This is a genomic window from Kribbella sp. VKM Ac-2566, assembly GCF_004366005.1.
GTDB classification, from domain to species: domain Bacteria; phylum Actinomycetota; class Actinomycetes; order Propionibacteriales; family Kribbellaceae; genus Kribbella; species Kribbella pratensis.
Genome location: NZ_SODT01000010.1, coordinates 720,235 through 835,577, shown reverse-complemented (window position 1 = coordinate 835,577; position 115,343 = coordinate 720,235). Strand labels below are relative to the sequence as shown.

General features: G+C 68.8%; 106 protein-coding genes (2 of these 106 only partly in view). 74 read left to right on the top strand and 32 right to left on the bottom strand.

The genetic code is table 11. The features are described from left to right. Both EV647_RS22250 and EV647_RS22245 read right to left on the bottom strand, forming a co-directional pair. On the bottom strand, positions 1–2,469 hold the 5' portion of the coding sequence (locus EV647_RS22250; RefSeq protein WP_134005785.1) for a glycoside hydrolase family 3 protein. Its footprint begins 315 nt before the window's first position; only the first 2,469 of its 2,784 coding nucleotides appear in the window; the start codon lies at positions 2,467–2,469; its stop codon lies beyond the left edge, outside the window. A gap of 160 nt (positions 2,470–2,629) precedes the next feature. Then, on the bottom strand, positions 2,630–3,820 hold the full coding sequence (locus EV647_RS22245) for an ROK family transcriptional regulator (RefSeq protein WP_134005783.1): 1,191 nt from the start codon (positions 3,818–3,820) through the stop codon (positions 2,630–2,632). A 108-nt stretch (positions 3,821–3,928) separates the two neighbouring features. On the opposite strand from EV647_RS22245, the gene EV647_RS22240 reads away from it, so the two are divergent. The 5 genes from EV647_RS22240 (at position 3,929) to EV647_RS22220 (ending at position 11,560) form a co-directional block, all read left to right on the top strand. Further along, positions 3,929–5,593, top strand: a complete 1,665-nt coding sequence (locus tag EV647_RS22240; RefSeq protein WP_134005781.1) for an extracellular solute-binding protein — start codon at positions 3,929–3,931, stop codon at positions 5,591–5,593. Between the two features lie 76 nt (positions 5,594–5,669). Then, entirely contained in the window at positions 5,670–6,578 is a 909-nt protein-coding gene (locus EV647_RS22235) for a sugar ABC transporter permease (RefSeq protein WP_133789006.1), read from the top strand. After that, complete coding sequence (locus EV647_RS22230; RefSeq protein ID WP_134005780.1) at positions 6,575–7,477, top strand: carbohydrate ABC transporter permease; 903 nt, start codon at positions 6,575–6,577, stop codon at positions 7,475–7,477. The genes EV647_RS22235 and EV647_RS22230 overlap by 4 nt, the downstream gene beginning before the upstream one ends. Positions 7,478–7,484: 7 nt before the next feature. Next, the gene (locus EV647_RS22225; RefSeq protein WP_134005778.1) at positions 7,485–9,650 is read left to right on the top strand and encodes a sialidase family protein; all 2,166 of its coding nucleotides are present in this window, start codon (positions 7,485–7,487) and stop codon (positions 9,648–9,650) included. Next, positions 9,647–11,560 (top strand): beta-galactosidase, encoded by a 1,914-nt coding sequence (locus EV647_RS22220; protein WP_134005776.1) that lies wholly within the window; start codon positions 9,647–9,649, stop codon positions 11,558–11,560. The genes EV647_RS22225 and EV647_RS22220 overlap by 4 nt, the downstream gene beginning before the upstream one ends. On the opposite strand, the gene EV647_RS22215 is transcribed toward EV647_RS22220, so the two are convergent. Further along, positions 11,536–12,561 carry a LacI family DNA-binding transcriptional regulator gene (locus EV647_RS22215; protein WP_134005775.1) on the bottom strand — a complete coding sequence of 342 codons (1,026 nt, stop codon included), beginning with the start codon at positions 12,559–12,561 and terminating at the stop codon, positions 11,536–11,538. The genes EV647_RS22220 and EV647_RS22215 overlap by 25 nt on opposite strands. A gap of 121 nt (positions 12,562–12,682) precedes the next feature. Between EV647_RS22215 and EV647_RS22210 the strand changes: the two genes are divergently transcribed. Beyond that, the gene (locus tag EV647_RS22210) at positions 12,683–13,375 is read left to right on the top strand and encodes a hypothetical protein (RefSeq protein ID WP_134005773.1); all 693 of its coding nucleotides are present in this window, start codon (positions 12,683–12,685) and stop codon (positions 13,373–13,375) included. Here the strand turns inward: EV647_RS22210 and EV647_RS22205 are convergent. Then, positions 13,354–14,250 (bottom strand): DMT family transporter, encoded by an 897-nt coding sequence (locus tag EV647_RS22205; RefSeq protein ID WP_134005771.1) that lies wholly within the window; start codon positions 14,248–14,250, stop codon positions 13,354–13,356. The genes EV647_RS22210 and EV647_RS22205 overlap by 22 nt on opposite strands. 40 nt (positions 14,251–14,290) lie before the next feature. On the opposite strand from EV647_RS22205, the gene EV647_RS22200 reads away from it, so the two are divergent. Further along, positions 14,291–14,782, top strand: coding sequence for a MarR family winged helix-turn-helix transcriptional regulator (locus tag EV647_RS22200; protein ID WP_238177333.1), 492 nt, complete (start codon positions 14,291–14,293; stop codon positions 14,780–14,782). Positions 14,783–14,865: 83 nt separating this feature from the next. Continuing rightward, positions 14,866–16,311 carry a glycosyltransferase family 87 protein gene (locus EV647_RS22195; RefSeq protein WP_134006062.1) on the top strand — a complete coding sequence of 482 codons (1,446 nt, stop codon included), beginning with the start codon at positions 14,866–14,868 and terminating at the stop codon, positions 16,309–16,311. Here the strand turns inward: EV647_RS22195 and EV647_RS22190 are convergent. The 5 genes from EV647_RS22190 to EV647_RS22170 all read right to left on the bottom strand — a co-directional run bounded on the left by EV647_RS22190 (position 16,308) and on the right by EV647_RS22170 (position 21,386). Beyond that, entirely contained in the window at positions 16,308–17,234 is a 927-nt protein-coding gene (locus EV647_RS22190) for a threonine/serine dehydratase (protein WP_134005767.1), read from the bottom strand. The two genes, EV647_RS22195 and EV647_RS22190, sit on opposite strands and share 4 nt — an antisense overlap. Before the next feature lie 7 nt (positions 17,235–17,241). Continuing rightward, complete coding sequence (locus tag EV647_RS22185; protein WP_134005765.1) at positions 17,242–18,090, bottom strand: RimK family alpha-L-glutamate ligase; 849 nt, start codon at positions 18,088–18,090, stop codon at positions 17,242–17,244. Next, the gene (locus EV647_RS22180) at positions 18,047–19,219 is read right to left on the bottom strand and encodes a glycosyltransferase 87 family protein (protein ID WP_166680400.1); all 1,173 of its coding nucleotides are present in this window, start codon (positions 19,217–19,219) and stop codon (positions 18,047–18,049) included. Before EV647_RS22180 ends, EV647_RS22185 begins: the two co-directional genes overlap by 44 nt. Positions 19,220–19,482: 263 nt before the next feature. Then, positions 19,483–20,739, bottom strand: coding sequence for a DUF2064 domain-containing protein (locus EV647_RS42615; protein WP_202876264.1), 1,257 nt, complete (start codon positions 20,737–20,739; stop codon positions 19,483–19,485). Further along, entirely contained in the window at positions 20,736–21,386 is a 651-nt protein-coding gene (locus EV647_RS22170; protein WP_134005761.1) for a glycosyltransferase family 2 protein, read from the bottom strand. Before EV647_RS22170 ends, EV647_RS42615 begins: the two co-directional genes overlap by 4 nt. A 122-nt stretch (positions 21,387–21,508) precedes the next feature. Between EV647_RS22170 and EV647_RS22165 the strand changes: the two genes are divergently transcribed. Both EV647_RS22165 and EV647_RS22160 read left to right on the top strand, forming a co-directional pair. After that, positions 21,509–22,207 carry a response regulator transcription factor gene (locus EV647_RS22165; protein ID WP_134005759.1) on the top strand — a complete coding sequence of 233 codons (699 nt, stop codon included), beginning with the start codon at positions 21,509–21,511 and terminating at the stop codon, positions 22,205–22,207. Beyond that, on the top strand, positions 22,204–23,349 hold the full coding sequence (locus EV647_RS22160; protein WP_134005757.1) for a cell wall metabolism sensor histidine kinase WalK: 1,146 nt from the start codon (positions 22,204–22,206) through the stop codon (positions 23,347–23,349). The genes EV647_RS22165 and EV647_RS22160 overlap by 4 nt, the downstream gene beginning before the upstream one ends. Here the strand turns inward: EV647_RS22160 and EV647_RS22155 are convergent. Both EV647_RS22155 and EV647_RS22150 read right to left on the bottom strand, forming a co-directional pair. Further along, on the bottom strand, positions 23,329–24,354 hold the full coding sequence (locus EV647_RS22155) for an NAD(P)-dependent oxidoreductase (protein WP_134005755.1): 1,026 nt from the start codon (positions 24,352–24,354) through the stop codon (positions 23,329–23,331). The genes EV647_RS22160 and EV647_RS22155 overlap by 21 nt on opposite strands. After that, positions 24,351–25,127 (bottom strand): S-methyl-5'-thioadenosine phosphorylase, encoded by a 777-nt coding sequence (locus EV647_RS22150; RefSeq protein ID WP_134005753.1) that lies wholly within the window; start codon positions 25,125–25,127, stop codon positions 24,351–24,353. Before EV647_RS22150 ends, EV647_RS22155 begins: the two co-directional genes overlap by 4 nt. Before the next feature lie 207 nt (positions 25,128–25,334). Here EV647_RS22150 and EV647_RS22145 point away from each other — a divergent pair, with 207 nt between their 5' ends. Next, positions 25,335–25,823 carry a hypothetical protein gene (locus tag EV647_RS22145; RefSeq protein ID WP_134005751.1) on the top strand — a complete coding sequence of 163 codons (489 nt, stop codon included), beginning with the start codon at positions 25,335–25,337 and terminating at the stop codon, positions 25,821–25,823. Between the two features lie 213 nt (positions 25,824–26,036). Here EV647_RS22145 and EV647_RS42120 read toward each other — a convergent pair whose 3' ends face one another. Both EV647_RS42120 and EV647_RS22140 read right to left on the bottom strand, forming a co-directional pair. Continuing rightward, positions 26,037–26,195 carry a hypothetical protein gene (locus EV647_RS42120; RefSeq protein ID WP_166680092.1) on the bottom strand — a complete coding sequence of 53 codons (159 nt, stop codon included), beginning with the start codon at positions 26,193–26,195 and terminating at the stop codon, positions 26,037–26,039. 70 nt (positions 26,196–26,265) lie between these two features. Next, positions 26,266–27,921, bottom strand: coding sequence for a bifunctional 3'-5' exonuclease/DNA polymerase (locus tag EV647_RS22140; protein WP_134005749.1), 1,656 nt, complete (start codon positions 27,919–27,921; stop codon positions 26,266–26,268). A gap of 135 nt (positions 27,922–28,056) precedes the next feature. On the opposite strand from EV647_RS22140, the gene EV647_RS22135 reads away from it, so the two are divergent. The 5 genes from EV647_RS22135 (at position 28,057) to EV647_RS22115 (ending at position 32,370) form a co-directional block, all read left to right on the top strand. Beyond that, entirely contained in the window at positions 28,057–29,409 is a 1,353-nt protein-coding gene (locus tag EV647_RS22135) for a PLP-dependent aminotransferase family protein (protein ID WP_134005747.1), read from the top strand. 72 nt (positions 29,410–29,481) lie between these two features. After that, positions 29,482–30,393, top strand: coding sequence for a pyridoxal 5'-phosphate synthase lyase subunit PdxS (gene pdxS / locus EV647_RS22130; protein ID WP_134005745.1), 912 nt, complete (start codon positions 29,482–29,484; stop codon positions 30,391–30,393). 32 nt (positions 30,394–30,425) lie between these two features. Then, a complete protein-coding gene (locus EV647_RS22125; RefSeq protein WP_238177332.1) occupies positions 30,426–30,971 on the top strand; it encodes a hypothetical protein in 546 nt (181 codons plus the stop codon). Next, a complete protein-coding gene (pdxT, locus tag EV647_RS22120; RefSeq protein ID WP_134005743.1) occupies positions 30,968–31,561 on the top strand; it encodes a pyridoxal 5'-phosphate synthase glutaminase subunit PdxT in 594 nt (197 codons plus the stop codon). The genes EV647_RS22125 and pdxT overlap by 4 nt, the downstream gene beginning before the upstream one ends. Positions 31,562–31,605: 44 nt before the next feature. Then, a complete protein-coding gene (locus tag EV647_RS22115) occupies positions 31,606–32,370 on the top strand; it encodes a YebC/PmpR family DNA-binding transcriptional regulator (RefSeq protein ID WP_134005741.1) in 765 nt (254 codons plus the stop codon). Between the two features lie 3 nt (positions 32,371–32,373). Here the strand turns inward: EV647_RS22115 and EV647_RS22110 are convergent, their stop codons facing one another. The 10 genes from EV647_RS22110 to EV647_RS22065 all read right to left on the bottom strand — a co-directional run bounded on the left by EV647_RS22110 (position 32,374) and on the right by EV647_RS22065 (position 45,356). Then, positions 32,374–33,171 carry a hypothetical protein gene (locus EV647_RS22110; RefSeq protein WP_134005739.1) on the bottom strand — a complete coding sequence of 266 codons (798 nt, stop codon included), beginning with the start codon at positions 33,169–33,171 and terminating at the stop codon, positions 32,374–32,376. A 66-nt stretch (positions 33,172–33,237) separates the two neighbouring features. Continuing rightward, the gene (locus tag EV647_RS22105) at positions 33,238–34,239 is read right to left on the bottom strand and encodes a rhamnogalacturonan acetylesterase (protein ID WP_134005737.1); all 1,002 of its coding nucleotides are present in this window, start codon (positions 34,237–34,239) and stop codon (positions 33,238–33,240) included. Positions 34,240–34,249: 10 nt separating this feature from the next. Next, a complete protein-coding gene (locus EV647_RS22100) occupies positions 34,250–36,943 on the bottom strand; it encodes a Tat pathway signal sequence domain protein (RefSeq protein ID WP_134005735.1) in 2,694 nt (897 codons plus the stop codon). Then, complete coding sequence (locus EV647_RS22095; RefSeq protein WP_134005733.1) at positions 36,916–39,510, bottom strand: Tat pathway signal sequence domain protein; 2,595 nt, start codon at positions 39,508–39,510, stop codon at positions 36,916–36,918. The genes EV647_RS22100 and EV647_RS22095 overlap by 28 nt, the downstream gene beginning before the upstream one ends. Further along, entirely contained in the window at positions 39,507–40,406 is a 900-nt protein-coding gene (locus tag EV647_RS22090; protein WP_238175753.1) for a carbohydrate ABC transporter permease, read from the bottom strand. Before EV647_RS22090 ends, EV647_RS22095 begins: the two co-directional genes overlap by 4 nt. A gap of 13 nt (positions 40,407–40,419) precedes the next feature. Beyond that, complete coding sequence (locus EV647_RS22085; protein ID WP_133788890.1) at positions 40,420–41,412, bottom strand: sugar ABC transporter permease; 993 nt, start codon at positions 41,410–41,412, stop codon at positions 40,420–40,422. 3 nt (positions 41,413–41,415) lie between these two features. Beyond that, a complete protein-coding gene (locus EV647_RS22080; protein WP_134005732.1) occupies positions 41,416–42,966 on the bottom strand; it encodes an extracellular solute-binding protein in 1,551 nt (516 codons plus the stop codon). Then, complete coding sequence (locus tag EV647_RS22075; protein ID WP_134005730.1) at positions 42,963–43,583, bottom strand: YesL family protein; 621 nt, start codon at positions 43,581–43,583, stop codon at positions 42,963–42,965. Before EV647_RS22075 ends, EV647_RS22080 begins: the two co-directional genes overlap by 4 nt. A gap of 121 nt (positions 43,584–43,704) precedes the next feature. After that, positions 43,705–44,340, bottom strand: a complete 636-nt coding sequence (locus EV647_RS22070) for a DUF1961 family protein (protein ID WP_134005728.1) — start codon at positions 44,338–44,340, stop codon at positions 43,705–43,707. Next, positions 44,340–45,356: a LacI family DNA-binding transcriptional regulator gene (locus EV647_RS22065; protein WP_134005726.1), complete on the bottom strand. Its 1,017-nt coding sequence runs from the start codon at positions 45,354–45,356 to the stop codon at positions 44,340–44,342. Before EV647_RS22065 ends, EV647_RS22070 begins: the two co-directional genes overlap by 1 nt. Before the next feature lie 108 nt (positions 45,357–45,464). Between EV647_RS22065 and EV647_RS22060 the strand changes: the two genes are divergently transcribed. The 13 genes from EV647_RS22060 to EV647_RS22000 all read left to right on the top strand — a co-directional run bounded on the left by EV647_RS22060 (position 45,465) and on the right by EV647_RS22000 (position 59,553). Further along, on the top strand, positions 45,465–47,312 hold the full coding sequence (locus tag EV647_RS22060; RefSeq protein WP_134005725.1) for a heparinase II/III family protein: 1,848 nt from the start codon (positions 45,465–45,467) through the stop codon (positions 47,310–47,312). 9 nt (positions 47,313–47,321) lie between these two features. Further along, entirely contained in the window at positions 47,322–47,780 is a 459-nt protein-coding gene (locus tag EV647_RS22055; RefSeq protein WP_134005723.1) for a hotdog fold domain-containing protein, read from the top strand. A gap of 27 nt (positions 47,781–47,807) precedes the next feature. Continuing rightward, the gene (gene eis, locus EV647_RS22050; protein ID WP_238177331.1) at positions 47,808–48,965 is read left to right on the top strand and encodes an enhanced intracellular survival protein Eis; all 1,158 of its coding nucleotides are present in this window, start codon (positions 47,808–47,810) and stop codon (positions 48,963–48,965) included. Between the two features lie 70 nt (positions 48,966–49,035). Further along, a complete protein-coding gene (ruvC, locus tag EV647_RS22045) occupies positions 49,036–49,632 on the top strand; it encodes a crossover junction endodeoxyribonuclease RuvC (RefSeq protein WP_134006056.1) in 597 nt (198 codons plus the stop codon). A gap of 31 nt (positions 49,633–49,663) precedes the next feature. After that, positions 49,664–50,266: a Holliday junction branch migration protein RuvA gene (gene ruvA / locus EV647_RS22040; RefSeq protein WP_134005721.1), complete on the top strand. Its 603-nt coding sequence runs from the start codon at positions 49,664–49,666 to the stop codon at positions 50,264–50,266. 15 nt (positions 50,267–50,281) lie between these two features. Then, on the top strand, positions 50,282–51,334 hold the full coding sequence (gene ruvB, locus EV647_RS22035) for a Holliday junction branch migration DNA helicase RuvB (protein WP_134005719.1): 1,053 nt from the start codon (positions 50,282–50,284) through the stop codon (positions 51,332–51,334). 235 nt (positions 51,335–51,569) lie between these two features. Beyond that, positions 51,570–52,043 (top strand): preprotein translocase subunit YajC, encoded by a 474-nt coding sequence (yajC, locus tag EV647_RS22030; protein WP_134005717.1) that lies wholly within the window; start codon positions 51,570–51,572, stop codon positions 52,041–52,043. Between the two features lie 86 nt (positions 52,044–52,129). Next, on the top strand, positions 52,130–53,905 hold the full coding sequence (secD, locus tag EV647_RS22025; RefSeq protein WP_238177330.1) for a protein translocase subunit SecD: 1,776 nt from the start codon (positions 52,130–52,132) through the stop codon (positions 53,903–53,905). Next, positions 53,905–55,092, top strand: a complete 1,188-nt coding sequence (gene secF, locus EV647_RS22020) for a protein translocase subunit SecF (protein WP_134005716.1) — start codon at positions 53,905–53,907, stop codon at positions 55,090–55,092. Before secD ends, secF begins: the two co-directional genes overlap by 1 nt. Further along, a complete protein-coding gene (locus EV647_RS22015) occupies positions 55,092–55,631 on the top strand; it encodes an adenine phosphoribosyltransferase (RefSeq protein WP_134005714.1) in 540 nt (179 codons plus the stop codon). Before secF ends, EV647_RS22015 begins: the two co-directional genes overlap by 1 nt. A gap of 131 nt (positions 55,632–55,762) precedes the next feature. Continuing rightward, entirely contained in the window at positions 55,763–58,126 is a 2,364-nt protein-coding gene (locus EV647_RS22010; protein ID WP_238175750.1) for a bifunctional (p)ppGpp synthetase/guanosine-3',5'-bis(diphosphate) 3'-pyrophosphohydrolase, read from the top strand. Between the two features lie 6 nt (positions 58,127–58,132). Then, positions 58,133–58,609, top strand: coding sequence for a hypothetical protein (locus EV647_RS22005; protein ID WP_134005710.1), 477 nt, complete (start codon positions 58,133–58,135; stop codon positions 58,607–58,609). Between the two features lie 227 nt (positions 58,610–58,836). Beyond that, positions 58,837–59,553 carry a hypothetical protein gene (locus tag EV647_RS22000; protein WP_238177329.1) on the top strand — a complete coding sequence of 239 codons (717 nt, stop codon included), beginning with the start codon at positions 58,837–58,839 and terminating at the stop codon, positions 59,551–59,553. Positions 59,554–59,856: 303 nt separating this feature from the next. On the opposite strand, the gene EV647_RS21995 is transcribed toward EV647_RS22000, so the two are convergent. Then, positions 59,857–60,759 carry a hypothetical protein gene (locus EV647_RS21995; RefSeq protein ID WP_134005708.1) on the bottom strand — a complete coding sequence of 301 codons (903 nt, stop codon included), beginning with the start codon at positions 60,757–60,759 and terminating at the stop codon, positions 59,857–59,859. A gap of 179 nt (positions 60,760–60,938) precedes the next feature. Here EV647_RS21995 and EV647_RS21990 point away from each other — a divergent pair, with 179 nt between their 5' ends. Next, the gene (locus tag EV647_RS21990; RefSeq protein WP_134005706.1) at positions 60,939–61,538 is read left to right on the top strand and encodes a papain-like cysteine protease family protein; all 600 of its coding nucleotides are present in this window, start codon (positions 60,939–60,941) and stop codon (positions 61,536–61,538) included. A 1-nt stretch (position 61,539) separates the two neighbouring features. Beyond that, positions 61,540–62,310 carry a hypothetical protein gene (locus EV647_RS21985; RefSeq protein ID WP_134005704.1) on the top strand — a complete coding sequence of 257 codons (771 nt, stop codon included), beginning with the start codon at positions 61,540–61,542 and terminating at the stop codon, positions 62,308–62,310. 56 nt (positions 62,311–62,366) lie between these two features. Here the strand turns inward: EV647_RS21985 and EV647_RS21980 are convergent, their stop codons facing one another. Beyond that, entirely contained in the window at positions 62,367–63,230 is an 864-nt protein-coding gene (locus EV647_RS21980) for a hypothetical protein (protein ID WP_134005702.1), read from the bottom strand. A gap of 134 nt (positions 63,231–63,364) precedes the next feature. Between EV647_RS21980 and EV647_RS21975 the strand changes: the two genes are divergently transcribed. Next, a complete protein-coding gene (locus tag EV647_RS21975; protein WP_134005701.1) occupies positions 63,365–67,213 on the top strand; it encodes a DUF11 domain-containing protein in 3,849 nt (1,282 codons plus the stop codon). A 39-nt stretch (positions 67,214–67,252) separates the two neighbouring features. On the opposite strand, the gene EV647_RS21970 is transcribed toward EV647_RS21975, so the two are convergent. Next, entirely contained in the window at positions 67,253–68,479 is a 1,227-nt protein-coding gene (locus EV647_RS21970; protein ID WP_134005699.1) for a DUF349 domain-containing protein, read from the bottom strand. A gap of 260 nt (positions 68,480–68,739) precedes the next feature. On the opposite strand from EV647_RS21970, the gene EV647_RS21965 reads away from it, so the two are divergent. From EV647_RS21965 to EV647_RS21940, 6 genes are all read left to right on the top strand, one after another. Then, complete coding sequence (locus tag EV647_RS21965) at positions 68,740–69,429, top strand: MBL fold metallo-hydrolase (protein ID WP_134005697.1); 690 nt, start codon at positions 68,740–68,742, stop codon at positions 69,427–69,429. After that, positions 69,426–70,757, top strand: a complete 1,332-nt coding sequence (hisS, locus tag EV647_RS21960) for a histidine--tRNA ligase (protein WP_134005695.1) — start codon at positions 69,426–69,428, stop codon at positions 70,755–70,757. Before EV647_RS21965 ends, hisS begins: the two co-directional genes overlap by 4 nt. Further along, positions 70,754–72,529: an aspartate--tRNA ligase gene (aspS, locus tag EV647_RS21955; protein WP_134005693.1), complete on the top strand. Its 1,776-nt coding sequence runs from the start codon at positions 70,754–70,756 to the stop codon at positions 72,527–72,529. The genes hisS and aspS overlap by 4 nt, the downstream gene beginning before the upstream one ends. A gap of 107 nt (positions 72,530–72,636) precedes the next feature. Then, positions 72,637–73,062 (top strand): helix-turn-helix transcriptional regulator, encoded by a 426-nt coding sequence (locus EV647_RS21950; protein WP_134005691.1) that lies wholly within the window; start codon positions 72,637–72,639, stop codon positions 73,060–73,062. Between the two features lie 32 nt (positions 73,063–73,094). Then, positions 73,095–73,520: a VOC family protein gene (locus EV647_RS21945; protein ID WP_134005689.1), complete on the top strand. Its 426-nt coding sequence runs from the start codon at positions 73,095–73,097 to the stop codon at positions 73,518–73,520. A gap of 12 nt (positions 73,521–73,532) precedes the next feature. Next, positions 73,533–73,886: a GntR family transcriptional regulator gene (locus tag EV647_RS21940; protein ID WP_134005687.1), complete on the top strand. Its 354-nt coding sequence runs from the start codon at positions 73,533–73,535 to the stop codon at positions 73,884–73,886. Here EV647_RS21940 and EV647_RS21935 read toward each other — a convergent pair. Together EV647_RS21935 and EV647_RS21930 are read right to left on the bottom strand one after the other, a co-directional pair. Next, positions 73,871–74,884: a cell wall metabolism sensor histidine kinase WalK gene (locus EV647_RS21935; RefSeq protein ID WP_134005685.1), complete on the bottom strand. Its 1,014-nt coding sequence runs from the start codon at positions 74,882–74,884 to the stop codon at positions 73,871–73,873. The two genes, EV647_RS21940 and EV647_RS21935, sit on opposite strands and share 16 nt — an antisense overlap. Next, positions 74,881–75,543 carry a response regulator transcription factor gene (locus EV647_RS21930; RefSeq protein WP_134005684.1) on the bottom strand — a complete coding sequence of 221 codons (663 nt, stop codon included), beginning with the start codon at positions 75,541–75,543 and terminating at the stop codon, positions 74,881–74,883. Before EV647_RS21930 ends, EV647_RS21935 begins: the two co-directional genes overlap by 4 nt. Before the next feature lie 111 nt (positions 75,544–75,654). Between EV647_RS21930 and EV647_RS21925 the strand changes: the two genes are divergently transcribed. The 3 genes from EV647_RS21925 to EV647_RS21915 all read left to right on the top strand — a co-directional run bounded on the left by EV647_RS21925 (position 75,655) and on the right by EV647_RS21915 (position 78,493). Next, positions 75,655–76,563, top strand: a complete 909-nt coding sequence (locus EV647_RS21925; protein WP_134005682.1) for an ATP-binding cassette domain-containing protein — start codon at positions 75,655–75,657, stop codon at positions 76,561–76,563. A gap of 62 nt (positions 76,564–76,625) precedes the next feature. Continuing rightward, complete coding sequence (locus tag EV647_RS21920; RefSeq protein ID WP_134005680.1) at positions 76,626–77,900, top strand: ABC transporter permease subunit; 1,275 nt, start codon at positions 76,626–76,628, stop codon at positions 77,898–77,900. Then, the gene (locus EV647_RS21915; RefSeq protein WP_134005678.1) at positions 77,897–78,493 is read left to right on the top strand and encodes an ABC transporter permease; all 597 of its coding nucleotides are present in this window, start codon (positions 77,897–77,899) and stop codon (positions 78,491–78,493) included. The genes EV647_RS21920 and EV647_RS21915 overlap by 4 nt, the downstream gene beginning before the upstream one ends. Here EV647_RS21915 and EV647_RS21910 read toward each other — a convergent pair. Continuing rightward, entirely contained in the window at positions 78,441–79,175 is a 735-nt protein-coding gene (locus EV647_RS21910) for a bifunctional 2-polyprenyl-6-hydroxyphenol methylase/3-demethylubiquinol 3-O-methyltransferase UbiG (RefSeq protein ID WP_134005676.1), read from the bottom strand. The two genes, EV647_RS21915 and EV647_RS21910, sit on opposite strands and share 53 nt — an antisense overlap. A 49-nt stretch (positions 79,176–79,224) precedes the next feature. Here EV647_RS21910 and EV647_RS21905 point away from each other — a divergent pair, with 49 nt between their 5' ends. From EV647_RS21905 to EV647_RS21885, 5 genes are all read left to right on the top strand, one after another. Next, positions 79,225–79,734: a DUF1990 family protein gene (locus EV647_RS21905; protein WP_202876262.1), complete on the top strand. Its 510-nt coding sequence runs from the start codon at positions 79,225–79,227 to the stop codon at positions 79,732–79,734. Positions 79,735–79,762: 28 nt separating this feature from the next. Continuing rightward, positions 79,763–80,281, top strand: a complete 519-nt coding sequence (locus EV647_RS21900) for a hypothetical protein (protein ID WP_134005674.1) — start codon at positions 79,763–79,765, stop codon at positions 80,279–80,281. 95 nt (positions 80,282–80,376) lie between these two features. After that, on the top strand, positions 80,377–82,449 hold the full coding sequence (locus tag EV647_RS21895) for a M64 family metallopeptidase (protein ID WP_134005672.1): 2,073 nt from the start codon (positions 80,377–80,379) through the stop codon (positions 82,447–82,449). Between the two features lie 11 nt (positions 82,450–82,460). Continuing rightward, positions 82,461–83,198 carry a hypothetical protein gene (locus tag EV647_RS21890; protein ID WP_134005670.1) on the top strand — a complete coding sequence of 246 codons (738 nt, stop codon included), beginning with the start codon at positions 82,461–82,463 and terminating at the stop codon, positions 83,196–83,198. A gap of 208 nt (positions 83,199–83,406) precedes the next feature. Further along, entirely contained in the window at positions 83,407–85,425 is a 2,019-nt protein-coding gene (locus EV647_RS21885) for a GxGYxYP domain-containing protein (RefSeq protein WP_134005668.1), read from the top strand. 54 nt (positions 85,426–85,479) lie between these two features. Here EV647_RS21885 and EV647_RS21880 read toward each other — a convergent pair whose 3' ends face one another. Further along, the gene (locus EV647_RS21880) at positions 85,480–86,079 is read right to left on the bottom strand and encodes a hypothetical protein (protein ID WP_202876261.1); all 600 of its coding nucleotides are present in this window, start codon (positions 86,077–86,079) and stop codon (positions 85,480–85,482) included. Positions 86,080–86,185: 106 nt separating this feature from the next. On the opposite strand from EV647_RS21880, the gene EV647_RS21875 reads away from it, so the two are divergent. From EV647_RS21875 to EV647_RS21785, 19 genes are all read left to right on the top strand, one after another. Beyond that, complete coding sequence (locus tag EV647_RS21875) at positions 86,186–86,992, top strand: GNAT family N-acetyltransferase (protein ID WP_134005666.1); 807 nt, start codon at positions 86,186–86,188, stop codon at positions 86,990–86,992. A gap of 45 nt (positions 86,993–87,037) precedes the next feature. Next, positions 87,038–89,551, top strand: coding sequence for an accessory Sec system translocase SecA2 (secA2, locus tag EV647_RS21870; protein WP_134005664.1), 2,514 nt, complete (start codon positions 87,038–87,040; stop codon positions 89,549–89,551). A gap of 28 nt (positions 89,552–89,579) precedes the next feature. Further along, positions 89,580–90,395, top strand: coding sequence for a class I SAM-dependent methyltransferase (locus EV647_RS21865; RefSeq protein WP_134005662.1), 816 nt, complete (start codon positions 89,580–89,582; stop codon positions 90,393–90,395). 17 nt (positions 90,396–90,412) lie between these two features. Then, entirely contained in the window at positions 90,413–91,102 is a 690-nt protein-coding gene (locus EV647_RS21860; protein ID WP_134005660.1) for a VC0807 family protein, read from the top strand. After that, positions 91,103–91,354, top strand: coding sequence for a hypothetical protein (locus tag EV647_RS21855; RefSeq protein ID WP_134005658.1), 252 nt, complete (start codon positions 91,103–91,105; stop codon positions 91,352–91,354). Further along, the gene (locus EV647_RS21850; RefSeq protein ID WP_134005656.1) at positions 91,351–92,286 is read left to right on the top strand and encodes a hypothetical protein; all 936 of its coding nucleotides are present in this window, start codon (positions 91,351–91,353) and stop codon (positions 92,284–92,286) included. The genes EV647_RS21855 and EV647_RS21850 overlap by 4 nt, the downstream gene beginning before the upstream one ends. A gap of 154 nt (positions 92,287–92,440) precedes the next feature. Then, entirely contained in the window at positions 92,441–93,898 is a 1,458-nt protein-coding gene (locus tag EV647_RS21845; RefSeq protein WP_202876260.1) for a replication-associated recombination protein A, read from the top strand. Further along, positions 93,895–94,221, top strand: coding sequence for a nuclear transport factor 2 family protein (locus EV647_RS21840; RefSeq protein WP_134005654.1), 327 nt, complete (start codon positions 93,895–93,897; stop codon positions 94,219–94,221). Before EV647_RS21845 ends, EV647_RS21840 begins: the two co-directional genes overlap by 4 nt. Before the next feature lie 106 nt (positions 94,222–94,327). Then, on the top strand, positions 94,328–94,987 hold the full coding sequence (locus tag EV647_RS42610) for an excalibur calcium-binding domain-containing protein (protein WP_238177328.1): 660 nt from the start codon (positions 94,328–94,330) through the stop codon (positions 94,985–94,987). A 155-nt stretch (positions 94,988–95,142) separates the two neighbouring features. Beyond that, a complete protein-coding gene (locus EV647_RS21830) occupies positions 95,143–95,553 on the top strand; it encodes a DUF948 domain-containing protein (RefSeq protein WP_134005652.1) in 411 nt (136 codons plus the stop codon). Beyond that, positions 95,550–95,801, top strand: a complete 252-nt coding sequence (locus EV647_RS21825; protein WP_134005650.1) for a DUF6167 family protein — start codon at positions 95,550–95,552, stop codon at positions 95,799–95,801. The genes EV647_RS21830 and EV647_RS21825 overlap by 4 nt, the downstream gene beginning before the upstream one ends. 5 nt (positions 95,802–95,806) lie before the next feature. After that, a complete protein-coding gene (gene alaS / locus EV647_RS21820) occupies positions 95,807–98,476 on the top strand; it encodes an alanine--tRNA ligase (protein ID WP_134005648.1) in 2,670 nt (889 codons plus the stop codon). Between the two features lie 28 nt (positions 98,477–98,504). Then, positions 98,505–98,963 (top strand): Holliday junction resolvase RuvX, encoded by a 459-nt coding sequence (gene ruvX / locus EV647_RS21815; protein ID WP_134005646.1) that lies wholly within the window; start codon positions 98,505–98,507, stop codon positions 98,961–98,963. Beyond that, positions 98,960–100,168 (top strand): endolytic transglycosylase MltG, encoded by a 1,209-nt coding sequence (gene mltG / locus EV647_RS21810; RefSeq protein ID WP_238175746.1) that lies wholly within the window; start codon positions 98,960–98,962, stop codon positions 100,166–100,168. The genes ruvX and mltG overlap by 4 nt, the downstream gene beginning before the upstream one ends. A 128-nt stretch (positions 100,169–100,296) precedes the next feature. Further along, positions 100,297–101,121: a shikimate dehydrogenase gene (locus tag EV647_RS21805; protein ID WP_134005644.1), complete on the top strand. Its 825-nt coding sequence runs from the start codon at positions 100,297–100,299 to the stop codon at positions 101,119–101,121. Then, positions 101,108–102,637: an FAD-binding oxidoreductase gene (locus EV647_RS21800; RefSeq protein ID WP_238177327.1), complete on the top strand. Its 1,530-nt coding sequence runs from the start codon at positions 101,108–101,110 to the stop codon at positions 102,635–102,637. The genes EV647_RS21805 and EV647_RS21800 overlap by 14 nt, the downstream gene beginning before the upstream one ends. Before the next feature lie 14 nt (positions 102,638–102,651). After that, positions 102,652–103,704 carry a DUF2330 domain-containing protein gene (locus EV647_RS21795; RefSeq protein WP_134005642.1) on the top strand — a complete coding sequence of 351 codons (1,053 nt, stop codon included), beginning with the start codon at positions 102,652–102,654 and terminating at the stop codon, positions 103,702–103,704. Between the two features lie 19 nt (positions 103,705–103,723). After that, entirely contained in the window at positions 103,724–104,431 is a 708-nt protein-coding gene (locus EV647_RS21790) for an A24 family peptidase (RefSeq protein WP_134005640.1), read from the top strand. Between the two features lie 88 nt (positions 104,432–104,519). Then, positions 104,520–106,109 carry an FAD-binding oxidoreductase gene (locus EV647_RS21785; RefSeq protein WP_134005638.1) on the top strand — a complete coding sequence of 530 codons (1,590 nt, stop codon included), beginning with the start codon at positions 104,520–104,522 and terminating at the stop codon, positions 106,107–106,109. On the opposite strand, the gene EV647_RS21780 is transcribed toward EV647_RS21785, so the two are convergent. Beyond that, on the bottom strand, positions 106,110–107,219 hold the full coding sequence (locus EV647_RS21780; protein ID WP_134005636.1) for an ADP-ribosylglycohydrolase family protein: 1,110 nt from the start codon (positions 107,217–107,219) through the stop codon (positions 106,110–106,112). Between the two features lie 124 nt (positions 107,220–107,343). On the opposite strand from EV647_RS21780, the gene EV647_RS21775 reads away from it, so the two are divergent. The 7 genes from EV647_RS21775 to EV647_RS21745 all read left to right on the top strand — a co-directional run bounded on the left by EV647_RS21775 (position 107,344) and on the right by EV647_RS21745 (position 112,362). Further along, positions 107,344–107,544 (top strand): hypothetical protein, encoded by a 201-nt coding sequence (locus EV647_RS21775; RefSeq protein ID WP_134005634.1) that lies wholly within the window; start codon positions 107,344–107,346, stop codon positions 107,542–107,544. A gap of 49 nt (positions 107,545–107,593) precedes the next feature. Then, a complete protein-coding gene (locus EV647_RS21770) occupies positions 107,594–107,857 on the top strand; it encodes a type II toxin-antitoxin system Phd/YefM family antitoxin (RefSeq protein ID WP_202876259.1) in 264 nt (87 codons plus the stop codon). After that, the gene (locus EV647_RS21765) at positions 107,854–108,264 is read left to right on the top strand and encodes a type II toxin-antitoxin system VapC family toxin (RefSeq protein ID WP_134005632.1); all 411 of its coding nucleotides are present in this window, start codon (positions 107,854–107,856) and stop codon (positions 108,262–108,264) included. The genes EV647_RS21770 and EV647_RS21765 overlap by 4 nt, the downstream gene beginning before the upstream one ends. Before the next feature lie 43 nt (positions 108,265–108,307). Next, positions 108,308–109,507 carry a chorismate synthase gene (aroC, locus tag EV647_RS21760; protein ID WP_134005630.1) on the top strand — a complete coding sequence of 400 codons (1,200 nt, stop codon included), beginning with the start codon at positions 108,308–108,310 and terminating at the stop codon, positions 109,505–109,507. Beyond that, a complete protein-coding gene (locus EV647_RS21755; protein ID WP_134005628.1) occupies positions 109,504–110,004 on the top strand; it encodes a shikimate kinase in 501 nt (166 codons plus the stop codon). The genes aroC and EV647_RS21755 overlap by 4 nt, the downstream gene beginning before the upstream one ends. Beyond that, positions 110,001–111,092, top strand: coding sequence for a 3-dehydroquinate synthase (gene aroB / locus EV647_RS21750; protein ID WP_134005626.1), 1,092 nt, complete (start codon positions 110,001–110,003; stop codon positions 111,090–111,092). Before EV647_RS21755 ends, aroB begins: the two co-directional genes overlap by 4 nt. Positions 111,093–111,276: 184 nt before the next feature. Continuing rightward, a complete protein-coding gene (locus EV647_RS21745) occupies positions 111,277–112,362 on the top strand; it encodes a Gfo/Idh/MocA family protein (protein WP_134005624.1) in 1,086 nt (361 codons plus the stop codon). Here EV647_RS21745 and EV647_RS21740 read toward each other — a convergent pair. Then, on the bottom strand, positions 112,359–114,350 hold the full coding sequence (locus EV647_RS21740) for an AAA family ATPase (RefSeq protein WP_134005622.1): 1,992 nt from the start codon (positions 114,348–114,350) through the stop codon (positions 112,359–112,361). The genes EV647_RS21745 and EV647_RS21740 overlap by 4 nt on opposite strands. A gap of 56 nt (positions 114,351–114,406) precedes the next feature. Here EV647_RS21740 and EV647_RS21735 point away from each other — a divergent pair, with 56 nt between their 5' ends. Together EV647_RS21735 and aroQ are read left to right on the top strand one after the other, a co-directional pair. Then, entirely contained in the window at positions 114,407–114,994 is a 588-nt protein-coding gene (locus EV647_RS21735) for a TetR family transcriptional regulator (protein ID WP_134005620.1), read from the top strand. Between the two features lie 14 nt (positions 114,995–115,008). Then, positions 115,009–115,343: the 5' portion of a type II 3-dehydroquinate dehydratase gene (gene aroQ / locus EV647_RS21730; protein ID WP_134006038.1), read on the top strand. It continues 103 nt past the right edge of the window; 335 of the gene's 438 nt are visible here — the first part of the coding sequence; the start codon lies at positions 115,009–115,011; the stop codon falls past the right edge of the window.

Sequence of the window (115,343 nt, the reverse complement as noted above, 5' to 3'; positions counted from 1 at the left end):
GACGGCGCAGTAGTCGTCGAAGCTGGTAGCGGCAAGGTGGGTGAGCGTTCGGGGCGGGATCTCCTCGCCGCGCACGTCGAGGGTCGCGGTCAGTCGCAGATCGGTGCTGGACCGGCCGATCATGATGCTGTGCCGAGCTGTCTCGACACAACGCCGGTCGCGCGTCACGTCCCAGAAACCGAGGTCCGCCGCGGCCACGGTCAGCTCGACCTCCACGGTCTCGCCCGGCTCGAGCGCCACGTTGCGGAAGCCGCGCAGCTGCCGCAACGGTTGCTTGACCCGTGAACGCTGCTGCCTCGTGTACAGCTGAGCGATCTCCGTGCCCGGGCGATCACCTGTATTGGTGACGGTGCACCTGACGCGAACCTCTCCGTCCGCCGAGACGGACGGGGTACTCAGCTGCAGGTCGCCGTACGCGAAGGTGGTGTAGCTGAGGCCGTGGCCGAAGGGATAGAGCGGTGTGCCCCGGTAGTACAGGTACGTCGCGTCGGTCGCGATGATGTCGTAGTCGAGCAGACCGGGCAGGTCCGCGGCCGAGTGGTACCAGGTCTGGGGCAGCCGGCCCGCGGGGTCGTGGTCGCCGAAGAGTACGTCGGCGAGCGCGCGACCGTACTCCTGCCCGCCGTGCGCGGACCACAGGATCGCCGGAAGGTGCTGCTGCGCCCAGCCGATCGCGTACGGGTAGCTGCTGCTCAGGACCAGCACAGTTCGCGGGTTCGCCGCGTACACCTGCCGGATCAGACGGTCCTGCGCACGCGGCAGGTCCAGGGTCTCCCGGTCCTCGGTCTCGCGACCGTTCACCAACGGGTGGTTGCCCGCGACCACAATCGTGATGTCCGCACGGGCGGCCAGCTCAGCAGCCGTCGCCGCGCCGTCGACCACCACGTCGAGCTCGAACGCGGTTCCTTCCTCCGCCAGCCCGACCGTGCCGTCCGGGCCGACGCGGAGGTACCCGCCGCTGTGCAGGTGCTGGACGAGGAGCGTGTTCGAGGACTGGACGAGCCTGAAGGTCTCCTTGACCTCCCAGCCGTTCGGACCCGGCTGGTCCGCGACCAGTTCGCCGTCGTCGGTGGCGGTCAGATGCCGGCCGTTCCGGACCGAGCGCAGCGCCCAGGCGTTCCCACCCCAGTCGAACAGATCGAACTCGCCGGCGTCCGTGCTGGTCCGCAACACTGCGTCGGCGCCGACGCAGAGGTACGACGCCGAGCCCGCGATCCGGAGCGTGATCCGATCGACGCCCTCGCAGTACTCGACCTGGCCGAGGCGTTCCTTGATGCCGTCCAGCGCGGTCACCTGGTAGGGCAGGGTCCCGGCGTACCAGTCCTCCGTGAGCGTGCCCGCGAGTGGACCGACCACGGCGACGCGCGTCGAGGTGCTGAGCGGCAGGACCTGGTCGTCGTGTTTGAGCAGCACGATCGCCTGGCGGGCCGCGTCCTGGGCGAGCCGGCGGTGGGTCGGGCAGTTGACCAGTTCAGGTTCGAGCGCATGGTACGGATCGAGCTCGGGCGGATCGAACTCACCCAGCCGGAACCGGATCGCGAGCGCTCGCCGTACGGCGGTGTCGAGATCCGCGGTCGTGATCAGCCCGCGGTCGAGGGCCGTGGTCAGCCGCTCGATGGTCGGGGCGGCGTCTTCGCCGTCCTGGGTAAAGCTGTCCACGCCCGCCTTGAGCGCGGCGGCGTACCCGGTCGGTCCGTCGGGCAGGTACTGCTGCAGGCCGAACAGGTTGGCCGGCGCGTAGGCGTCGCTGACCACCAGCACCTCGTCGGTCGTCCACGTGCGGAGGACGTCGTTGATGAGCGGGCTGAGGTGGGCGGGCCGTCCGTTCACCAGGTTGTACGACGGCATCACCGCGACCGCCGCACCCGCTTCGATCGGCGCGCGGAACGCCGGCAGCTCGTAGTCGTGCAGGACCCGCGGAGGCAGGTTGCTCGACGTCGTGCACCGGTCGGTCTCGTTGTTGTAGGCAAGGAAATGCTTCAGGGTCGGAGCAGTCTTCAGGTACGTCGGGTCGTCGCCGGCCAGACCGTGTCCGTACGCGGTCGCGATCACCCCGGTCAGCCAGGGATCCTCGGCGTACCCCTCCTCGTTGCGGCCCCAGCGCGGGTCGCGCAACGGGTTGACGACCGGTGCCCAGACGTTGAGGCCGACGCCGGCCGGGTCCTTCCGGTGGAACACCCGGACCTCGTCGCCGACGGCGGCGCCGACCGCGCGCACGAGGTCGGGGCTCCAGCTCGTGGCCAGGCCGATCGCCTGCGGGAAGACGGTCGCCGGACCGTGCCAGGCGACACCGTGCAGGGCCTCGGTGCCGGTGCGGAACGCCTCCACGCCGAGCCGGGCGACGGGCGGCTGGTACTGGTGCAGGAACGCGAGCTTCTCGTCCGGGGTGAGCCGGGCGAGCAGGTCGTCGATCCGCGTGTCGATCGGCCGGGCCGGGTCGCGGAACGGGGGAGAAGCTGGAGTACTCATCGGCGGTCGACTCCACGGGCTGGTGTCGAAGCGCTTCGATAAAACCGGGCGGCGGAGGGCTGATCGAAGCGCTTCGACAGACGGGCGTGAACAGAGGGTTGCATCCCGGGCGCTGACGGTCAAGACCTCAACGTGGGGAGGGTAACGCTTTCCGGAGGGCTCAGCGGGCCGGCAGTCGACCGCGGGTCAGCGGGGTGAGGGCGTGGGCGGTGGCACCCAGGGGAGTGGCGGTGTGCGGGAAGGCGGACGCGGCGATGGTGCACCCCCCGGCGTCGGGCGCGATGCTGGCTTCACGGAGCGCCTTGTCGATGGCCGGCGACAGGTGCTCGGCGAGCAGTGCGTAGGCGCCGCCGAGCAGCACGACCTCGGGGTTGAGGATGTTCACCAGTGCGGCGATCCCGTGGCCGAGGTGGGTTCCGGCCTCGGTGAGCACCTTCGTGACGGCGGCGTCCTGGGCGTCGGCGCGCCGGATCAGCGTCTCGAGCTGGTGCTGCGGGTCGTCGTCGATGCTGCCGTCTACCTGCTCCAGGATCGCCGGCAGGCTGGCGAGCGCCTCGAGGCATCCGCGGCGTCCGCAACCACACGCGGGTCCGTCCGGGACCAGACGCAGGTGCCCGATCTCGCCGACGTACCCGAGATGTCCCGCGAGCGGCCGGCCGTCAACGATGATGCCCGCGCCGACCCCCGTGTCGCCGGTGAGCTGGATGAGGTTCGCCGTACCGGCGTAAGGGCCGTAGAGATGCTCGGCCAGCACGCCCAGTGAGGCGTCGTTGTCGACCGTCACCGGGATGTCCGGCCGCCCGAGCGTCGCCGCGAGCTCGGCCCGCAGCGGTACGTCGCTCCAGCCGAGTCCGGCAGCCAGTACGACGGCGCCGTCGCGGTTGACCAGGCCAGGTACGCCGACCGTGATGCCGAGAACCTGGCGGCCGGAGGACTGCACGGTCGAGATCGCCCGGCGGGCCAGTGCGACCACGGCCGCGATGGTCTTCGCCGGGCCGGCGTCGACGCCCGGTCCGGCGCGATGCCAGCGCAGGATCTGCTCACCGGCCGCGTCGCAGCCGAGCGCGGTCAGGCCGCGCGCGCCGATCTCGAGCCCGATCGTCGCGTACGCCGAGCCGTCGAGCACGAGCAGCGTCGCCGGGCGGCCGACGTGGTTCTGGGTCTGCTGCGTCTCGCGGACCAGCCGGCGTTCCAGCAGCTCGCCGACGATGCTCGTCACGGTCGCCTTGTTCAGCCCGGTCCCGGCCGCGATCGCGGCCCGCGAGCACGGGGCTTCCCGGCGCAGGTAGCCGAGCACCGCCGCCAGGTTGGTGGCGCGGATGTCGGTGTGGTCCGCGGTCTGTGTGATCAAGGTCCGTCCCGTCGAAAGAAGTTCTGGGTCAGTTCTACACCTTGCCGGGCTGTCGGCTCTGCGTTAATTTGTTTGGCTACTAGCCCAACTAAGTCTAGGGGATGCACCGTGACCGGACCAGTGATCGGCGGCACCAGCCGCCGCACCTTCATCTCCCTGCTCGGCGCCGGCGCGGCGGCGGCCGCGGGCGGGGCGACGCTGACCGGATGCTCGAACGGCGGTTCGGGGTCCAGTACGACGGGCCGCGCCGAGACCGAGGACAAACTGTCCGGCCTGCTGCCGAAGTACATCCCGTACGAGTCGGTCAAGCCGGACCTGCCGGGCGAGAACGGCGCTTCGCCGGGCTACTCGCACTACCCGGCCGAGCTCAAGCGTGCGGTGCCGGACAAGATGGTGCCGAGCGGCAAGGAAGTAACGGCGATGACGCCGCTGTGGAGCCCGATCCCGCCGCTGGCCGGCAATTCGTACTTCGAGGCGAACAACGAACGCATCGGCGCGCCGGTCAAGTTCAACATCCTGAACGGCAACGACTACGGGGACAAGCTCGGCCCGATCCTTGCGGCCGGCAACGTTCCGGAGCTGCTCTGCATCCCGGGCTGGAACATCTCCAGCCTGACCCGGTTCGGCCAGGCCGCGGACAAGTTGTTCGAGGACCTCACACCGCACCTGGCCGGCGACAAGGTGTCGGCGTACCCGATGCTGGCGAACCTGCCGACCCGGGCCTGGGCGTACGGCGTCTGGAACTCGCAGCTGAAGGCCGTGCCGTTCCCGTCGGACGGCTTTCCCTGGATGCTGATGTACCGCAAGGACATCCTCGACCAGCTCGGCGCGGAGCCGCCGAAGAACTCCGACGACCTGTTGGCGCTGGGCAAGCAACTGACCGACGCGAAGGCGGGCCGATGGGCGTTCGGCTCGGTCGCCGACGAGGTCCACCGGGCGTTCGGCGTGCCGGGCGGCTGGATCAAGGACTCCGGCGGCAAGCTGGTCAACAAGATCGAGACACCGCAGTTCGAGGAGGCGGTGGCGTTCATCCGGAGGCTGTTCCAGTCGGGGTACGTGCACCCGGAAGTGGTCGCGAACGCCGGCGCGGACGAGAACGCGCTGTTCGAGGGCGGCAAGTTCCTGATCCGGCAGAACGGGCCGGGAGGCTGGCACGAGTCGCTGCAACGCCAGCAGACGGCCAACCCGAAGTTCAACCCGCAGCCGGTGATGCCGTTCGCGCACGACGGCGGTACGCCGATCACATGGGGCGGCGACCCCGCCGGCATCTTCACCTTCGTGAAGAAGGGGCTCGGCGAGGAGCGCGTGAAGGAGCTGCTCGGAGTGATGAACTACACGGCCGCGCCGTTCGGGACCGAGGAGTACCAGCTCTACAACTACGGCGTCGAGGGCAAGCACTACACGAAGCAGCCGTCCGGTGCCCCGAAGCTCACCGCCCTGGGACAGAAGGAGGTCTCGCAGACGTACATCTTCCTGGGCGGCCGTCCGACGGCGATCACCGAGAGCGAGTACCCGGGGTACGTCGAGTCGATGAGCGCGTGGCAGAACGCGTCCGCGAAGGTCCGGGAGAAGAACCTGTTCGACGGGATCCGGGTCGAGCAGCCGGCCAAGATGGCGGCGCTGAACCAGCCGTTCGACGATGCCCTGCAGGACATCTACCGCGGTCGCAAGCCGATCAGCGAGCTGAAGACCGCCGTCAAGCAGTGGCAGGACAACGGCGGCAACGAAGGCCGCGAGTTCTACGCGAAGGTGCTCAGTGACAACGGTCGTTAAGCCTCCGGCGCAGGCGGAGCGCCTACCCGATGCCAAGCGGACGTCCCGGCGCCACAAGCGCGGTCGCGCGGGGGGGATGAGTTTCACCCATCGCCTCCGCCGGGACTGGCCGCTGCTGGTGATGGTCCTGCCGGTGGTGGTGCTGCTGGGCGTCTTCCACTACTTCCCGACGCTCGGGAACGTGATCGCCTTCCAGGACTACTCGCCGTACGCCGGGATTCGCGGCAGCGAGTTCATCGGGTTCGGGAACTTCCAGCGGATGTTCGCCGAACCCGCCTTCTGGAAGGCGGTCGCGAACACCGTCTCGATCACCGCGGTCCAGCTCGCGTTCTTCTTCCCGATCCCGATCGCCCTGGCGCTGCTGCTGAACAGCGTCCTGTCGTCGAAGCTCCGCAACCTCATCCAGGGCGTCGTCTACCTGCCGCACTTCTTCTCGTGGGTGCTGGTCGTGTCGCTGTTCCAGCAGATGATCGGCGGCGCCGGCCTGCTCGCCCAGACCTTGCGCGACCACGGGCACCAGGCGGTCGACCTGATGACGAAACCGGACACGTTCATCCTGCTCGTCACCGCGCAGGCCGTCTGGAAGGACGCCGGCTGGGGCATGATCGTGTTCCTCGCGGCTCTGTCGACCATCAGCCCGGAGCTCTACGAGTCCGCCGCGGCCGACGGCGCGAACCGCTGGCGACGGCTCTGGCACATCACGCTGCCGGGTCTGCGCCCGGTGATCGTCCTGCTGCTGATCCTGCGACTGGGTGACGCGCTGACGGTCGGGTTCGAGCAGTTCATCCTGCAACGCAGCGCCGTCGGCGGCGGCGCCGCGGAGGTACTCGACACGTACGTCTACTACCAGGGCCTGCTCGTCGGCGACTTCGGCTACGGCGCCGCGGCCGGCCTCTTCAAGGGCGTCGTCGGCCTCGTCCTCGTCCTGGTGGCCAACCGATTCGCGCACATGGTGGGCGAGCAGGGGGTGTATTCCAAGTCATGAGTGCACGAGCTGTCTGGGAGGAAGAACCGACCCCGGTCGGGCGGTTCGGGAAACCGGTGGTGCTGGCGTTGATCGCGCTGGCGGTCGCGTTTCCGTTGTACGTCGTGGTGGTGACGAGCCTGTCCTCGACGGAGGCCGTGACCCGAGCCGGCGGGCTGGTCGTCGTACCACGGGAACTGACGGTTGCGGCGTACGTGCAGTTGCTCTCCGGCGGAGTGGTGACGAAGGCGTTGCTGATCAGTGTCGGGATCACCGCGATCGGTACGGCGTTCAGCCTCGGGATCACCGTGCTCGCGGCGTACGGGTTGTCGCGGCCGGGATCGTTGTTCCACCGGCCGCTGCTGTTCATCGTGCTGCTGACGTTCCTGTTCGGGCCGGGCATCATCCCGAGCTATCTCGTCGTCAACGCGCTCGGGCTGATCGACCACTACGCGTCGCTGATCCTGCCGGCCGCGATCTCGGCGTTCAACCTGATCGTGATGCGGTCGTTCTTCATGGGTATCCCGACCGAGCTGATCGACAGTGCCCGGATCGACGGGGCCGGCGAGTTCGCGATCCTGCGGCGGATCGTGCTGCCGTTGTCGAAGGCGGTGGTCGCCGTGGTCGGACTGTTCTACGCGGTCGGTTACTGGAACGCGTTCTTCAACGCGTTGCTGTACATCAACGACAACAGCAAGTGGCCGCTGCAGATGGTGCTGCGGACCTACATCGTGCAGCAGCAGCCGCTGCCGACGGGTGCCGGCGGAGTGGCGACCGGTATCGCGGGCCTGTCACCGGCGCCCGGTCTGGCGATCAAGATGGCGATCGTGGTGATCGCGATCGTGCCGGTCCTGCTCGTCTACCCGTTCATCCAGCGGCATTTCCAGAAAGGCGTCATCATCGGCGCGGTGAAGGGATGAGGTCACGATGAACCTGGCACGACGGCATTTCCTTGCCATCGGCACCGGCACGGCCCTCGCCGCGGCCACGATTCCATCGGCGGCGTCGGCGACGACGGCGGGCGGCCAGTACCGCTGGCGCAACGTGGAGATCGTCGGAGGCGGTTTCGTCACCGGGATCGTCCACCATCCGCGCAAGCGTGGTCTGGTGTACGCGCGGACCGACATCGGGGGAGCCGCGCGGTTCGACAACCGCACCCAGCGCTGGGTGCAGCTGCTGCACTGGATCGGCTGGGACGAGTGGAACTGGACCGGGGTCGAGAGTCTCGCGCTCGACCCGGCGGACCCGCAACGGCTGTACCTCGCGGCCGGCACCTACACCAACGAATGGTCGCCGATCAACGGTGCGATCCTGCGATCGTGCGACCAGGGCCGGACCTTCGAGCGCACCGACCTGCCGTTCAAGCTCGGCGGCAACGAGCCCGGCCGCTCGATGGGCGAGCGACTCGTCGTCGACCCTCGTGACGGCCGGGTACTGCTGTTCGGCACCCGCAATCAGGGGCTGTGGCGCAGCGGCGATCGCGGCGTGACCTGGACCCGGGTGGACAGTTTCCCGGTGACCGGGAATCCCGGGATCGGGATCGGCTTCGTCTTCTTCGACCGGCGCGACGGCACGATCTATGCCGGCGTCGCGGATCCGGCGAACCCGCTCTACCGCAGTACCGATGCCGGCCGCACCTGGTCGGCGGTCCCCGGGCAGCCGACCGGGCTGCTGCCCCATCACGGCGAACTGGGGGCCGACGGCAACATCTACGTCACGTACGGCGATCTCCCCGGACCGTACGAGATGTACGACGGCGCCGTTCACAAGCTGAACACCGCGACCGGTGAGTGGACCGACATCACGCCGTTGCGCCCGAACACCGGTGGCGAAGCCGGCTTCGGGTACGGCGGTCTCGCCACCGACCCGCGCAAGCCGGGCACGGTGATGGTGTCGACGATGAGCCGCTGGGGTCCGGTCGACGACATCTTCCGGTCGGTCGACGGCGGCCGGACCTGGCAGTCGATCGGCGAGCGGATCGTGCTCGACACGTCCGGAGCGCCGTACCTGAACTTCCACGGCACCCCGAAGCTCGGCTGGATGATCGGTGACATCTCGATCGATCCGTTCGACTCGGACAAGGTCCTGTACGTCACCGGTGCGACGATCTTCGGCACCGACGACGTGACCGGGGCGGAGGCGGGTCGCAGTACGCACTGGTCGGTCCGCGCGCAGGGACTCGAGGAGACGGCCGTCCTCGATCTGATCAGTCCGCCGTGGGGCCCGCCGTTGATCAGCGCGCTCGGGGACATCGGGGTCTACCGGCACGACCGGTTGGACGTCGTACCGCCGGACGGACAGGCGTCGAATCCGGTCAGTGGGACGTCGCCGAGTCTGGACTACGCGGCGCTCGCCCCGGGATTCGTCGTACGGCTCGCGAACGCCAATGCCGGCGAGCGGGGTGCGTACTCGACCGATGCCGGGAGCAGTTGGCAGCCGTTCGCGGGCGAGCCGTCCGGTATGACGCAGACGGGTCGGGTCGCGGTCGGCGCCGACGCACGAACGATCCTCTGGGCACCGGGCGATCTCGTCGCGCACTACTCACGCGATCGCGGCGCGACCTGGATCGCCGTCGCCGGCCTGCCTGCCGGCTCGGTGCTCGCCGGCGATCGGGTCGACGGGAGTGTGTTCTACGGGTTCGATCCGGCCACCGGTACGGCGTACGTGAGCACGAACGGGGGTGCCGCCTTCACGGCGACGGCAACCGGTCTGCCGACGGGCGGCGGGAAGCTCGAGACCGTGCTGGATCGGGCCGGGCACTGCTGGCTCGCGGCCGGTGCCGGCGGGCTGTACCGATCGGTCGATCGCGGGTCGACGTACTTGCCCGTGCCAACGATCGAGGAGGCGTACACGATCGGCTTCGGCAAGGCGGCGCCGCACCGAAGGGAGATGGCCGCGTACACGTCCGGGAAGGTCGCCGGTGTCCGCGGGATCTACCGGTCGGACGACAGCGGCGCCTCCTGGGTGCGTGTGAACGACGACCGGCACCAGTACGCCTCCACCGGTGACGCGATCGCGGGTGACCCGAGGGTCTACGGGCGGGTGTATCTCTCCACGAACGGGTTCGGGATCCCCTACGGTGAGCCGGTATGACACGACTCTGGTACGGCGGCGACTACAACCCCGAGCAGTGGGATCCGGGGGTGTGGAAGGAGGACGTCGCCCTGATGCGACAGGCCGGCGTCAACCTGGTGACCGTCGGGGTGTTCTCGTGGTCGTCCCTGGAGCCCGCGCCGGGGCAGTACGAGTTCGACTGGCTCGACCAGGTGCTCGACCTGCTGCACGACGGCGGTGTGAGCGTCGACCTGGCCACCCCGACCGCGTCACCGCCACCGTGGTTCAGCAGATTGCACCCGGAGGCGATGCCGGTCACCGCGGACGGCGTACACCTGACACACGGCAGCCGGGACACGTACTGCGCGTGCGCGCCGGCGTACCGCGATGCCGCCCGAGGGATCGCGCGGACGCTGGCCGAGCGGTATCACGATCACCCGGCCCTCGCGATGTGGCACGTGCACAACGAGTACGGCACGACGTGTCACTGCTCGCTCGCGGCGGCACGTTTCCGCGAGTGGCTCCAGGAGCGGTACGGCGACCTCGATCGGCTGAACGAGGCGTGGACGACCGCGTTCTGGAGCCAGGGGTACGCCGACTGGACGGACATCGAGCCGCCGCGGAAAACGCAGTACCTGGTGAATCCGACGCAGTACCTGGACTACCGGCGCTTCTGGTCCGACGAGTTGCTGGCGGCATTCCTCGAGCAGAAGGCCGAACTACGGACGTTCTCGGAGCTACCGATCACGACGAACTTCGTCTTCGGTAACTGGGTGCCGGTGAATCATGCGCAGTGGGCCGAGGCCGTCGACGTCGTGGCCATCGACAACTATCCGGACGAGACCGGGATCGGTGCCGAGGAGCAGACCGCCTTCGCCGCGGACCTGGCCCGGTCGTGGGCCGGGGGCCGCCCGTGGCTGTTGATGGAGCAGGCGGCCGGGACGCTCAACGACGGACGCCGGTTGCAGGCGAAAGAGCCCGGGCGGATGGCGCGGCACAGCCTGTCGCACATCGCCCGCGGCTCGCAGGGCGCGTTGTTCTTCCAGTGGCGGGCGTCGCGCGGCGGGTCCGAGATGTACCACTCGGCGATGGTTCCGCACGCTGGGCCGGAGAGCCGGATCTTCCGGGAGGTCGCGGAGTTCGGCGCGGTCCTGCCACAGCTGGCGGATGTTGCCGAGAGCGACGTCGAGGCCGAGGTCGCGATCCTGTGGGATGCCGAGTGCTGGTGGGCGATGCAGGGTACCCACCTGCCGTCGTCGGCGCTGGACTACCTCAAGTCGGTACGAGCCGCGCACCGGCACTTCTGGCGTGCCGGCGTGACGGTCGACTTCGCGTCGCCCACCGCGGACCTCTCGTCGTACACGACAGTTGTCGTTCCCAGCCTGTATCTGGTCAGCGACGAGTCCGCGGCAGCGCTCACGGCGTACGTGGAAGGCGGCGGACAGCTGGTGGTCGGGTACTTCAGCGGGATCGTGGATCCCGAGCTGCGGGTCCGGCTCGGCGGGTATCCGGGGGCGTTCACGGAGCTTCTCGGCGTCCGGGTGGAGGAGTTCCACCCGCTGCCGATCGACGGCGAGATCGCCCTGTCGTCCGGTGGGCGCGGGCGGGTGTGGAGTGAGGACGTCCGGGCCGTGTCGGCGGAGGTGATCGATCGGTACGCCGGTGGCGTGCTGGACGGCAAGCCCGCGATCACGCGTCACGAGTTCGGTGCGGGTACCGCCTGGTACGTGTCGACCGAGGTGGACGACGAGACCGCCGCGACGTTGCTGGGTCTGTCACCGTCACCGTCGCCGGTCGAGACAGTACGGCGCCGGGCCGGCGAGACGACGTGGACGTTCCTGATCAACCACGGTGACACCCAGGTCGCCGTACCCGCCGACGGGAGCGAGCTGCTCGTCGGCGAGCTGCCGTTGCCGCCTGGCGGTTACGCGGTGGTGAGATCGCGGTGAGGGGCCTGGCAGCTGCTCTCGCGAGCCGTGAGCGCCGGGGGCAGCAGCGTCAACGCCGGTACGTCGCCGCCCTCGAGCTTCGTGATCAGCGACTCGACCGCCTGGTCGCCGATCCGCTCGGCCGGGATCGAGACCGACGACAACTGCGGAACCTGCCGCTCGGCGACGTCGTCCGCGCAGATCGCCACCAGAGACATGTCCTCGGGCACCCGGCGGCCGAGCCGGCGCAGGACGTCCAGGAGCGGTCCGATGATCGGCTCGTTCTGCACCACCAGACCGGTGATGTCCGGGTGCTCGTCGAGCAGCTGACGCACCGTGTGCAGGATCGCGTCGAACGTATGCTCACAGGGCGTCTCGACGCCGACCACGCCGCGGCGTTCGGCGGCTTCCGCGAAGCCGGTCAGCGTCCGTTGCGCGAAGCCCGTCTGCCGTTCGTACACCGCGGACGGTGTCCCGAGCAGGGCCAGCGAACGGTGGCCGAGGTCGGCCAGGTGGTCGACACAGTGCGCGCCGGCGGCGACGAAGTCCAGGTCGATACAGGTCAGTCCGTCGGCGTCGTCCGGGTAACCGATCAGCACCGACGGCATCGGCAGCTCCCGGAGGACCGGGACCCGTTCGTCGTCGAGCTCGATGTCCATCACCACGAGCGCGTCCACGAGCGAGCTCTGCGCGACCCGCTCGAGCCCGTCCGGTCCTTCGTCGGCGGTCAGCAGCAGTACGTCGTGGTCGTACCGGCGGGCCGTGGTCACGACCGCGGCGGCGAACTGCATCATCACCGGGACATGCATACCGGTGCGCAGCGGGATCACCAGCGCGAGCACGTTGGACCGCTGGCTGGCCAGCGCGCGGGCGCTCGCGTTCGGACGGTAGCCGAGTGCGCGGACGCTGCGCTGCACGCGCTCCCGGGTGTCGGTCGAGATCGTCCGCTTGCCGCTGAGCACGTACGAGACCGTGCTGGCCGCAACCCCGGCGTGCCGTGCGACGTCGGCGATCGTGACCACGTCGTCCCCTTTCCTGATCCTGTCCCAGTTCTACCCCAGTCGAAGCGCTTCGACACCCCATTTGTTCCCCTGCGTTCGCCCAAGGTCCGGCCGCCGGCCGGGCTCGACGAGAGGAATCGAAATGCAGAGATGGTGGAAAGCAGCAGTCGCAGTACTGACAGTACTGGCCGCAGGCCTGGTGACCGCGGCACCCGCGCACGCGGCGGCGTGGTCGTCGTCGGACAAGTTCGGCAGCTGGTCCAACGGCGGGTACACCGTCCGCAATGACGTCTGGGGCAGTGGCGCCGGACCGCAGACCATCTGGGCCAACTCCTACAGCAACTGGGGAGTGTGGGCCAACCACCCGAACACCGGCGGGGTGAAGTCGTATCCGCACTCCGCCCGGAACATCGGCAAGCCGGTCAGTGCCCTCGGCACCCTGACGAGCAGCTTCAACGTGTCGCGGCCCGGCAGTGGATCGTATTCGTCGACCTACGACATCTGGGCCGGCAACAACGCCTACGAGATCATGCTGTGGATGAACAAGCAGGGTGCGGTCGGCCCGATCGGCAGCAAGCAGACCACGGTCAGCGTCGGCGGCCACACCTGGGACGTCTACCGCGGCAGCAACGGCGCCAACGCGGTGTTCTCGTTCCTCCGCACTTCCAACACCAACTCCGGCTCCGTCGACATCAAGGCCGTCCTGAACTGGATCCGCAGCCGGGGCTGGATGGGTGATGCGACCGTCGGCGAAGTCCAGTTCGGCTTCGAGATCACCTCGTCGTCCGGCGGCCTGAACTTCACCAGCAACTCCTACTCCGTCACGTCCAACTGACGCACCCGACCCAAGGAGGTCGGCGGGTTCACCCTGAGCTGGCTGAGTGTGATGCCGAGCAGCACCAGGGCGAGCCCGCCGACCTGTCGCAGGTTCAGCACGTCCCCGGAGACCAGAAGCCCGAGCAGTACGCCGGTCACCGGGTTGAGGAGCCCGATCAGCCCGACCGTTGCGGCGGGGAGCTTGCGGAGGCCCGCGAACCAGGTCGTGAACGCGAGTGCGGTCGCGACGAGTCCGACGTACCCGAAACCGGCCACGGCGGGTCCGTCGAGGCGTGGCGGGGCGCCTTCGACGCCGATCGCGATCGGGATCAGGACGACCCCGCCGGCGATCAACTGCCACGAGGTCGTCGCGAGCGGACCCTCGCCGGCCCGGCCCCATTTCTTGGCCAGGACGTATCCGCAGGAGGACATCGTCAGCGCGGCGGCCGATGCCGCGACGCCGCGCAGGTCGACCGCGTTCGATCCGGCGCCGAGCAGCAGCACGACGCCGGCGATCCCGGCGGTCGCGCCCGTGAGGACCTGAGCGGTCGGGCGTTCCGCGAGCAGGCCCCAGGCGAAGAGCGCCATGGTGAACGGCGCCGCGGACATGATCGTCGACGCGAGGCTGACCGGGAGCAGTTGGGACGCGAGGTAGATCAGCGCGAAGAACGCGCCCATGTTGCAGATCCCGAGCAGCAGTGAGCGCCACCACCAGACGCCGCGGGGGAGGCGGCGGGCGAGGGCGAGCAGGAGAAGCCCCGCGGGCAGTGCGCGGAACACCGCGCCGTACAAGGGATGTCCGGGCGGTAGGTACTCGTGGGTGACGAAGTAGTTCGTGCCCCAGGCGATCGGCGCGATCGCGGTGACGAGGCTCCAGCGGAAGGTATCTTCCATGGAAAACATTATATCTTCCCGGGAAGATAGAGTGGAACTCGTGGACCACGTAGCGAGAATCCAGGCGGAGTGGCGGGTCGAGCGGCCGGATGTCGACACCGCCCCGCAGGGCGTGATCGGGCGGCTGCACCGGATCGCGAACCACCTCACCGGCGAGCTGACGCTGCTCTACGCGAAGTACGGGCTGACGGAGGGTGAGTTCGACGTCCTCGCGGCGTTGCGGCGCGCGGGAGCGCCGTACGAGCGGGCGCCGGGGGAGATCGCCCTGCACACGATGGTGACCACGGGGGCGGTCACCAAGCGGGTCGACCGGCTCGAGGAAGCCGGCTTGGTCCATCGCCGTCGCAGCGACGCCGACGGTCGCGGCCGGGTGGTCCGCCTGACGCCGAGCGGCCGGCGGCTGATCGACAAGGCCTTCACCGCCCACATGGCCAACGAGCAGCGCCTCCTCGAGGCACTTACACCGGACGAGACCACTCAGCTCGAGAAGCTCCTGACGACCTGGCTCGCCCGCCTGGAACCGCCCGCCTGACACGCGCACGAGGACGGTTGCGGGAGTCCGCTGGTGACAGGTGGGTAACCTCTCCTGGTCGCAAGGTGAGCCGATAGGAGATGATGCCCACCGTGACCGGACCACATCGCGAGCTCGCGCAGACGCCGTCGGAGGCTGATCCGGCCGTCGCCGGCCTGACCGTCGGGCTCGGTGGACCGTCGGGGCGGTTCGCCCGGCTCAGCTCGTCGTGGTGGACGCCGCTGCGGATCGCGCTTGCCGTCTGCACGATCACCTTCGGCCTCGGCGTACTGCAGAAGGCGCCCTGTATGGAGGCCGGCTGGGACCGGCAGAGCTGGCGGCCGTTCAAGGCGCTCTGCTACTCCGACATCGGGTTCCTGTACCAGGAGCGCGGTTTCGCGGAGGGTAACCGGCCGTTCCTCGACACCGGCAACTACCCGGTGCTGGAGTACCCGGTACTGACCGGCGGCTTCATGGAGGTCGCGGCGCAGCTCACCTGGCTGGTCACCGGCGATCCGAAGAAGGACCTGACCGTCGAGCAGAAGCGCGACACGGCCGGGGTGTTCTTCCTGGTCAACACCGTGCTGCTGTTCCTCTGTGCGTTGCTGATCGTCGGCCTCACGGTCGCGACCGCGCGCGGAGTCGCAAAACGCCCGGGAGCGGCCCGTGGACAGCCGCTGGACGCTCTGTACGTCGCTGCGGCGCCGGCGCTCGCACTGACGTCGACGATCAACTGGGACCTGTTCGCGGTCGCGTTGACCGCCGGGGCGATGTTCGCGTGGTCGCGCGGGAAACCCATCTGGTTCGGCGTACTGCTCGGACTGGGGACGGCGGCGAAGTTCTACCCGTTCCTGTTGCTCGGTCCGTTGCTGATCGTCTGCCTCCGTGGACGGAAGCTGTGGCCGTGGATCCAGGCGACGGTGGCGGCAGCGGTCGCGTGGGGACTGGTGAACGCGCCGATCTACCTGCTCGCGAAGAACGAGTGGCTGTCGTTCTGGCAGTTCAACGACGAGCGCGAGAGCGACTACGGCTCGATCTGGTACGTCCTCAAGCTGGCCAAGCACGAGGTCGCGGACGTCAACCAGCTGAACATCGTGATCTTCGCCGGGTTGTGCCTGTCGATCGCGATCCTCGGCCTGATGGCGCCCCGGCCGCCCAGATTCGCGCAGCTCGCGTTCCTGGTGGTGGCTGCGTTCCTGCTGATCAACAAGGTCTACTCACCGCAGTACGTGCTGTGGCTGCTGCCGCTGGTGGCGCTGGCCCGGCCGCGGCTGCGTGACTGGCTGATCTGGCAGGCCTGCGAATGCTTCTACTGGATGCTGGTGTGGATGCATCTGGCGCAGTTCCTGGCGCCTGGCGACCCGCAGATCCCGGACCGGATCTACTGGTTCTCGGTGATCCTGCGGATGGCCGGCACGCTCTGGCTGATGCTGGTGGTCGCCCGCGACATCCTGCTCCCGGAGAACGATCCGGTACGTCACGGTGACGTGGTCGACGATCCCAGCGACGGCGTCAGATCCCGCGCCCGCACAGACCTGGCAACGGCCTAGAACCTCAGCTTGGTGACGTCCAGGTTGCCGCCGCTCACCACGGCGGCAGTGACGCCTTCGGGCCGGAGGCCCTCGATCAGTGCCGCGAAGGGCGCCGCAGCCGCCGGTTCGAGGGCGAGTTTGGTCCGTGACATCACCAAGCGGGTCGCCTCGAGCAGCGCGTCCTCGGACACGCGGACGACGTCGTCGACGTACTGCTGGATGAGCGGGAGATTGCGGGTGCCGCAGACGGGTGCGGCGAGGCCGTCGGCGATCGACCGTGCGGTCAGGAGCTTCTGAGGGACGCCGGCCGCGAGGCTGCGACTGACCACGTCGGCCTGCTCCGGCTCGATCCCGATCACGCGGATCGACGGTTTCATCAGTTTCACCGCCGTCGCGACCCCCGAGATCAGTCCGCCGCCGCCCACCGGAACCAGGACGGTGTCGAGGTCCGGGCGGTCGGCCAACAGCTCCAGACCGAGGCCGGCGTGCCCGAGGATCACGTCCTCGTCGTCGAACGGGTGCACGCCGGTCAGCTGCCGGTCGTCGCGGATCTGCTCGTACTGCGCCATCAGGTCACCCTCGACGAGCTCGACGGTCGCGCCGTAGCCGCGCGCCGCGTCGATCTTCGCCGGCACGGCGGTCGCCGCCATCACCACCGTCGCCGGCACCCCGGCATCCCGTGCCGCCCACGCCAGCGCCCCGGCCGCGTTACCCGCCGACACCGTGATGACACCGCGCTCGCGCTCCGCAGTCGTCAACCGCAGGAGCTTCGTCAAAAGTCCGCGGACCTTGAAGCTGCCGGTCTTCTGGAACAGCTCGGCCTTGAGCACCAGGTCGGCCGCGAATCGTTCGTTCAGAGCTGACGAGGTCAGCATCGGTGTCCGGTGGATCCGCCCCTCGAGCTCGGTGGCGGCCCGGCGGATGTCCTCGAGCGTCGGCATACGCTGGTCAGATGCGCGCGGCGACCGCGGTGGCGAGTTTGGCGGCCGCGTCCGGAGACTGCGGCAGGAAGAGGTACGGCTCGATGAGCTCGATCTCCATCAGCAGGAAGCGGTCGTTGACCACGACTCCGTCGACGCGGGCGTAGGTCGGCGTCGGGCCGGAGGCAGCCAGGGCCGCCTGGGCGCCCTCGAGTACGGCGGCAGGCGGGTCCGTCGGCGTCGTCTGGCCGCCGTACGACTCCTGGACGCGGTAATCGCCGGTCGCGGGGCGCTTGATCACCGCGTGGCTGAACTCGCCGTTGAAGAACAGCAGCGACCACTCGCCGTCGGACTGGATCTCCGGCACGAACGGCTGCACGAGGTACACCACGTCCGGCAGGTCGTTGAGCGCCTGCTCGAGTTCGGGAGAGCCTGCGACACCGCGGACCGTGTGCAGGGCGTTACCGCCTACGGTCGGCTTGACGACGATCTGCTGACCGGTGAGTCCGGCCACGACCTCGCGCAGGCACGCGCCCGCCGCGACCTGGGACGGAACGATCGCGACACCGCGTTCGCGCAGTTCGAGCAGATACTGCTTGTCGCTGTTCCAGCGGACCTGGTCCGTGGAGTTCAGGACGGGTACGCCGGCCTTGTCGAGCTGGGCGAGCCACTCGGTGAATTCGGCGTACAGCCAGAAGTAGTCCCACACGGTCCGTAGCAGGACGGCGTCGTACGCGGACCAGTCGACCGACGGGTCGGTCCAGACCTCGACCACCGGGTCGAGGCCCGCGGCGCGCAGCGCGTCGAGGAGCGGGCGTTCGTCAGGGTGCAACTCAGCGTATTCGGTCGAGGTTGCCAGGGCGATGCGATTCGTCACGCTCGCCAGTGTTGGCGGGGAGGGGCGGTGCGGTCAAACCTGACTTCGCAACGAGTTGGTGACGGATCGTGAGGCCGCCGGCCACGATGACGGCGGCGGTGAGGTGGATGAGGCCCTGGCGGGTGTCGTGGCCGAAGCTCGCGTAGGCGAGGTACGACGCGAGCGGTACGGCGATCCATTCGGGGCGACCGGCCAGCGCGGCGAGGGCGATCAGCGGGAGGCCGTACCAGGGGTACGTCGGGGTGGCGATCAGGAGCGCCGCGCCGTACAGCCAGCAGCAGGTGAGGGCGATCGGGTCGCGGCCGGCGCGATGGAAGGCGAGGGCGGCGAGGCCGAGCGCGAGGGCCGCGGCGACGACCTGGCGGGCCTCAGGAGGCAGCAGGAGCGCGAGAATCGCGGAGCGGGAGCTGCCGTCCTCGAAGCCTTCCTGGTTGAGGTAGCCGGGGAGGAAGCCGAGCACCAAGGTGCCGACGGCAAGAACGTGGGGGAGGTACGAGGCGATGAAGGAGCCGACGGCCACGAGTGGGCGCCGGCGGCGGAACGCGGGGAGCAACAGGAGCGGAAGGAGCTTGACGCTGCCGGCCGCCCCGAGGAGGACGGCGGCGAGTTTCGGTCTGCGGGCGGCGGTGACGACGGCCGCCGTGATGAAGAGTGCGGCGAGGACGTCGACGTGGGCGGCGTTGCCGGCTTCGAGAGCGACGATCGGTGACCAACCCCACAGCGCGGCCCAGCGCGGGTTCTGTACGGCGAGTAGCCAGGTAAGTGCGATCGCGATCAATGCGGCCGCGATCTGGAGTCCGAGGGTGCCGGCAGACCACGGGGTGAACAGGGCGACCACGGTGAAGTAGGCCTCGGCAACAGGCGGATAGATGGTCGGCACACCGGGGCGGTTGATCCGCGTCCTGGCGTCGTCGACCGGGAGCTGGGCCGGGTCGTCGGGGATGCCTGTCACACCGGAGCGCTGGTCCGGCGACAACCCAGGGAACAGCACAGGATCCCGCAGCGGCGCCAACGAGTCGTCCAGTGGCACATAGCCGTACGGCGAATGCCCGGACAACTGCACACGCCCGTCCCACACGTATCGGTAGGCGTCTGTGCTGGTGATCGGCGCCTGTGTCAGCCCCGGCACCTGACACAATCCCGCCACAACCACCACAACCCCAACACTCAACCCCCGCCCAAACCGCCACACCAACCCCGCGACCACAACCGTCCCCACCACCAACACCACATCCGGCCACCACTGCGCCCGCGCGGCCGCGATCGCCCCCGCGCACACACCCACCACAGCACCCCCAACCCACATGAACCGGCGACTTTGTGCCCCGTTCGACCATTCCCGGCGCCAGAATTTGACTGAACCGTGCACAAAGTCGCGACCCGGGGCGGGTGTCATGCGGTTCGGCGGAGGGTCAGGAAGGCTCGGTGGGGGGTGCGCCAGTCTTCGGTGGGGTGGAGGTGAGTTGTGCGGGCGTGCCGGATCAGGGCCCGGGTGCCGACTCTTGCCCAGGGCAACGGGGTGGAGCGGCGGCCGGTGGAGCTGCGGAGGACTATCGGGGTGACGTCGTCGAGATCGTCGTCCGGGTCGACCTCGACCAGCACGAGACCGTCGGGGCGGACCAGTTCGGCGCAGCGACGCAGCAGATCGGCCGGATCACCACCGATCCCGATGTTCCCGTCCATCAGCAGCACGCTGCCCCAGCGCCCCTCGCCCGGCAGCCGATCCTGCACCGGACGATGCAGCGCCGACGCACCACGCGACGTGGTGAGCGACACCGCCCGCGGCGACACATCGACCCCGAGCGCGGGGATTCCGCGTTCGGCGAGCGCAGTGACGATCCGCCCCGGCCCGCACCCGATGTCCAGCACGGGCCCCTCACATCGACTCAGCGCGAGCCGATCCACGTCGTCCGCGGGCGCCGTCCAGCGGTCCACCTCGGACAGCGACGGCACAGTCCGCCCATCGATGCCGGTAGCAACAACTCGCGCCGTACCGCCGAGGGCCTGCTCGAACAGCAGCCCCGGATGCGCCGCATGCTGCAGCCTCCGGTACAGCCGCGACACCCGCAGCGAGGGGAACTCGTCGGCGAGGTACGCCGCATCCCGCGGGGTATCCATGTCGCGCAGAGTCGGCAGGATTTTGACCCGCAATCCCAACGCCAGCAGCCGACGGAGCTGGTCCCGCCCGGTGTGGTCGGTCGACATCGGTACGCCGAGCAGCGCGCGCGGATCCGGCGTACGGAGACCGAGACACCAGTACCCGCCGTCCTCGGTCAGGCCGAGCACCGCGTCATACCCGGACCACGCGAACCCGAGCAGCTCCGGCCGGAGTTGCGGCGTGTCCATCCCGACGAGCAGCATCGGCGTACCGTCGTACACGTCCTCGAACGCCGCCACGAGCCGCTCGTCGAGGCCGCCGCCGCGCTGCTTCACGACCTCGAACCCAGGCGGCAACCAAGGCCCCGGCTCGCCTTCTAGCGCGACTACCCGGCGCGTCGCGGGCGCGAACTGAACCGCGCCGAGCGTGTCGACCAGCGACGCCCGCGCCAGCGCCGCTGCCTCGCGTGCCGTGAACTCGCTCTGCAGCCGCGTCTTCACCCGCCCCGGCACCGGCTCCTTCGCAATCACGATCACCGTGCCGCGCTTCACCGCGCCAAAACCTTCGACATGTCGAGTACGGCGCGCGCGGCGCCCAGCGGCGTACCGGTGACCTTCGAGCGACCGGAGCGCGGGAGGTAGTCGACGTCGACCTCCGCGATCCGCCATCCGGCGTCGGCGGCGCGGACCACGGTCTCCAACGGGTATCCGGACCGTCGATCCGTCAGCCCGAGTCCGAGCAGCGCAGTACGTCGCCCAGCACGCATCGGACCGAGGTCGTGCAAAGCGACGCCCGTACGGCGCCTGATCCGCCGGGACAGCTCCGCGTTGGCCAGCCGGAGATGCCACGGCCAGACCTGCCGCGACACCGGACGCCGGCGGCCGACGATCAGATCCGCGCGGCCGGCAACGACCGGCGCGGTCACGCGGACCAGTTGCCGCGGATCGAGCGACGCGTCCGCGTCCATCACGGCCACGATGTCGGCGTCGGCCGCCTCCAGGCCGGCATGACACGCAGCGCCGTACCCCTTCACCTCGCACCGCACGACGGTCGCGCCCAGCCGAGCGGCAACGGCAGCCGAGTCGTCGGTCGAGCCGTTGTCGACGACGATGGCGCGGACACCGGGCGGGAGGCGTTCGAGGACCCAGGGCAGGGCGGCCGCCTCGTTCAGGCAGGGCAGCACGAGATCGACGGACATGCTTCGACGGTAAGGACGAACTCGCGTCGCCAGGGCATGAACACGACTACGGGTCGCTTACGGCGTACTGCGTTCCGGTGCTGGTGCGGCTGCGGGACGGGCGGAGGATCTACGCTCTGAGCGTGGCTACTCGTGTTCTAGTGGTGGACGACGACCCGACCGTGTCGAACGTCGTCTCGGCGTACCTGACCAAGGCCGGGTACGACGCCCGCGTGGTCGCGGACGGCGCGTCGGCGGTCGAGGTGTGGCAGCAGTGGAAGCCGTCGGTCGTCGTACTGGACGTGATGCTGCCCGGACTGTCCGGACTCGAGGTGCTGCGCCGGATGCGTGCGGCCGACGACGGTGCCGCGGTGATCATGCTGTCCGCGCGCGGCGAGGAGGAAGACCGGCTGGTCGGGCTCGAGGTCGGTGCGGACGACTATGTGGTCAAGCCGTTCAGCCCGCGGGAGCTGACGCTGCGGGTGCAGGCGATGGTACGGCGGGAGGAGCGCCTGGCCGGGCTCGATCTGACGCCGACCAAGCTCAGCGCGGGACCGGTCATGGTCGACACGGCGGCGCGGCGCGCGTACCTCGGCGAGAACGAGCTGTCGCTGACGCACCGGGAGTTCGACCTGCTGGCGTACCTGGTGTCGCATGCGGGCAAGGCGTACACGAAGGCCGAGTTGCTCCGTCGCGTGTGGGGCTGGGACTTCGGCGACTCGTCGACGGTCACCGTGCACGTACGGCGGTTGCGGGAGAAGATCGAGGCGGATCCGTCGGACCCGAAGCTCGTCCTCACCGTGCCGCGCACCGGGTACCTGTTCGCCGGTGACGCGTCGTGAACAAGGACATGGCGACCATCCTGGCGCTCACCACGGGGTGGACGCTGCTGGTGGCGGCGGTCGGCGCGGTGGTGCTGTGGCGCTTCCGGCGGCGGTCGTTGCGGATCACGATGATCGTGGCGGCGCTCGCGCCGATGGCAGGTGCGCTGGCCGCGGTGCTGCAGAGCGTGCGGGCGATGTTCATCTCCGAGCACGACTCGTGGGTGGTGCTGTGGACGCTGGCGTTCGCGGCGCTGCTCGGGCTGGCGATGTCGGTGCTCCTCGGGCACTGGGTCGCCGTCGGGTCGCGGGATGTGGGGCGGCGGTTGCGTCATCTCGGGACGTCGTACGAGCCGACGGAAGGCGCCGGCGGGGTGGTGCCCGCGGAGCTGGCCACGTTGCGGGACGAGTTGGAGATGACGCGGAAGAAGCTCGCCGCGTCGCATCAGCGGGAACGGGCGCTGGAGACGAGCCGGCGGGAGCTGGTGGCGTTCATGTCGCACGACCTGCGGACGCCGCTGGCCGGGTTGCGGGCCGTGTCCGAAGGCCTCGAGGACGGGGTGATCGACGACGTACCGGGCGCGCTGCGGCAGATGCGGTCGACGGTCGACCGGATGACCGGGCTGGTGGACGACCTGTTCGAGCTGTCGCGGTTGTCGACGGCGCCGCCGCCGCGCCGACGGTCGGCGGTGAGCCTGCGGGAGCTGGCCGAGGACGTCGCGGGGGAGAACAGCGAGCATGCGCGGGCGGAGGGCGTTCAGCTGTCCGTGTCGACACCGTGTGACGACGATCGGCTCGCCGTACAAGGGGATCCGGACGAGTTGACGCGCGCGGTCACCAACCTGGTCGGGAACGCGATCCGGCACACGTCGGCGGGCGGGACGGTGACGCTGACGGTCGATCGCGAGCTGGACGGGCGGGTCCGCCTCGCGGTGACCGACGGGTGCGGCGGGATTCCCGCTGCTGATCTGGAGCGCGTCTTCGACGTCGGCTGGCGCGGCGACGAGCAGCGCACACCCGACGCCGGCGGCGGCGGGCTGGGGCTGGCGATCGCGCGCGGTGTGGTCGAGTCCCATGACGGGAAGATTGCCGTCAGCAACGTCGACGGCGGGTGCGCCTTCGAGATCGACCTTCCGCCGGTCCTAGCCGGCCGAGTGGAGTAGGTCGTCGAGGCCGGCCTGCAGGTCGTACGTCGGCTTCCAGCCGAGCTCGTTCTTCAGGCGGTCGGACGAGGCGGTGATGTGCCGGACGTCGCCGAGGCGGTATTCGCCGGTGACGACGGGCGGCGGGCCGCCGTACGCGCGGGCCAGCTCGGCGGCGACCTCACCGATCGTGGTGACGGTGCCGCTGCCGACGTTGTACGCCGTGAACGGTGGCTGGTGGGGGAGGGCGGTCGCCGACAGCGTGACCGCTGCCGCGACGTCGCGGACGTGGACGAAGTCGCGGCGTTGACGGCCGTCCTCGAAGACACGCGGCGTCTCCCCACGTTCGAGCGCGGAGCGGAAGATCGCCGCGACTCCGGCGTACGGCGTGTTGCGCGGCATGCCGGGGCCGTACACGTTGTGGAAGCGGAGTGCGGTGACACGGCCGCCCGTCTCGCGGGCCCAGGTGGCGGCGAGATGCTCGCCGTTGAGCTTGCTGGCCGCGTAGGCGTTCCGCGGGTCCAGCGCAGCGTCCTCGGTGACGAGACCGGGCCGCAGCGGAGCGCCGCAGTGCGGGCAGGGCGGCTCGAAGCGGCCTTGCTCGAGGTCTTCGGTACGTCGGGGGCCCGGGGCGACCTGTCCGTGGTCGTCGCAGTCGTAGCGGCCCTCGCCGTACACCACCATCGAGCTGGCGTAGACGAGGTTGCGGATGTTGCCGAGGGACTTCAAGAGGACCGCCGTACCGAGGCTGTTGGAGGAGACGTAGTCGTCGATGTCGTCGAGATGGACACCGAGGCCGACCTTCGCGGCCAGGTGGATGATGGTGCCGATGCCGTCCAGCGCTCTGGTCACGGCGTCCGCGTCGCGAATGTCGCCGACGATCAGGCCGGGGCGGCTCGCGGGGCGCGCGGCATGTACGTCCGGGCGGAAGGAGTCGAGGACGGTGACTTCGTGGCCCTCGGCAACGAGCTGGTGGTGGACGTGGGTGCCGATGAAGCCGGCCCCGCCCGTCAGCAAGACTCTCATCGAGCCGCCTCCGTCCCGTCGAGCGAGTGGCGGCAGGTGCAGTCTGCGTCAGCCTTCGGGAGCTGGCCGATCACGTCCTTAAGGAGCACCTGCAGGCGTTCGATGCTGTGCTTGAAAGCGTCGAACACCTCGGCCTGGGTGACGCCGGTGCCGGTCTCCACGCCCGCGTCGTGATCGGTGACGACAGCGATCGACGTGTAGCAGAGCGCGAGTTCGCGGGCGATGGCTGCCTCGGGTGCGCCGGTCATGCCGACGACCGACCAGCCCTGCGCCGCGTGCCACTGCGACTCGGCCCGGGTCGAGAACCTCGGCCCGTTGATGACAACCATCGTGCCTTCGGGTACGACGTTGCCGGAGGCAATCACTGTGGCGCGGCCGACGGGGCAGTACGGATCCGCGGCGGAGGTGTGCACCACGGGCGCCTCGTCGTACACCGTGTGCTCCCGGCCCCACGTGCGATCGACGTACTGGTCGGGGACCACGAAGGTGCCGGGGGTCAGCTCGGGTCTGAGCGACCCGACCGCGCAGGGGCCGAGGACCTGGCGGACGCCCAGCTCGCGTAGCGCCCACAGGTTCGCGCGGTAGTTCACCCGGTGCGGAGGGAGCCGATGGTCGGCGCCGTGCCGCGGGACGAACGCGACCTCCCGCCCGTCGAGGTCACCAACGAGCGGCGGCTCGCTGGGCGCGCCGTACGGCGTGTCGATCTCGATGGTCTCCGCATCAGCCAGAAACGAGTAGAACCCGGACCCGCCAATCACACCAATCTCAGCCATACCCCGACGCTAATGCCGCCCCAACCCACCCATCACCCCATCCGCCCCACCGTCACCGCCCCGTAAGCCCCCTCAGTTCAACTTTGAGAACCCACCAACCAAATTCCAGCGCGATTTCTGGTTGGTGGGTGCTCAAAGTGGGGCCTGCAGCAGGGGGTTGGTGGATGCGGCCTGGCGCGTGGCGGGTGATCGAATGGGGGTGTGGAGATGTCTTGGGTGCTGCTCGCGGTGGGCGTGGTGCTGCTGTTGTTCGGCGCCTACGCGAGCTGGACCGCCGGCCGGCTCGACCGGCTGCACCATCGCGTGGAGCTCGCCCGCGCATCACTCGAGACCGAGCTGGCGCGCCGCGCCGCCCTGGTCGCGGAACTGGCCGGCAGTGACATCCTCGACCCGGCCTCCGCCCTTCTGCTCCTCGACGCGGCCCACCGCGCCCGGGCGGCCTCACTCGACGCGCTCGAACTCCGCGAACAAGCCGAGTCCGCCCTCACCCGAGCAATCCATGCCACCGGCACCGACATCGAACCCTGGGCCGGCGAACTGTCCCTCGCGATGCGCCGCGTCCAACTGGCCCGCCGCTTCCACAACGACGTCGTGGTCTCCACCCGCGACCTACGCCACCGCCGCCTCGTCACCTGGTTCCGCCTGGCCGGCCACGCCCCCATGCCCACCACCATCGAACTCGAAGACGGCCGATGAACACCTTCGAGGAGGCTTCTTCGCGCGTGGCGGGCGCTAACCCGCCTCGCCGGCTACCTGAACCAGAATTTCTTCGCACTGGACATCTTCCGTGTGGAAAACGGAAATACGGCCTGTCGGAGAGAGAGTATCCGGTTAAGCAATAGCAGAAAGAATCGGGAAGGCAACGAAGAATGCGCTTTCCGGACGCCGTGGCGGTGGCGTGATCCGCTACTACCTGCCCTGGCCGTTCATCCGCTTGGCCCAGCGTGCGGCCTCACGTCCGGACATCTTTACGCCGTTGTCGATCTTCTGGCCGGTCTCGATGTCCTTGCCGCGCGCCTTCGTTTCCTTCTTTTCCTCTTTCTTCGCCGCTCTTCCGAATTTGGCCATGACTCGCCTCCTGCTGTCGTTGTTCGTTGTTCGCCAAACGTACGACGGTCAGGGGGTCAACAATCGGAAGTCACTTCGCGTCGGCGTACCTTTCGACCACCGCTGAAACAAAGGCGAAGTTGGTGGGGGTGGGGCCGAAGGTCAGGGTGCCGGCGAGGTTGCCGGCTTGTTGGATGGCTTCGGTGACCTGGTCGGCTTCTTCGGCGGGGCAGTGGACTATGACCTCGTCGTGCTGGTGGAAGACGAGTTCGGCCTTGAGGGGTGTCAGGGACTGGCGGAGGGCGGCCAGCAGCAGTAGGGCCCAGTCGGCGGCGCTGCCTTGGACCACGAAGTTTCTCGTGAAGCGGCCGCGGGCTCTCGCATGGCGCGGGTCTGTGGTGGGGATGTCGGCGGGTGGACCTTCGAGCATGGCTTCGTCGAGCGGGTGGCCGCTCGGTGGGCAGGTGCGGCCGAGGTACGTGCGGACCAGTCGGCCTTCCTCGCCCGCGCGGGCCGCGTCGTCGACGTACTGGACTGCCTGCGGGAATCGTTTGCGCAGCATGGCGAGGTTGTTGAGGCCGTCGCCGGACGTCTGCCCGTAGATCGCACCCAGTACGGCGATCTTGGCGTGTGCCCGGTCTCCGGAGAACGCCTGGTCCGAAACGGCCTTGTAGAGATCACCGGGATCGCTGGCGACCTCCATCAGCGCCCGGTCGCGCGAGATCGCGGCCAGCACCCGCGGCTCGAGCTGCGACGCGTCCGCGACGACGAGCCGCCAGCCGGGGTCGGCGACCACCGCGCGGCGGATCACCTTCGGGATCTGCAGACCGCCGCCGCCGTTCGTGACCCATCGACCCGACACCGTGCCGCCTGGCAGGAACCCGGGCCGGAAGCGCCCGTCGTGGACCCAGTCGTTCAGCCAGCTCCAGCCGTTCGCGGTGTAGATCCGATACAGCTTCTTGTACTCGAGCAGCGGTGCCACCGCCGGATGATCGATGTGCTCGAGCTCCCACTTCCGCGTCGACTTCACCTGGTGCCCGGCCTGCTTGAACGCCTTCAGTACGTCGGCCGGCAACTCGGGCCGCACGCGGTGCCCGAAGGCCGCGGAGATCTCGTCCGCGAGCTCGGTCAGCCGGCGCGGCTCGCCCGAACCCGGGAACCGTTCACCGAGCAACTCGTTCAACAGCTCCCGATGCGCATCCGCGCTCCACGGCAACCCGGCGAGATCCATCTCCGCGGCGACGAGCATCGCGGACGATTCCGATGCCGTGAGCAACCGCATGCGATCCGGGTACTCGGCGAGGTCGTGCCGTCGGAGTTGGTCGGCGTACACCCGGAGCAACGCCTCGAACGGGATCGGCTCGACGGCGATCTCGAACAACGACGACTGCTCACCCGGTACGACGGCGCGCAGCGGCGGATCGGGTGGGACCGGACGACCGCTCGAACGCGCCCACGCGGCGGCCGCGGACCGTGGCTCGCCGAGCCGGCCCTCGTGGCCGAGCAGCAGGCCCTCGGTGTTCTCGATGTCGTAGCACCGCTCAACCCGGACGCCGGCCGCCAGCAGCCGCGGATAGATCTCGGTCGACGAACGCCACACCCACCGCGTGACCTGCGGCCGCGACGCGACGGCCGCGACCAGATCCGGCTCGCGCAGAATCTCCCCGGCCGGCTGCCCGTCCGGATGCAGCGCGACGAGCATCGCCCCGCCGCCCTCCTCCGGAGCGATCAGCCACCGTTCGTCCACAGCAACATCCTCACACCCGCCACCGACACTCTGACCACCCGAACCTTGAGCACCCACCAACCAGATCGAGGGCGGGAAAACGGTTGGTGGGTGCTCAAAGATCGGGGATCAGGCCAGTTGTGGGAGACTGGACTTATGTGGCGGGCGGGGGATCTGGAGGCGGCGGACGGGACCAAGACCGAGCAGGTCGAGGGGCTCGTGCTGCGGCGGATCGAGCGTGGCGACCTGTCGATCGGGTCGCGGTTGCCGTCGGAGCGGGTGCTGGCGGAGCGGCTCGGGGTGAGCCGCGTGACCGTCGTACGCGCGTTGGAGAACCTGCGGCGTGACGGCGTACTGGAGACCAAGCGTGGCTCCGGGACCGTAGTGCGGCCGCTGGACCGGCTGCTGGACCCTGTGGCGCCGGCGTCGACGGTGACGGCGGGGGACCGGCCGGTGCTCGACCTGCGGTTCGCCACGACAGCCGCGCCGCATGACGTGGCAGAGGCGGCAGCGCAGATCGTCCAGGACGGGCTGCCACAGGCCATGGGAGGTGACGGACCGCCACCAGGTGGATCGCAAGAGCTCAGAGCGGCGTTGGCCGAGCGCCTCACCGCAGAGGGCGTGCCGACCGAGCCTGAGCAGCTGACACTCACTGTCGGCGCAGCAGCCGGTCTGAACGCCGCACTGGCCGGGCTGGACCTCGGACCGGGTGTAGCGATCACCGAAACCCCGACGTACCCGGCGGCCTTCGACCTGCTCCGCAAATACCGCCTGGACGTAGCAGGCTGGCCCGCAGGTGTCTGGGACACCGACCAGCTCGCTCACCTCTGCCGGCGCCATCGCCCGAAGGTCATCTACCTGCAGGCCGACAACCACAACCCAACCGGGCTCAGCCTGCCGGCCGACCGCCGCCAAGCTGTGGTCGAGATAGCACGCAGGTACGGCGCCGCTCTGATCAGTGACGAGACGATGCGACCATTGTGGTTGGCAAGTGGGGAGCAGGCCGATCCGCTGAGCCGCTACCCGCGCACCGTGAGTGTCGGCTCGCTGTCCAAGACGGTGTGGGGCGGGCTGCGCGTCGGCTGGGTGCGTACCGGCAAGCAGCTCCGCAGGCGGATCAACACCGCGGCACAACTCAGTGTGGCGTCGCCTAGCGCGCTGGACGACCTGCTGGCCCGGGCGATCGTGCCGAAGCTCGACAAGGTGATCGGACGCCGCAGGACCCGGCTGCGCGCCAACCTGAACGCCCTGGAGACCGGACTCCGGACGCTCGACGGTGTGGCGTGGCCCACGCCGACGGGCGGTATGACGCTCTGGCTCGAGCTGACCGAGACGAGGGCTCGCCGCGTCCTGGAGGCGGCCCGCGAACAGGGTCTGCTGCTCGGCGCCGGTGACCTGTTCACTCCGGACGCGACCGACCGCCGGCACATCCGGATCCCGTTCACCGCGCCGCCGGCCACGCTGAGGCTCGTGGTCGCCCGGTTGGGCGAGGCTCTTCAGTCCACTTGATTCTGGGTGGACTGAAGATCGATGCCCGCCACCTCCTAACCTGGAGATGAGGCCCACGACCAGGAGGATGTAGTGACCGAGAACCAGACCCCCCAGACCGGCCCGCAAGTCGGTACCGCGAAGGTGAAGCGCGGCATGGCGGAGATGCTCAAGGGCGGCGTGATCATGGACGTCGTCACCGCCGAGCAGGCCAAGATCGCCGAGGACGCCGGCGCGGTCGCGGTGATGGCGCTGGAGCGGGTCCCGGCCGACATCCGCGCCCAGGGCGGCGTCTCCCGGATGAGCGACCCGGACATGATCGACTCGATCATCAACGCGGTGTCGATCCCGGTGATGGCCAAGGCCCGGATCGGTCACTTCGTGGAGGCGCAGGTGCTGCAGAGCCTCGGGGTGGACTACATCGACGAGTCCGAGGTGCTCACCCCGGCCGACTACGCGAACCACATCGACAAGTGGCAGTTCACCGTGCCGTTCGTCTGCGGCGCGACCAACCTGGGCGAGGCGCTGCGCCGGATCACCGAGGGCGCGGCGATGATCCGCTCCAAGGGCGAGGCCGGCACCGGTGACGTGTCCAACGCGACCACTCACATGCGCCAGATCCGCCAGGAGCTCCGCAGGCTGCAGAACCTGCCGGAGGACGAGCTGTACGTCGCGGCGAAGGAGCTGCAGGCGCCGTACGAGCTGGTCAAGGAGGTCGCCGCGCTGGGCAAGCTGCCGGTGGTGCTGTTCACCGCGGGCGGGATCGCCACCCCGGCCGACGCCGCGATGATGATGCAGCTCGGCGCCGAGGGCGTGTTCGTCGGCTCCGGCATCTTCAAGTCGGGCAACCCGGCGCAGCGCGCGGAGGCGATCGTCAAGGCCACCACGTTCCACGACGACCCCGACGTGATCGCCAAGGTCTCCCGCGGTCTGGGCGAGGCGATGGTCGGCATCAACGTCGACGAGATCCCGCAGCCGCACCGACTCGCCGAGCGCGGCTGGTGACGTCGGCCAAGAGCTCGAACAGCCTGCCGTCGGTGGACGAGCGGACCGCCCGGGAGCTGCGCGGCCTGGCCCGCGTCCTGGTGCGGTCCGGGTACGCCGACCACGCGACGATCACCGCCGCGCTGACCGAGGCGGTGAAGGAGGACGCGCCGTCGATGGACGCGGCCGCTCTCGTACCGCTGCTGATCGGCGAGGCGGTCATGGATCTCAACGAGGACGCCGCTACCTGGCCCGCGACGACCGATCCGGACCGGCTGGACGCCGTACTCGCGGAATTCGAGCGTCTCGGCCTGGTGGTGGTCCGCTACACGTCGGACCACCACGCCGCTCGGCAGGCGCTGGAGGCCGCGGACAGTCCGCAGGGGCTGGTGTTCTTCACCGACACCGACGTCTGGCACGCCGTGGACTTCGGGATGCTCGAGCTGAAGCTCTGGCACCCGGACACCGCGAACGTCGCACCGGGGGAGCCGCTGCTGGAGGACGTGCTCGCGCTCCTGCACCAGCACGACCTGCCCGCGGTGTTCGACGAAGGCCGGATCGAGGTCACCCTCGACTGGCAACGGAGGGTGACGTTATGACAGTGATCGGCGTCTTCGCGTTGCAGGGGAACGTGCGCGAGCACCTGGCCATGCTGGCCCAGGTCGGTGTCGAGGGTCGCGCCGTACGGCGTCCGTCCGAGCTGGCGGAGGTCGACGCGATGGTGCTGCCGGGTGGCGAGTCGACCACGATGGACAAGCTGGCCCGGGCGTTCGAACTGTTCAAGCCGCTGCAGAAGCGGATCGCGGACGGGATGCCGGTGTTCGGCACCTGCGCCGGAATGATCATGCTGGCGAACGAGATCACCGGCGGCACCGCGGACCAGGAGACGCTCGGCGGGCTCGACGTGACGGTCCGCCGGAACGCGTTCGGGCGGCAGGTGGACTCGTTCGAGGCGGACCTGGAGTTCGCTGCGCTGGACACGCCGTACCACGCCGTGTTCATCCGGGCACCGTGGGTGGAGCGCGTCGGGAGGGACGTGGAGGTATTGTCGACGGTGAGGTCGGGACCCGCCACGGGTAGGATCGTCGCGGTTCGCCACGACCGGCTGCTGGCCACGTCGTTCCATCCGGAGATGACCGGGGACGCCAGGCTGCACGGCTACTTCGCCGAGCTGGTCCGCGGCCGCTGAGTCGTTCGTAGGTCAGTTGCAGCGGTAGAAGGGTTGGGTTCGCCATGTCAGGCCACTCCAAGTGGGCCACCACGAAGCACAAGAAGGCCGTCATCGACGCGAAGCGCGGCAAGCTCTTCGCGAAGCTGATCAAGAACATCGAGGTGGCCGCCCGGATGGGCGGTGGCGACCCTGGCGGGAACCCGACGCTGTACGACGCCATCCAGAAGGCGAAGAAGTCCTCGGTCCCGAACGACAACATCGACCGCGCGGTCAAGCGCGGCTCCGGTGCCGAGGCGGGCGGCGCGGAGTACCAGACGATCATGTACGAGGGCTACGGCCCGAACGGCGTGGCGATGCTGGTCGAGTGCCTTACCGACAACCGGAACCGGGCCGCCGCGGACGTCCGGACGGCGATGACGCGCAACGGCGGATCGCTCGCCGACCCGAACTCGGTCGCGTACCTGTTCAACCGCAAGGGCGTGATCGTCGTCGCCAAGGACCAGGACGGCAGGTCGCTGTCCGAGGACGACGTGATGGAGGCCGTGCTCGAGGCCGGCGCCGACGAGGTCAACGACCTCGGCGAGTCCTGGGAGGTCGTCACCGAGGCCACCGACATGGTCGCGGCCCGGACCGCGCTGCAGGACGCCGGGATCGACTACGACTCCGCCGACGTCCAGTTCGTCCCGTCGATGACGGTCGAACTGGACGCCGACGGCGCCGGCAAGATCTTCCGCCTGATCGACGCCCTCGAGGACAGCGACGACGTCCAGAACGTGTACGCGAACTTCGACGTCAGCGATGAGATCATGGAAGCCGCCAACGCCTGAGATTCACATGCCGAGGGCCTTGCCGTCGATCACCTGAGCGGCCGGCGGGGCCTTCGGCGTTGCGACCTGGTTGTACTCGGAGAACGTCAGCGCGTCGGTGCCGGACGACTCGAGGCGGACCGGGCGCGCGGTGACGGTGTCGACCCAGAGGGTGCCGTCGGTGTCGCGGAGACCGATCGCGGTGACGCCGTCGACGGTCCGCGGCGCGGTCTTGCGGAGCGTGCCGGTCGGCTCGAACAGCGTGTCGAAGAACTTCGGCTTGCTGGCGAACGCCGCGAGCTCACCGAGATCCTGGTCGGTCAGGGACGTCTTGATCCAGCGGCCCCCGACGAGCCCGATCACGGCATCCGCGTCGGCCTTCTTCTTGATCTGGGCACGCCAGAACTTGTCGCTGATCTTCAGGTACGCCGTCTTGTCCAGGACGATCAGCGAGAACGCGGCGCCGTTGATGCTCATCGTGCCCTGACCGCCGGCCTTCGCGAGCCGGATGTCCAGCACGATACGGTCGCCGTCGTCGGTCATCGAACCCTTCATCCGGACGCTGGTCGCGGCCTTCGCGGCGGCCTGGGTCTTGGCCAGGATCTTCGCGGAGGACAGCCCGGCGATCGTGCTCGCCGGCGTACTGGCAGGCGGCGTGGACGGTGTCACCACCGGAGACGGCGTGACGGACGTTGCCGTCGGGGTGGGTGTCGGCGTGGTCCCCAGGTTGTCGCTGGTTGCCGGGGCGGATCCCTGGCAACCAGCGACAAGTACGACCAGCACACCCACCATCGCGCCTGCCGCTGTACGACGTTTCAGCATCTCGCTCCCCCTCCCGCACACCTCAGTGCAGATATCAGAGAGATGCCGGCGGCGCCGGAAAAGTTGCTATCGGTTCCAGTAACGGTCGTCGATCAGGTTCAGGGCCGCGAGATCTTCCGCGACCAGTCCGGCGTAGACGGTGGCGCCGTACTCGGACGTGTGGGTGTCGTCGCGCTTCTCACGGGTCAGGTACAGCGCCTTGGCGGCCTCCGGCCCGAGCGCCTCGACGACGGCCTGCGTGCGTGCCGTGAGATCGATGAGGTCGACGTGCTCGGCCGCCGCGACCGAGCGCATCTCGGCCGGGAGGTCGACGCCCAGACTGTTGACGATCAGGCCCGTCGAGTTGAGCTTCGTCCCGGTGAACCATCGGCGCACGATCGGCGTCACCAGGACGGGTGTCGCGCCGGTGGAGTGGATACTGGACACGATCTCGGTCAGGTTGGCCCGGTACTGCGCAGCGGTCGTCTGCTTGTCGTTGTGGGCGAACTGGACGAGTACGACGTCCCGCGGCCCGAGCTGTGGCCGCAGCGCCTCCCACATTGCAGGCTCGGCGAGGAACGAGACCGTGCTCTCACCTGATCCCGAGTGGTTCACCACCGACAACCCCTGGCCGAAGTGGCTCGGTAGTCGTTGGCCCCAGCCCGTGTACGGCGCTGTCTCCTGGTCGGTGACTGTGGAGTCGCCGGCCAGGAACAGCCGTCGCGTGCTGACCGGCGCCGGTGTCACGACGACGTTCAGTGGAGCCGGCCCGGACAAGCGCAACGTGAGGCCCGGCGTACCTGGTCCACCGAACCCGTTCTGCTGTCCCTCCGGTTCCCGCACATTGACCGTGAAGCGCAGGACCGGCTCCGAGCTCTCGGACACCATCAGCCGCCGGGCCTCCGCGAGTACCTCGACAGGTTCCCGCGCGCTGCCCAGGACCACCTTCACGTCGTAGTCGCCCGGCGGGACGTCGTACGTGCAGGTGACCGGCGCCTCGCCGGTGCACTCCGCCGTGACCGCCGCTGCGGCCGTCATCGGATGTGCGCCGAGGGCCAGCACGACCCCAGCGGTGAGTAAACGCAGCATGGTGGCCACGTCACGGGTTCACAATCTTGTCGCCGACCAGAGCAAGGGTCTGGATGGCGGCGAGGCCGTAGAGGGCTGTGGTGTTGGTGGAGACCCACTTGGCGGCCTTGGTGGGGTTGAGCGTCGTGTTCACGTCCTCGGCGGTCCACGGGAGGTTCGGGGCGTAGCCGTCGCCGGTGTAGAAGTCCTTCCACGCTCGAGCAGCCAGGTCGTCCCGGTTCAGCCGGACAGCGGCGTAGGCCGTCAACCGGGCGTGCCCCTGCCGCAGGATCAGATTGCCGAAGTACGCACCGCACTCCTCCGTCTGCTCGGCGCGGGTGCCGTTGAACAGCCGGCAGTACTGCAGCCAGGCGGCCTCGAAGGCGGGCATGTCCACCAGGTCGATCAGCTCGGCGCAGATCTCCACCTCGCCGAACATGGCGCTCAGATGGGACACGCTGACGATCTTCTCGGTCACTGGTGCGAAGCGACCCGTGTCGAGGTCGTACAGCCCGCTGCCGGTGACGAACCCGTTCGGCATCGCCCCGATCGTCTCCATCGTCCCGAGCAGCTTGGCCTTCGCTACAGCAGCCTTGGGCCCTTGCCGCTCCCACTCGGTCAGCCAGGCAGCAGCCAGACCGCTCCAGTCCGTACCGAGGCCTATGGACAACGCATGCGGGTCAGGTGTGTAGGGCTCGGTCCTGATCTTGCGCAGTGGGTCCAGCACCAGGAACGTCTTGTCCGAGTCCACCAGCTCCGACAGCAGGTCGCCAGTACGTTCGTCGGCCGTCAGATAGTAGTAGAACCGCCGGTACGCCGCCGTACTGATCCGCTGCTGCTTCGCGCTGTCCGCCCAGTGCTGTACGCCGTGCCGCGTACCCAGGCCGGCCCACTGACCAAGGTGGTAGACGTCGACCTCACCGGTGTGTCGCGTCATCGCCTCCGCGAACCGGAAGATGTCGGCACGACCGGACCGCAGGAATGCATACCAGAGCCAGAGGTCCGGTGACAGCTCCGAGTTGTCCCATGCGTACCCGCCCACGTCGTACCGCCACACCAGCCGGTCCTCGTCGAACGTGTGCATGATGTCGCCGTAGTCCCAGAACCCGTACCAGTGCCGCGACTCGACCTGCCCGCGGTAGTAGTCGAACAGGAAGTCCAGGTGGTCCTCGATCGCCTTCTTCGCCGGCACGGACCGGTCCACCGGGCTGAACAGCCCACCGAACACCCGGGAGCTCACCAGTTGGTCCACCGGGTTGATGAGCTGCGGTGGCGTCCGCACCTGGTCGGCCAGGTCACCCAGCCGCGCAGCCGACGGCGTCGCCTCCAGCGCCCAGAACGTCAGTTCGGACGTCCGGGCGATGCCGTACGGCGTACCGAACCCGGGCTCGTAGTCCTCATAGGTGATGTTGAGGCCCTCGAGCTGCTCCGGGTAGGTGTCCTGGCCCATGCCGTCGTGGTAGAACCGCGTGTCCATCGCACCGGCGGCCGGCGACCACAGCCACACGGTCACCTCGGCTTCCTCGGTCGCTGCCTTCCGGACGTCCAGCTGCGTCGGGTGCCGCTGCCAGAAATCCCTGAGTCCGAAGGCGAATCCGCCGCTCACGCCACCGACGTACCCGAGCCCGGAGGCGCGTTTGCCCTGGTCGACGGAGACCCAGCCGTACCCCTTCGCGGTCCGCTTCTTCACCGTGAACCCGTCCGCGGTCAACTGGCTCAGCGAGTAGTCACCCCACTCGGGGATGTACTGCAGCCGGGTCGTCACCCGCTGGTCCCACGTCGCCGGATCCGGCAGCTTCGTCCCGGCGATCTGCGCGGCCCGTACGACGGCCCCCGGGTCCCGCCGCAGACCGGTGATTCCCTTCACCGCCTCGGACACCATCCCGTGCCCCTCGCCGACGAAGCGCACATGCCGGTCGTACGCCGCGTCGCGCATCGGCACCGAGAAGCGCACACCGAGCCCGGCGATGTAGTCCTTCTGCCCGTCGCGGTCGTAGACGAACGTGTGCACCATCCGCACGTTCTCCGCACCGGCCACGAAGTACAGCCGGACCGAGAACGGCAACCAGGTCAGGCCCTTGCGCGACTTGTGCCGACCTTCGATCTTCACCACCGCACGAACAGGGCCGGCCTGCTCGACGGTGACTTTCTGGATGTCGCTGTCGTACTGCTCCCGGACCGCGCCGCCGACCTCGTCCTCGGCGATCTTGTCCTGCTTCAGGTTGACGAGCACGCCCTTGCGCACGATCAGCACGTCACCACGCCAGATGTGACTGATCAGCTCGGTCCCGCTCTTCCGGATCCGCGCCTTGATCACGCCGGTGTCGACGTCGACGTACAGCTTCTCGTTCTGCACCGTGACGGGACGTGCCGGCGCGGTCGCCGTACCCGGGCCGAGCGTGTACGACTCGGCAGGTGCGTCCACTGCGATCGCGTGCGCACTCCACTTGAGGGAGCCGTCCGGCCAGTACGCGGTCGGCCAGCTCTGAACGGGTACGTCGGCGCCGTCAGCTGACTTGAGTGCGAACGACTGGTTCGCGGGTACGGCGCCCTTGGGCCAGGGCGTGCCCCAGGTGGTGACAGCCGCTGTGGTGGGCTTGCCTTCCAGCCAGGTGAGCTTCACGTCGGAAGCCTCAGCAGCCGCGGCGGGTTGGATGTTGTCGAGCAGGGACACCGCAGGTACGGCGGCCATACCTGCTAGGACGGTACGTCGGGAGACCTCCATGCCGTTCCACCTTTGCCATTCCCGGAGTCATTCCGGTGTTCGGGGATCAGGGACAGGTTCTGGATCGCTGCCAGCGCGTACTGCGACGCGCCGTTGGTACTGATGAACGCGGCCTCGTCGACCGGCATCAGCGCGCCGTCGACGGGAGTGGTCTTCCACTCGGCTTCGCGTTGCATGGCGTTGCGGTTGAGCTGGTCGCCTTCGTCGACGAAGAACTTGCGCCAGGCCAGGCGGGCGAGCTCCGGGTCGCCGGTGCGCGCGGCGGCGTACGCGGCCAGCCGGCTGTGCGCCTGGACGAGTGAGATGCCTTGCAACGGCTGACCGAGCTCTGCGGTCTGCTCCTCAGGCGACAGCAGGTACAGCCGGCAGTAGTCGAGCCACGCCTTCTCGAACCCCGGTACGTCGAGGTCCAGGTCAATGAGCTCGGAACAGATCTCGGGCAGCCCGAAGAGCGAGGACAGGTGGGAGACCGCGATGGTGTTCCGGCTGGTGTCGAACCGCCCCGTGGACAGATCCAGCCGCGCGCTACCGGTCAGGAAGCCGTAGCGCAGCGCAGCGATGTCGGACATCGTCCCCACGAGCCGTGCACGGGCCCGCTCGTCGCCGTGTCGTTCCCAGCGCGTGAGCCACGCAGCGGCCAGCGCGCCCCAGTCCACGCCCAGCTCGATGGACAGCGCGTGCGGGTCGGGGGAGTAGACGTCCGGCCGCACCTTGCGCTGCGGGTCGACGACGAGGAACGCCTCCTCGATGGTCGCGAGCTCGTCCATCAGGTCACCTGTCCGCTCGTCCGCGGTCAGGTAGTAGTAGAAGCGCCGGTAGATCGCACTGGAGATCCGCACCTGCTTGCAACTGCAGCCCCAGTGCTGCACGTTGTGACGCGACCCCAGGCCCTTCCAGCGGCCCAGGTGATGTACGTCGACCTCACCGGTGTGCCGTGTCATCGACTCGGCGAAGCGGAACACGTCGGCCCGCCCGGTCCGCAGGTACTGGTACCAGAGCCACAGGTCGGGGGAGAGCTCCGAGTTGTCCCAGGCGAACCCGCCCACGTCGTACCGCCACGTGTGCCGGTCGCTGTCGTAGGTGTGCATGACGTCGCCGTAGTCCCAGAACCCGTACCAGCGGCGTTGCTCGCGCTGACCGACGTAGTACTGGAAGAGGAAGTTCAGCCGGGCCTCGATGTCCTGGTGGTCTGCAGTGGGCAGACTCCAGGTGCCGAACACACCAGCCTCCAGTAAACGCGCAGGAGAGACAGTGAGCAGTCCAGGCGAGTTGAGCAGCGCTACGTGTTCCGACAGGTCCTCAGCTGACGGTGTGGTGTTGTGGAGCCGCAGGCTGAGCTCATGCGTTCGGGCGACACCGTGTGCGTTGCCGAAGCCCGGCTCGTAGTCCTCGTAGGTGACCTCGAGTCCTTCGAGCTGTTCGGCGTACGTGTCCTGGTCCATGCCGTCGTGCCAGTAGCGCACGTCCATGGCCGGCGCACTGGGCGACCACATCCGCACTGTGGCCGTGGCGACGTCGGTGGCTGCGTTGCGGATGTCCAGCCGGGTCGGGTGCAGTTTCCAGAAATCACGCAGCCCGAAGCCCAGTCCGCCGCTCACGCCGCCGACGTACCCGTAGCCGGGCGCTCTGGTGCCGGAAGGGATGGTGATCCACCCCTGTCCCGCGCCGGTACGTTTCCGCAGCGTGAAACCGTCCGCACTGGTCTGGTCGAGCGTGTAGTCGTTCCACTGCGGGATGAGGTGCAGGCGGTCGGCCACCTCCGGGTTCGGGATCGCCTCTACGTCACCGCCGGCGACCTGGGTACGTCGTACCTCTTCGCCCGGATCGCGACGCAGACCGGTCAGACCGCGCACTGCCTCGGTCAGGAACCCCGACGGTCCCGCGAGCCGGATATGGCGGTTGTGCGGCTCGTCGCGCATCACGACGTCCGCGCTGAGCCCCAGACCGGCCAAGAAGTCCCGGTCCGGATCGCCGTCCCAGACGAAGCTGTGCACGATCCGTACGTCGGCAGCGCCCGCGTAGAAGTACAGCCGCACCGAGAACGGCAGCCAGTCGCCGTGCTTGCCTTCGAGCCGGACGACGGCCCGCACCGGGCCGTCCTGCTCCACAGTGATGCGATCCACCGTCGCGGTCGTTTGCTTCCGGGCTCCGCCCAGGTCGTCGTCCGGAGCGTCCTGCCGCAGGCTCACCAGCCGAACGTCCCGCACGACTTCCTGACCGTCGTAGCTGATCGATGCAATCAACCCCGGTTGCCTGAGCACCCACGCGAAGGATCCGGTCGTGACTCGCAGCTCGCCGTCGGCCCGTTCGACCTGAACCGGCTGGGCCGGCATCGCGGGCGCACCGACGACCAGCTCGTACGACGACTCGGGCTGCTCGGACGCCCCGATCGCGTGCGCGGACCACTTCACCGAGCCGTCCGGCCACGTCGCAGTCGTCCAGCTCTGCACCGGCGTACCATCGGACAACCTGAACTCGGTGCCCTCGGCAACTGTGCCTCGTGCCCACGGGACGCCCCAGGAAACTCCTTGTCGACAAGGTGTTTCCAGCCATTGCAGTGTGGTCATTCCTTCACCGACCCGATCAGCACGCCCTTCGCGAAATGCTTCTGCAGGAACGGGTAGAAGAACAGGATCGGCAGCGTCGCGACCACGACGACCGCGAACTTCAGGCCCTGCTCGGGGAACGTCACCGTCTCCAGTTGCTGCAGCACGTTCGCGGAGTCCGCGTTCGCCGCGGTCAACTGGCGGACGATCATCTGCAACGTCCACTTCTTGCTGTCGTCGATGTAGAGCAGCGGCGACATGTAGTCGTTCCAGATGCCGACCGCGTAGAACAGCGAGAACGTCGCGATGATCGGTTTCGACAACGGCAGCACGATCCGCAGGAACACGTTGAGCTCGTTGCACCCGTCGATCCGGGCCGCTTCCTCGAGCGCCTCCGGCAACTCCTGGAAGAAGCTCTTCACCACGATCAGGTAGAACGGGTTGATCGCCAGCGGCAGCATCAGCGCCCAGTAGGAGTCCAGCAACCCCAGATCCCGGACGACGAGGTACGTCGGGATCATGCCGCCGCTGAACACGAGCGTGAAGATCACCAGGTTCAGCACCAGCGCCCGCCCCGGCAGGAACCGCTTCGCCAGGGGATAGGCCATGGTCAGCGTCAGCAGCAACTGGATCACCGTGCCGACCGCGGTCACGCCGACCGTGGTCAGCAACGCGCGGACGAACGTGTCGGTGGAGAAGATGTAGTGGTACGTGTCGGTGACGAACTTGTGCGGCCACAGGAAGAACGGCCGCGAGCTGATCTCGGACTCGGTCGCGAACGATCCGGCGAGCACGTAGAGCAGCGGGAGCACCGTCACCAGGGCCAGTGCGGTCAGCACCACGACATTCAGTACGTCGAACACGCGGCTGCCGACCGAGTCGTAGTACCGGACTCGCTGCTTCATGATGGGTTTCATCGTGGTCCTCCTCTCAGAACAGACCGCGCTGGCCCATGCGCTTGGCCAGGAAGTTGGAGCCGAAGATCAGCACGACGCCGATCAGGCCCTTGAACAGTCCGACGGCAGTCGCGTAGCTGAACGAGCCCTGGGTGATGCCGATGTAGTACACGAACGTGTCGAACACGTCTGCGACGTCACGGTTCAGCGACGTGGTCATCAACCAGATCTGCTCGAACCCGGAGTCCATCAGATGCCCGGACGTCAGGATCGCCATCACCACGATCGTCGGCCGGATCGCCGGCAGCGTGATGTGCCAGAACTGCCGCCACCGCCCGGCGCCGTCCACGCGAGCGGCCTCGTAGAGCTGCGAGTCAACTCCCGCCAGCGCGGCCAGGTAGATGATCGTGCCCCAGCCGGTCTGCTTCCACAGCAGCTGCAGCACGATCAGCGGCCGGAACCAGTCCGCCTGCGCGACGTAGTCCGTCTTCTGCCCGCCGACCAGGCCGTGGATCCAGTTCGCGATCACGCCGAAGTCCACCGAAAACAGCAGGTAGGTGAGCGAGGCGACGATCGTCCAGGACAGGAAGTGCGGGATGTAGACCAGCGACTGCACGGACCGCTTCAGCACGTTGATCCGTAGCTCGTTCAGCAGCAGCGCGACGACGATCGGCGCCGGGAACACGAACACGATCGTCAGCACGGCGAGCAGCAGGGTGTTGAACATCAGCCGGCCGAAGTCCGGCCCGGTGAACAGCTCCTGGAAGTGCTTCAGGCCGACCCATTCGCTCCCCGAGTAGCCGAGGAACGGCACGTAGTCCTTGAACGCGATGGTCAGGCCGTACATCGGCAGGTACTTGAACACCACGAAGTACACCAGGCCGGGCAGCAGCAGAAGGTACAGCCAGCGGTAGCGCCACAGGTCGCGCCCCAGAGATTTCGTACGTCGTCTGCGCCGCGGGGCGGACGCCGGCCGCGAAGAATCCGCGGCCGGCTGCACCACCTCGGGCACGAGGTCGGTGGCCATCGGTCAGCCGCCGGCCTTGGCAGCCAGGTCGTTGACCTCCTTGACGATGTCCGTGCCACCGCTGTCGTACCAGCGCTTGATCTGCGCCTTCAGTTGGTCCTCGGTGATCGCACCGGACAGGTACTTGATCCGCGCGTCCGGGATGATCGTGTCGAGCGTCTGACCCTTCGCCACCGAGGTCGGCGCGATGATGCTGAGCGCCGGGTTGAACACCGCTGTCTTCAGGTCCTCGTTCATCAGCACGTCGAACTTCTCCCGCATCTTGCGGCTGGCCTCGTCGTTCGGCCGCAGCGCATACGCGCCCAGCCCGACCGACGCCCGGGTGCCGAGCTGGATGAAGGCCTTGTCCACGTCGTTCTGGATCGCCTTCACCTTCGGGTCGTCCTGGTTGATCGGTACGGCGTACTTGCCGTCGGCCTTGAAGTTGCGGCCCTCGATGCCGTTGGTGAGCAGGATCGAGCCCTCCTTGGACTCGAGCTTGTTCAGCGTCTCCAGCACCTGGTTGAGCTGCTCCTCGGTGCGCACGTGCTGCTTGGAGATCGCCATCACCATGTTGTAGCCGGTGAACGGGTACGAGTGCTTCTCGCCGTCCGGGCCCTTCAGGTTGCCGACCAGCGTGACCTTGTCGAAGTCCTTCGGGTTCTTCTCCTTGAACAGGTCGAGCAACTGGGTCGCCCGCACGTTCACGTCGATGATCATGCCGCCCTTGCCCTGCACGAACGGGTCGTTCCAGTTCGCGCTGTCCAGCGTGGCGAAGTCCGGGTTCACCAGGCCTTCCTTGACCCACTTGCGCAGCCACTGGTTCGCGGCCAGGAACTCCGGGGTGTCGAAGCCCGGGACCAGCTTGCCGTCGCGCTCACCCCAGCCGTTCGGCGCGCCGAACCAGGTCTCGATCACGTCGTACGGGCTGGCACTGGCGTAGTTCCCCGGCCACTTCGGGATGATCAGGCCGTAGGTGTCCTTCTTGCCGTTGCCGTCCGGGTCCTTGTCCGCGAACGCCTTCGCGATCGTGTACAGGTCCTCGACGCTCTGCGGTTCCTTCAGGCCGAGCTTGGCCAGCCAGTCCTTGCGGATCACGATGCCCGAGCGCAGCAGCGGCCGGACCCGGTAGATGCCGTACGTCTTGCCGTTGGTCTGCGTGTTCTTCGCGGTCTGCTCGTTGGCCGGCTTCAGGTTCTCGTACTTGTCGAGCTTGCCGGTGAGGTCCCAGAACGCGCCGGCCTCGGCCGCCTTCACGAACGAGGGACCCTTCTCGTTCACCACCATCACGTCCGGGATCTTGTCCGAGGCGAGCGTGACGTTCGACTTGTCGCCGTACTCCGCGTTCGGCACCCAGGTGATCTGGAGCTTCTTGCCGATCAGTTTCTCGACCGCCTGCTGCAGTTCGCCGTTCGGGTCCGGCGCGGTGCCGAACAGCGGCGCCATCACCGTCAGTTCGGTACTGGCGGCCTGGCCGCCCTTGTCGTCGCCGCCGCCGGAGCAGGCGGAGGCGGCGAGCAGTGCCGTCGACAGTGCGGCGGCGACGGCGAGGCGCCGTTTGGAGAAGATGGTCATTGGTTCCCTTTCAGATGCAGGCGCGCGTCGTTCTCGGCGAAGAAGCGCAAGCAGAGCCAGGTGTCGAGCTGGATCCAGGCGCCGCCGGCCAGGACGAACCCGAACACCGGGAACTTCACCGACACGTAGGCGATGGACACCGCGACGAACAGCAGGACCAGGGACGACGCCGGCCGCGCGAGCGCGACCAGCGATGCCTTGGGCAACAACATGCGGATCCCGAGGTCGTAGTGCACGGCCATCGGGAGCGCGTACGCCGCGATCAGCCCGAGCGCGACGAGCGCCGTGAGGCTGGCCAGGCGGGGGAGTGCGGCCCCGAGCGCGGCGAAGTACAGGTAGTTGCCGACGAGAACGACGGCAGCCGCGACCAGGGGGAGTACGACGAGCGAGCCGCGGCGGAACTCCTGGCGGAACGCGGTACGGAAAGCAGGGAAGGCATGAAACGATTCATCGGATGACCTGCGTCTGGCCAGCGAATATGCCGCGAGGGTGGCCGGGCCGATACCCAGGGCAATCCCGCCGAGCAGCGTGAAGAGGATCCAGAGGGCGTTCACCTTGATCACCCACAGAACCTCGTCCGCAGCGTCGTACAGCTTGATGGCCCAGCCTGTTCTCATGCCGGTTCCTGCCTTGTTTCGGGGCGAAAAGTGATGTGACCGTATGGTTGAATCGTCTCAATGTCAAGGCTTGGGAAAGCGTTTGTCAGAGAGTGGTCACGGAGCTGCGCGAAGCCGGGGGTCAGGTCCGGGAGACGCGCAGGTTCGCGTACTCGCCGATCAACGGCGCCATCTGCCGCAAGCCGATGCGGCCGCCGGTCAGGGGTTGCTCGTCGCGCCAGGTGAAGCTGGGCAGGTCGTTGATCGCGAAGGTGATCTCGCCGTGCCGGACGGTCAGGCGCAGGTGGTACGGACAGTCGGCGTCGGCCACGTCCGGGATCGGGTCGGCGCCCTGTGCGACCAGGTGGAATCCGTAGCTCTTACGCAGGTTGCAGGTGTGGAAGGCGCGCTCGGCCGGCCAGCGTCTGCGGAAGTACGAGACGTGGTACGTGTCGAGGTCGCCGTGGTGGTACTGCTCGTACGGTCCGGTGCGCGGCTGCAGGTCGAACAGGTCCTCACCGTGGCGGCCCTTGGCGTGGAAGAACAGGATGCACAGGCCGGGTTCACGGATCGGCCAGAAGTCCCACTCGATCGTCACGTCAGGCGGGAAGTCCTCCGGGCACCACAGCACGATGTTCGCATCCTGCCCGTCCGCGGCCGGTCGCACACTCTCCAGACGGAGCCGGCCGAGTGGGAACGACGTCGCGCCGTCGCCCTCGAGGCGGAAGCCGTCGAGATCGGACGGTGACGCGAGCGGGTTCTCGTACAGGGCGGTCATCAGCGCCGGCGCTTGAAGTCGCTGGACTCGCGGACGATCAGGTCCGGCTGGAAGATCACCTGACGATGCCGGTGCCGCTCGGCGGACTCGACCTCCTCCTGCAGCAGTTCCATCGCGGTCCGCCCGAGCAACTCGGCCGGCTGCCGTACGGACGACAGCGGTACGGCGGCGGCGCGGGCGAAATCGATGTCGTCGTACCCGACGATCGCCATGTCCCGCGGGACCCGCAGGCCGGCGACCGCCATACCCTGCAGGAATCCGAGCGCCAGCAGGTCGTTGGCGAGGAACGCCGCGGTCGGACGCGAGCGCGCCGGCAGGGCGGCGAGCTGTTCACCGATCGCGCGACCTTCGACCACACCCATCACGTCGACCTCGTAGTGCTGCAGGTCGACGTCGCCCGTCTCCTCGGCGATCGCGGTGATGCCGGCCCTGCGGTCGGCCACCTGCTGCATCGTGAACGGCCCGCCGATGAAGGCGATCCGGCGATGGCCGGACTCGATCAGGTGGTTGCCGGCGAGACGTCCGCCGAGCTGGTCGTCGACCGACACCGAGCACAGTCCGCGGTCCGCCGTACGGTCGACGAGCACTACCGGCGTACCGCGGTCGACCAGCGCGGTGAGCCGCGGATCGGTGCTGTCGAACGGTGTGATCAGGATGCCCATCACGCGCTGCTGCTCGAGCTGGTCGAGGTGATGTCCCTCGCGCACCGGGTCGGTCTTGCTGTTGCACAGCATCACCACGGTGTCGTGCTCGTACGCCAGTGCCTCGGCGCCTTCGGCCAGATCGGTGAAGAACGGGTTGGTCACGTCGAGCACCACCAGCCCGACGGTTCGGCTCTTGCCGGCCCGCAGATGCCGCGCCGCCTCGTTCCGCACGAACCCGAGCGCCTGAATGCTGTCCTGAACCCGCTGGCGAGTCTCCGGCGCCACGATCCCCGGCCGATTGAGGAAGTTGCTCACGGTCCCCACCGAAACCCCGGCCCGCTGCGCAACTTCCTTGATGCTGGGCGTCCCCATCGTCCCCCGTCCAGCAGCCGTCCCGGTCACCCGCAGTCTATCCAGACCCGAGTTGAATCGTCTAAATCGCCGGGACTCGATCGGTCTGCCGGCCGATAGGTTGGCGGTGTGGCTCAGACGATGCGTGGACTGTTGCCCGGGGAACTGGTGAACCGGGCGTTGGGCACTGCCGGGTCGGTGCGGCTGGCGCCGGGAATCGAACTGCGGGACGTGTGGAACGGTGTGCCGGCGGGAGATCGTGCGGCGCTGCTGACGGATGCCGAGGAGCAGGCCGCGGGCGAGTGGCCGGTACTGCTGGCGAGCGACTTCGCGCGGTTCCAGCGCGAGGGCGACCGCGACCGGTACGAGACGCCGTACTTCGAGCGCCGCCGGCGGATCGTCACGAGCGCGCTGGCGGCTCTGCTGACCGGTGACGAGCGGTGGGTCGCGGACGTTGTGGACGGCGTCTGGCTGGTGTGTGACGAGGCGACCTGGACTCTTCCGGCGCATGCGAGTTCGGCGGCCGCGCGGGACGAGCCGCTGCCGCGGCCGGGGGATCGGGATCTGGATCTGTTCTGTGCCGAGACCGGCGGCCTGTTGGCCTGGATGGATCACCTGCTGGGGTCCGCTCTGGATGCGGCGACCCGGCTGCGGATCTCGACCGAGGTCGACCAGCGGGTGCTGACGCCGTTCCTCGAGGTTCGCGACTGGCCGTGGCTGACCCGGTTCACGAACAACTGGAACCCGTGGATCCACTCGAACCTCACCGCGTGCACCCTCCTGCTCGAGCCTGATCCGGCGCGCCGCGCCCAGGTCGTCGAACGCGTGGTCGACGGTCTCGACGTGTTCCTCGATTCCTACCCGGACGACGGTGGTTGCGACGAGGGAGCGTCGTACTGGACGCGAGCCGGCGGCTCCGTCGCGGACAGCCTGGTTCTGTTGTACGACGCCACAGCCGGGCAGCTCGACGGTTTCGGTCATCCCAAGCTGCGGCCGATCACGTCGTACCTGCCGGCCATGCACATCGACGACCGCTGGTACGTGAACTTCGCGGACTGCCCGGCCCAACTGGCGGACCCGTCGGCGGCGTACCCGCTGTACCGGCTCGGCGTGCACACCGACGAGCCGACCGCACGTCAGCACGCGCGGATGATCCGGCGTCGCGACGATCCGCTCGTACCGCGGATTCCGTCCATGCTCCGGGTGATCGGCACGCTGCTCGAGCCCGGCCTGCGGACCGAGGAGGACGAGGTCGGCCATCAGGACGTCTACCTGCCGGACACCGAGGTACTCGTGGCCCGCTCGAAGAATCTGCTCGTCGCGCTGAAGGGCGGACACAACGCCGAGTCGCACAACCACAACGACGTCGGCTCGCTGATCGTCGCCGTCGACGGCGTACCGCGCGTCATCGATCTCGGTGTCGGTACGTACACCCGGCAGACGTTCTCGGCCGATCGCTACCAGATCTTCACGATGCAGAGCGACTACCACAACCTGCCGCTGATCAACGGGTTCTCGCAGCCGCCCGGCCGCGAGTTCCAGGCGACCGGCATGTCCGCCGAACTCGGCGACCGCACCACCTGCGAACTCGACCTGGCCCATGCCTATCCACCGGAAGCCGGCATCCGCTCCTGGCACCGCCGTCTCGTGCTGGACCAGACGGTCGAACTCACCGACACGTGGGACCTGTCGGACGCGCCACGATCATTGGTCTGGCACCTGATCCTCAACGGCCCGGCAGCCCACGACAACGGCATCATCCAGGTCGAGGACCTCACCATCTCGTACGACGCCGACCACCTGGCCGCCGTACTGGAACCACTTCCCCTGACCGATCCGCGCCTGTCCGCAATCTGGGGTGATCAGGTCACGCGCCTCGCACTAACGGCCCGCCCACCCCTCCTCACGCCGTCCAACGCCACCACCGTCGTGTTCTCTCCAAGTCACCTCTTCACGCGGCATGTGACTCGTGAGTAACATGCCGGTATGAGTCAGGTGCTGGGGTTGTGGGAGCGGTTGCGTGCGGTGCCGGGTGGGGAGCGGGTGTTCTCATGGGGGTTCACCTGGAAGGCGCCGTACTTCCGGTCGGTGCGGCCGCGGTTCGTGCAGGTGAGTCCCAACTACGCGGCGTTGACGTTGCCCAAGCGGCGGGCAGTGCTGAACCACATCGGGACCGTGCATGCGATTGCCGTGTGCAACGGTCTCGAGGCGGCGATGGGGGCGTTGGCGGAGGCGACGGTGCCGGCGGGGAAGCGGTGGCTGCCGAAGGGGATGGAGGTCGCCTACCTCGCCAAGTCGACGACGGACCTGACGTGTTCGGCGGAGACCGACCCGGACACCTGGACTGCGGGCCCCGACGTACCGGTGAAGGTCAAGGCGACGCGTGACGACGGCACGGTGGTCGTCGAGGGCACGATCCACCTGTGGGTAACTGACAAGAAGTGAACACGTCGTACGACGTATGGTCTCGGCGTGACTGAGCTGCGGGTGGTGGAGGTAACCGAGGAGCACTTGGACTCGGTGTGGCAGGTGCGGACGCGGTCGTTCGGGATGGGTGGTGACCGTGACGAGTGGAACAAGACCGCGCGGTCGTTCATCGTCGACGGGCGGTACCTCGGGGTCGTCGACGGTGACGAGCTGGTCGCGGCGGCGCGGGTCTGGCCGTATGAGCAGTGGTGGGGCGGGCGCCGGGTGCCGATGGGCGGTGTGGCCGGCGTTGTCGTCGCACCGGAGTACCGCGGTCGTGGGGTCGGCAGCCTGTTGATGCGCGCCGTACTCAACCTGTGCGTGGAGAAGGGCTACCCGCTGACGGCGCTGTATCCGGCGACGACCGTGCTCTACCGGCATCTGGGGTACGAGTTCGCGGGAAGCCGGCAGCTCTACACCTTCGAGGCCGCCGATCTGCGCACCCTGGGCGGCAGGCGTACGGCGGTGCGCAAGGCGGGCCGCGACGACGCGGACCTGTTCCTCGAGCTTGCGGCGAAGGCGCACGAGGCGCGACGCTCGAACGGTCCGTTGATCTGGCCGCGCGCCGAGGTCGAGTCCTGGCTGGAGGACGAGAGCCTCTTCGCGTACGTCGCCGAGGACGGCTTCGTCGTCTACAAGTGGTCCGACGGCAACCTCGCGGTCGAGGAGCTCATCGCCGGGTCGGAGGAGACCGCCCGCGCACTGTGGGCGACCGTCGGCTCCGGGGCGTCGATCGCGAAGACCGTCGAGGCGTGCTGCCCGCCGTTCGATCCGATCCACCTGATGGTCGAGCACGAGGCGCATCGCAAGTCGTGGCAGAACCGGTGGATGCTCCGGCTCGTCGACGCCCCGGCAGCGTTTGCGGGGCGAGGCTTCCCGGACGGCGTCGTACTGGAGGCCGACCTGCGCATCGACGACCCGGAACTGCCCGCGAACACCGGCGACTGGCGCCTCTCGGTCGGCAACGGATCCGCCACTCTCACCCCCGCCGAGCCGTCGGGCGACGCACTCCGCCTCGGCCCGCGCGGACTGGCGGCGCTGTACGCCGGTACCCCGTTGGCCACCCTCCGCGGCGCCGGACTGGTCAGCGGGGGCGCGGCGCTTGACGCCGGGTTCGACGCGGTGTTCGGCGGACCTGCGCCGTACATGCTCGACGACTTCTGAGACGGCGCGTCGATTTCTGAACTCCTGACGCCTCCGACTAGGGTTGTCGAACAAACGTTCGGAGGTGGCCATGCGGGTGCTCGGCGTCGACCCGGGACTGACCCGGTGCGGCCTCGGCGTCGTCGAGGGGACCCCGGGGAAGCCGCCGGCGCTGGTCGCCGTCGGGGTGATCCGGACGCCGGCCGACCTGGACGTCTCCAAACGCCTCGTGCTGATCGAGGAGGAGCTCGACGCGTGGATCGCCCGGTACCAGCCGGACGCGGTCGCGGTCGAGCGCGTGTTCGCGCAGCACAACGTCCGGACGGTGATGGGTACGGCGCAGGCCTCTGGGATCGCGATGGTGGTCGCGGCCCGTCGCGGGTTGCCGGTCGCCCTGCACACGCCGAGCGAGGTGAAGGCCGCGGTCACCGGATCCGGTCGCGCGGACAAAGAGCAGGTGACCACGATGGTCACCCGGATCCTCAAACTGAGCGAGCGTCCGACGCCCGCGGACGCCGCGGACGCGCTGGCGCTGGCCATCTGCCAGGTCTGGCGCGGGGGAGTGGCGAGCAAGCTGCAGGAAGCGGCTACCAGCCGGGCGAATCTCGAGGCGACGGCGCAGGCACAGTCACGGCTGCAGGTGGCGAGGCTGCGGGCCGCGGTGGCGGCGCAGCAGGGCAAGCGGTGAGCACGGTGATGAACGGTTTTGGAGGGTGGCGATGATCGCCTTTGTACGTGGACCGGTGGCGGCCATCGGGCTGGACAGTGCCGTCGTCGAGGTCGGCGGGATCGGCCTGCAGGTGTACTGCGACCCGGGCACGCTGGCCGGTTTGCGCCCGGGGCAGGAGGCGCGGATCGCCACGTCGATGGTGGTTCGTGAGGACTCGCTGACGCTGTACGGGTTCGCCGACGACGACGCGAAGACCCTGTTCGAGCTGTTGCAGACTGCGTCCGGTGTCGGGCCGAAGCTCGCCCAGGCCGCGCTGGCGGTGCTGAGCCCGGACCAGTTGCGCCAGGCGGTCGCGACCGAAGATCTCGCCGTACTGGTGAAGGTTCCGGGGATCGGCAAGAAGGGTGCGCAGCGGATCGTGCTCGAGCTGAAGGACAAGATCGGTGCGCCGTCCAGGACGGTGAGCGGCCGGCCGCTGCAGGCGCAGGAGGCTTGGCGCGACCAGGTACACGCCGGTCTGGTCGGCCTGGGCTGGTCTGCCCGCGATGCCGAGGACGCGGTCACCGCTGTGTCGCCGCTCGCCGCCGACAACCCGAACCCGTCCGTTCCCGACCTGCTGCGCGCCGCGCTGCGCGTTCTTTCCAAGGCATAAAAGGGGGCGTAGGCGATGGAAGACAACGTTCGCCCCTTGGTCTCCGCCGACGCGGTGGACCTCGAGGAACGCAAGATCGAGTCCGCGCTGCGGCCGCGCACCCTGTCCGAGTTCGGCGGTCAGCGCCGGGTCAGCGAGCAGCTCGAGCTGGTGCTGCACGCGGCTCGCGGCCGCAACCGCACGCCGGACCACGTGCTGCTGTCCGGGCCGCCCGGGCTGGGCAAGACCACGCTCGCGATGATCATCGCCAGCGAGATGGCCGCTCCGTTGCGGGTGACCAGCGGTCCGGCGATCCAGCACGCCGGCGACCTGGCCGCGATCCTGTCCGGGCTGAGCGAGGGCGAAGTCCTGTTCCTGGACGAGATCCACCGGATGTCGCGGCCCGCGGAAGAGCTGCTGTACATGGCGATGGAGGACTTCCGGGTCGACGTGATCGTCGGCAAGGGTCCGGGCGCGACCGCGATCCCGCTCGAGATCCCGCCGTTCACCCTGGTCGGCGCGACCACGCGGGCCGGTCTGCTGCCGGGGCCGCTGCGTGACCGGTTCGGGTTCACCGGTCACCTGGAGTTCTACGACGCCGCCGAGCTGGAGAAGATCGTGAACCGGTCGGCAGCACTGCTCGAGGTCGACATCACGCCCGAGGGCGCGATCGAGATCGCGTCCCGTTCCCGCGGTACGCCGCGGATCGCGAACCGGCTGCTCCGCCGGGTCCGCGACTACGCCGAGGTCCGCGCGGACGGCATCATCACGCTCGCCCTGTCGAAGGCGGCCCTGGATCTGTACGAGGTGGACAAGATGGGCCTCGACCGGCTGGACCGGTCGGTCCTGGACGCCCTGTGCCGCCGATTCGGCGGCGGACCGGTCGGTCTTTCCACGTTGGCGGTTGCGGTCGGCGAGGAACGTGAGACTGTGGAGGAAGTGGCCGAACCGTTCCTGGTCCGGTCGGGCTACCTGGCCCGTACGCCGCGTGGTCGTGTCGCCACGCCCGCGGCCTGGCGGCACATCGGGCTCAAGGTCCCGAAGGGCGCGACGTTCGCGGACACGCTCTTCGACTCCGATGAGGACTGAAGGAGTTCCACCTCAACTGAACACGACGACCGCCGGGGAACCTCCGCCGGCGCCGGAACGTAGACACTGCGTAGCGACCAGTAGTGAGTAACGCAAACGTGACCCGGCGTCATGCGGCAGTTGTTGACGCGCGGCGTTAGACTCCCCGGTGGCCTGACCTCCAGGTCTTCCGCCGCGACCTGCGCACTCGCGCGGCGCACGCCTTAACCGAGCCGACGAAGGATTCTGAGACCCGATGCAACTCCTCGCCGTACCGATGGCCTCCTCCGGGGGTGGCGGCATCACGCTGCTGCTGCCGCTGATCCTGATCGTCGGAATGATCTGGTTCATGAGCCGCTCCCAGCGTAAGCAGCGCGAGCGGCAGGCACAGACCGTAGCCGCACTCGTGCCGGGCACCAAGGTGATCACCACCAGCGGCCTGGTCGGCATCGTCGAGGAGACCGACGACGAGTACGTGACGCTGGAGATCTCCGAGGGCGTCCTGGTCCAGGTCGTCAAGGCCGCGATCGGCCGGGTGATCCCGGAAGAGGACGCCGCCGCCGACGAGGCCGAGACCTCCACCGAGGCCACCGCCGCCGACGAGACCGCCGAGACGGCGGACGACGACGCCGAGAAGGTCGACGTACCGGATGCGGGTAAGGCCGGTGACAAGGCCGACGGCAAGGTCCAGGACACGCCGAAGCTGCCGCCGACGCACACCGAGAACTGATTTTTCCGTCCCAACGGCCTGCGGCGCGGCGTTCGGCGTCCACCTGACGGTGCGGCGCGCCCAGAAGTACAAAGGTTGAAACTGACGTGGCAACGACTACGACATCCCGCCCCGGGCGGAGCCTGATCGGCTTGCTGGTGGTGGTGGTTCTGCTGTTCGGGATCATGGCGCTGACCAAGACCTGGAAGCCCAAGCTCGGGCTGGACCTGCGGGGCGGCACGACCATCACGCTGACCGCCAGCACGTTCGACGGCACCGGGAAGGTCACCGCCGACCAGCTGAACGAGGCCAAGAACATCATCGGCCAGCGGGTCAACGGCGCGGGTGTCGCCGAGTCCGACATCACCACCTCCGGCACGAACCACATCAACGTGGCCGTTCCGGGCGCCACGAAGGAATCCCTGGTGTCGCAGGTCGGTCAGACCGCGCTGCTCTACTTCCGGGTCGTGTACGGCTCGGATGCCGCCGCGCCGCAGCCCACTCCGTCGACGACGCCGAAGCCGAGCACCACGCCGAAGCCCAGTACGACGCCGAAGCCCAGTACGACGCCGAAGCCGAGCGCCACGGTCAAGCCGAGCAGCACCCCCACCAGCACGCCGAAGGGCCGGGCCTGGTCGAGCGCGCTGGGCGGGGCGACACCGACGCCGACCCCGAAGGCCAGTACGACGCCGACCGCGAAGCCCAGTACGACGCCGAGTGCCACGCCGTCCGCGACCCCGTCGACGCCGGCCGCGGGGGGCGACCCGCTGAACTACACGCCGGACGCGGCCACGCAGGCGGCGTTCGCGGCGTACAAGTGCGGTGACAAGCAGGTCGACAACCCGAACACGGCGATCTTCTCCTGCGACCGCGAGGGCACCTACAAGTACCTGCTCGGCCCGGCGATCCTGAACGGCACCGACCTGTCGGACGCCTCCGCCGGCATCCCGCAGAACGGTCTGCAGTGGCAGGTGAACCTGAAGTTCACCGGTGACGGCGGCGACAAGTTCCTCAAGGCCACCACGGCCATCTCGCAGCGCGGCCAGGGCCAGAACCTGTTCGCGATCGTGCTCGACGGCGAGACCATCTCGACCCCGAGCGTGGACAGCCCGATCCCGGGCGGCCAGGCGCAGATCACCGGTACCTTCACCGAGGCCCAGGCCCGCGACCTGGCGAACGTGCTCAAGTACGGCGCGCTGCCGATCAAGTTCGACATCTCCTCGGTCGAGACCGTGTCGCCGCAGCTCGGTGGTGACCAGCTCTCCGCGGGTATCTGGGCCGGTCTCGCCGGTCTGGCGCTGGTCGTCGTGTTCTGCTTCCTGTACTACCGCGGTCTCGGCATCGTCGTGGTGCTCTCGCTCGCGGCCGCCGGCATCCTCACCGGAGCCCTGGTGATCCTGCTCGGCAAGGCGATCGGGTTCACCCTGACGCTGGCCGGTATCGCCGGTCTGATCGTGGCCGTCGGTATCACCGCGGACTCGTTCATCATCTACTTCGAACGACTGCGCGACGAGGTCCGTGAGGGCCGCAGCCTGCGCTCCTCGGTGGAGACCGGCTGGGCCCGCGCCAAGCACACGATCATCGCCGCCGACTCGATCTCGCTGCTCGCCGCGCTGGTGCTGTACGTGCTGGCGATCGGCAGCGTCCGCGGCTTCGCGTTCACGCTCGGCCTGACCACGCTGATCGACCTGGTCGTGGTCTTCCTGTTCACCAAGCCGGTGGTCACACTGCTCGCCCGGACCGACTTCTTCGGCCACGGGCACAAGCTGTCCGGACTGGATCCGGAGCATCTGGGCGTCGAACGACTGCCCGGACAGACGAAACCGTCGGCCCGGCCGCGGAAGACGCCGTCGACGCGCAAGCCGGTCGGAGGGGAGGTCTGATGTCGAAGCTCGGAGCGATCGGTGCCAAGCTGCACCGCGGTGAGGTTTCCTACGACTTCATCGGCCACCGCAAGTTCTGGTTCAGCCTCTCGGCGGTCCTGGTCATCATCTCGCTGGCGGGGCTGTTCGCCCGCGGCCTGGCGCTCGGTATCGAGTTCAAGGGCGGCGTCGAGTACGAGGCCAAGGTCAAGGTCACCGACCACACCGTGCAGGACTTCGGTGACGCGGTGAAGGCGACCAACGCCAAGGACCTCGGTGACCCGGTCGTCACCACGATCAACAACGAGAAGGTCCGGGTCCAGACCAAGCCGCTGGCCCAGAACGACATCGGCACGGTGCGCGCGGCGATCGCCAAGGAGGCCGGTATCCCGGCCGAGCAGGTCACCTCGCAGCAGATCGGTGCCTCCTGGGGCAAGCAGATCGCCGACAAGGCGATCCTGGCGCTGGTCGTGTTCCTGATCGCGGTGTTCGCGGTGATCTGGCTGTACTTCCGCGAAGCCAAGGCGTCGATGGCCGCGATCATCGCGCTGGTCCACGACGTCACGATCACTGTCGGTCTGTACGCGCTGATCGGCTTCGACGTCACGCCGGCGACGGTGATCGGCGTACTGACAATCCTTGGTTACTCGCTGTACGACACCGTCGTGGTGTTCGACAAGGTCCGCGAGAACACTCGCGGCATCACTGGGTCGAACCGCTACACCTACTCGGACGCGACCAACCTCGCCGTGAACCAGACCGTGGTCCGGTCGATCAACACCACGGTCACCGCGCTGCTCCCGATCGGCGCGATCCTGGTCGTCGGTACGGCGGTGCTCGGCACCGGCCCGCTCAAGGACCTGTCGCTGGCGTTGTTCGTCGGTGTCGCGATCGGTGCGTACTCGTCGATCTTCATCGCGCCGGCGCTGCTCGCGGTCTTCAAGGAGCGCGAGCCGGGCATGCAGGCGCTGAACAAGCGGGTGACCGCCAAGAAGGCGCAGATCGCTGCCGCTGCGGCCGCTCCGGTCGGCGTGGCCACGGCCGGCGCGCCGTCGGGTGCCGCGGCGCGTTCCGACGTACAGGACACACCTCGGAAGGCGGACCGGGCAACCGGGTCGGCTCCGACGCCGTCGTCGCGGCCGATGAAGGCGGCGGCCGCAGGGCGCCCGCAGCCGACCCGCAAGCCGCGGTCGAAGCGCGGTAAGTGATGCGGTCGCTCGAGCAGGTGCTCACGGACGGCATCCGCGACATCCCGGACTACCCGCAGGCGGGGGTGGTGTTCAAGGACATCACCCCGCTGCTGGCCGATCACACCGGCTTCGGCCAGGTCGTGGAGGCGCTGGCGGCGGCCGGGACGGACGACGACGGGCAGCCGATCGTCGACAAGGTGGTCGGGATCGAGGCGCGCGGCTTCATCCTGGCGGCCCCGGTCGCGCTCGCGCTCGGCGCCGGGTTCGTGCCGGTGCGCAAGAAGGGGAAGTTGCCGGCGGCGACGTACGAGGAGTCGTACGCGCTGGAGTACGGCGAGGCGACGATCGAGGTGCACCAGGACGCGTTCGCTCCCGGTGACCGCGTCCTCGTCATCGACGACGTCCTGGCCACCGGCGGCACGGTCGAGGCCTGTCTGCGGCTGATCCGCCGCTGCGGCGCCGAGGTCCTCGGTACGGCGGTCCTCCTCGAACTCTCGTTCCTCCCCGGCCGCAAACGCCTCCAAGGCGAAGCCGTTACCGCCCTCGTCACGGTCTGAATTCGGGCAAACTCTCCGTCGCCGTCGGCTTACCCGGCGTGTTGTCCACAGGCGGTTCTGCCTCGTTGGACGCTGGCCTCTAGACTGGTGGCCTGTCGGCGGAGGGACACAACGTGGGCGAAGACCCGGCGATGACATCTGCGGTGCCGGATGCCGTACCGCAGGAGCCGCCGCGCGCGCCGTCGCCGGTGCGCCCGGCTCCCGTGTCGCCGCCGCCTGCGACCCAACCGCCGCGGATCGCTCCGGCCCGGGTCCGCGCCCGGCTCGCCCGCCTCGGCGGCACCCGGCACCCGAACCGGGCGCCGATGCTCGAGCCGCTGTTCCGGGTGGTCCGCGCGACCCACCCGAAGGCCGATCTCGGCATGATCGAGCGCGCCTACCGGACCGCGGAGAAGTACCACACCGGCCAGATGCGCAAGAGCGGCGACGCGTACATCACGCATCCGCTCGCGGTTGCCACCATCCTCGCCGAGCTCGGTATGACCGCGACCACGCTCTGCGCCGCGCTGCTCCACGACACCGTCGAGGACACGCCGTACACGGTGGAGGACCTGACCCGCGACTTCGGCGAAGAGATCGCCATGCTGGTCGACGGCGTCACCAAGCTCGACAAGGTGCGGTACGGCGAGTCCGCGCAGGCCGAGACGATCCGCAAGATGGTCGTCGCGATGTCCAAGGACATCCGGGTGCTGGTCATCAAGCTGTCCGACCGGCTGCACAACATGCGCACGCTCGGCTCGCTGCGCCAGGAGAAGCAGGAGCGGATCGCCCGCGAGACGCTGGAGATCTACGCCCCGCTGGCGCACCGGCTCGGTATGAACACGATCAAGTGGGAGCTCGAGGACCTGGCGTTCTCGACCCTGCACCCGAAGGTGTACGACGAGATCGTCCGGCTGGTCGCCGAGCGCGCGCCGTCCCGCGACGAGTACCTGGCGACCGTGATCGACCAGGTGCACGAGGACCTGCGGCTCGCCAAGGTGAAGGCGACGGTCACCGGCCGGCCGAAGCACTACTACTCGATCTACCAGAAGATGATCGTCCGCGGCCGCGAGTTCGGTGACATCTACGACCTGGTCGGCATCCGGGTTCTGGTCGAGTCGGTCCGCGACTGCTACGCCGCCCTGGGCATCATGCACGCGCGCTGGAACCCGGTCCCCGGCCGGTTCAAGGACTACATCGCGATGCCCAAGTTCAACATGTACCAGTCGCTGCACACCACGGTGATCGGGCCGCAGGGCAAGCCGGTGGAGCTGCAGATCCGGTCGTTCTCCATGCACCGCCGCGCGGAGTACGGCATCGCCGCGCACTGGAAGTACAAGGAGGACCCGTCGTCGGTCGCGCCGGCCACGCCGAGCACCGAAATCGGCGGGCCGAACGACATGCCCTGGGTGCGGCAGCTCGTCGACTGGCAGCGGGAGACCTCCGACCCGTCGGAGTTCCTCGACTCGCTGCGGTTCGAGATCAACAACGCCGAGGTCTACGTCTTCACCCCGCGCGGCGACGTGATGTCGCTGCCGACCGGGTCGTCGCCGGTGGACTTCGCGTACGCCGTACACACCGAGGTCGGTCACCGCTGTATCGGTGCCCGCGTCAACGGGCGCCTGGTGCCGCTGGAGAGCACCCTCGAGAACGGTGACGTCGTCGAGGTCTTCACCTCGAAGGCGCAGGGCGCGGGTCCGTCGCGGGACTGGCTCACGTTCGTCAAGAGCCCGCGTGCGCGCAACAAGATCAAGCACTGGTTCTCCAAGGAGCGCCGCGACGAGGCGATCGAGCACGGCAAGGACGCGATCGCGAAGCAGCTCCGCAAGGAGGGCCTGCCGCTGCAGCGCCTGCTTTCCCACGAGACCCTGACCGCCGTCGCGAACTCCCTGCGGTACCCGGACGTCACCGGCCTGTACGCCGCTGTGGGCGAGCAGCACGTGAGCGCGCAGGCCGTCGTACGGCGTCTTATCGAGACGTACGGCGGCGAGGAGGGTGCGGCCGAGGACCTCGCCGAGGGCATGCGGCTGCCGGCCACCAAGGAGCGGCGCAAGCGCACCGCGCGCGGCGACGCCGGTGTCATCGTCAAGGGCGCGACCGACGTGCTGTCGAAGCTGGCCCGGTGCTGTACGCCGGTGCCGGGTGACGAGATCATCGGCTGGATCACCCGCGGCGCGGGCGTCTCGGTGCACCGGGCCGACTGCGCGAACGTGGAGAACCTGAAGACCCAGCCCGAGCGCATCGTCGAGGTCGAGTGGGCGCCGACGGCGCAGTCCGTCTTCCTGGTCGCGATCCAGGTCGAGGCGCTGGACCGGGCCCGCCTGCTGTCGGACATCACCCGGGTGCTGTCGGACTACCACGTGAACATCCTGTCCGCGGCCCTCACCACCACCCGCGACCGCATCGCCAAGTCCCGCTTCACCTTCGAAATGGGCGACCCGACCCACCTCGGCCACGTCCTGAAGGCAGTCCGCTCCGTAGAAGGCGTCTTCGACGTCTACCGCGTCACGCAGTAGACGCCCATGGGCGACTGGTTCCGTGGCTCGGCGGACGGACCGGGCCTGAAGCTGTACAACGGAGCGAGTGCGATCTTCCTGGACGTGCTTGCGCTGCCTGCGTGTGAGCTGGCGGAGACAGAGTTCGAGCGCGGATTTGCGTTGCTCCTGTGCAACTCTCGGATCGGGATGGGGAACGACGGCTTCGATCTGGACGAGCTGCCGTGGCCGGCTGCCGGGTGGGAGGTGGAGCGGGACTACCTGCTGCGCGTGGTGCGGCTGGCGGAGGCGCGGTTTCGGTGGGAGTTGCTGAGCTACGAGCCGCGCATCTTCGAAGCGTTTCTGGCGGAGTACGAGCGGCTGGTCCTGGAGTTCAGCCCGCCGACCGAGCCGGTTGAGCTGCCGCGGATGTGGGATCCGGATCCGGTGGAGGCTGCCTTCGCCCGTTGCCCGGAGCATGGGTTGTACCTCGGCGATTACACGGACTGCCGCCTCTGCTTGTGAGGGTGGGGACACTGCGGGGTATGAGGCGTTTCAGGCGGCGGGAGTTGTTGATCGCGGGTGCGGGACTGCTGGTCGGGTGCAGTGATTCCTCGGCGCAGAACCAGCCGAGTGCAAGACCTTCGACTCCTTCATCGACGCCTTCATCGGTTCCTTCGTCTACGCCTTCGTTGACGCCCAGTTCGCCGCCGACGTCTCCAACATCGACTCCGACTGTTGCCCTGCCCTCCGTGCGGAGTTGGGTGGCGGGGCCGGGGGAGATCCAGCCTCAGGTGAAGCGGCTTGCGGTGGCGGCGGTGGTGAAGTTGTTGCGGCCGACGGATACGCAGGCTGTGGTCGAGGTGATCGACGCGCAGTACGGCGGGATTCTGAGCGACTCGGCCAGCGTGCTGGTGCCGTGCCGCGTGTACTCGATCAGGCAGAACCGTTTGATCAGCGGTGGCACGACGGTCGACGTACGGCTGAGCAAGTCGTCGCAGGGGACGTGGCGGGTGACCGCGAAGCACCCGGCTCGACCCGGAGCGCCGGTTGCGAGCCTGTCGGCCGCCGCGCGGCAGGTGCTGACCAGCGAGCAGATCCTGTTGCCGCCGGCATCCGCCGCGGACATCCGCTCCGGGCAGGTGCATGACAGCGTGCTCACCACGATGCTCGAGCTCGCGAAGACCTATCGGATCGGCGTCAGCGTGATCCGCTCCGGCCACCCCACCAACGTGTTCGGCACCGATCGCCCGAGTGATCACCCCCGCGGCCGCGCGTTCGACACCTGGCAGATCGACGGCCATCCGGTCGTGGCGCCGTCAACGTCCCGCTCGCTCATCACGTCGTACATGCGCGCCACCGAGTCCCTGGGCTCCTACAACGTAGGCGGCCCCTACCAACTCTCCGGTACGGCGTACTTCTCCGACCAAACCCACCACGACCACATCCACGCCGGCTTCCGCACCTAGTCCACCGCACCCACCCGCACCGCACCCGCTGACCCGCACCGCACCCGCTGACCGGCACCGCACCCGCTGACCCGCACCGCACCCGCTGACCCGCACCGGACCCGCTGACCCGCGCCTCGCCTGCCGCGCCCGATCGTCGACAGGTCCAGTGCCCGTCGCTGAGTGCGAATTTGGTGGGTAGACCCATCAGGTCGGGGGTTCTGCACCCTGAACCAGGGTCAGGAACCCAGCAGGTCATGGGTCTACCCACCAAACTGGTGGGTCAGCCCACGGAATTGCGGACGGCCGGGAGCGGGGAGCGCTCTAGTCCCACTCCCAGGTGATTCCTACTGTGCCGGGGTCTGCGGAGGCTTCGATGACGTGGACGCGGCCGTCGGGGGTGAGCATCAGGTCGCGGTGGACCAGGTTCGGGCCGGACGTGTGGCGACGGCGGATCTCGTGGACGCGGACCGGCAGCGCGGCCCGGTCGAACTGCACCTCCAGCACGTAATGCATCCCGCCCCACTCGCTGAACCGCTGGTACTCCGTCGACGGCAGCCCGGTGCGGTCCTCGATCTCGTAGTGCACGACGGCCGTCTCGCCGACCGCGAGGACCCGGTCGAGGAGCAGCTCCCCGAGCATCGCACCGGCTTCGGGCGAGCGCGCGATCCGGCCGGTCCGGCAACCACTCAACGCCCGCAAGGCGAGTTGCTCGGCGTCGCAGCCCGGCTCGCCCTGGTGCGCGATGATCAGCCGATCCACCGGCTGTACGGCGACCACGCTCTGGATGACCCGCCGGCTGTGCGCACTCCGATCCGCGCCCAGCCGGACCTCTTCGAGAACGGTCACGTTGCGCAGCCGGCCGTGGGCGTCACGGCGGAGCCGGTCGAGCAGCCGGGTGAGCGCCTCGGCGTAGTCGACAACGGCGTACGGCTGCGGCGCCGTCTCCGGCTCGGTCCGCGCCGGAGGGATCCGTCCGGTCAGCCAGCCGGGCGGCACCTGCAAGAGCTCTTCTAGCGCCGTCACGGTCGCCAGCGAATCCTCGCAGGGGATCCGGCGGCCGCTCTGCCAGGTGCTGAGTGTCGCGACCCCGACGTGCAGCCCGCGGTCGGCCAGATGGGTCCGGATCCGGTTGAGGGCCAGCCCGCGGCGGGCGATCGCCTGCCGCAGTGCCTCCGCGAACGACGCTTCCGGAGTCACCGCACGGACTTCGACCGGCTTGATCATGGGCCCACGCTCCTTCAAGGCAGCAGTGTAAACATTCACAGCACCCGCTGACACTGCCTCGTCACGCCTCGTTCACGCGCCGTTGCCGTTCACACCCCCGATCCGAGTTCTTGCCGCGCAGTGGTCCCGTCCCGACGATGGACCTCGCCCACCCCGCAGTACCTCTCGAAGGAGGACTCATGCGCAGGCTCCGCCCCAGGCCCTGTCCGGTGCCTCGTCGCAGCTGGTCGTTGCTCCTGGCCACGATCCTCGGTCTGGTGACGCTGGCGCCGCTCGCCCCGCCGGCCTCGGCCGCACCCAGCAGCTACTACCTGAACGTCACCGGCCAGGCCCAGCAGAAGTCGAACTGGTGCTGGGCCGCGAGCGGCAACAGTATCGCCGCGTTCTACGGCCGCTCGTACTCGCAGAACCAGTTCTGCAACCTTGCCTTCGGCTACTCGATGAACAGCACCTGCCCGAACAACCAGGCCACGCTCGGCAACGACCAGAGGGCCTTCCGGGCGATCGGGATCAGCGCCGGCAGCTACGTCTCGTCCACGCTCGGCTTCAGCACGCTCGTCACCGAGATCGCCGCCGGCCGCCCGGTGATGACGCGGATCGGCTGGACCTCGGGCGGCGGACACATGATGGACATCATCGGGTACGACGCGTCCGACTCGACCATCGAGTACTACAACCCGTGGCCGGACGACCCGCGCTACAACTACTCGTCCTACAACTGGTACCGGTCCAACTCGCAGTTCACCTGGACGCATTCCCTGTACCGGATCGGAGCCTGACATGCGCCGCCCGAAGAACGTCCTGCTCCGCTGCGCCGCCGTACTCGCTGCTGGTCTCGGTTTCACCTTCGCTGCCGCCGGTCTGGCCGATGCGGCGGGTCCGCAGCCGGTCGCTCCGACCGAGTTGTCCAAGGCAACCAATGCCGCGCGTTCGTCCGAGGCGCTGAGCCTGCTGGGCAAGGCCGGAGGTACGGCGAAGGCCGCGGCGAGTGTCGCGCGGGACACGCAGCCGATCTACGCGCTCAACCCTGCCTTCGTGCGTGACGCGTCGGCTCCCGTCGCGACCTTCTGGTACGCCGCAACCACCGCGGCGCAAGGCGGTCGGACATTGACCGTCTTCACCACGCCCGATGCCAAGGGCGCCTGGCATGCGGTCAACGTGGCCTCCGGCAACACCGAGGCGCGGATGGTGTCGGCCGCTGCCGGAGCACTCGTCTTCACCGAGCCTCAGGTCGGCGCCTGGTACGCCCTCTCCGGCACTAAGGTGCGACCGCTCAACCAGTCGGCCGTCAAGTCGATCGGCGCCCGACCGATCACCGTCTCCGCTTACCAGGAACTCGTCTCCGCCCGCTACTCCGACAAACTGCCCGGCACCCACTACAACGACGTCGGCATGGCCGGCGGCTACGACCCCAGCACCTCAGCAACCGCCGTAGCCGAGGTATCCCCTTCCAACCACCTCTTGCTGATCACCACTTCCGGTGGCGTACTCGCACTCGCCCTCCTGCTACTCACACGCCGCCACGCCCTCAAGACCCTCTACAACGACTGACCCCTCCAGTCCGCCCCACACGGCCCGCCGTACCAATCCATTGGTGCGGCGGGCCGTCACCAGCGGCGGGGAAGGCGAGGGTGCTGGCAGAGGAAGGCCCCGACGGCCAGCTCGAGGGCGGGGTACGAGCCCCAGAGGTCGGTCCGGCGGACCGAGATGATGTGCCAGCCCAAGGCGTCCAGCTCGGTACGGCGGGTTTCGTCGCGGAGCTGTTGCTTCGTACTCGAGTGCCATTCGTCGCTGTCGTACTCGAGGCCGAGCCGCCGCCCGTCGACGGGCCGATCCGGATACCCGACGTCAAGCCGATACACCCGGTCCGGCCCCTCCACACGTACCTGGAGATCCGGCCGCCCGAAACCGGCATCCAGTAGCCGCAACCGCAGCCAGGACTCCGCCGGCGAGGCAGCGCGGTGGTCGGCGTAGCGGATGACGCGGGCGGCCAGAGAGTTGTCGTCTTCGGCGAAGTACGCCGCGGCCGCTGCTGTGAGCTCATGGAAGCTGACCACCCCCGCATGGAGGAGCGCATCGACGGCTGAGAGCGCGAACGGGAGTCTGAGGTTCTTGGCGAGCTCGATGGCCGTCGCGGCCGGAGTGATCACCTTCAGACCCTGCGTTTCGACGAAGGGCTGTTCGAGGAAGGTCCAGTGTGGGCTGACCATGGGCTCAGGTCCGAGGGCCGTGGTTTCGATGCCATGGAGCCAGGCTGCGGCCCGGCCGCAGATGATCGCGTCGGATGGGACAACCAGTCGCAGGGCGTCGGCGCGGAGGGTGGGGGAGTCGGGTACCCGGACGTCGACGTACACGCCTTTCAGGAACTGGCGGATCTCGCCGCGGGCCAGTAGCCAGGCAAGTTTGCGAGGCACCTGGCGGGCGGTGAAGGGCAAGCCGGCGAAGTAGAACGGCTGGTCGTACTCGAACATCCCAGCAGGATGACTGATTCTCCGTTCTCGTGCCTGGAGTTGTCCACAGGGGGTGAGGTCTTGACAACGGGGTGGGGTGGGTTGCCTGCTTGCAGGAGGCAACGGCGCACTCGGGGGACTAAGGGGAGTGCGGGATGAGGAGCGTTCGGGGTGCGGTAGCGGGGATTGGGTCGGCGGTGCTGGTCGCGGGGCTGGTCATGGCTCCGGGCGGTGCCGCGGGTGGTGCGGTCGTCGACGACACTCCGGTGTTGACGCCGGGCGCGGCTCCGCCGCGGATCAGTGAGGAAGACGAGCAGATCCAGTTGCAGCGGGATCTGTTCTTCATGAGCCGTCGTACGGCGGGCGACCAGCAGCTCGACAACCAGCAGGCGGGAGCACAGCGCGCGGCGGCGGCGCGGGCCGCGGCTCAGCTGCGCAAGAACGGGACACCCAGTCCGGGCCCCGCGACCTTCCCCGGTTCCTGGACCGGCCTCGGACCCGATCCGATCGTCCAGGTGACCCGCAGTACGCCGATCTTCACCGCGATGGCCGGCCGCATCGGAGCGCTGGCGATCCGGCCGAGCAACGGGCGGTTCATTCTCGGCGGTGCCCAGGGCGGCATCTGGTTGTACGACCCGGCGACCGGCACCTGGTCGGCGAAGACCGACAACCAGCCGTCGCTCGCCATCGGCGCGCTCGCGGTCGCGCCGTCCAACGACGCGATCGTGTACGCCGGTACCGGTGAAGGAGCCCTGTCCGGCGACAGCTACTTCGGCAACGGCATCATGAAGTCCACCGACGGCGGCGACCACTGGGCCCACGTGTCCGGCGACTTCTTCGAGGGCGTCTCGACTTCGGCGCTCGTCGTCGACCCGGGCAACGCGAGCCACCTCTACGCCGCGATCCTGCGCGGCCGCGGCGGTGCCCGTCGTACGACGCCTCCGGTGCACTCGCGGTACGGCGTCTGGGAGTCGAAGGACGGCGGCACCAGTTGGAACTTGCTGAAGGAAGCGAAGTCCGAGCTGAACGGCGCCACCGACCTCGAGATCGACCCGCAGAACCCGAAGGTCCTGTACAGCTCCTTCTGGGGCGACGCGATCTACAAGTCCAGCGACGCCGGTGCGCACTGGTCTCCGATCATGACCGGCCTGCCGGCCGCCGACTACGCCGGGACCGGGACGAGGTTCTCGCTCGGCCTGTCGCATCCGGCCGAGCAGAACGCTGTCCTGTATGCGGGCTTCAACTGGGACGACCAGCCTGCCCGCGTCTTCAAGTCGACGAACGACGGCGCGAGCTGGTCGATCCTGCCCCCCGGCACCGGGGACGACACCGTCGAGGACTACTGCGCCGAGCAGTGTTCGTACGACAACGTGATCCTCGCCGATCCGGTCAACCCGAACGTCGTCTACGCGGGCGGCCAGTTCAACTACGCCATCGGTTCCGGGGGAATCTTCCGGTCCGACGACGGCGGTCAGACCTGGAAGAACCTCGGCTGGGACCAGCACCCGGACTTCCACGCGATCGCCGTCGACCCGGCGAACCCGGACCACGTGCTGATCGGCAGCGACGGTGGTGTCTGGTACAGCGCCGACCGCGGCGGCCGCCCGAACGCGACCGATCCGCTCAGCGCCGTCACCTGGCAGAACCTCAACGGCACGGTGGATCCGAACACCGCCGCGGTGACGCACCGCACCGGACTCCAGCTCGGCCAGTTCACGTCGATCGCCAACGTGCCGACCGTTCCGGCCCGGGTCTGGGGCGGCACGCAGGACAACGGCACCGACCGCAAGTCGACCGCCTCGAACACCTGGTTCGACGTGGCCAGCGGTGACGGCGGCCAGGTCCTGGTCGACCCGAACGACGCCAACTTCGTCTTCGGCACGTACTTCGGTATCACGCCGTACCGCTACACCGACGGCGGCGCGTCCTTCTTCAGCAACCAGTACATCCGGACCGGCATCAACCTGAACGACCGGGCCGAGTTCTACGTGCCGTGGGTGCAGAACCAGCGCAAGACCGATCAACTGTTCCTCGGCACCTACCGGCTCTACCGCACCGACAACGGGAAGGCGCCGTCAGCGGGCGACGTGCGCTGGAAGCCGATCAGTCCGGACCTGTCCAGCGGCTGCACCGGCCCGGCGCCGAACGGTGGACGCGGGTGCTTCATCTCGGCCATCGGTGTCGGCGGCGGCGACGCGGTCTACACCGGCGCCGAGGACGGCTACGTGTACGTCAGCCCGAACGCCCAGGTCAGCGACACGCCCACCTGGAACCGGGTGGACACCGGCAAGCTGCCGAAGCGGCCGATCACCCAGTTCGCGGTTGATCCGAGCAACTACCGGATCGCGTACGCCGCCTACGCGGGCTTCAACCGCGCGACGCCGTCCCGGCCGGGCCACGTCTTCAAGACGACCGACGCGGGCGCGACCTGGACCGACATCAGCTTCAACCTGCCCGACAGCCCGGTGAACTCGATCATCCTGGATCCGTCGTACGCGAACACCTTGTACGCCGGAACGGATGTCGGACCGTTCGTTACCCACGACGGTGGTGTGCACTGGGCACCCCTCGGCTCCGGTTTCCCCGACGTTGCGATCTGGCAGCTCAACCTCGACCCGTCCCACCGGGTCCTGGCAGCCGGTACGCACGGTCGCGGTGCCTACCGCAGCTTCGACACGACGGCCGTTCCCGCGCTGGTCGTTTCGAAGGCCGACGTCGGTGTGCCGGTAGGCCCCGGCAGCCGGCTCGAGTACGCGATCACCGTGAAGAACATCGGCAACGCACCCGCGACCGGGGTGAAGATCACCGACCCGATCCCGGCGAACACGACGTTCCTCGATGCCGACAACGGCGGTACGAACGTCGGCGGCGTGGCGACCTGGAACGGTCTGACCATTCCGGCGGGCGGCACCATCACCGTGCACCTCGGCGTACGGATCACGAACTCGAAGAAGCTGACCGCGATCGTCAACGACGGCGTCCGGGTCGTGTCGGCCGAAGGTCCGTACACGACCGGTTCACCGGTCACGACGTCGATCGCGCCGGCGTACGCCGTCAGCGTCAGCCCGGCGACGCAGACCGACGGAGGCCGGCCGGGGACGGTCGTGAGCTACCCGTTGTCGGTCAAGAACCTCGGGTACACGACCGACAGCTACACCTTGTCGAGCAGCGGCGGGACCTTCCCGGTCGCGTTCTTCGACTCGACCTGTACGACGCCGGCCACCACGACACCCGCGGTCGCGCCGGGGGCGACGGCGGCGGTCTGCGCCAAGGTGACCGTCGGGGCGAGCGGTAGCAGTACGGCGACGGTGACGGCCACCTCGGTCGGCAGTCCAGGGGTGTCGGGATCGGCGTCGATCAAGACGATCGCGGTGACTGTCGACACTCTGCTCGTCGACAACGACGGCAACGCGCCCGACGTAGAGGGTGCGTACGCGACGGCCCTGACCAGCAAGGGTGTCGCGTTCGACACCTGGGATCTCGGCACCGACATCAACCTGCCGCAGAACTACCTGCTCGCGCACAAGAACGTCGTGTGGTTCACGGGTAACAGCTACCCGGCACCGATCACGCCGTACGAGGCGCGACTGCAGGCGTTCCTGGACAACGGCGGACGCCTGCTGATGTCGGGTCAGGACATCCTCGACCAGGCGGCCGGTACGACGACCTTCGTACGCGACTACCTGCACATCACGTGGGACGGGAGTGAGACGCAGAACGACAAGGCCACGAGCGCGGTGCACGGTGTCGCCGGTAACCCGGTGACGAACGGCATCGGGACGGTGCCGCTGGACCACTCGGTCCTGGGTGCCACGTTCGAGGACCGGGTCACCCCGAACGGTGGCGCGACGTCAGCGTTCACCGACGACGCTGCCCAGCCCGATGCGCTGACCTTCAGTGGGACCTACAAGGTCGTGTTCCTCGCCTTCCCGTTGGAGGCGTACGGAACGGCTGCGGACAAGGCGGATCTGATCGGCCGGACGATGACCTTCTTCGGACCGTGACGGCGGGGCTGACGCCTGCGGGACTGGGGCCCGCAGGCGTCAGCTGAAGTCGTTGAGGGCGTTCTGGGCCTGGGTCAGCCATTCGCGGCGGGCGGCGATGGCTTCGCGGGCTTCGGTGGCCTTGCGGGTGTTGCCCTGGGCCTCGAACTTGGCGGCCTGCTTCTCCAGGTCCGAGATCAGGGACTGGAGCTGCTTGACGGTCGCCTCGGCGCGGGCGCGGGCCTCGGGGTTGCTGCGGTTCCAGACCTCGTCCTCGGCCGCCTTCACGGCCTGCTCGACGGCGCGCAGCCGTCCGTCGATGGCGCGCATCGAGTCCCGCGGGACCTTGCCGATCTGGTCCCAGCGGTCCAGGTACTCCCGGAGCTGCTCGCGGGCGGTGCGGGCGTCCTCGACCGGCAGGATGGTCTCGATCTCCGCCAGCAGGGCTTCCTTGGCCTGCAGGTTCTGCACCTGCTCGGCGTTCTCCTCGGCCTGTACGGCGTCCCGCGCGCCGAAGAACAGGTCCTGCGCGGCGCGGAACCGCGCCCACAGCTTGTCGTCCACCTCGCGCGGTGCCGGCCCGGCGGCCTTCCACTGCCGCATCAGGTCCCGGAACCGCCCGGACGTCGGGCCCCACTCGGTCGACGCCGCGAGCGACTCCGCCTCGGCCGCGAGCCGCTCCTTCACCACAGCTGCCTCCTCGCGCTTCGAGGACAGCTCGGCGAAGTGCTGCTTGCGATGCCGCGTGTACGTCGTACGCGCGGAGGAGAACCGGTGCCAGAGCTCGTCGTCGCTGGACTTGTCGAGCCGGGGGAGTGCCTTCCACTCGTCGAGCAGTTCGCGCAGGCGGGTCACGCCGTGGCGCCAGTCGGTGCCGGCCGCGATGGTCTCGGCCTCGGTGGCGATCTTGGTCTTGGCGGAGCGCGCCTCCTCGACCTTGGCGGCCCGCTCGGCCTTGCGCCGTTCGCGCTGCTGAGCGACGAGCGGGGTGAGCGCTTCGAGCCGGGCCAGCAACCCGTCCAGGTCGCCGACCGCCTGTGCGCCCTCGATCGAGGCAGCGACCTTCTTCACGGCAGCGCGGGCGTCGTCCGGAGAAACTGTGCCTGCCTGCACACGCTGTTCCAGTAGCTCCACCTCGAACGCCAGTGCGTCGTACCGGCGGGTGTAGAAGGCGAGCGCCTCCTCGGGGTTCGCGTCCGGCCACTGGCCGACCGCCCGTTCACCGTCCTTCGTCCGTACGAAGACCGTTCCGTCCTCGGCTACCCGGCCCCAGTTCTCTCCGGCCACAACTCGCCCCTTCCGGCGGTATGCACTGCGCTCGTGCCCATTCTGGTCAGTCCCCGGTCCAACCACGCGGACAGGGCCCGCCTGGGCGCGTCGAGCTGCCTTCTCGACGCTCAAGCCTCCGGCGTGCAAAGGCTTATCCCTGAACAATCACAAACTCCCAGCTCAGGCGCAACGGGGTTGCATCACAATCCGGTTCGAAGTACGGCGAACCACCCGGGTAACCTTGGTGGGTCCCGAACCCCGTTCCAGGAAGGTCTGCCGTGCTCATCGCCGGGTTCCCCGCGGGACCGTGGGGTACGAACTGCTACGTCGTCGCCACCGGCCAGGGCGCGGAATGCATCGTCGTCGACCCCGGGATGGACGCGACGCCGGGTGTCGCGGAAGTCGTCCGGGAGAACAAGCTGAAACCCGTCGCGGTGCTGCTCACGCACGGTCACATCGACCACATGTTCTCCGTCCTCCCGGTCTGCGGGACGTACGACGCGACCGCCTGGATCCACCCGGACGACCGGCACCTGCTCGCCGACCCGATGGCCGGGATCAGCCCGGAGACGGCGCGGATGCTGCTCGGCGGCGATCACGCCTTCGCCGAGCCGGACGAGGTGTCGGAACTCAAGGACGGGCAGGCGCTCGAGCTGGCGGGGCTCCGGTTCACGGTCGACCACACCCCGGGTCACACCCGCGGCTCGGTCACCTTCACCACGCCGTACGACGGGCCGGAAGAGGTGCCCGCCGTCTTGTTCTCCGGTGACGTGTTGTTCGCCGGGTCGATCGGCCGGACGGATCTGCCTGGCGGCGACCATCCGGCGATGCTGCATACGCTGGCCACCAAGATCCTGCCGATGCGCGACGAGATCGTCGTCCTGCCGGGTCATGGTGGCCAGACCACGATCGGCCGGGAGAAGGCGACCAACCCCTACTTGCAGGACCTGGAGACACAGAACTTATGAGCAAGGTGACCCCTCTCAGCGGGTTCCCGGAGTTTTTGCCCAGCGACCGGATCGTCGAGCTGCAGTTCCTCGACGTGATCCGGGAGACGTTCGAGCTGCACGGTTTCGCGTCGATCGAGACCCGCGCGGTCGAGCCGGTCGAGCGGCTGTCCGACCAGGGCGAGGACGCCGACAAGGAGATCTACGGCGTACGCCGGCTCGCGGCCGGCGCCGACGAGGACGCGGCCCTCGGCCTGCACTTCGACCTGACCGTCCCGTTCGCCCGCTACGTGCTGGAGCACAGCGGCAAGCTGGTGTTCCCGTTCCGGCGCTACCAGATCCAGAAGGTGTGGCGCGGTGAGCGCCCGCAGGAGGGCCGGTACCGCGAGTTCACCCAGGCGGACATCGACATCATCGACAGCGGCGACCTGCCGTTCCACTACGAGGTCGAGCTGCCGCTGGTGATCGCGGACGCGTTCCGCAAGCTGCCGATCCCGCCGTTCCGGATCCAGGTGAACACCCGGCAGATCCCGGAGGGCTTCTACCGCGGTCTCGGCATCGAGGACATCACCGGAGCGCTCCGGATCGTCGACAAGCTGGACAAGATCGGCCCGGACAAGGTCACCGACCTGCTGACCGCGGCGGGTCTGTCCGCGGAGACCGCGAAGCAGGTGCTGCGGCTGGCGGAGATCTCGTCGACGGACGCGTCGTTCGCGGATCAGGTACGGGCGCTCGGTGTGCAGCACGAGATCCTCGACGAGGGCCTCGAGCGGCTGTCGCAGATCATGACGGCGGCGAACGAGCACGCGCCCGGCCTGCTGGTCGCGGACCTGAAGATCGCCCGCGGCCTCGACTACTACACCGGCACGGTCTACGAGACCCAGCTGATCGGTGACGAGGGCTACGGGTCGATCTGCTCCGGCGGACGCTACGACTCGCTGGCCTCCGACGGCAAGACGACGTACCCCGGTGTGGGGATCTCGATCGGTGTGTCGCGGCTCGTGCACCGCTTGATCGGCAAGGGATTGCTGACCGCATCCCGGCGTACCCCGACTGCTGTACTGATCGCGCTGAACTCGGAGGAGGACCGGGCCGAGGCGATGCGGACGGCGATCCAGTTGCGGGGGCGGGGGATCGCGGTGGAAGTCGCGCCGGCCGCGGCCAAGTTCGGGAAGCAGATCAAGTTCGCCGATCGCCGCGGTATTCCGTTCGTCTGGTTCAGCACCGAGAACGGGCCCGAGGTGAAGGACATCCGCAGTGGTGAGCAGGTGCCCGCGGATGCGGCGACCTGGACCCCGCCGGCTCAAGACCGACGTCCAAGCATCAAGACGCAAGAGGAGAACTCGTGATCCGTACCCATTCCGCAGGCTCGTTGCGTGCCGAGCACGCCGGGCAGACGGTGATTCTGGCGGGCTGGGTGGCGCGGCGACGCGATCACGGCGGCGTGGCGTTCATCGACCTGCGCGACTCGACCGGCACCGTCCAGGTCGTGATCCGCGACGAGGACGCCGCGCACGGCCTGCGTTCGGAGTACTGCCTGAAGATCGTCGGCGAGGTCTCGCCGCGTCCGGAGGGCAATGCGAACCCGAACCTGCCGACCGGCGAGATCGAGGTGATCGCGACCGAGGTCGAGGTCCTGAACGAGGCGGCTCCGCTGCCGTTCCCGGTCGAGGAGCACCACGCGACGCCGGTGAACGAGGAGATCCGGCTCAAGTACCGGTACCTCGACCTGCGCCGCCAGGGCCCGGGTTCGGCGCTGCGTCTGCGCAGCGAGGTGAACAAGGCCGCCCGCGAGGTGCTGGCCAAGCACGACTTCGTCGAGCTCGAGACGCCGACGCTGACCCGGTCCACGCCGGAAGGCGCCCGCGACTTCCTGGTGCCGGCCCGCCTGCAGCCAGGTAGCTGGTACGCGCTGCCGCAGTCGCCGCAGCTGTTCAAGCAGCTGCTGATGGTCGCTGGTATGGAGCGGTACTACCAGATCGCCCGCTGCTACCGCGACGAGGACTTCCGCGCCGACCGGCAGCCGGAGTTCACCCAGCTGGACATCGAGATGAGCTTCGTCGACCAGGACGACATCATCGCGCTGTCCGAGGAGATCCTCACGGCGCTCTGGAAGCTCGTCGGGTACGACGTGCAGACGCCGATCCCGCGGATGACGTACGGCGAGGCGATGGCGCGGTTCGGCTCCGACAAGCCGGATCTGCGGATGGGCCTCGAGCTCGTCGAGTGCACGGAGTACTTCAAGAACACACCGTTCCGCGTGTTCCAGGCGCCGTACGTCGGTGCTGTCGTGATGCCGGGTGGCGCGGACCAGCCGCGCAAGCAGCTCGACGCATGGCAGGAGTGGGCCAAGCAGCGGGGCGCTCGCGGACTGGCCTACGTGCTGGTCGGTCAGGACGGCGAACTCGCCGGGCCGGTCGCGAAGAACCTGTCCGAGGAGGAGCGCGCGGGCATCGCCGACCACGTCGGGGCGAAGCCGGGTGACTGCATCTTCTTCGCCGCGGGCCCGGTGAAGACGTCGCGGGCGCTGCTCGGCGCGGCCCGGCTGGAGATCGGCCGCCGCGGCGGTCTGATCGACGAGTCGGCGTGGTCGTTCGTGTGGGTCGTGGACGCGCCGCTGTTCGAGCCGGCCGACGACGCGACCGCCGCGGGCGACGTCGCGGTCGGGTCCGGCGCGTGGACCGCCGTGCACCATGCCTTCACGTCGCCGAAGCCGGACTCGCTGGCGACGTTCGACACCGATCCGGGGTCGGCGCTGGCGTACGCGTACGACATCGTCTGCAACGGCAACGAGATCGGCGGCGGCTCGATCCGTATCCATCGCGAGGACGTGCAGAAGCGGGTCTTCAAGGTGATGGGTCTGACCGACGAGGAGGCGTCGGAGAAGTTCGGCTTCCTGCTCGACGCGTTCAAGTTCGGCGCGCCGCCGCACGGCGGGATCGCGTTCGGCTGGGACCGGATCACGGCGCTGCTGGCCGGCACCGAGTCGATCCGCGACGTGATCGCGTTCCCGAAGTCCGGCGGCGGGTTCGACCCGCTGACCGCGGCGCCGGCGCCGATCACGCCCGAGCAGCGCAAGGAAGCGGGCGTGGACGCCAAGCCGGAGCCCAAGGACAAGTAGGGGTCGAGCTCTCCTGGGGGTTTGGAGGAAACTGGCGGCGTTGTGAATAGGCTTGGTTAGCTCTTCACAACGCCCGCCGCCTCCAGACAGGGCCTACGCTCGTTCACGTGAGCGATGTGCCGGTGGAGCTGTTGCCGCATCTGCGGCGGGCGCGGGACGTTGCCGATCGCAACTATGCCGAGCCGCTCGACCTGACCGCGCTGGCGGCCGCGGCGGGGGTGTCGAAGTACCACTTCCTGCGGTGTTTCGCGGCGGCGTACGGCGAGACTCCGATGCAGTACGTCACGCGCCGGCGGATCGAGCGCGCGACGGATCTGCTGCGGGCGACGAACCTGACCGTGACCGAGGTCTGCGCGATGGTCGGGTACAGCAGCCTCGGATCGTTCTCGCAGCGGTTCACCGAGCTGGTGGGGATGACGCCGACGCGGTACCAGCGGACGCAGACCGGCGCGCGGATCCCGGGGTGTTTCGTGTTCATGCTGGGACTGAACTCCGCAATTCCGGAGAAGCCGGCGGGGGAGTCCGGGGCCTAGCGTCGTACTGAACGCAACGATGAGGAGCTGCCGTGATCACCAACATCAGCCTGATCAGTGTCTTCGTCGACGACATCGACGAAGCGAAGGCCTTCTACACCGAGAAGCTCGGGTTCGTGCTGAAGAACGACGTGAGCCTGCCCGACTTCCGCTGGTGCACTGTGCACCACGCCGACCACCCGGAGCTGGAGCTGCAGCTCGCGCTGCCGGGGCCACCGCTGGACGACGAGGCCGCCGGGGCGATCAAGCGGATGATGGCGAAGGGCACCCTGCACGGCTTCGGCATCGCCACCGACGACTGCCGCAAGACCTTCGCCGAACTCACCGCCAGGGGCGTCGAGTACATCCAGGAACCATCGGACCGCCCGTACGGCGTGGAAGCGGTACTGCGCGACAACTCGGGCAACTGGCTGGTCCTGGTGGAGCAGCGCCCGTACACCGCGGAGGACTTCACCTGAGATGCTGACCGGATGGACATCACAGTCGATCCGGTCGGGCTGACTCCGCCGTACGAGCAGGTCCGCTCGCAGATCGAGGCGTTGATCCGCGCGGGCGAGCTGGCGCGGGGGACCAGGCTGCCGACCGTGCGCCAGCTGTCCCTGGACCTCGGGCTGGCCGTGAACACCGTCGCGCGCGCCTACAAGGAACTGGAAGCCGACCGCCTGGTCGAGACGCGCGGCCGCAACGGCACCTTCGTCCTGGCCTCCCGCAGCCAGATCGACGACGCCGCGACTCACACCGCTGCCGTGAAGCTCGCCCAAGCTGCTCGTGAGGCCGGTTTGTCGTTCGCCGAAGCCGCGGAGATCCTTCAGCGCGCTTGGTAGGTGATGTGAAGGCCGCCGGCCGGGTTGGGCTCGATGGTCAGCTGGGCCCCGTGGGCACGGGCGACGGCGGTGATGATGGCGAGGCCGAGGCCGTGCCCCTGAGACTGTGCACGCTGGAACGGTTCGGTCAGCCGGCTGATTTCGTCGGGTGGGATCTTGCGGCCGGTGTTGGTGACGGTCAGACGGCTGTCCGCGGTGGCGATGTCGACGGTGCCGCCGGGGACGTTGTGGCGGATGGCGTTGGCGATCAGGTTCGTGACCAGGCTGGCCGTCAGCGGTACGTCGCCCGTGATCGAGGCCGGGGTCAACGAGGTGCGGAGCCGGATGGCGCGGGCCTCAGCTTCTGCCTGGTGGTCCAGAACGATCTGCGACGTGAGGTGGGCGAGGTCGAAGCGTTCTCGCCGGTCGATTCCGTCGTAGCCGGTCGCCAAGGTGAGGAGCGCGTCGATCAACTGCTCTTGCTGCCGGCCGAGATCCAGCAGTTCTTCACACGCCGATCGGAGTGTGTCGGCGGACGCATCAGGGTCGGCCAGCGTGAGTTGCAGGAGCGTCCGCTGCACGGTGAGCGGCGTACGCACCTCGTGCGACGCGTTGGCGACGAACTGCCGTTGCGCGGTGAACGACTCGTGCAGCCGCCGCAGCAAGCCGTCCAACGTGCCGGCCAGCTCGGTGAACTCGCTGTATCCGGGCGGTATGCGGAGCCGGGTCTCCAGGTCCTGAGCGGACATGCTTCGCGCCGCGCGGGTGATCGTGTCGAGCGGACGCAGCGCCCGGCCGGCGATCATCCAGCCGAGGGCGATCGAGGCTGCTGCCAGTAGTACGAGGGCGACGGCGGCATAACGCAGTACGGCGGTGAGGTTGTCCGTGGACCCGCTGGTCGTGTGGCTGCCGTTGAACATCCCCAGCGCCACGACTCCCAGCACCACCATGCTGCCTCCGAAGGCGAGCGCGGTGTGGAGCAGGGCGAGCCGGCTGCGGAGTCGGGGAAGGGCCGTCATGGGGAGTCGATCCGGTAGCCGCCCTCGCGGACGGTGTGGATGGCCGGCGGGTCGCCGAGTTTGCCGCGCAGTCGCCCGATCGTGGTCTTCACCGTTGTCGTGAACGGATCGGCTGCCTCGTCCCAGACACGTTCGAGCAGCTCTTCGGCCGGTACGGCGCGACCGCCGGCGGAGAGCAGATGTTCGAGGACCGCGAACTCCTTCGGGCTGAGCTCCAGCCGACGTCCGGCCCGGAACGCGACCCGGCGGTTCGGGTCCAGGTTCAGATCGCCGTTGTCCAGAACCGGCGGCAGCGCCGGCGCGGCTCGCCGTCCCAGGGCCCGTACGCGGGCGACCAGCTCCGCGAGGTCGAACGGCTTCGGCAGGTAGTCGTCGGCACCCAGGCCGAGCCCCTCGACCCGATCGCGCACCGTCCCGGCAGCGGTCAGCATCAGCACCCGCTCGCCCGCTCCGCCGGACACGATCCGCCGGCAGACCTCGTCGCCGTGCACCTCGGGCAGATCGCGATCCAGGACGACGACGTCGTACCGCGTGACGGCCATCCGCTCCAGCGCGTCCCGGCCGTCGAGGGCCGTGTCGACAGCCATCGCCTCGCGGCGCAGGCCGGTGGCGATCAGCCGGTTCAGCGTCTGGTGATCCTCAACCACCAGCACCCTCATCTGCCCAGCTCCTCTCGACGTACGGCGGTTCACGATGCCAGGCGGCTGGTGACAACCAGGTGACAGGCGAGCGCACCGAGGCGTCACGGCGGCCCGCGTACAAACCATGCCATGACATCGATCGAGGTCGCGGAGTTGCGAAAGCGGTACGGCGGGACGACCGCGCTGGACGGGATGACGTTCACGGCACGGCCCGGGCGGGTGACCGGGTTCGTCGGACCCAATGGCGCTGGGAAGTCCACGACCATGCGGATCATCCTGGGGTTGCAGACTGCTGATGCGGGACACGCACTGGTCTGTGGCCAGCCGTACCGGTCGTTGAGGTGCCCCCTGCGTTCGCTGGGCTCGTTGCTGGACGCATCGGCTCTGCACCCGGCGCGGAGCGGCCGTAACCACCTCTTGTGGCTTGCACAGACACAGGGTCTTGGCACGCGTCGCGTGGACGAGGTGATCGAGCAGGTCGGGCTGGCGTCCGTGAGTCGCCGTACCGCCGGCGGCTACTCGCTGGGCATGCGGCAACGGCTCGGTATCGCGGCTGCGCTGCTGGGTGATCCGCCGACGATCATGCTGGACGAGCCGTTCAACGGCATGGACCCCGAAGGCATCGTGTGGCTGCGCGGCTTCCTGCGCTCTCTGGCCGAGCAGGGGCGGGCCGTACTGGTGTCCAGCCACCTCATGAGCGAGCTACAGGACATGGCCGAGCACGTGGTTGTTGTAGGTCGCGGGCGGGTGATCGCTGACAGCAATGTCGCCGAGCTGATCGCGGCGGTCTCGGGTGATCGGGTGCGGCTGCGGACCAGTGCACCAGAGGCGGTGGCCGCAGCACTCACAGCTGCAGGCGGCCAGGTGGTGGAGGCCGATGACCTCGTCGTACGGCGTCTTGCGGCCGAGCAGATCGTGGCGGTGCTCACGGCCAACGGCCTGCCCTTCTCCGAGCTCGCACCGCACCGGGCGACGCTGGAAGAGGCGTACCTGGACCTGACCGGCGACGCCGTCGAGTACCGGGGAGCGCCGGCGTGAACCTGTTGCGGGCGGAGTTCACCAAGTTCCGGTCCGTGCCTGGCTGGGTGCGAGGCGTTGTCATGGCGGCTCTGTTGATCCTGCTGTTCCCTGTGACCGGTCTTGGCGGCGGGCCGGGTGACGAGCCGTCTCCCGTGACAGGGCCTGATGGCCAGCCGGTCAACAACTCCTACTCCTTCGTGCACCGGCCGTTGACCGGAGACGGTCAGATCACCGTTGCCGTCAGCAAGCTGTCCTCCGAGCAGGACGGGCCGTGGGCGAAGGCCGGGCTGATGGTCAGGGCGGGGTCGCGGTACGCGGCGATCATGGTCACCGGCGGGCACGGCGTACGGATGCAGCACGACTACCTGTACGACAAGGCCGGTCCGGCGGTGCGTTGGTTGCGGCTGACGCGTTCCGGAGGCACGGTGACCGGTGAGGCGTCGGCGGACGGCTCTCGGTGGACAGTGGTCGACAAGGTGCAGTTGAGCGGCCCTGCGCAGGCAGGGCTGTTCGTTGCGTGCCCGTCTCGGATCAGGGGTATCGCTATCGCCGATGACACTGCGACCGCGGTGTTCAGCCGCCCGGAGCTGGCTGGCGCTTGGCCGGTCGCCGACTGGGCTGGGAGCGTTGTCTCTTCAGATGCAGGCTTCACAATGACGGGTCGCGGTGATCTCGGCCCTGCGACCCGTAGCGACGTACCGGTGGGAGTTGCCGTCGGCGACCTGCTCTTCGGTACTTTCCCGGCCCTGATCGTGATCGTTGTCGTGGGCACCCTGATGGTCACGACGGAGTATCGGTACGGGGTGATCAGGCTGAGCTTGAGCGCCGGCACAGGCCGAGTCCGCGTGCTGCTGGCGAAGGCCGCGGTGCTCGCCGGTGCGACGTTCGCAGCGGCTATCTTGGCCAGTGCCCTCGCAGTACCGCTGTGGTTGCGGGTGGTTCGCAGCCTCGGTGCTTACGTGTTTCCAGCCGGTCCGCTGGCACTGCTTCGGGCTGAGGTCGGCACGGCGGCAGTACTAGCCATCACGGCTGTTCTGGCATTGAGTGTTGGCGTCATTCTGCGGCGCAGTGCGACAGCCGTCACCACCGTGGTCGTTGTGACCGTGCTGCCGTACCTCCTGGCGCTTACGCCGTTCCTGCCGCCGTCGGTGGCGCAGTGGATGACACGTGTCACTCCGGCCGCTGCATTCGCCGTACAGCAGACGTTGACTCGCTACCCCCAGGTCGACAGCGTCTACACGCCGGCAAATGGCTATTACCCGTTGGCGCCGTGGGCTGGTTTGGCTGTGCTGTGTGGATACACCGCTGTTGCTCTGGCGGTTGCCGCAGTACTACTTCGCCGGAGGGATGTGTGAGAGCCGAGTGGACCAAGTTGCGTACGACGCCTGGCGCGGCGTGGCTGCTTCTGGTCACTGTGATCGTCACTGTTGCCCTGAGTGCTGCTGTCTGCGCGGCTGCCACTACCTGTGGCACCAAGGTCCTGCTCAGCGGCGTGTACGCCGGGCAGGCACCTGTGGCAGTGCTGGGCGTGCTTGTGGTCAGTGGCGAGTACAGCACCGGCCTCATCCATACGACGCTTGCTGCAGTGCCCAGCCGGGCGACCGTGATGGCAGCAAAGGCACTGGTAGTCGCGGTTGTGGTTGCGGTGTTCGGGACTGCGATGTCTCTGGTCGGTCTTGCCGAAGGCCTCGAACTACCCGCCGCGGCCCGAGCGGTCACGTACCTGGTCCTCATCGCGGTCCTCAGCGTCGGAGTGGCCGCCGTCGTACACGACTCGGCGGTCGCGATCGGTAGCGTGCTCGGCCTGCTCTACCTTCCGCCGATCCTCGCACCACTGGTCGCAAACCCTCGCGTGGTCGAAGAGCTTGCTCCGATGACCGCAGGTCTTCCCGTACTCACCGCGTGGGCTGTTGGTGGGCTTCTGATGGGCACGCTCCGACTGAGATGACGTTGCCGCCGTCCTGTGAGATGACGCGCAGCCCGGCGCGCTCCAGCTCAGCACGGAGCGCTTCCGGACGCAGGTGACGTCGGTGGGGGAGGTACCACGTGTTGTCGAGTTGTACGGCGTCGTCCGCTGGGCCGGTGGTTCTTTCGTAGCAGATGCCGGTGAGGGCGTCGTACCGGAAGTCGCCCTCGTAGACGCGGTCCGGGTCGTACATGGCCGTGGAGAGGATGTAGTGGCCGTTGGGTTTCAGGCGGTCCCGTACGGCGGCGAGGACGTTGGCACGGTCGGGGTCCGTGACGATCGACTGGAGGCAGTAGCTGTCGAGAATCACGTCGTACTGCTTGCTCCCGGCCGGCATCGCGCACATGTCCTGCACGCTGAAGTTGACGGTCACCCCTCGCCGCCGCGCGAACCGGCGGGCGAGGGCAATCGCTTCCGGGATCAGGTCGATCGCGTCGACGCGGAAACCACGCGCCGCAAGAAAGCACGCGGCCGGCCCGGTGCCACATCCGTACTCCAGCACCTCACCCGAAGCGGGCAGCCGATCGAGAACGCTTTCGAGGAACGCCCGGTTAGGAAAGTCGTCGAACGTCCAACTCTCACCGAAGAGCTCGTTCCACTGCGTCATACCTCCCCGCCCGAGCCGCCGGTAGGCCGCCTGATGCTCCGCGTAGTAGTACCGCACCCGCTTACTATGTCTCGCCGCGCTCCCGCCAGCCACGTAATTTGGGGTTGTGACAACAGGCCTGACGTACGCGGCCGTCGGGGCGACGTGCGTTGCTGACCCCGTCTGGACCGTCGTTCCGCGTGGCTATCGATGCGTCGAGCGGACGACCCGCATCGGACAGGGGCTGGAGTGTTGGGACGTTGCGACGGCTGCCATGGGGCAGTGGACCATCAAGACCCGCAGCGGTTTTTCCGTCCAACCCGCTGTCGATGTTCGGGAAGAACAGGACTACACACTGCTCGCAGCGCTCGGTCCGTACACCCTGAGAGAGCCGGTTCGGGTTGTCGCCGTGGTCGCTCGGCCTGACCGGCATGGCTTTGCTTACGGCACGCGCCACGGCCACCCCGTCTCGGGTGAGGAAGCGTTCGTCGTGCACCGCTCACCCGAGGGGGTGGTGTGGCTGACGATACGGTCCATGACACGGCCCGGCCGAGGTTTGTGGCGGTTGGCCTTCCCTGCAGTTCTCGTTGCCCAACGCTGGTATCGCCGCCGCTATCAGCGGGCCATGGTGCGCTGACTGCCCGCGGCTCCGGGAAGATGTGCGTATGAACGAGGACGAGGACCACCGGATCGAGCAGGCGGCCCGCGAGGCAGCCGAGGCGCAAGCCGAGCAGATCCAGGCGGACGTGGAGGACGCGAAAGCGGATCCCGCAGTACAGGAGGAGTGGATTCGGCAGTCGAATCTGATGTACGGCGGGCTGGCTGCTGCCGGGCTGGTGGTGGTGCAGCCGTTCCTGACTGTCTCGCCGCTCGACCTGACAGCGAAGATCTGCGTGATCGCGTTCGCCGTCTCGATCCCGTTGCTCGCCGCGCTCCTGCTCCTGAACCGCCAAGAAGCGTTCCGTCACCGTGTGACCAGTTCGCGGCTGGTCGGCGTAGCGAAGGCGATCGCCCAAGCCTCCGCCTTCGTCGGCCTCACAGCAGCCTTCTGGCACATCACCATGACCGCCGGCATCGTCTTCCTCCTCGTCGCCTTCTTCGCCGTAACCGTCCACTCCTCCGGCTACGTCCACCTCGAGTACGACGGCACCTTCCGCTCGCGCTTTCCCCGCCGCAGAGCCTGACGCCGCATCGGCCAATCCTGTATCACCGGCACCACTGCGGGCTCCGCCTTGGTAGTGGGGTGTTCGTTGGGGGCGCCGGGGCGTAAGGGGGAGCAATGGCTGACAGCATGACTGTGCTGCGTAAGGCAGGGCCACCTGGAACGAAGAGGAACATCGCGGTGCTCGGTGACGGGTTCACCGCGGTGGATCAGGTCGCGTACAACAGCTGGGTCCAGACGACGCTGATCGACGGCGTCTTCGGGCACGACTACTTCAGTGAGGACGCGTCGGCGTACAACATCTACCGGGTGAATCTGGACTCCGTCGACTCGGGAGTCAGCGTCCGGACGTACGACGAGCACGGGACGCCGACCGACTCGTCGGACGACACCGTCTCGTCGGAGACGATCCACGACACGGCGCTCGGCATGATCTTCAGCGGCTCCTGGGCGCACTGCTGGCTCGAGTACGGGCCGGACACCGAGGCCCGGATCCAGGCCGCGCTGAACAAGTGGGTGCCGGACTGGAACGAGCTGCTCGTCGTACTCAACAACCCGAACTACGGCGGCTGCGGGGGCGGCGGCCGGGCGCACGTGCCGATGGGCGTGAACTGGACCGTCATCGCGCACGAGTTCGGCCACGGCATCGGCGGCTTCGCCGACGAGTACTCGGCCGGCGGGGCGTACACCGGTGGCGAGCAGGGCTGGATCAACCTCACCACGATCACCGACCGTGCCACCACGAAGTGGGCACACCTGATCGCACCGGCCACGCCGCTGCCGACCGGCATCGGCTCGGCCGCCGACTACAACAACGGCCCGCGACCGGCCGACTGGAACAGCAACACCGACGTCGGCCTGTTCGAGGGCGGCGGTACGGCGAACACCGGCCTGTACCGCCCTGTCGAGAACTGCAGGATGAAGGGCAACACACCGCCGTACTGCCCGGTCTGCTACACGTCGATCAAGACCGCCCGCGACCACGAGACCGAGCACACCTTCCGCAACGCCTACGCCGGGCGCTTCTACGGCACCGGCCGCAGCGATCTGCTGCTGCACCACGGCACGTCGATCCAGCTGTTCCGGGCCGATGGTACGGCGCTCGAGCACAGCTTCAGCGCCGTCGAACGGGTCCCGGGGTCGTGGCAGTTCATGCCGAACGACCAGGTGTACGTCGGCGACTTCGACGGCGACGGCACCGACGAGGTGGCGATCTTCAACGGTACCGACTGGGTGATGCCGTACCTCGGCCTGCTGAAGTCGGACGGCGCTGGTGGTCTCCGGCTGGTCGCGCGGTACGACGGCGACATCCCCGGCTGGGGTGGCTTCGCGGCCCACGACCGCTTCCTGGTCGCCGACCTGAACGGCGACGGCAGGGACGACCTGGTCGTCGTGAACACCGACGACTGGTCGATGCCGTACGTCGGCCTGCTGCGCTCGACCGGCACCGGCTTCTGGGTCAGCCAGCGCTACGACGGCGACATCCCGGGCTGGGGCGGACTGGCCCGGCACGACGAGTTCTTCGTCGGCGACCTGACCGGCAACGGCACCGACGACCTTGTCGTCTTCAACGGCGACGACTGGTCGATGGCGTACGCCGGCCTGTTCCGCGCGAACGCCGGCGGGTACACGATGATGCAGCGCTACGACGGCGACATCCCGGGCTGGGGCGGGCTCGCGCAGCACGACCGGCTGATCCTCGGCGACTTCGACGGCGACGGCAAGTGCGACGTGTTCGTGTTCAACGGCGAGGACTGGTCGATGCCGTACCTCGGCATGTTCCGGTCGACCGGGTCCGGGCTCGCGTACGTCCACCGGTACGACGGCGACGTACCGGGCTGGGACGGCCTGGCGCGGCACGACGAGTTCTTCGCGGCCGACATCGACGGCTCCGGGCGCTGCGACCTGTGGGCATGGAACGACCAGGACTGGTCGACCGAGTATCTCGGGAGGATGCTCAGCTCGGGGATCGAACTGAAGGCCGACTACGTGGGCGACTGGGTCGGCGAGTGGAACCTTGGCTCGGTCGACCGGTTCGAGCCGGCCCGGATGACCGGACGCAGCGGCCGGCCGCAGCTGTACGTGCACAACACCGACTGGTTCGGCGTCATCAACGGGCGGCGGGGCATCACGCTCGACCGCATCTACTACCGCTGGATCCACAACTACCGCCACGGCCGGAACTGGTAAGGGAGCCGACGATGAAGCAACCCAAAGGCACGGAGCGTTCTGCCACCCGGAATCGCCGGCCGTCGAAGCCACCGGCCGGAGAGGTCCGCCGCCGGCACGCCGCCGTACCGCCGTACGCCGGTCCGGTGAAGGGCGACCAGGCCCGTCCGGACCCGACCCGGTCCGCGAAACCCGCCTTCGACCCGGATGCCGCGGGACGGACGCAACAACCCGCAGGTGAGTGGCCGGATCAGCAGGCTGCGCAACCGCGTCAGACCGGGGACCCGCAGGAGCAATACGTACGCCTCCGGATCCGGGTGCGTGGCAATCGACTCACGGTCGTCGAGAGCCACCTGGTGGACGGCCCGCTGGCCCAGTCGACGACCTTCCACGGCGCCAACGCGTACGAGGTCACGTACGACGACCGGCTGCTGCACGCCGGCACCGTCACGGACCCGGCCACGCAGCGTTCGTTCCCGAGCCTCGACGGCCCGGAAGAACTGCGCGGGCACAACGTGACGCCTCGGGAGATCTACGAGTTCACCGCGCGCGTCCCGGCCGCCGACGTCACCGAAGAGACCCGCGGCGGCATCCACGTCCGGCTGCATCGGATCGACGACCCGGCCACCACCGACCGGCTGGGATCCGCACCGCTGGGCGACCAGCTCGAAGGTCGTCTCACCCAGGTCGCCGAACTCGTCGGCCTGCCCGAGTCCACCCTTCCCGAGGCGATCGAAGCCCGCGGCGGCCGCACCGCCACCGGCCGCTGACCGCAGCTGGAACCACCCAATGGTGTCTGGGGACAGGCTATGACCTGTCCCCAGACACCATTGCCTGTCCCCGGTCCTGATCGCGACTTGGCGGAAACGATTCCAAGAAAGTCGGGTCAACGTTGTAGTGAGGTATGTACACGCTCTCCTGGCGTTGCTAGATTCCGGGCTGATTTGACATCGATGTCAACCTCAGGGAGTGGTCGCGATGGTTTCGAGGCGTGCGTTCCTGGCGGGCAGCGGTGCGGTGACGGCGGGTGGTCTCGGCCTGGTTCCGGGGCTCATGACGACAGCGCAGGCTGCAGTTTCATCGACGTCCGGCAGCCCCGCTCGGCTGCTGCCGGTGTTCAACCGCCCGAGACACCTGGATTACGGCGATGTGAGCAAGCTCAGCGGGGGAGACCAGACCCTGCTGACAACGTTGCAAGGCATCGTCAACCGTACTGAGCCGGAGTTGTACTTCCTCTACGACACCGGCACGGTGAGCGTGCCGGACGCCAAATGGCTGGCCGACATGCACCTGCCGACCAAGCTGTACAAGAACCCGTTGGACCTGGTCGCCAAGTACCGCGGCCGGATCCGCGGCGGGGTCGTGCACGACCCCGCCGTACCGGACTCGCTGAACGTGGCGACGACGCTCGCCGGACTCGAGAACGCGGTCGTCGCCGACGCCGATCAGGCGAAGGCGCACGGTCTCAGGATCGTGAAGGACCTGCGCGGGATGTTCGACGACGACCGCGTGAAGACGTACCGCTGGCAGCTGGACAACCTGTTCCCCAAGGTCACCCACAAGCTGCTCGCCGGCCTCCCGCCGACCCGCGTGGTCGACGTCGAGGGCGTCCAATGGCAGGAGATCGCCCGCGAGACCCAGCAGATCCGCGACTCGTCGAACCGCGGTACCTACAACCTGGACGTGTCGTCCAAGCTCGGCAAGGAGGCCGTGTACGTCCGGTTCGCGGACTCGTTCACCGACGACGGCTGGGGCGCGTCGATCCTGCACGTGGTGGTGACGGCGAACGGCGCCGAGATCGCCCGGTTCGAACCGAACAGCCCGGAGGAAGCGCCGTACCTGTTCGACGGCTCGCACTCCTCGATCGGCGGTGAGGGCAACCGCTTCGCCGACGGCGGCAACTACTGGATCTACCGCTTCCAACCGCCGGCGGGTACGACGTCCCTCGTCGTGACCGTGGAGATGTGGAACCAGTACCTGGTCTCCGCGACCGACACGTCGCCGACCCGGATCGAGCCGTTCCCGTACTTCCGTGACTACGTGGTGGCCACCAAGGCCCTGGTGAGCTGGCTACCACCCGGTGGCGCGACGGGGGACCTGCTCATCGAGCACTACGCGAAGTACCCGACGCTGGCGCCGTACATGGGCTGGTTCGCGAACGACGTCTCCGGTGAGTGGGACGGCGTCGACCTCGCGAGCAAGGGCGGCTCGCCTGTCGTCGCGGCCGACTTCTACATGAACGGCACGGTGCACGCCGGCTTCACCGCGCCGATCTCCGACAAGCCCCGGCCGGTACGGCGGATCGACAAGCCGAAGAACAAGGTCTACGTGACCCTGACCTTCGGCGAAGGCGACAACATCCAGTACTGCCAGCGCCGGCTGCGGGAGATCTGGGACGACCCGAAACGCGGCCAGGTGCCGACCAACTGGACCATCAGCCCGCTGCTCGCCGAGACGGGCCCAGGTCTGTACAGCTACTTCCAGCGCACCGCGACCGCGAACGACCTCCTGGTCTGCGGCCCGTCCGGCGGCGGGTACACGTACCCAGCCTCGTGGAAGCCCGACGAGCTGACGCAGTACCTGAAGATGACCGGCGGCTTCATGAGCCGCACCGGACTGGACGTCGTGTACGCATACAGCGGCCGGCAGGACGGCAAGTGGATCCTGCTGTCGGAGGACATCGCTTCGGGGTACGCCGAGTACACGCCGACCAAGGGGATCATGCAGACCTGGGACGGCGACCCGCTCACCGTCCGCCAAGGTGGTCTGCCGATCACCGGCGCCTGGGGCGCACCCGGTAAGGCGGCCGAGTTCAAGGCCGCACTGGACCAGCGGATCGCGAACTGGGACGGTGCGAGCCCGTTGTTCGTGTCGGGTCTGATCGGCGCCTGGTCGTGGTCGCCGTCCGACATGGCCGAACTCGGAGCGCTGCTCAGCGACCCGTACGAGGTGATCCTGGCGAACAGCTTCTACGACCTGCTCAACAGGGTGCTGTAGTCAGACACAGGGCGCGGCCGCCCGCGGGGAACGGGCGGCCGCTTTTGTGGGGGCTTACCAGTGGTGAGCGACGTCGATCACCAGTCGGGAGTTCGAGCCCGGTCCCGCAAGGGTGAAGACGCGGAACGGGAGCCGGGCGCGGACGCCCAGACCGATCGTCGTCTGACCCTCGAAGCTGCCGGCGAACGCTAGCTGCCGGAACGTGCGGTAGCCGGCCACGTTGGTCAGCTCCTTGGAGTTCTTCGGCGTGTACGTCGCCTTGCCGGAGTTGAGGTCGTACGACGGCGCGCGGACGACGATCTGCAGTTTCGCGCCACCGCGCAGCGGCACCACGAACCCGGAGCCGTCCTGGTGGACGGTGCCGACGTACCGGACGTCGTACCCGGAAGAGCGACCGCCCAGATCGACGACGAGCCTGTCGTAGCAGGCGTGCCGGCCGGTGCGGATGTCGGTGACCGGCGACTGGACCATCCGGCTGTTTGCCTCGGGCAATGATCCCCAGCCGCGCGGGCAGGACGCGGTCGAGACGCTCGAGGTGCTGCGGGGGGCGGTGGACGATCCGGCCAGCGCCGGCGCGGCGAACGCGGCGGCGGGGACTGCGAGGACTGCGAGGCCGGCGACGATCGTCTTGGTGAGTTTGTGATGGATGTTCATGATGTGTTCCCCCCTTATGAGGACACTTACTTGGACGACACCAGTGGCCAACTGGTTTACTTTCGAGCCCGGTGATTTCAGGTAGTCGATCGGGCACGATGTGCAGATGACTCCTGAAGAGCTGCTCGAGGTTTTCCACCGCCGGATCCGGTTGCCGGACGCCGACGCGATCCCCGGCTGGAAGCAGGAGCACGACGGCCCTGACGGCACGGTGCACCGTTCGTACGTCGACGGCGCCGAGGGAGCCGGGTTCGTCGAGACACCGCGCGGGCTGGGCGACGACCCGGACGCGGTGATCGCGAAGGAGGTGGCGTTCTTCCGGGAGCGCGGCCTGCCGTTCGAGTGGAAGACGTACGCGTACGACGAGCCGGCCGACCTTGGTGAGCGGCTGGTCCGGGCCGGGTTCACGCAGGAGGAGCCGGAGACGCTGATCCTCGGCGAGGTGGACCGGATCCTGCAGCGGCCGTCCGCGCTGCCGTCGAAGGTGCGGTTGCGGGAGGCCGACGGGCCGGGCGACTACCAGCGCATCGGCGTACTCACCGACGCGCTGTGGCACAACGGTCCGGAACGGATCGTCGAGCGGCTCGCGGGGGAGGCGCGGATGTTCCCGGACCGGTTGGCGGTGTTCCTGGTCGAGGATGCGCTGAAAGGGCCGGACGGACCCGCCGTGTCGGCCGCCTGGATCCGGTTCCACCCGGGCACCGGGTTCGCGAGCCTGTGGGGCGGTGGAACGTTGCCGGAGTGGCGCCAGCAGGGCATCTACAGCGCACTGCTCGCCCACCGGGCCCGCCTCGCGAAGGAGCGCGGCTACGAGTTCCTCCGCGTCGACGCCTCCGAGGACTCCCGCCCCATCCTGCAAAAACTCGGCCTGTACGCGGTCACCACCACCACGCCCTACCAATGGACACCCTGACCTGACCTGCGGAACGACCGCCCAAGGCTGTACGTTGCCTGCATCATGGCCCTGAAAATCGCTTCTCGCTTCCGCCGGCTGCTGCAGCGCCCCGGCTCGATCGATCTCGGCCCGTACGAACGGCTCACCCAGCTGGTCGGCGAGGCGGAGGAATCGGTCCTCTCCCTGACCGACGAAGAGCTCACCGAGGCAGTCGCGGAACTGCGCACCACCGGCGGGCTGCACGAGGACGAGCAGATCGAGTTCCTCGCGCTGGCCCGGGACGCGGGGAAGCGCGCGATCGGCGAGCGCGCGTTCGACGGCCAGGTCGTCGGCGCGCTGGCGATGCTGCAGGGCCGGGTCGTCGAGATGGCGACCGGTGAGGGCAAGACGCTGGCCGGCGCGATCGCCGCCGCCGGGTACGCCGTGGGCGGCCGCAGGGTGCATGTGCTGGCGGTCAACGACTACCTGGCCAAGCGCGACGCCGAGTGGATGGGCCCGGTGTACGAGTTGCTCGGCGTCACCGTGTCGCACGTCGGCCAGGCGTCGACGCCGGAGGAGCGCCGCGAGGCGTACCAGGCGGAGGTTTGCTACGTCCCGGTCAGCGAGATCGGTTTCGACGTACTGCGGGACCGCCTCGTCACCGATGTCGCGGACCGGGTCACCGTCGAGCCGGACGTGGCGCTCGTGGACGAGGCCGACTCGGTCCTGATCGACGAGGCCCGGGTCCCGATGGTGCTCGCCGGCGCGACCCGGAACGAGGCCCTCGACGACGACGTCGTCCAGCTCGTCCGGACGCTGCGCGCGGGGGTCGACTACGAGATCGACGGCGACGGCCGGACGGTCGCGCTGACGGATCGCGGCACCGACAAGGTCGAGAAGGCGCTCGGCGAGGACGTCAACCTGTACGACGACGAGAACCTCGACACCCTGACCCAGATCAACGTCGCGCTGCACGCCGAGGTGCTGCTGCGCAAGGACGTCGACTACCTGGTCCGCGACGGCAAGGTCAGCCTGATCAACAACAACCGCGGCCGGATCGCCAAGCTGCAGCGCTGGCCGGACGGTCTGCAGGCCGCGGTCGAGGCGAAGGAGGCCGTGCCGGTCAGCGACTCCGGCGAGGTGCTCGACAGCATCACCGTGCAGGCGCTGATCAAGCAGTACAAGTCGCTCTGCGGCATGACCGGTACGGCGGTCGTCGTGGGGGAGTCGCTCCAGGAGTTCTACGACGTCGAGGTCGCGGTCGTACCGCCGAACAAGCCGAACATCCGCAAGGACGACCAGGACCGGTTGTACCTGACCGTCGACCAGAAGAACGACGCGCTGGTCAAGCACATCGGCGAGGTGCACGAGACCGGACGGCCGATCCTGATCGGCACGCACAGCGTCGAGGAGTCCGAGCAGCTCAGCGACAAGCTCGCGGCGGCCGGGATCGAGCACGTCGTACTGAACGCGAAGAACGACGCCGAGGAGGCGGCGATCATCGCGGAGGCCGGTGTGCCGGGGACCGTGACCGTGTCGACGCAGATGGCCGGCCGCGGTACCGACATCCGGCTGGGCGGCAAGGACGAGACCCACGACAAGGACAAGGCCATCGAGCTCGGCGGCCTCTACGTCGTCGGCACCGGTCTGCACGCGTCGCGGCGGCTGGACGACCAGCTGCGCGGTCGCGCCGGACGGCAGGGTGACCCGGGCGGGTCGCTGTTCTTCGCCAGCCTCGCCGACGAGCTCGTCACGAGGTACTCCGTTTCGTCCGGCCTCCGCCCGCACCCGGACGACACCGGCCGGCTCACGGACCGTAAGTCCGTCGGTGTGCTCGAGCACGCCCAGCGGGTCGCGGACGGCGCGAACGCGGAGCTGCACCGTACGACGTGGCAGTACAACCGGCTCACCGGACAGCAGCGCGCGATCCTGCTCGAGACCCGCGAGAAGGTGCTGACCGAGGACCTGGCCGCGGACGAGCTCGCCGAGCGCGCCAAGGAGCGGTACGACGAACTGGTCGACGAGGTCGGCGAGGACGTGGTGAAGGCCGCGGTGCGGCGGATCGCGTTGCGCCACCTGGACCGCCGCTGGACCGACCACCTGGCCTACCTGGCGGACCTGCGGGAGGGCATCCACCTGCGGTCGCTGGCCGGCGGCATCGTGCACCTGAAGCCGATCGACGAGTTCAACAAGTCGGCGATCGCGTCGTTCGACACGCTCATCGAGGACGCCTGGAAGGACGCGGCCGAGACGTTCGCGGAGGCGGAGATCACCTCCGACGGGCTGAACGAGGAGAGCAGCGGGATCCCGCGGCCGACCGCGACCTGGACGTACCTGGTCAACGACAACCCGTTCGGCACCGAGGCGGACCGGATCCTCGGCCGGCTGCGGAACGCGATCAAGCCCGAATCGGTCTCCGAGCCCGAGGAGATCCTCCCGGAGGAGTTCGACGAGGACGACCTCCCCGAAGAGCTCCGCGACGCCGACGACGAGGACCTCCCCGAAGAACTCCGCGACGCCGACGACGACTCTGACGGTGGGGCTGATGACCTGCCTGAGGAGCTGCGGGACGCGGACGACGAGGACCGGAAGAAGTAGCCGGCCGGGCGGGAGTACCGTCGTCGGTGTGCAAGACGGTGATCTCGTCGGAGTACAGCGGACCCTCGCCCCGGTCCTGCGGGCCAAGGCGCTGGACAATCGGCTGACGGACCCGATCCTCGGCGACAGCTACGCCGAGCTGGCGATGCGCCGCCTCGATCCGGCGTACGAGAGCCGCAGGTTCGGCACCAGCCAGATCGGTCTGTCCGCTGTGGCGCGCGCCAAGGCGCACGACGACTGGGCGCGCGGCTTCCTCGCCGATCATCCGGATGCGGTGGTACTGCACCTGGGCTGCGGTCTCGACGCCCGGGTGTACAGGGTCGATCCGCCGGCCACCGTCGACTGGTACGACCTGGACTACCCGTCCGTCATCGAACTGCGCCGGCAGATCCTCCCGCCGCGCGAGCACTACACCTTGATCGACTCCAGCGTCACCGACCTGACCTGGCTGGAACGCATACCGCGCGGCCGTCCGGGGCTGATGATCGCCGAGGGCTTGCTGCCCTACCTCACCGAGACCGAGATCCGTCGGCTGCTGACCAGCGTCGTCGACGCGTTTCCCACCGGTCAGATCCAGGTCGACACGGTGTCGGTCGGCGCCTGGCGCATGTCGAAGTGGGATCCGGTCGGGCGCAGGTACAACGCGCTGTTCCGGTCCGGCTTCGACGACCCGGCCGCTCTGGCGGACTGGCACCCGCGGCTCGAGTACGTCGACGAGGCGCCGATGAACGACGCACCGGTGCTGATGAGCAAGGCGCCCGTGACCGTACGTCGCCTGTACCGGCTGATGAACCTCATCCCGGGCTTCACGCGATCCACGCGCATCGTGCGGTTCCGGTTCTGACTCCGACTTTGGTCTAGGTGCGAACAGCCGTCGGCTCGATGCCGGGCGGCGGGTCGGTGGGCGACGCTCTCGGCATGCCCAGTACGCACAGAGGTCCCCGGCTCCTCGTCGTCGACATCGCAGTCCCGCTCGCGCTCTTCTACGGTCTGCGAGCGCTCGGCGCGAGTGACCTGACCGCGCTGCTCGTCGGGGTCGTCCCGGGCCTGATCAGCTCGGCGGTGTCGCTCGTGCGCACCCGCCGTACGGACCTGGTCGGGATGGCGGTCGTGCTGAGCATGGTGGCGAGTTCGGTGGTCGCCGTGCTGGGTGGGGACGCGCGGCTGTTGCTCGTCCGGAACGCGTGGATCAGTCTGCCGTTTGCCGGCATCACCTTGTGGTCGCTGCGGCACCCGCAGCCGCTGACCTACATCGTCACGCTGGCGATGATGCCGCGGCGGGCGGGGCTGATGGAGCAGCTGTGGGAGACGAACGCGCGATTCCGGGACGCGTGGAAGTGGATCACGGTGTGGTGGGGGATCGCGACGATCATCGACGGGATCATGCGGATCGTCGCGGCATATACCCTGCCGATCTCCGTCGTACCGGCCACCGACCCGGTGATCACCGTCGCGACGATCGTCGTACTGCAGGTCCCGACGATCGTGCTGCTCCGGCGCAGCGGCACCTGGCACCTCGTGTTCGCCCCTCGGCGGCCTAGAGTCGGGTGAATGACGGACGACAAGCTGTCACAAGAACGCATGCGTGAGTTGCTGGCCTCCGGCGAGGCGACGCCGATGCTCGCCGGCATGGAGGTCGGTCCGACCTGGTACGCCGACCGCTGGTGGTACATCCCGACCGAGGCCGCGGAGGACGCCGACTACCAGCCGGCCGACCCGGAGAAGTCCGAGCGGTTCGACCGGCTCCGGCGCCGGGCGGAAGCCGTCGAGCGCGTACAGGCCGAGCTGGACGTCAGGCAATGAGCCCGCGGGCCGAGCTGCGGGAGCCGAGCCGGGACGAGCTCGTCGCGGCGCAGCAGGTGGTGGATCTGTTCGCTGCGGAGGCACTGCTCGCGCTCGACCGGTACGAGCAGGCGTTTCCGGCGGGTGCGCCCGACAAGGAGCGGCGTACGGCGGACCGGCTGGCGTATTGGTGGCGCAAGCTCGACCTGGACGACGCACGCCTGGATCCGGACGGAACGGACGCCGAGCAGATCCTGGTGGCGGCGGCCGATCTTGCCCTCGACCCGGAGAACCAGTGGGGCCTGAGCCTCGAGGAGGCGTCCGCCCAGGCCGTCAACCGGGCCGCGATGGACGGCCGGACGATGCCGACCACGGCCATCGCGGACCTCCGGAAGGACTTCGCCGACGCGTACGGCGGGCGGGTGGAGCTGCCCGCGCGGGACGATGAATGGCTTGCGCAGTCGCTGACCCGGCTGGCGCGAGCGAGCGTTCTGCGGGACGTGATCGCGGAGGGCGCAAAGGTCCGGGTGAGCGAACCGTTGCGTGCCGCGGCCGACGACCTGGTGCGGCAGGGGCAGCGACTGATGGACGACCGGCTCGATCTCGCGCGGCGTCAGGAGACCCCGATCAGCCGGCGCCCGATGTTCGCCCGGCAGGCGAGGAACTTCTCGATGTTGTTCGCGTACAGCGCGAGTGTGGAGCTCACCGGTGCCCCGCTGTGGGCCGACGTGCTGATGAAGACGCCCGCGGTCGCGCTGTACCTCAAAGAATCCCGCGACAACTGGCGGGACCACGATCACGCCGTCGCCACCCGGCTCGACCCCGCCCAGGCCCAGCTCCGCTCCGTCCGCACCGACCTCACCAACACCCTCGACACACCACCGCCGGTCACCGGCCGCGACGCCCGAGCCCTCCGCAACTCCCACAACCGCCCACCCGGCCCGAGTAGATAACCCACCCACCACGGCGGGCCGGGTACTGCGAGTCACCCGGCGGTTCCCCGCCTTTGCGGAAAGAATGCTGCGCTGGGTGCCGAATTCTTTCCGCAAATCAGCGGTCCACCTCGGTTGTGCTTGGGGTGTCGGTGCGGGCGGATAGGCTCTTCGGGTGAGTGATGGGTTGTTCGATCTTTCGGGTGCGCCGGCGCCGGCTCGTGGTGGTGGGAGTCTGGCGGACGCGGACCACACCGCGGCTCCGCTGGCGGTGCGGATGCGGCCGCGCAGTCTGGACGAGCTGGTAGGCCAGCAGCACCTGCTGGCGCCCGGCTCGCCGTTGCGCCGGCTGGTGGAGGGCGACCAGCCGATGTCGCTGCTGCTCTGGGGCCCTCCGGGGACGGGCAAGACGACGATCGCGGCCGTCGTCTCGCACCAGACCAACCGGAGGTTCGTCGAGCTGTCCGCCGTCACCGCCGGTGTGAAGGACGTACGGCAGGTGATCGACGCCGCGCGCCGGGATCTGTCCCGCGCAACCGGCGCGGTCGAGACCGTACTGTTCATCGACGAGGTGCACCGCTTCACGAAGGCTCAGCAGGACGCGCTCCTGCCGGGTGTCGAGAACCGCTGGGTGACCCTGGTCGCCGCGACCACCGAGAACCCGTTCTTCTCGGTCATCTCACCACTGCTCTCTCGCAGTCTGCTGCTGACGCTGGAGTCGCTGACCGACGACGACATCGCGCTCCTGCTGGACCGGGCGCTGGCCGACGAGCGCGGGCTGAACGGCGAGTTCGAGCTGGCCGCGGACGCGCGGGATCACCTGCTCCGCATGGCCGGCGGAGACGCCCGCCGGGCCCTCACCTACCTGGAAGCCGCCGCCGGCGGCGCCCGCGCCAAACACGAACAAGCCCTCAAGTACCAGCAAGCCACCGAGCCCCCGGCGACCGACCCGACCGACTCGACCGACCCGGTCGAGGCAGCTGAGCCGGCTCGGGCGGTGATTGATCTGGTGACGCTGGAGACGGCGGTTGACCGGGCTGCGGTGCGGTACGACCGGGCCGGAGACCAGCACTACGACGTCACTTCCGCGATGATCAAGTCGATCCGTGGTTCGGACGTCGACGCGGCGATGCACTACCTGGCCCGGATGATCGAGGCGGGCGAGGATCCGCGCTTCATCGCGCGCCGGCTGGTGATCTCGGCCAGCGAGGACATCGGTATGGGGGACCCGACCGCGCTCGGCGTCGCGATCGCGGCCGCCGAGGCGGTGCAGCTGATCGGGATGCCGGAGGCGCGGATCAACCTCGCCCAGGCGGTCGTCGCGCTCGCGCTGGCGCCGAAGTCCAACGCGGTGATCATGGCCGTCGACGCCGCGATCGCGGACGTGAAGGCCGGCAAGGTCGGCCCGGTCCCGCCGCATCTGCGGGACGCGCACTATGCCGGCGCGAAGAAGATCGGCCACGGGTCGTCGTACCAGTACTCCCACGACGACCCGCGCGGCGTCCTCCCGCAGCAGTACGCCCCGGACGTGATCGACGGCACCGATTACTACAAACCCACCCGCCGCGGCGGCGAAGCGGCGTACGCCGACCGCGTCGCCGCCATCCGCAAGATCCTCCGAGACCGCAAGTGAGTCGTACGGCGAACCACGTCGACGCCTTCAACCTGGCGGTGACGACAGGCGACTGGGACACGTTCGCCGATCGGTTCGCCGCGGACGCGACGATGCGGTTCGTCGGCGTCCCGGTCGGGCCGTTCGAGGGGCGGACGGCGATCGCAGCGGCGTACCGGGAGAATCCGCCGGCCGAGACCATGACGCTGCTCGAGACCATGACGCTGCTCGAGGACGGCGACGAGCGGGCGCGTTTCCGCTGGTCAGGTGGTGGAACCGGTTCGATGGAGCTGCGCTGGGCGCCGGACGGAGCCGTGCAGGCACTGACCGTGAGCTTCGATTGAAGGGTTCGAGTCGGTAAGCTGCATCTCGGCCTGGGGGCGGAAGGTATTGGTTTTGAGGCAGCCCCATCCCCAGAACGGTCCACGGCATCTTCGCAAGCGTCCGCCGGTGCTCAAGCTCGGTGCAGGCGCGGCAGCGGTCGCTGTGCTGGCCGCCGCGGTGTTCCTGTTCCCGTTCAGGTCCCAGCACTCGGAGACCGGCCAGGAACCGCAGGCCGGCAGCTCGTTCAGACCGACGATCGATCGGTCGGACGGTACGACGCGTTCGAGCACGCGCCCGTCGCTCCCGGTCGGAAAGCCGTTGAACCCACTCGCACCGCACACCAGCGCAGGCTCCACGTCCAACACGCCGCTGACCGGCGCGGGCACGAGCAACCCGACCACCTCGGACCCCGCGACGGGAACCCCACCGGGCACTCCCTCCACAAGCACTACGTCACCCACCCCGTCATCCACCTCCCCGTCAGCGAGCACCCCGGCGACGACGACACCGACGACACCGACGACGCCGGGGGCAACGACCCCGACGACCAGCACGCCGACCCCGTCACCCAGTACGCCGACACCGACCGCGAGCACCGCCGTACCGTCGGCAACACCCAGCACCACACCCAGCACCACGCCCAGCAGCACGCCGGCGGTCGTCTACCGGAACTGCGCCGAGGTCCGGGCCGCCGGGAAGGCGCCGCTGTACCGCGGCGATCCCGGTTACACCCCGGAGCTCGACCGCAACGGCGACGGAATCGCCTGCGAACGGGGCGCCTCCTGACCCTCGCGAGGCGGTTTGGTGAGGGACTGTGATGTGAGGGATGGTGTCCTGGAGCGGAGTGCTACAGGGGCGCGCGATAAGGTCGGGCGGTCCACAAAGTCGCACAGAGTTCGCGACAGGTCGCATGAGGTCGCTACGGAAGGTGGATCGTTTCCATGAGCGTCGGTGAAGTCGCGGGGCTGATAGCCGCCTGCGCGCTGCTCATCCTGGTGGGCCTGCTGGCCTATCCGATCCTGAAGCTCGGCAAGGTGTTCGACGAGACCCGGATCATGGTGAAGGGCGTCTCCGACTCCAGCGTCCCGCTGCTCGGCGAGGTGACCACCACGGTGGCGACCACGAACGCCCAGCTGGCGAAGGTCGACACGATCACCGACAACGCGACCACCGTGACGACGAACGCGGCAGCGCTGATGTCGCTCTTCTCGGCCACCGCCGGCGGCCCATTGGTGAAGGCGGCCGCGTTCAGCTACGGCGTCCGCCGGGCACTCGGTGAGCAGCAGCGCAAGGACGTGTCGCGGCGCGTCAAGGAAGAGATGAAGGCCGAGCGGAAGGCGCGGAAGCGGTGAAGCGGATCTTCTGGCTGATCGTCGGGATCGCTGTCGGCGTGTACGCCGTGACCCGGCTGAAGAAGCGGGCCCAGCTCCTCGCTCCGGACAGTGTCCAGGAGTCCGCGGCCAAGCTGGCCGCCGCGGTCCGGCACTTCGGCGACCAGGTCCGCGAGGGCATGGCCGAGCGGGAGACCGAGCTGCGCGACGCACTGGGCATCGAGAACGCATCCCAGACTGATTCGACACAGCGTGAGGACTACCGGTAACACCCATGGAAACCAGTGAGATCAGGCGGCGGTTCCTGCAGTACTTCGAGGACCGGGGCCACACCGTGGTGCCGAGCGCGCCGCTGCCGTCGCCGGACCCGAACCTGCTGTTCAACGTCGCCGGCATGGCCCAGTTCGTACCGTACTTCGTCGGCCAGCAGACCCCGCCGTACCCGCGTGCGACCAGCGTGCAGAAGTGCGTCCGGACCCTCGACATCGAGGAGGTCGGCAAGACCACCCGGCACGGCACGTTCTTCCAGATGAACGGCAACTTCTCGTTCGGCGACTACTTCAAGGAAGATGCCGTCAAGTTCGCCTGGGAGCTGGTCACCAAGCCGCAGAACGAGGGCGGCTACGGCTTCGACGAGTCCGTTCTCTACGCCTCCGTGTACTACGAGGACGACGAGGCGATCGACATCTGGAAGCGGGTCGCCGGGCTGCCCGACGACCGGATCGTCCGGCTCGGCATGAAGGACAACTTCTGGTCGATGGGCATCCCGGGTCCGTGCGGACCGTGCTCGGAGATCCTGATCGACCGCGGCCCGGAGTTCGGCGCGGACCGGGACTGGGAGGCGGGCGACCGCTACCTGGAGTTCTGGAACCTGGTCTTCATGCAGAACATCCGCGGTGAGGGCGGCGGCAAGGACGGCTACCCGATCCTCGGCGAGCTGCCGAAGAAGAACATCGACACCGGCCTCGGCCTCGAGCGGGTCGCGTACCTGCTGCAGGGCGTCGACAACATGTACGAGATCGACGAGATCTACCCCGTGATCGAGAAGGCGACCGAGCTGACCGGCCGCAAGTACGGCGCGGAGCACGAGGACGACGTACGGTTCCGGGTCGTCGCGGACCACGTGCGCAGCGCGCTGATGCTGATCGGTGACGGTGTCACGCCGGGCAACGAACAGGGCGGGTACGTGCTGCGCCGCCTGCTGCGCCGGGCGATCCGCTCGATGCGCCTGCTCGGCTACGAGGACCCGAGCCTGGTCGAGCTGCTCCCGGTGAGCCTGGAGCAGATGAAGAAGTCGTACCCGGAGCTGGTCACCGACTTCGGCCGGATCAGCCAGGTCGCGTACGCCGAGGAGGAGGCGTTCCGCCGTACTCTCACGGCCGGTACGACGATCTTCGACGTGGCGGTGCGCGACACCAAGGCCAGCGGTGCGCACCAGCTCGAGGGCGCGAAGGCGTTCCAGCTGCACGACACGTACGGCTTCCCGATCGACCTGACCATCGAGATGGCGGCCGAGCAGGGCCTGAACGTCGACACCGAGGGCTTCCGCTCGCTGATGAAGGAACAGCGCGAGCGGGCCAAGGCCGACGCGCGCGCCAAGAAGGCCGGACACGCGGACACCTCGGGATACCGGGAGCTGCGGGAGAAGGGCGTCACCGAGTTCACCGGGTACCAGGAGCTCTCCAGCGACTCCCAGGTCCGGGGCCTGCTGCGCGAGGGCGTGGTCGCGCCGTTCGCCGAGCAGGGCGAGACCGTCGAGGTCGTGCTCGAGAAGACCCCGTTCTACGCCGAGTCCGGCGGCCAGATCGCGGACGAGGGCCTGATCCTCGGCGACGGCCTGAAGCTGAAGGTGCTCGACGTGCAGCGCCCGGTCAAGGGTCTGATCGTGCACAAGGTCGAGGTTGTCGAGGGCGTACTGCGCGCCGGCGACGACGTGCACGCCGCGGTCGACCACGAGTGGCGGGTCTCGGCCTGCCAGGCGCACTCCGGCACGCACGTCGTGCACGCCGCGCTGCGCCAGGTGCTCGGCCCGAACGCGCTGCAGAGCGGCTCGTACAACAAGCCCGGTTACCTGCGGCTCGACTTCGCGTGGTCGTCCGCGCTGGACCCGGCGACCCGGTCCGAGATCGAGGAGGTCGCGAACCTCGCCGTACGCAAGGACCTTCCGGTGTCGGCGCAGTACATGACGCTGCCGGAGGCGCGGGACTGGGGTGCGCTGGCGCTGTTCGGTGAGACGTACGACGAGCAGGTCCGCGTGGTCGAGATCGGCGGGCCGTGGTCGCGTGAGCTCTGCGGTGGCACGCACGTGAAGCACTCGTCGCAGGTCGGCGCGCTCACCGTCACCGGTGAGTCGTCGGTCGGCGCCGGGGTGCGGCGGATCGAGGCGTTCGTCGGCATGGAGGCGCTGCACTACCTAGGCCGCGAGCGGGCGCTGGTCCGGCTGCTCAGCGAGAACCTGAAGGCCCGCCCGGAGGAGCTGCCCGCGAAGGTCGCCGACCTGGCCGAGCGGCTGCGGGTGGCCGAGAAGGAGCTCGAGCGGATGCGCGCCGCGCAGGTGCTGGAGGCCGCGGCCGAACTGGCGAAGGACCCGAAGGACGTCTTCGGCGTCCAGTACGTCGGCCACCGCGCACCCGACGGCGTGAACGGCGGCGACCTGCGCAAGCTGGCGCTGGACGTCCGCGGCCGGATGCCGAGCGACAAGCCGGCCGTGGTCGCCGTGCTGAGCGTGAACGACGGCAAGCCCGGCGTGGTGATCGCGCTCAACGACCTGGCGCGGGAGTGGCGGCTGAAGGCCGGCGACCTGGTCCGGATCGCGGCCGAGAAGCTCGGCGGCCGCGGTGGCGGCAAGGACGATGTCGCGCAGGGTGGCGGCACGGACGCGGCCGGTGCCGACGACGCCCTGAGCGCCGTCGAGCACGCGATCGGCCACCAGGTCACCGGCTAGATGAGCCGTCGATAGAGATGAGCCGGCGATGAGGACGGGCGTGCGGATCGCGCTCGATATCGGCGACGCCCGGATCGGCGTCGCGAGCAGCGATCCGCACGGAATCCTGGCCACGCCTGTGTGTACCATCCAGCGTGGTCGCGATGATCTGGAGAGGATCGCCGCACTCGCCGACGAACTGGAGGCGTTCGAGATCGTGATCGGGCTGCCGCGCTCCCTGTCCGGGGGCGAGGGACCGGCCGCGGTGAAGATCCGGGAAACGGCGGAGCAGGTGCGGGACAAGGTACTGGTGAAGAACTCGGGGACGACGGTGCGGCTGGTGGACGAGCGGTTCACCACGGTCACCGCCGAACGGATGCTGCGGGAACGGGGAAAGAAGGGCTCCAAGCGACGGGCAGTGGTCGACCAGGCCGCAGCCGTCGTGATTCTGCAACATGCGCTCGACCTGGAGCGCGAGACCGGCAACCCACCCGGGAGGCCCCTGTGAACGGACCATCGGTGGACGAACAGCTCAACGAGGGCGAGGACCAGCGCGACGACGACCTGGGCGCCGGCCTCGGGCTGCGCCCGGAGACCCGGGTGGAGCGCCGCGCCAACCGCCGCCGCACGCGCGGCCGGCGCGCCTTCGGCTGCTTCGCCGGCCTGATCTCGCTGCTCGTGGTCGGTGCCCTGGTGGCCGGCGCCGTGGTCGGCTTCGGGAAGGGCAAGGACGCGCTCGAGGGACTCTTCTCCGCTCCGGACTACGAGGGCGCGGGCACTGGCACGGTGGTCGTCGAGATCACGAAGGGCCAGGCGACCGCGTCGATCGCGGACACCTTGGAAAAGAAGGAAGTCGTGAAGAGCGCCCGCGCCTTCGAGCGGGTGGCCCGCGACGATCCTCGGTCGCTGCAGATCCAGGCGGCCACCTACACGCTGCGCAAGCACATGTCGGCCAAGGCCGCTCTTGACCTGATGCTGAACACCGCCGAGTCGGTCCGGGTGGCCCGGGTCAGCGTCCCGGCCGGCAAGACCAAGGCCGAGGTCGCGATGATCCTGCAGAGCTCGAAGATGAAGCTGCCGGCCGGCGCTGCCGCCACGGCACTCGGCAAGCCGGCCTTGCTCGGTCTCCCGTCGTACGCGCACAACAACGCCGAGGGCTTTCTGTTCCCGGGGACGTACGACGTGCCGAAGAACGCGAACGCCTACACGATGCTCAAGCTGATGACCGCGAACTACGCCAAGACGGCGGCGTCGCTGGACCTGGTGAACACCGCTTCGCGCAAGAAGCTGGACCCGTACCAGGCGGTCATCGTGGCCAGCATCATCGGCGCCGAGACGAACCGGCCGGAGGACTACGCCAAGGTCGCGCGGGTGATCTACAACCGGATGGAACGCGGGATGCGGTTGCAGATGGACTCGACGATCCACTACGTGGTCGGCAAGGACGGCGGTGTCTTCACCACGCCCGAGCAGCGCGAGAACCCGTCGCCGTACAACACCTACAAGTACAAGGGCCTGCCGCCGACGCCGATCAGCTCGCCGACGCGCGACGAGCTGCGGGCGGCGATCAACCCGGCGCAGGGCTCCTGGCTGTACTTCACGCTGGTCGACCTGGACACCGGCGAGACCGCGTTCGCGAGCTCGGCCGAGGAGCACCAGGCGAACGTGAAGAAGCTGCAGGCCTGGTGCCAGGCCCACAAGGGCAGGTGCTGACACCCCATGACTCCGTTGAATTGCCGCGCCTCCGGCACGGCGCGGTCATGGGGCTGTGACTCCCGTCCTTCCCTCGTCGCTCCGGTCGCTTCGCTCCCTCCGCTCCTCAGTCCAGGACGGGAGGCCCCATGACCCGTTGCGCCGTTCTCGGTTCGCCGATTGCGCACTCGTTGTCGCCGGCGATGCACCGGGCCGCGTACGCCGCGCTCGGGCTGGACTGGGGGTACGACGCTTTCGAGGTCGAGGAGGACGAGCTCCGCGGATTCGTGGCGTCGCTCGGTGACGACGTCCGCGGGCTGTCGCTCACCATGCCGCTGAAACGGGTCGCGCTCGACCTGGTCGACACGGTCGATCCGGTCGCGGAGCTGATCGGCGCGGCGAACACGATGCTGTTCGAGCCGGACGGATCCCGGTCGGCGCACAACACCGACGTACCCGGGCTGGTGAACGCGTTCGCCGAGCGGGGCATCACCGCCGCCGACTCCGCCGTCGTCCTCGGCGGTGGCGCGACGGCCGCGTCGACGCTCGCCGCCCTGCGCGGGCTGCGGGTCAGCGAGATCACGGTCGTCGTCAGGGACGTCTCGAAGACCGACCGGTTGCTCGACCTGGCCGCGGAGCTGGGATTCCGGACATCGGTCGCGGACTTCTCCCAGGTCGAGCAGATCGGCGGCTTCGATCTGTGCATTTCGACGCTGCCCGGTGGCGCGGTCGACCCGTGGGCCGAGCACTTCGCCGCAGTCGCGCCCGTGGTATTCGACGTGGCCTACCACCCGTGGCCGACCCGGCTCGCGATCGCGGCGCACCGGATCGGTACAGAGCTGTTGAACGGACTTGACCTACTCGTGCATCAGGCGACCCTCCAGGTGGAGATGATGACGGGTAGGTCGCCGGCTCCTCTGGCGGCCATGAGGGCTGCTGCGCGTGAGGAGCTGGGGGATCGTGAGCCTGCTTGACCGTCGTACCGTTCTGATAGCCGGCGTCGCTGTCACCTTGGCCGGCTGCGGCGACTCGAAGGAAACGGGCAGTACGCCGACCCCTGGCGCAACGGCACCAACCTCGACGACACCACCGCCCAGCACGACCGTTCCCACGACGCCGACGAGCTCAACCCCGAGCACCTCAGCACCCACCCTGACCTCGACCGCGCCCAACTGGAACACCTTCGCGAGCTCCCTGAAGGGCCGCGTCTACCTGCCCTCGACCTCCGGGTACGCCGCCGCGCACCAGCTCTTCAACCCACGCTGGGACAGCGTCCGGCCGACCGCCGTGGTGAAGGCCGCGAACCCCGCAGACGTGCAGAAGGCGATCAACTTCGCCCGTACCAACAAACTCGTGCTCGTCCCGAAGAGCGGCGGTCACTCGTACGTCGGCGCGTCGACAATCGCGAACGGCCTGCAACTCGACGTCGGCGCGCTGAAGGACATGAGCTACGCGAACGGCGTACTCACCGTCGGGGCCGGGGCCCGCCTGTACGACGTCCACGCGTTTCTCGACCGCTACGGGCGCTCGCTGCCGACCGGCACCTGCCCGACCGTCGGCGTCGCCGGCCTGACGCTCGGCGGCGGGATGGGGATCCACACGAGGACCTACGGCCTGACCTGCGACCGCGTCGTGTCGATGAGCGTGATCACGGCGGACGGCAAGGCACACAACGTCAGCGCGAGTGCTGAGTCCGATCTGTTCGCCGCACTGCGGGGGAGCGGCGGCGGCAACCTCGGCGTGGTCACGTCGTTCCAGTTCGCGACGATCCCGGCGACCAAGCTCGGCTTCTTCCGGCTGACCTGGCCGGAGTCGCAGGCGGCGGCCGTGGTCGGCGGCTGGCAGCAGTTCGCCCGGAGCGCGCCGGCCACGGCCTGGGGGAACCTGCATATCGATGCCAAGAGCAACGGAACGCTGTCGATCCGGGTCCTCGGCGTCTCGACGACCGGCGACGCGACGGCGGCGGCCGCGCAACTGGAGTCGTTCGTCGGCGCGAAGGCGTCGGATCGGACGCTCTCGGTGAAGTCGCACCTGGAGGCGGTCAGGTACCTCGGTGGCGGTACGACGAGCCCGCGCCAGGGGTTCCTCGCCGGATCCGACGTACTCAAGGGGCCGATGGACGCGGCGACGATCACTGGTCTGCTCGGCGCGGTGAAGGCGGCCGCACGCGCCGGTACGCCGGCGTCGGCCATCCTCGACCCGCTGGGCGGACAAGCCTCGAAGGAGCCGGCCGGAGGCTCGTTGTGGCCGTGGCGTGGCGCGCTGGCCGTGGTCCAGTGGTACTCGTCGGCGCAGGGGAAACCCGCGCAGACGTTCATCGCGAACGGGCACCGCGCGGTCCGGTCGTCCTCGGCCGGCGGTTATGTGAACTACGTCGAGACCGGACGGGCGGTCAGCTCGTACTACGGCGGAAACGTGGCCAAGCTGCAGGCCGCGAAGAAGAAGTACGACCCGACCAACTTCTTCCACACGCCGTACACCCTTAGCTAGCTAGTGTTCGGCCCGTGAAACTTTGGCGTGTGATCGCAGGTGTGCTGGCGGCCGGATTCGTCGCGGCCGGGGTGACCCCGGCGTGGGCGTGTGCGTGCGGCGGCTACCTGCCGGACGCGGAGTCGTACGCCCGGGCGTACGGCGAGAACGCGCTGGTCCAGTACGCCGGGGGCTCCGAACAGATCACGCTCTCGATGTCGGTCCACGGCGTGTCGAAGAAGGCGGCCTGGATCATGCCGGTCCCGTCGGCCGCGAAGGTCGACCTCGGCGACGACGAGGACCTGTTCTACCGCCTCGACCAACTGACGCGCCCGAAGCGCGTGGTGAAGAAGACGTACTGGCCGTTCCGCGATCTGGGCATCATGGGCAACGGCCGTGGCGACTCGGCCGGCGCGCCCGCGCCGGGCGCCGGGGTGAGCGTCAAGGAGCAGATGACGCTCGGCCCGTTCGCGGTCACCCGTCTCGGCGGTTCCAGCGGTACGGCGGTCACGGACTGGCTGCGCACGAACGGCTACGTCGTACCGTCGACGCTCGCCGCGAATCTCACGCCGTACCTGACCGAGAAGTGGGAGATCGTCGCCGTGAAGCTCGCGCCGAAGCAGGAGGGCGAGCGCCTGTCCGGTGCGACACCGCCGCTCCGGCTGACGTTCGCGTCGGACCGGATCGTGTACCCGATGCGGCTCAGCAAAGGCGCGAGCACGACCCAGACCGTCACGGTGTACGTCGCCGCGGAGCACCGGGTCGACGCCACGAAGGTGCCGGACGCCGACGTGACCCCTGAGCTGCTTTTCGCCGGCCGGGTGGAGACGGACACGCTGCCGAAGCCGACCGACTTCCTGACCGCGTACACGGCGACGTACCGCGAGCCGGGCAAGATCACCGACGACTTCACGTTCGCCCAGGCGGCGAACGACGACGAGTACCAGCGGATCACGTACGTCACCGAGAACGAAGGGTTCTGGAGCACGGTCGCGGTGCTCGTCGGACTCGTGCTGCTCCTGGGCGGCGGGGCGATCGTGCTCGCGCGGGTGCTGGCCCGGCGGGCGGCCGCGGGCGTCCGCAAGTAGTCGTCTAGGGTCGTGGACCGTGCCGGCTGACAACGCGTTACTCGCCGCGGGAATCGGTGCGGTCGCCTGCGGTGCCGTGGCGTCCGTGCTCGGTCCCTGGCTGATGCGAAGCATCCCCGAGCCGGAACTCGAGGAAGGCGAGACCAAGGTCTCGTACGCGTCGCTGGCCGGTCGACGAGCGGCGTACTGGTGCGGCGGGCTCGCGGCTGTGGCCGGCGGCATCCTTGGCTGGGTGCTCGGTCTGGACGCCGTGCTGCCCGCGTGGCTGGTGCTCGTGGTGGCCGGATCGGTGCTCGGGTACATCGACGCGCGCACGCGGTTCCTGCCGTCGGTGATCATCTGGCCGACGTACTTCGTGGTCGGGGCCGGGCTGGTGGCCGCGGCGCTGGCGACGGGGGAGTGGGGTTCGTTGCGGCGGGCGGCGATCGCCGGAGCGATCGGGTTCGCGGTGTTCTACGTGCTGTGGTTCGCGTTCCCGCGCGGGGTCGGGTTCGGTGACGTGCGGTTGTCGGGGCTGCTCGGGATCGCGCTCGGCTGGCTCGGCTGGGGCGAGTTCGTGTCCGGGCTGTACGGCGGGTTCTTCCTCGGCGCGATCGTCGGGATCGTGCTGATCGCGGCCCGGATCATGACCCGCAAACAGATGGTCCCGTTCGGTCCGTTCATGCTCGTCGGCGCGCTCGCCGGCGTACTTCTCGGCGCCCCGTTGGAGAAGTTGTACGCCGGATAGGGGAGTCCTCCACTCCACCAGATGGTTGATGTGCGGACACTCCACGCCTTCCTAGGGTCGATGCATTCGAACTCTCGGGAGGGAATCAATGCCAGTCAGTCGTCGTGGTCTCCTGGCCGGAACGGCCGTCGCAGGTGCTGCACTCGCCATACCCGGTACGGCGTCCGCGGCCGGAGCCGGCACCACCGCCGGCACCAGCGCCAAGATCGGCCGGGGTGACGCGCGCTACCAGGATCTCGTGCAGCGCGGCCAGAACCGCCGCTTCGTCGGCCGACCCGACTACGTGCGGATGATCCGGTCGGCCGAGGACGCCGTCGCGGCCGTGCAGGACGCGGTCCGCAGCGGGAAGCGGATCGCGGTGCGCGGCGGCGGGCACTGCTTCGAGGACTTCGTGGACAGCAGCGACATCGAGGTGGTGCTGGACATGTCGACGTACGACGAGGTGACCTGGGACCCGCAGTACCGGGCCTTCTCGATCGGCGCCGGGGCGATCCTCGAATCCGTCTACAAGGAACTGTTCTTCGGGTGGGGCGTCACGGTGCCCGGCGGCGGGTGCCTCGGCGTCGGCGTCGGCGGTCACTTCAGCGGGGGCGGTTACGGGCCGCTGTCCCGCAGGTACGGCTCGGTCGTCGATCACCTGTACGGCGTGGAGGTCGTGGTCGTGGACGCCCGTGGACGGGCGCGATCGGTGGTGGCGACGCGCGACAACGAGCATCGCGACCTGTGGTGGGCGCACACCGGAGGCGGCGGCGGGAACTTCGGTGTCGTCACCCGGTACCTGATGCGGTCTGCCGGGTCGTCCGGCCGGGCACCGGGCGAATCGTTGCCCAAGGCACCGGCCGCGTTGCGGGCCACGCTGCTGCTCTACGACTGGAAGACGACGACGCAGGCCGGCTTCCTGCGGACGGTGCGGAACTGGTTCGACTTCTTCGAGCAGCACAACACGGCGGACTCGCCGTACGCGACGCTCTACGCGCCCTTCATCCTCACACACAACTCGGCCGGGCAGTTCCTGCTCTCCACCCAGATCGACGCTGCGGCGCCGAACGCGGCGGAGCTGATGAACGCGTTCAACGCGGCGATGGTGGCCGGCGTGGACCCGAAACCGCAGGTCTTGGACGCCGGTGAGGGACCGTTCCTGCACACCACGATGGAGCGCTCGATCGCCGAGACGGCGTCACCGGGGCGCGGGAAGTACAAGGCCGGGTACCTCAAGAAGGGGTACACGGACGAGCAGATCCTGGCGATGTACCGAGGGTTGACGGACCCGACGTACACCGGCCCGGAGTCGTCGGTGCTGCTGATCCCGTACGGCGGCAAGGTGAACACCGTTCCGTCCGACGCGACCGCCGCCGCGCAGCGCGACGTGGTCGCCAAGATGGTTCTCAGCGCGTCCTGGCAGAACGAGACCGACGACGCCAAGAACCTGGCGTGGGCACGGAAGGTGTACGCCGACATCTACCGCGACACGGGCAGTGTCCCGGTGCCGAACGCGATCAACGCCGGGTCGTACATCAACTACCCGGATGTGGACCTGGCGGATCCGGCGTACAACAAGTCGGGTGTGCCGTGGCACGACCTGTACTACCTCGGCAACTACCCGCGGCTGCAGCAGATCAAGTCGAAGTGGGACCCGCGCAACGTGTTCCACCACAAGCTCGCGATCGAGCCGCTGTAGTCACCAGCCGGGGTAGCGGGTGGTCCAGGCGGTGTGCGGCCCGTAGTCGCCGTGCAGCCGCTTGCCCTGGCTGAACTCCAGTGCGAAATCGTCAGCGAGCTGGAGGATGACAGGACGTCCCTCGACGGTGAAGACGAGCTCTGCGGGCAGAGCCGTCTCACCGTGGAGGGCGCCGAGAATGTTCCCGCAGATCGCACCGGTGGAGTCGCTGTCCCCGGAGTGGGTGACCGCGAGCGCGAGGGCATCGAGGAACTGCTCCGGCTCGGAGTACACGAGGGCCGCGTAGACGGCGATCGCGAGCGCCTCCTCCGCGACCCAGCCGCCACCGAGGCGCTCGACCGTGACCGGGCCGGCCGGTGCCGTCGCGGCCAGGTGCCTGGCGAACGCGAGCGCAGTACTGGTCTCCTCGTGGCCCTCGTGCTTGGTCAGCAGGTTTGTAGCGCTGGTGAGCGCGTCGTCGAGGCTCGCGCCGCCACACAGCTCCCGGATGATCGCGGCCAGCGCACCGGAGGCGAGCTTGCCGGTCGTGTGTCCGTGCGTGTACCCGGCGGCGGTCGCGGCCGAGTCGAAGATCCACTCCGCCGGGAAGTCGTCCGGCAGCAGCCCGAACGGCGCGACCCGCATCACGCCACCGCAACCCTTCGAGTCGTTGACCGTCTGGCCGCCGTACTGCGCGATCCTGGCCTCACCCTTGCGGGCCTGGGTCAATGCGGTGAGGCAGGTGTTGCCCGGCGCGCGGCGCGCGTACAGCCACTGCTCGTTGATGAGCCAGCCGTCGTGCTCGCCGCTCGGGCCCGGCAGGTTCTGCGTGTCGAGCCAGCGGTCGTACGCGTGGTGCACGACGCCCACGGTGAAGCCGAGTCCGCGATCGGTTCGCACGCTCGCCCTGATCAGTCCCTCGACCGTGAACAAGGTCATCTGGGTGTCATCGGTGATCGTCCCCGCCGGCCATCCGCCGGCAACGAACGTCCGCAGACCGTCCGGGTGCTTCGCGACGATCGACCGACCGTCCTCGAACTCCACCGGTCCACCCAGCGCGTCCCCGATCGCACCGCCCAGCAGGCACCCACGTACCCGCGCCCGCCACGTCTCCTCAGCCAACCGACTCATGCCAGGACACTATCCGTGGTGGTGTCAGCGCTACCCCCAAGACGGGATCTGGGGCCAGTTCGCGCGGCGTTCGTTCCTTCTACGGTCGTTGGTAGAGAGCAACCGATCGCCGAAGGAGCGCATCATGACCACCGCATTCCGTCGTACCGCCGGGCGTCTGGCCGTGGCGGCCCTCGCCACGACCGCCCTCACGGGCGCCGCGATCGCCGGCGGTCAGGCAGCCACGGCCAGCACCAGCTGCCAGGACTCGCCGATCGCCAAGACCTTCAACGCCGTCCTCGCCGTCCGCACCGGCCCCACCCAGGACGACGCGACCTGCGGCTGAGGTTGATGAATCTGTCCAGTCTGTCTAGACTGTTCCTGAGGTGATGGTCATGACAGTTACGGCTGGGCAGTGGCAGTTGCAAGAGGCGAAACAGCATTTCAGCGAGCTGATCCGGGCAGTCCTGACCGACGGTCCGCAGATCGTGACAAGGCACGGTGAGCAGGTCGCCGTCGTGCTGGACATCGTGGACTACCGGCGGATGATCGGGGTGGAACTGGTGGATTTCAAAAGCTTCCTGGCCTCGGCGCCGGATCTGAGCGGTCTCGAGATCGAGCGCTCGACCGAGCCGGCGCGGCAGGTCGACTTCGAATGAGCTTTCTGCTCGACACGAACGTGGTGTCGGAGTTCCGAAAGAAGTCCCCGGATGCCGGTGCGGCCGACTGGATCGGCTCGGTCCGGTCGAGTCAGTTGTATCTGAGTGTTCTCGTGGTCGGGGAGATCAAGCAGGGTGTCGAGCGGCTCGCCGCCAGGGACCCGAAGCAGGCCGCCTCGATCGAGGACTGGAGACAACGACTGGTCCGGGGCTACGCAGACCGGATCGTCCCGGTGTCCCTGGAAGTCGCCGAGGCGTGGGGTCGTCTGAATGCGGCCGGTCCGCTCCCTCTGGTCGACGGGCTGATGGCCGCGACCGCACTCGTCCACGACTGGACATTCGTTACCCGCAACGCCGCCGACGTCGAGCGCACCGGCGTACGGCTCCTGAACCCCTTCGACAACTGAGACCGCTGTCCGGAGGGCGAACTCGGCGTGAAAGAATCGGGGCATGCTGCGCTGGCTCACCGCCGGCGAGTCGCACGGACAAGCGCTCGTCGCCGTACTCGAAGGTCTTCCCGCAGGCGTTGAGGTCACCACGGATGACGTGGCCGACGCCCTGGCTCGTCGTCGGCTGGGCTACGGCCGCGGCGCCCGGATGAAGTTCGAGCGGGACGAGGTGACGTTCGTCGGCGGCTTCCGGCACGGACTGACCCTCGGCAGCCCGGTCGCGATCCAGGTCGGCAACACCGAGTGGCCGAAGTGGGAGCAGGTGATGAGCGCGGATCCGGTCGACGCGGAAACGCTGGCCGGCCTCGCGCGGAACGCGCCGCTGACCCGCCCGCGGCCCGGCCACGCCGACCTGGCCGGCATGCAGAAGTACGGGTTCGACGAGGCCCGCCCGGTGCTCGAGCGCGCCAGTGCCAGGGAGACCGCGGCCCGTGTCGCGCTCGGTGAGGTCGCGGCCCGCTTCCTCCGCCAGGCGTACGGCGTGACGATCGTCAGCCATGTCGTCGAGCTCGGCAGCGTCAAGGCGCCGTACGGCGTGATTCCGGCGTACGCGGATGTCGCGGCGCTGGACGCGGACCCGGTCCGCTGCCTCGACCAGGACGCGAGCAAGCAGATGGTCGCCGAGATCGACGCCGCGCAGAAGGCCGGTGACACGCTCGGCGGCGTCGTCGAGGTCGTCGTCGACGGACTCCCGCCGGGCCTCGGCAGCTACGTGCACTGGGACCGCCGCCTCGACTCCAAGCTGGCCGGCGCGCTGATGGGCATCCAGGCGATCAAGGGCGTCGAGCTCGGCGACGGGTTCGAGCTGGCCCGGACGCCGGGCTCCAAGGCGCACGACGAGATCGTCGCCGAGGACGGCTCGGTCCGCCGTACCAGCGGCCGTTCGGGTGGGACCGAGGGCGGGATGAGCACCGGCGAGACGCTCCGGGTCCGCGCCGCGATGAAGCCGATCGCGACCGTCCCGCGCGCCCTCCGCACGATCGACACCGCCACCGGCGAGGCCGCTGCCGCGCATCACCAGCGCTCGGACGTCTGCGCCGTACCGGCGGCCGGCATCGTCGCCGAGGCGATGGTTGCACTCGTGCTGGCCGAGGTCTCGCTGGAGAAGTTCGGCGGCGACTCGGTCGCGGAGACCGCGCGCAACCACCAGTCGTACCTGGCGAACCTGCCGAAGACGATCACCCCGCGGGAGTGGGAGTGAGCCCCGTCGTCGTCCTGGTCGGCCCGCCCGGATCGGGCAAGTCCACGATCGCGGCGCTGCTCGCGAAGCGGCTCGGCGTACCGCACCGCGACACCGACACCGACATCGAGGCCGGCGCGGGCAAGCCGATCTCGGACATCTTCGTCGACGAGGGCGAGCCGCACTTCCGCAAGCTCGAGCGGGAGGCGATCGTGGCCGCGCTGCAGGGCGACGGCCAGGTGCTGTCGCTCGGCGGCGGCGCGATCCTCGACGCCGCCACCCGCGCGGACCTGGCCGGCCACACCGTGGTCTTCCTCGACGTCAGCCTGGGGGAGGCGACCAAGCGCGTCGGCCTCAGCGTCGCGCGTCCGCTGCTGCTCGGCAACGTCCGGACCCAGCTACGCAACCTGATGGAGGCGCGTCGTCCGCTGTACGGCGAGGTCGCCAAGCAGACCGTGCTCACCGACGGCAAGACCCCGGACCAGATCGCCGACGAGATCCTGGAGCAGCTCTCGTGAGTGCAAGGATCCGCGTCGAGGCGGCCGCGCCGTACGACGTTGTCATCGGCAACAACCTGCTCGGGGAACTGCCGGCACTGCTCGGTGACGGCGTGCAGCGGGTCGCCGTCGTCCACCCGCGGGCGCTGCGCTCGACCGGTGACGCGATCCGCGACGACCTGACCGGCTCCGGGTTCACCGCGCACGCGATCGAGATCCCGGACGCCGAGGAGGCCAAGACCGCCGAGGTGCTGGCGTACTGCTGGTCGGTCCTCGGGCAGGCCGGATTCACCCGCTCGGACGCGATCGTCAGCGTCGGCGGCGGTACGACGACCGATCTCGCGGGATTCGTCGCCGCCACCTGGCTGCGCGGTGTGAAGGTCGTCCACATCCCGACCACCCTGCTCGGCATGGTCGACGCGGCCGTCGGCGGCAAGACCGGGATCAACACGGCCGAGGGCAAGAACCTGGTCGGCGCGTTCTGGGAGCCGGCCGGCGTACTGTGCGACCTCGCCGCACTCGAGACGCTGCCCGTCAACGACTACGTCAGCGGCCTCGCCGAGGTCGTGAAATGCGGCTTCATCGCGGACCCGGTGATCCTCGACCTCATCGAGAAGGACCCGGCCGGCGCCAAGAGCCCGTCGTACGGCGCGACCGAGGAGCTGATCGCCCGGTCCATCCAGGTGAAGGCGGACACGGTCGGCGCGGACCTGCGCGAGCGGACGACCACCGCAGGCGGGCCGATCGGGCGCGAGGCGCTCAACTACGGGCACACACTCGGCCATGCCATCGAGCGCGTCGAGCGCTACAAGTGGCGCCACGGTGCCGCGATCAGTATCGGCATGGTCTTCGTCGCCGAACTGTCCCGCGCCGCCGGCCGCCTGGACGACGCCACCGCCGACCGCCACCGCACCGTCCTGGAATCCCTGGGCCTCCCCGTCACCTACCGCCCCGACGCCTGGCCCCACCTCCAAGACGCCATGAAACTCGACAAGAAGACGAGAGCCGACCGCCTCCGCTTCGTCATCCTCGACGCCCTCGCAAAACCCACCATCCTCGAGGCCCCCGACCCCAGCCTCCTCATAGCCGCCTACACCGAAACCACCTAACCCCACCCAGCAGTCCATCCAGGGCCGCTGCACAGGATGCGGTGTCGGGGCACCTGCTATTTCCTGTGCCCCGTCCCCATGCGGGGGTGGGGGTGTCCGAATGTGGTCAGATGGTGGGCGGTGGGTTGTGGGATGGGGGTGGGGCGCGCAGGATGCTGGGGATGCCTCGGAAAGGGCTTTCCATATGAGTGAGCGCAAGTATCGGATCGCGATCGTCGGGACCGGAGGGATTGCCGCCTCGCATGCGCGGGCTGTTGCGGCGTTGCCTGAGCGGGCCGAGTTGGTCGCGGCCGTCGACGTTGATCTGGATCGGGCGAAGGAGTTCGCCGCCCAGTGGAACATCCCGGCGACGTACGCGAGCCTGACCGATCTGCTGGCCGCCGGCCAGGTCGATCTGGTCCATCTGTGTACGCCGCCGAACTCGCACGTCCCGTTGGCCGCCGAGTGCCTGGCCGCGGATGTCGACGTGTACCTGGAGAAGCCGCCGACCCTGTCGCTCGACGAGTTCGACGCACTCGTGGCCGCGGAGGAGAAGTCCGCCGCGCAGGTGGCGTGCGTGTTCCAGCACCGCTTCGGGTCCGGCGCGGTCCGGCTGCGCGAACTGCTCGCCGACGGCCTCCTCGGGCGCCCATTGGTTGCCCTGTGCAACACCGTCTGGTACCGCGACGACGCGTACTTCGCCGTGCCCTGGCGCGGTACGTTCGACGTCGAGGGTGGCGGTCCGACGATGGGCCACGGGATCCACCAGTACGACCTGCTGCTGTCGATCCTCGGCCCGTGGGAGAAGGTGACCGCACTCGCCGCCCGGCAGGCGCGGCCCACGCAGACCGAGGACGTGTCGATGGCGCTCGTGACGTTCGAGAGCGGTGCAGTGGCGTCGATCGTGAACTCCCTGGTGTCGGCGCGCCAGACCTCCCAGCTGCGCTTCGACTGCGAAAACGCGACCGTCGAACTGGAGCACCTGTACGGGTACAAGAACCCCGACTGGACGATCACGCCTGCTCCCGGCCACGAAGAGATCGCCACCGCCTGGTCGACCGATCTGCCGGATGTGGCGAGCGGTCACACCGCACAGCTCGCCGCGATCCTCGACGCCAAGGCCGCGGGTGAACCCACTCCGGTCACGCTGGCCGAGGCGCGCAACACGCTCGAACTCGCCGCGGCCATCTACGCCTCCGCGTTCACCGACAAGCCGATCCGCCGCGGTGAGCTCGGGCACGGTACGCCGTACGCACAACGCATGGGCGGCCCCGGCGCCCCCTGGAGTTAGGTCCTCAGCTCGGGCGGTAGCTCCCGGCTGTGCAGGATGTCCAGCCGGGAGACCGCCCGCGTGAGGACGACGTACAGGCGGTTGAGGCCGCGGGTCTCGGAGGCGACGATCTCGGCCGGCTCGAGTGCGATCACGTGGTCGTACTCGAGCCCCTTCGCCAGACTCGCCGGTACGACGGCCACGCGCCCGTCACCGTCCGCCGCCGAGGTCTCGATCCCGGCCGCCTTCAGCGCATCGCTCACCGCCGGCAACTGGTGATCGGCGGCGATGACACCGATCGAGCCCTCCACAGAGAGCGCTCCGCGGATGTGCTCGACGCATGCGGCCGCGAGGTCGTCGACGCGCGTGATGGTCAGTTCACCGTCCGAGCGGAAGGACGTGGTCGGTGGAACCACGACGGCGAGCGCGTCCAGCAGGCGGTTCGCCAGCTCGACCACGGTCGCCGGGACGCGGTACCCGGTGCTCAAAACAACGATCTCCGCAGCGGGCTTTCCGAGGTGACTGAGCTGCGTCGCCCAGTCGTCGGCCGCCCAAGCCGTCGTACCCTGCGCAAGATCGCCGAGCACCGTGATCGAGGTGTGCTCGCTCCGCCGCGCGATCGCCCGGCACTGCATGGGGGAGAGGTCCTGAGCCTCGTCCACGATCACGTGGCCGTACGTCGGAGAGCGCTCCAGCAACGCGCTCACCTCGTCGAGCAGTACGGCGTCCGCGGCCGTCCAGCGCGCGCTCTTCGCCTTGCGCGGCCGCGACCAGGCGATGGCTCGCTGTTCGTCCGCCGTCAGGAGGCCCACCTGACCGGGATCGCTCAGATACTCGGCCAGCACCTCGTCCGCCTTCAACGCCGGCCATACTTCCTCGACGTACGGCGTCACGGCCCGCTCCATCCGCCGTAGCCAGACGCCGTTGCAGTTCTGCCCGCGCGCCTCGGCCTGACGTTGCACCGCGGCGACGAGCCGTGCGATCACCCGCTCGCGACCGGTCAGGTACGTCGTCGCATCGGCCTCGGCCTCGATCACCATCTCCGCGAACTCGTGCTGATTGACCCGCCACTTGTACGACTCGTCCCGCACCACGACCGCCTGTGCCGGCCGCCCGATCCGCCCGTAGACCGCTCTCCGGAGAATCTCGGCCATCCGTACGTCGTGCTTGATCGCGGCCGCCACCGGGTCGTCGACCGCACGCACCTCGCGATCCAGCAGTTGCTCGATCGTGGTCTGCTCAACGTCCACTTCACCGAGGGTCGGGAGTACGGCGGAGATGTAGTGCAGGAACGCCCGGTTCGGTCCGAGGACGAGGACACCGTTGCGTTCGAGCCGCGACCGGTGCGCATACAGCAGGTAGGCGGCGCGGTGCAGGCCGACCGCGGTCTTGCCGGTCCCCGGTGCGCCCTGGATGCACACCGAGACGTCGAGGCTGGTCCGCACAAGCGTGTCCTGCTCGGGCTGGATCGTGGCGACGATGTCCCGCATCGGACCCACGCGGGCACGCTCGATCTCCCGCCGTACGAGCTCGCTGCCCGAGTCACCAGAACCGTCACCGAGACCCGTCTGGAGATGCTCGTCCTCGAAGCTCGTGAGCCGATTCCCTGACCAGCCGAAGCGGCGGCGGGTGTCGATCCCGCGCGGCTCGACGGCGGATGCCTGGTAGAACGTGGCCGACACCGGCGCGCGCCAGTCGATCACCATCGGCGGGCGGCCGATCGCGTCCGAGATGTGCCGGCGGCCGAGGTAGTACGTCTGGCGGCGGTGCTCGCCGGCCGCCGGGTCCGAGTCGCCGTACGCGATCAGGCCGAAGAACGGCGGGTTGTCGCCCTCCTCACCCATGTCGCGCGCCAGCGTCTTGAGGTAGAAGCCCAGCCGCTCGGCGGTGTACCGGTCGCCCCAGGTGTCCTCGCCGACGACCACGTTCTCCCGCGCGCCCGCGACCATCCGTCGTAGCGCCTCCCGGCAACGATCGGCGTACGCGCGTTCCTCGTCGAGGTCCCTCATCCACCCTCCACAAAAGATTAACTCGGTCAATCTTTTGCCTAGGTTAACATGATCCTGTGACCGGACTCCGCGAACGCAAGAAGCAGCAGACGCACGACGCCCTGTCCGAGGCGGCGATCGCGCTGTTCCTGAAGCGCGGCTTCGACGAGGTGTCGGTGACCGACATCGCCGAGGCGGCGAACGTCTCCAAACCGACGTTGTTCAAGTACTTCCCGACCAAGCAGGACCTCGTCCTGCACCGGATCGCCGACCATCGGCACGAGTCCGCCCGGGTGGTCGCGGCCGCCGGGGTCCCGCCGGTCCAGGCGCTTCGAGAGCACTTCATGGCCGGTCTCACCGCCCGCGACCCGGTGACGGGCCTGAACGACCATCCGCAGGTCCTCGCCTACTACAAGCTCGTCTTCAGTACCCCCGCCCTCACGACCCGGCTGCACCAGTTCATGGACGACGACCAGCACGCCCTCGCGACCGCCCTCGGAGGCGATCTCGCGGGCGAGCTCCTTGCCGCCCAGGCGGTGTCGGTCCAGCGGGTGCTGTCCCGCCGCAACTGGGAAGCCATCGAGGCCGGGCAGCGGGCCGCCGACCGCTACCTGGACGCGGTGACCGAGGCCGAGATCGCCTTCGACGGCCTGCCGCTAGGGTGAAGGCTGTGACGGATGTGAGCAGGCGGGTGCTGGTGCTGAACGGGCCGAACCTCGGGCGGCTGGGGTCGCGGGAGCCGGAGAAGTACGGTACGACGACGTTCGCCGAGCTGGTCGGGGTGTGTGAGAAGACGGGCGCCGAGCTCGGGTTCGAGGTCGACGTACGGCAGACCGACGACGAGGCCGAGTTGGTCGGCTGGCTGCACGAGGCCGCGGACGGCCGGATTCCCGTCGTACTGAACCCGGCCGCGTTCACCCATTACTCGTACGCGTTGCGGGACGCGATCGCGCAGCGGACCGCTCCGCTGATCGAGATCCACCTGACCAATCCGGCCACCCGTGAGGAGTTCCG

Coding starts and splice junctions, on each gene's coding strand:
- EV647_RS22235 (WP_133789006.1), top strand. CDS start 5,670: ATGAGTTTCACCCATCGCCTCCGCCGGGACTGGCCGCTGCTGGTGATG.
- EV647_RS22230 (WP_134005780.1), top strand. CDS start 6,575: ATGAGTGCACGAGCTGTCTGGGAGGAAGAACCGACCCCGGTCGGGCGG.
- EV647_RS22225 (WP_134005778.1), top strand. CDS start 7,485: ATGAACCTGGCACGACGGCATTTCCTTGCCATCGGCACCGGCACGGCC.
- EV647_RS22220 (WP_134005776.1), top strand. CDS start 9,647: ATGACACGACTCTGGTACGGCGGCGACTACAACCCCGAGCAGTGGGAT.
- EV647_RS22210 (WP_134005773.1), top strand. CDS start 12,683: ATGCAGAGATGGTGGAAAGCAGCAGTCGCAGTACTGACAGTACTGGCC.
- EV647_RS22205 (WP_134005771.1), bottom strand. CDS start 14,250: ATGGAAGATACCTTCCGCTGGAGCCTCGTCACCGCGATCGCGCCGATC.
- EV647_RS22195 (WP_134006062.1), top strand. CDS start 14,866: ATGCCCACCGTGACCGGACCACATCGCGAGCTCGCGCAGACGCCGTCG.
- EV647_RS22190 (WP_134005767.1), bottom strand. CDS start 17,234: ATGCCGACGCTCGAGGACATCCGCCGGGCCGCCACCGAGCTCGAGGGG.
- EV647_RS22170 (WP_134005761.1), bottom strand. CDS start 21,386: ATGTCCGTCGATCTCGTGCTGCCCTGCCTGAACGAGGCGGCCGCCCTG.
- EV647_RS22155 (WP_134005755.1), bottom strand. CDS start 24,354: ATGAGAGTCTTGCTGACGGGCGGGGCCGGCTTCATCGGCACCCACGTC.
- EV647_RS22150 (WP_134005753.1), bottom strand. CDS start 25,127: ATGGCTGAGATTGGTGTGATTGGCGGGTCCGGGTTCTACTCGTTTCTG.
- EV647_RS22145 (WP_134005751.1), top strand. CDS start 25,335: ATGTCTTGGGTGCTGCTCGCGGTGGGCGTGGTGCTGCTGTTGTTCGGC.
- EV647_RS42120 (WP_166680092.1), bottom strand. CDS start 26,195: ATGGCCAAATTCGGAAGAGCGGCGAAGAAAGAGGAAAAGAAGGAAACG.
- EV647_RS22135 (WP_134005747.1), top strand. CDS start 28,057: ATGTGGCGGGCGGGGGATCTGGAGGCGGCGGACGGGACCAAGACCGAG.
- pdxT (WP_134005743.1), top strand. CDS start 30,968: ATGACAGTGATCGGCGTCTTCGCGTTGCAGGGGAACGTGCGCGAGCAC.
- EV647_RS22115 (WP_134005741.1), top strand. CDS start 31,606: ATGTCAGGCCACTCCAAGTGGGCCACCACGAAGCACAAGAAGGCCGTC.
- EV647_RS22110 (WP_134005739.1), bottom strand. CDS start 33,171: ATGCTGAAACGTCGTACAGCGGCAGGCGCGATGGTGGGTGTGCTGGTC.
- EV647_RS22105 (WP_134005737.1), bottom strand. CDS start 34,239: ATGCTGCGTTTACTCACCGCTGGGGTCGTGCTGGCCCTCGGCGCACAT.
- EV647_RS22100 (WP_134005735.1), bottom strand. CDS start 36,943: ATGGAGGTCTCCCGACGTACCGTCCTAGCAGGTATGGCCGCCGTACCT.
- EV647_RS22095 (WP_134005733.1), bottom strand. CDS start 39,510: ATGACCACACTGCAATGGCTGGAAACACCTTGTCGACAAGGAGTTTCC.
- EV647_RS22090 (WP_238175753.1), bottom strand. CDS start 40,406: ATGAAACCCATCATGAAGCAGCGAGTCCGGTACTACGACTCGGTCGGC.
- EV647_RS22085 (WP_133788890.1), bottom strand. CDS start 41,412: ATGGCCACCGACCTCGTGCCCGAGGTGGTGCAGCCGGCCGCGGATTCT.
- EV647_RS22080 (WP_134005732.1), bottom strand. CDS start 42,966: ATGACCATCTTCTCCAAACGGCGCCTCGCCGTCGCCGCCGCACTGTCG.
- EV647_RS22075 (WP_134005730.1), bottom strand. CDS start 43,583: ATGAGAACAGGCTGGGCCATCAAGCTGTACGACGCTGCGGACGAGGTT.
- EV647_RS22070 (WP_134005728.1), bottom strand. CDS start 44,340: ATGACCGCCCTGTACGAGAACCCGCTCGCGTCACCGTCCGATCTCGAC.
- EV647_RS22065 (WP_134005726.1), bottom strand. CDS start 45,356: ATGGGGACGCCCAGCATCAAGGAAGTTGCGCAGCGGGCCGGGGTTTCG.
- EV647_RS22055 (WP_134005723.1), top strand. CDS start 47,322: ATGAGTCAGGTGCTGGGGTTGTGGGAGCGGTTGCGTGCGGTGCCGGGT.
- ruvC (WP_134006056.1), top strand. CDS start 49,036: ATGCGGGTGCTCGGCGTCGACCCGGGACTGACCCGGTGCGGCCTCGGC.
- ruvA (WP_134005721.1), top strand. CDS start 49,664: ATGATCGCCTTTGTACGTGGACCGGTGGCGGCCATCGGGCTGGACAGT.
- ruvB (WP_134005719.1), top strand. CDS start 50,282: ATGGAAGACAACGTTCGCCCCTTGGTCTCCGCCGACGCGGTGGACCTC.
- yajC (WP_134005717.1), top strand. CDS start 51,570: ATGCAACTCCTCGCCGTACCGATGGCCTCCTCCGGGGGTGGCGGCATC.
- secF (WP_134005716.1), top strand. CDS start 53,905: ATGTCGAAGCTCGGAGCGATCGGTGCCAAGCTGCACCGCGGTGAGGTT.
- EV647_RS22015 (WP_134005714.1), top strand. CDS start 55,092: ATGCGGTCGCTCGAGCAGGTGCTCACGGACGGCATCCGCGACATCCCG.
- EV647_RS22010 (WP_238175750.1), top strand. CDS start 55,763: ATGACATCTGCGGTGCCGGATGCCGTACCGCAGGAGCCGCCGCGCGCG.
- EV647_RS22005 (WP_134005710.1), top strand. CDS start 58,133: ATGGGCGACTGGTTCCGTGGCTCGGCGGACGGACCGGGCCTGAAGCTG.
- EV647_RS21995 (WP_134005708.1), bottom strand. CDS start 60,759: ATGATCAAGCCGGTCGAAGTCCGTGCGGTGACTCCGGAAGCGTCGTTC.
- EV647_RS21990 (WP_134005706.1), top strand. CDS start 60,939: ATGCGCAGGCTCCGCCCCAGGCCCTGTCCGGTGCCTCGTCGCAGCTGG.
- EV647_RS21985 (WP_134005704.1), top strand. CDS start 61,540: ATGCGCCGCCCGAAGAACGTCCTGCTCCGCTGCGCCGCCGTACTCGCT.
- EV647_RS21980 (WP_134005702.1), bottom strand. CDS start 63,230: ATGTTCGAGTACGACCAGCCGTTCTACTTCGCCGGCTTGCCCTTCACC.
- EV647_RS21975 (WP_134005701.1), top strand. CDS start 63,365: ATGAGGAGCGTTCGGGGTGCGGTAGCGGGGATTGGGTCGGCGGTGCTG.
- hisS (WP_134005695.1), top strand. CDS start 69,426: ATGAGCAAGGTGACCCCTCTCAGCGGGTTCCCGGAGTTTTTGCCCAGC.
- EV647_RS21940 (WP_134005687.1), top strand. CDS start 73,533: ATGGACATCACAGTCGATCCGGTCGGGCTGACTCCGCCGTACGAGCAG.
- EV647_RS21935 (WP_134005685.1), bottom strand. CDS start 74,884: ATGACGGCCCTTCCCCGACTCCGCAGCCGGCTCGCCCTGCTCCACACC.
- EV647_RS21930 (WP_134005684.1), bottom strand. CDS start 75,543: ATGAGGGTGCTGGTGGTTGAGGATCACCAGACGCTGAACCGGCTGATC.
- EV647_RS21925 (WP_134005682.1), top strand. CDS start 75,655: ATGACATCGATCGAGGTCGCGGAGTTGCGAAAGCGGTACGGCGGGACG.
- EV647_RS21920 (WP_134005680.1), top strand. CDS start 76,626: ATGGCGGCTCTGTTGATCCTGCTGTTCCCTGTGACCGGTCTTGGCGGC.
- EV647_RS21900 (WP_134005674.1), top strand. CDS start 79,763: ATGAACGAGGACGAGGACCACCGGATCGAGCAGGCGGCCCGCGAGGCA.
- EV647_RS21895 (WP_134005672.1), top strand. CDS start 80,377: ATGGCTGACAGCATGACTGTGCTGCGTAAGGCAGGGCCACCTGGAACG.
- EV647_RS21890 (WP_134005670.1), top strand. CDS start 82,461: ATGAAGCAACCCAAAGGCACGGAGCGTTCTGCCACCCGGAATCGCCGG.
- EV647_RS21885 (WP_134005668.1), top strand. CDS start 83,407: ATGGTTTCGAGGCGTGCGTTCCTGGCGGGCAGCGGTGCGGTGACGGCG.
- EV647_RS21880 (WP_202876261.1), bottom strand. CDS start 86,079: ATGAACATCCATCACAAACTCACCAAGACGATCGTCGCCGGCCTCGCA.
- EV647_RS21875 (WP_134005666.1), top strand. CDS start 86,186: ATGACTCCTGAAGAGCTGCTCGAGGTTTTCCACCGCCGGATCCGGTTG.
- secA2 (WP_134005664.1), top strand. CDS start 87,038: ATGGCCCTGAAAATCGCTTCTCGCTTCCGCCGGCTGCTGCAGCGCCCC.
- EV647_RS21855 (WP_134005658.1), top strand. CDS start 91,103: ATGACGGACGACAAGCTGTCACAAGAACGCATGCGTGAGTTGCTGGCC.
- EV647_RS21850 (WP_134005656.1), top strand. CDS start 91,351: ATGAGCCCGCGGGCCGAGCTGCGGGAGCCGAGCCGGGACGAGCTCGTC.
- EV647_RS21830 (WP_134005652.1), top strand. CDS start 95,143: ATGAGCGTCGGTGAAGTCGCGGGGCTGATAGCCGCCTGCGCGCTGCTC.
- alaS (WP_134005648.1), top strand. CDS start 95,807: ATGGAAACCAGTGAGATCAGGCGGCGGTTCCTGCAGTACTTCGAGGAC.
- ruvX (WP_134005646.1), top strand. CDS start 98,505: ATGAGGACGGGCGTGCGGATCGCGCTCGATATCGGCGACGCCCGGATC.
- EV647_RS21805 (WP_134005644.1), top strand. CDS start 100,297: ATGACCCGTTGCGCCGTTCTCGGTTCGCCGATTGCGCACTCGTTGTCG.
- EV647_RS21785 (WP_134005638.1), top strand. CDS start 104,520: ATGCCAGTCAGTCGTCGTGGTCTCCTGGCCGGAACGGCCGTCGCAGGT.
- EV647_RS21780 (WP_134005636.1), bottom strand. CDS start 107,219: ATGAGTCGGTTGGCTGAGGAGACGTGGCGGGCGCGGGTACGTGGGTGC.
- EV647_RS21775 (WP_134005634.1), top strand. CDS start 107,344: ATGACCACCGCATTCCGTCGTACCGCCGGGCGTCTGGCCGTGGCGGCC.
- EV647_RS21770 (WP_202876259.1), top strand. CDS start 107,594: ATGACAGTTACGGCTGGGCAGTGGCAGTTGCAAGAGGCGAAACAGCAT.
- EV647_RS21765 (WP_134005632.1), top strand. CDS start 107,854: ATGAGCTTTCTGCTCGACACGAACGTGGTGTCGGAGTTCCGAAAGAAG.
- aroC (WP_134005630.1), top strand. CDS start 108,308: ATGCTGCGCTGGCTCACCGCCGGCGAGTCGCACGGACAAGCGCTCGTC.
- EV647_RS21745 (WP_134005624.1), top strand. CDS start 111,277: ATGAGTGAGCGCAAGTATCGGATCGCGATCGTCGGGACCGGAGGGATT.
- EV647_RS21740 (WP_134005622.1), bottom strand. CDS start 114,350: ATGAGGGACCTCGACGAGGAACGCGCGTACGCCGATCGTTGCCGGGAG.